The organism is Neisseria musculi (assembly GCF_014297595.2).
Classification (GTDB): Bacteria; Pseudomonadota; Gammaproteobacteria; order Burkholderiales; family Neisseriaceae; genus Neisseria; species Neisseria musculi.
Window position 1 is genome coordinate 1 of the sequence record NZ_CP060414.2, and the last position, 115,343, is coordinate 115,343.

At 53.2% G+C, this 115,343-nt stretch carries 80 protein-coding genes, 3 tRNA genes, 3 rRNA genes and 10 pseudogenes (1 of these 96 running past the window's edge); 48 read left to right on the forward strand and 48 right to left on the reverse strand.

Going from position 1 to position 115,343, the window contains the following annotated elements; genetic code table 11:
• Positions 1–3 precede the first annotated feature (3 nt).
• From dnaA to H7A79_RS00015, 3 genes and pseudogenes are all read left to right on the forward strand, one after another.
• The gene (dnaA, locus tag H7A79_RS00005; protein WP_187000681.1) at positions 4–1,527 is read left to right on the forward strand and encodes a chromosomal replication initiator protein DnaA; all 1,524 of its coding nucleotides are present in this window, start codon (positions 4–6) and stop codon (positions 1,525–1,527) included.
• A 19-nt stretch (positions 1,528–1,546) separates the two neighbouring features.
• Positions 1,547–2,650 (forward strand): DNA polymerase III subunit beta, encoded by a 1,104-nt coding sequence (dnaN, locus tag H7A79_RS00010; RefSeq protein ID WP_187000682.1) that lies wholly within the window; start codon positions 1,547–1,549, stop codon positions 2,648–2,650.
• A 587-nt stretch (positions 2,651–3,237) separates the two neighbouring features.
• Positions 3,238–3,867 (forward strand): annotated as a pseudogene (locus H7A79_RS00015) (IS1595 family transposase).
• Positions 3,868–4,510: 643 nt separating this feature from the next.
• Here H7A79_RS00015 and H7A79_RS00020 read toward each other — a convergent pair.
• The 5 genes and pseudogenes from H7A79_RS00020 to H7A79_RS00040 all read right to left on the reverse strand — a co-directional run bounded on the left by H7A79_RS00020 (position 4,511) and on the right by H7A79_RS00040 (position 8,823).
• Complete coding sequence (locus H7A79_RS00020) at positions 4,511–5,077, reverse strand: ATP-binding protein (RefSeq protein ID WP_214646390.1); 567 nt, start codon at positions 5,075–5,077, stop codon at positions 4,511–4,513.
• Between the two features lie 424 nt (positions 5,078–5,501).
• A complete protein-coding gene (locus H7A79_RS00025; RefSeq protein ID WP_187000683.1) occupies positions 5,502–6,140 on the reverse strand; it encodes a transposase in 639 nt (212 codons plus the stop codon).
• A gap of 55 nt (positions 6,141–6,195) precedes the next feature.
• The gene (locus H7A79_RS00030) at positions 6,196–6,378 is read right to left on the reverse strand and encodes a helix-turn-helix domain-containing protein (RefSeq protein ID WP_135033315.1); all 183 of its coding nucleotides are present in this window, start codon (positions 6,376–6,378) and stop codon (positions 6,196–6,198) included.
• 841 nt (positions 6,379–7,219) lie between these two features.
• Positions 7,220–7,363 carry an IS3 family transposase gene (locus tag H7A79_RS00035; RefSeq protein WP_167743107.1) on the reverse strand — a complete coding sequence of 48 codons (144 nt, stop codon included), beginning with the start codon at positions 7,361–7,363 and terminating at the stop codon, positions 7,220–7,222.
• Positions 7,364–8,317: 954 nt separating this feature from the next.
• Positions 8,318–8,823, reverse strand: a pseudogene (locus H7A79_RS00040) (IS1595 family transposase).
• Between the two features lie 286 nt (positions 8,824–9,109).
• Here H7A79_RS00040 and acnD point away from each other — a divergent pair.
• Positions 9,110–11,663 (forward strand): annotated as a pseudogene (acnD, locus tag H7A79_RS00045) (Fe/S-dependent 2-methylisocitrate dehydratase AcnD).
• A 265-nt stretch (positions 11,664–11,928) separates the two neighbouring features.
• On the opposite strand, the gene purH reads toward acnD, so the two are convergent.
• The 4 genes from purH to H7A79_RS00065 all read right to left on the reverse strand — a co-directional run bounded on the left by purH (position 11,929) and on the right by H7A79_RS00065 (position 16,749).
• Positions 11,929–13,506 carry a bifunctional phosphoribosylaminoimidazolecarboxamide formyltransferase/IMP cyclohydrolase gene (gene purH / locus H7A79_RS00050; RefSeq protein WP_187000684.1) on the reverse strand — a complete coding sequence of 526 codons (1,578 nt, stop codon included), beginning with the start codon at positions 13,504–13,506 and terminating at the stop codon, positions 11,929–11,931.
• Between the two features lie 207 nt (positions 13,507–13,713).
• On the reverse strand, positions 13,714–13,959 hold the full coding sequence (locus H7A79_RS00055; RefSeq protein WP_135035508.1) for a Fis family transcriptional regulator: 246 nt from the start codon (positions 13,957–13,959) through the stop codon (positions 13,714–13,716).
• A gap of 195 nt (positions 13,960–14,154) precedes the next feature.
• Positions 14,155–15,165 (reverse strand): tRNA dihydrouridine synthase DusB, encoded by a 1,011-nt coding sequence (gene dusB, locus H7A79_RS00060; protein WP_187000685.1) that lies wholly within the window; start codon positions 15,163–15,165, stop codon positions 14,155–14,157.
• Between the two features lie 693 nt (positions 15,166–15,858).
• A complete protein-coding gene (locus tag H7A79_RS00065; RefSeq protein WP_187000686.1) occupies positions 15,859–16,749 on the reverse strand; it encodes a chorismate mutase in 891 nt (296 codons plus the stop codon).
• A gap of 120 nt (positions 16,750–16,869) precedes the next feature.
• On the opposite strand from H7A79_RS00065, the gene H7A79_RS00070 reads away from it, so the two are divergent.
• Positions 16,870–19,041, forward strand: coding sequence for an AsmA family protein (locus H7A79_RS00070; RefSeq protein WP_187000687.1), 2,172 nt, complete (start codon positions 16,870–16,872; stop codon positions 19,039–19,041).
• Positions 19,042–19,287: 246 nt separating this feature from the next.
• Here H7A79_RS00070 and H7A79_RS00075 read toward each other — a convergent pair whose 3' ends face one another.
• The 3 genes from H7A79_RS00075 to H7A79_RS00085 are packed head-to-tail and all read right to left on the reverse strand — an operon-like array spanning position 19,288 to position 22,293.
• Complete coding sequence (locus H7A79_RS00075) at positions 19,288–20,178, reverse strand: ABC transporter permease subunit (protein WP_135035497.1); 891 nt, start codon at positions 20,176–20,178, stop codon at positions 19,288–19,290.
• Positions 20,178–21,152 carry an ABC transporter permease subunit gene (locus tag H7A79_RS00080; protein WP_187000688.1) on the reverse strand — a complete coding sequence of 325 codons (975 nt, stop codon included), beginning with the start codon at positions 21,150–21,152 and terminating at the stop codon, positions 20,178–20,180. Before H7A79_RS00080 ends, H7A79_RS00075 begins: the two co-directional genes overlap by 1 nt.
• 16 nt (positions 21,153–21,168) lie before the next feature.
• Positions 21,169–22,293, reverse strand: a complete 1,125-nt coding sequence (locus tag H7A79_RS00085; protein WP_187000689.1) for an ABC transporter ATP-binding protein — start codon at positions 22,291–22,293, stop codon at positions 21,169–21,171.
• Positions 22,294–22,830: 537 nt separating this feature from the next.
• Here H7A79_RS00085 and rpmB point away from each other — a divergent pair.
• The 5 genes from rpmB (at position 22,831) to H7A79_RS00110 (ending at position 26,973) form a co-directional block, all read left to right on the forward strand.
• Positions 22,831–23,064 carry a 50S ribosomal protein L28 gene (gene rpmB, locus H7A79_RS00090; RefSeq protein ID WP_135035488.1) on the forward strand — a complete coding sequence of 78 codons (234 nt, stop codon included), beginning with the start codon at positions 22,831–22,833 and terminating at the stop codon, positions 23,062–23,064.
• A 25-nt stretch (positions 23,065–23,089) separates the two neighbouring features.
• Positions 23,090–23,245: a 50S ribosomal protein L33 gene (rpmG, locus tag H7A79_RS00095; RefSeq protein WP_002212306.1), complete on the forward strand. Its 156-nt coding sequence runs from the start codon at positions 23,090–23,092 to the stop codon at positions 23,243–23,245.
• A gap of 614 nt (positions 23,246–23,859) precedes the next feature.
• Complete coding sequence (locus tag H7A79_RS00100) at positions 23,860–26,016, forward strand: ATP-binding protein (protein ID WP_187000690.1); 2,157 nt, start codon at positions 23,860–23,862, stop codon at positions 26,014–26,016.
• A 115-nt stretch (positions 26,017–26,131) separates the two neighbouring features.
• On the forward strand, positions 26,132–26,503 hold the full coding sequence (locus tag H7A79_RS00105) for a response regulator (protein ID WP_187000691.1): 372 nt from the start codon (positions 26,132–26,134) through the stop codon (positions 26,501–26,503).
• Positions 26,500–26,973 (forward strand): chemotaxis protein CheX, encoded by a 474-nt coding sequence (locus H7A79_RS00110; RefSeq protein ID WP_135035480.1) that lies wholly within the window; start codon positions 26,500–26,502, stop codon positions 26,971–26,973. The genes H7A79_RS00105 and H7A79_RS00110 overlap by 4 nt, the downstream gene beginning before the upstream one ends.
• Before the next feature lie 131 nt (positions 26,974–27,104).
• Here H7A79_RS00110 and ubiM read toward each other — a convergent pair whose 3' ends face one another.
• A complete protein-coding gene (gene ubiM, locus H7A79_RS00115) occupies positions 27,105–28,289 on the reverse strand; it encodes a 5-demethoxyubiquinol-8 5-hydroxylase UbiM (RefSeq protein WP_187000692.1) in 1,185 nt (394 codons plus the stop codon).
• Positions 28,290–28,603: 314 nt separating this feature from the next.
• On the opposite strand from ubiM, the gene trhP reads away from it, so the two are divergent.
• A complete protein-coding gene (trhP, locus tag H7A79_RS00120; protein WP_187000693.1) occupies positions 28,604–30,004 on the forward strand; it encodes a prephenate-dependent tRNA uridine(34) hydroxylase TrhP in 1,401 nt (466 codons plus the stop codon).
• A gap of 348 nt (positions 30,005–30,352) precedes the next feature.
• Here the strand turns inward: trhP and H7A79_RS00125 are convergent, their stop codons facing one another.
• The gene (locus H7A79_RS00125; protein WP_187000694.1) at positions 30,353–30,655 is read right to left on the reverse strand and encodes a hypothetical protein; all 303 of its coding nucleotides are present in this window, start codon (positions 30,653–30,655) and stop codon (positions 30,353–30,355) included.
• Between the two features lie 357 nt (positions 30,656–31,012).
• Positions 31,013–32,806 carry a bifunctional chorismate-binding protein/class IV aminotransferase gene (locus H7A79_RS00130; RefSeq protein ID WP_187000695.1) on the reverse strand — a complete coding sequence of 598 codons (1,794 nt, stop codon included), beginning with the start codon at positions 32,804–32,806 and terminating at the stop codon, positions 31,013–31,015.
• A gap of 169 nt (positions 32,807–32,975) precedes the next feature.
• Here H7A79_RS00130 and ppk2 point away from each other — a divergent pair, with 169 nt between their 5' ends.
• The gene (gene ppk2, locus H7A79_RS00135; RefSeq protein WP_135035463.1) at positions 32,976–33,905 is read left to right on the forward strand and encodes a polyphosphate kinase 2; all 930 of its coding nucleotides are present in this window, start codon (positions 32,976–32,978) and stop codon (positions 33,903–33,905) included.
• Between the two features lie 132 nt (positions 33,906–34,037).
• A complete protein-coding gene (locus H7A79_RS00140; RefSeq protein ID WP_135035460.1) occupies positions 34,038–34,382 on the forward strand; it encodes a hypothetical protein in 345 nt (114 codons plus the stop codon).
• Between the two features lie 1,256 nt (positions 34,383–35,638).
• On the opposite strand, the gene tsaD is transcribed toward H7A79_RS00140, so the two are convergent.
• The 4 genes from tsaD to H7A79_RS15125 form a co-directional block, all read right to left on the reverse strand.
• Complete coding sequence (gene tsaD / locus H7A79_RS00145) at positions 35,639–36,700, reverse strand: tRNA (adenosine(37)-N6)-threonylcarbamoyltransferase complex transferase subunit TsaD (protein ID WP_187000697.1); 1,062 nt, start codon at positions 36,698–36,700, stop codon at positions 35,639–35,641.
• A gap of 87 nt (positions 36,701–36,787) precedes the next feature.
• Entirely contained in the window at positions 36,788–37,633 is an 846-nt protein-coding gene (metF, locus tag H7A79_RS00150) for a methylenetetrahydrofolate reductase [NAD(P)H] (protein ID WP_135035454.1), read from the reverse strand.
• Between the two features lie 657 nt (positions 37,634–38,290).
• Entirely contained in the window at positions 38,291–38,485 is a 195-nt protein-coding gene (locus tag H7A79_RS00155; protein WP_434968531.1) for a hypothetical protein, read from the reverse strand.
• Positions 38,486–38,574: 89 nt separating this feature from the next.
• Positions 38,575–38,877, reverse strand: a complete 303-nt coding sequence (locus H7A79_RS15125; protein ID WP_434968541.1) for an IS3 family transposase — start codon at positions 38,875–38,877, stop codon at positions 38,575–38,577.
• Between H7A79_RS15125 and H7A79_RS00165 the strand changes: the two are divergent.
• Positions 38,846–39,058, forward strand: a pseudogene (locus tag H7A79_RS00165) (IS110 family transposase); the annotation flags it as partial. The gene H7A79_RS15125 and the pseudogene H7A79_RS00165 overlap by 32 nt on opposite strands.
• Before the next feature lie 328 nt (positions 39,059–39,386).
• Here H7A79_RS00165 and H7A79_RS00170 read toward each other — a convergent pair.
• The 6 genes from H7A79_RS00170 to H7A79_RS00195 all read right to left on the reverse strand — a co-directional run bounded on the left by H7A79_RS00170 (position 39,387) and on the right by H7A79_RS00195 (position 44,916).
• Entirely contained in the window at positions 39,387–39,641 is a 255-nt protein-coding gene (locus H7A79_RS00170) for an IS3 family transposase (RefSeq protein ID WP_187000699.1), read from the reverse strand.
• 167 nt (positions 39,642–39,808) lie between these two features.
• The gene (locus H7A79_RS00175; RefSeq protein WP_353663616.1) at positions 39,809–40,096 is read right to left on the reverse strand and encodes a hypothetical protein; all 288 of its coding nucleotides are present in this window, start codon (positions 40,094–40,096) and stop codon (positions 39,809–39,811) included.
• A 159-nt stretch (positions 40,097–40,255) separates the two neighbouring features.
• Complete coding sequence (glmS, locus tag H7A79_RS00180; protein ID WP_187000700.1) at positions 40,256–42,094, reverse strand: glutamine--fructose-6-phosphate transaminase (isomerizing); 1,839 nt, start codon at positions 42,092–42,094, stop codon at positions 40,256–40,258.
• 195 nt (positions 42,095–42,289) lie between these two features.
• On the reverse strand, positions 42,290–43,660 hold the full coding sequence (glmU, locus tag H7A79_RS00185) for a bifunctional UDP-N-acetylglucosamine diphosphorylase/glucosamine-1-phosphate N-acetyltransferase GlmU (protein WP_187000701.1): 1,371 nt from the start codon (positions 43,658–43,660) through the stop codon (positions 42,290–42,292).
• Positions 43,661–43,885: 225 nt separating this feature from the next.
• Positions 43,886–44,185, reverse strand: coding sequence for a spore cortex protein (locus tag H7A79_RS00190; RefSeq protein ID WP_135034954.1), 300 nt, complete (start codon positions 44,183–44,185; stop codon positions 43,886–43,888).
• Between the two features lie 56 nt (positions 44,186–44,241).
• A complete protein-coding gene (locus tag H7A79_RS00195; protein ID WP_187000702.1) occupies positions 44,242–44,916 on the reverse strand; it encodes a pyrimidine 5'-nucleotidase in 675 nt (224 codons plus the stop codon).
• Between the two features lie 49 nt (positions 44,917–44,965).
• Between H7A79_RS00195 and H7A79_RS00200 the strand changes: the two genes are divergently transcribed.
• Entirely contained in the window at positions 44,966–45,976 is a 1,011-nt protein-coding gene (locus tag H7A79_RS00200; protein ID WP_187000703.1) for a thiamine ABC transporter substrate-binding protein, read from the forward strand.
• A 226-nt stretch (positions 45,977–46,202) separates the two neighbouring features.
• Here H7A79_RS00200 and fabF read toward each other — a convergent pair whose 3' ends face one another.
• From fabF to H7A79_RS00215, 3 genes and pseudogenes are all read right to left on the reverse strand, one after another.
• Complete coding sequence (fabF, locus tag H7A79_RS00205) at positions 46,203–47,450, reverse strand: beta-ketoacyl-ACP synthase II (protein ID WP_135034960.1); 1,248 nt, start codon at positions 47,448–47,450, stop codon at positions 46,203–46,205.
• Between the two features lie 153 nt (positions 47,451–47,603).
• Positions 47,604–47,840 (reverse strand): acyl carrier protein, encoded by a 237-nt coding sequence (acpP, locus tag H7A79_RS00210; RefSeq protein WP_054599558.1) that lies wholly within the window; start codon positions 47,838–47,840, stop codon positions 47,604–47,606.
• A gap of 303 nt (positions 47,841–48,143) precedes the next feature.
• Positions 48,144–50,156: pseudogene (locus H7A79_RS00215) on the reverse strand (prolyl oligopeptidase family serine peptidase); the annotation flags it as partial.
• 743 nt (positions 50,157–50,899) lie between these two features.
• On the opposite strand from H7A79_RS00215, the gene H7A79_RS00220 reads away from it, so the two are divergent.
• The 5 genes from H7A79_RS00220 to H7A79_RS00240 all read left to right on the forward strand — a co-directional run bounded on the left by H7A79_RS00220 (position 50,900) and on the right by H7A79_RS00240 (position 54,585).
• Entirely contained in the window at positions 50,900–51,457 is a 558-nt protein-coding gene (locus H7A79_RS00220; protein ID WP_187000705.1) for a hypoxanthine-guanine phosphoribosyltransferase, read from the forward strand.
• 181 nt (positions 51,458–51,638) lie between these two features.
• Positions 51,639–52,055 carry a PTS sugar transporter subunit IIA gene (locus H7A79_RS00225; protein ID WP_135034966.1) on the forward strand — a complete coding sequence of 139 codons (417 nt, stop codon included), beginning with the start codon at positions 51,639–51,641 and terminating at the stop codon, positions 52,053–52,055.
• On the forward strand, positions 52,052–52,321 hold the full coding sequence (locus tag H7A79_RS00230) for an HPr family phosphocarrier protein (RefSeq protein WP_187000706.1): 270 nt from the start codon (positions 52,052–52,054) through the stop codon (positions 52,319–52,321). Before H7A79_RS00225 ends, H7A79_RS00230 begins: the two co-directional genes overlap by 4 nt.
• A gap of 1 nt (position 52,322) precedes the next feature.
• The gene (gene ptsP, locus H7A79_RS00235; RefSeq protein WP_187000707.1) at positions 52,323–54,074 is read left to right on the forward strand and encodes a phosphoenolpyruvate--protein phosphotransferase; all 1,752 of its coding nucleotides are present in this window, start codon (positions 52,323–52,325) and stop codon (positions 54,072–54,074) included.
• Between the two features lie 343 nt (positions 54,075–54,417).
• On the forward strand, positions 54,418–54,585 hold the full coding sequence (locus tag H7A79_RS00240) for a hypothetical protein (RefSeq protein WP_187000708.1): 168 nt from the start codon (positions 54,418–54,420) through the stop codon (positions 54,583–54,585).
• Here the strand turns inward: H7A79_RS00240 and H7A79_RS00245 are convergent.
• Positions 54,582–55,994 carry an amino acid permease gene (locus H7A79_RS00245; protein ID WP_246408164.1) on the reverse strand — a complete coding sequence of 471 codons (1,413 nt, stop codon included), beginning with the start codon at positions 55,992–55,994 and terminating at the stop codon, positions 54,582–54,584. The genes H7A79_RS00240 and H7A79_RS00245 overlap by 4 nt on opposite strands.
• Before the next feature lie 442 nt (positions 55,995–56,436).
• On the opposite strand from H7A79_RS00245, the gene H7A79_RS00250 reads away from it, so the two are divergent.
• Positions 56,437–57,990, forward strand: coding sequence for a TerC family protein (locus tag H7A79_RS00250; RefSeq protein ID WP_135034982.1), 1,554 nt, complete (start codon positions 56,437–56,439; stop codon positions 57,988–57,990).
• A 452-nt stretch (positions 57,991–58,442) separates the two neighbouring features.
• Here the strand turns inward: H7A79_RS00250 and H7A79_RS00255 are convergent, their stop codons facing one another.
• From H7A79_RS00255 to H7A79_RS00265, 3 genes are all read right to left on the reverse strand, one after another.
• Positions 58,443–59,093 carry a site-2 protease family protein gene (locus H7A79_RS00255; protein WP_187000710.1) on the reverse strand — a complete coding sequence of 217 codons (651 nt, stop codon included), beginning with the start codon at positions 59,091–59,093 and terminating at the stop codon, positions 58,443–58,445.
• A 76-nt stretch (positions 59,094–59,169) separates the two neighbouring features.
• The gene (locus tag H7A79_RS00260; protein ID WP_187000711.1) at positions 59,170–59,787 is read right to left on the reverse strand and encodes a Type 1 glutamine amidotransferase-like domain-containing protein; all 618 of its coding nucleotides are present in this window, start codon (positions 59,785–59,787) and stop codon (positions 59,170–59,172) included.
• 71 nt (positions 59,788–59,858) lie between these two features.
• The gene (locus tag H7A79_RS00265; protein ID WP_187000712.1) at positions 59,859–60,479 is read right to left on the reverse strand and encodes an L-threonylcarbamoyladenylate synthase; all 621 of its coding nucleotides are present in this window, start codon (positions 60,477–60,479) and stop codon (positions 59,859–59,861) included.
• 122 nt (positions 60,480–60,601) lie between these two features.
• Between H7A79_RS00265 and H7A79_RS00270 the strand changes: the two genes are divergently transcribed.
• Positions 60,602–60,847, forward strand: a complete 246-nt coding sequence (locus H7A79_RS00270) for a hypothetical protein (protein ID WP_187000713.1) — start codon at positions 60,602–60,604, stop codon at positions 60,845–60,847.
• Here H7A79_RS00270 and H7A79_RS00275 read toward each other — a convergent pair.
• The 6 genes and pseudogenes from H7A79_RS00275 to H7A79_RS00300 all read right to left on the reverse strand — a co-directional run bounded on the left by H7A79_RS00275 (position 60,817) and on the right by H7A79_RS00300 (position 63,372).
• On the reverse strand, positions 60,817–61,200 hold the full coding sequence (locus tag H7A79_RS00275) for an ACP-like domain-containing protein (RefSeq protein WP_135034994.1): 384 nt from the start codon (positions 61,198–61,200) through the stop codon (positions 60,817–60,819). The two genes, H7A79_RS00270 and H7A79_RS00275, sit on opposite strands and share 31 nt — an antisense overlap.
• A 136-nt stretch (positions 61,201–61,336) precedes the next feature.
• Positions 61,337–61,585, reverse strand: a pseudogene (locus H7A79_RS00280) (hypothetical protein); the annotation flags it as partial.
• A gap of 26 nt (positions 61,586–61,611) precedes the next feature.
• Complete coding sequence (locus H7A79_RS00285) at positions 61,612–61,842, reverse strand: hypothetical protein (RefSeq protein WP_187000714.1); 231 nt, start codon at positions 61,840–61,842, stop codon at positions 61,612–61,614.
• 278 nt (positions 61,843–62,120) lie between these two features.
• Positions 62,121–62,945: pseudogene (locus tag H7A79_RS00290) on the reverse strand (PHP domain-containing protein); the annotation flags it as partial.
• A 9-nt stretch (positions 62,946–62,954) separates the two neighbouring features.
• Positions 62,955–63,155 (reverse strand): hypothetical protein, encoded by a 201-nt coding sequence (locus H7A79_RS00295; RefSeq protein ID WP_187000716.1) that lies wholly within the window; start codon positions 63,153–63,155, stop codon positions 62,955–62,957.
• Positions 63,130–63,372, reverse strand: a complete 243-nt coding sequence (locus tag H7A79_RS00300) for an RNA-binding S4 domain-containing protein (RefSeq protein ID WP_187000717.1) — start codon at positions 63,370–63,372, stop codon at positions 63,130–63,132. The genes H7A79_RS00295 and H7A79_RS00300 overlap by 26 nt, the downstream gene beginning before the upstream one ends.
• Positions 63,373–63,712: 340 nt before the next feature.
• Here H7A79_RS00300 and H7A79_RS00305 point away from each other — a divergent pair, with 340 nt between their 5' ends.
• A complete protein-coding gene (locus tag H7A79_RS00305) occupies positions 63,713–65,221 on the forward strand; it encodes a catalase (protein WP_135035005.1) in 1,509 nt (502 codons plus the stop codon).
• 619 nt (positions 65,222–65,840) lie between these two features.
• Here H7A79_RS00305 and rng read toward each other — a convergent pair.
• The 4 genes from rng to H7A79_RS00325 all read right to left on the reverse strand — a co-directional run bounded on the left by rng (position 65,841) and on the right by H7A79_RS00325 (position 71,925).
• Entirely contained in the window at positions 65,841–67,337 is a 1,497-nt protein-coding gene (gene rng, locus H7A79_RS00310; RefSeq protein ID WP_135035008.1) for a ribonuclease G, read from the reverse strand.
• Between the two features lie 177 nt (positions 67,338–67,514).
• A complete protein-coding gene (ccsB, locus tag H7A79_RS00315) occupies positions 67,515–68,711 on the reverse strand; it encodes a c-type cytochrome biogenesis protein CcsB (protein ID WP_187000718.1) in 1,197 nt (398 codons plus the stop codon).
• Between the two features lie 71 nt (positions 68,712–68,782).
• Positions 68,783–70,738, reverse strand: a complete 1,956-nt coding sequence (locus H7A79_RS00320) for a cytochrome c biogenesis protein ResB (RefSeq protein ID WP_187001574.1) — start codon at positions 70,736–70,738, stop codon at positions 68,783–68,785.
• A gap of 560 nt (positions 70,739–71,298) precedes the next feature.
• Positions 71,299–71,925, reverse strand: a complete 627-nt coding sequence (locus tag H7A79_RS00325) for a c-type cytochrome (RefSeq protein ID WP_187000719.1) — start codon at positions 71,923–71,925, stop codon at positions 71,299–71,301.
• Positions 71,926–72,066: 141 nt separating this feature from the next.
• Between H7A79_RS00325 and yihA the strand changes: the two genes are divergently transcribed.
• From yihA to H7A79_RS00345, 4 genes are all read left to right on the forward strand, one after another.
• Entirely contained in the window at positions 72,067–72,687 is a 621-nt protein-coding gene (yihA, locus tag H7A79_RS00330) for a ribosome biogenesis GTP-binding protein YihA/YsxC (RefSeq protein WP_187000720.1), read from the forward strand.
• A gap of 128 nt (positions 72,688–72,815) precedes the next feature.
• Positions 72,816–73,376: a DNA-3-methyladenine glycosylase I gene (locus H7A79_RS00335; protein ID WP_135035026.1), complete on the forward strand. Its 561-nt coding sequence runs from the start codon at positions 72,816–72,818 to the stop codon at positions 73,374–73,376.
• A gap of 162 nt (positions 73,377–73,538) precedes the next feature.
• On the forward strand, positions 73,539–73,700 hold the full coding sequence (locus tag H7A79_RS00340; RefSeq protein ID WP_187000721.1) for a hypothetical protein: 162 nt from the start codon (positions 73,539–73,541) through the stop codon (positions 73,698–73,700).
• Positions 73,701–73,740: 40 nt separating this feature from the next.
• On the forward strand, positions 73,741–73,887 hold the full coding sequence (locus H7A79_RS00345; RefSeq protein ID WP_187000722.1) for a hypothetical protein: 147 nt from the start codon (positions 73,741–73,743) through the stop codon (positions 73,885–73,887).
• Positions 73,888–74,065: 178 nt separating this feature from the next.
• Here H7A79_RS00345 and dnaE read toward each other — a convergent pair whose 3' ends face one another.
• Positions 74,066–77,500 carry a DNA polymerase III subunit alpha gene (gene dnaE, locus H7A79_RS00350; protein WP_187000723.1) on the reverse strand — a complete coding sequence of 1,145 codons (3,435 nt, stop codon included), beginning with the start codon at positions 77,498–77,500 and terminating at the stop codon, positions 74,066–74,068.
• A gap of 156 nt (positions 77,501–77,656) precedes the next feature.
• On the opposite strand from dnaE, the gene H7A79_RS00355 reads away from it, so the two are divergent.
• The 7 genes from H7A79_RS00355 (at position 77,657) to H7A79_RS00385 (ending at position 84,557) form a co-directional block, all read left to right on the forward strand.
• Entirely contained in the window at positions 77,657–78,295 is a 639-nt protein-coding gene (locus H7A79_RS00355) for an IS1595 family transposase (RefSeq protein ID WP_187000724.1), read from the forward strand.
• Positions 78,296–78,656: 361 nt separating this feature from the next.
• Positions 78,657–80,197: ribosomal RNA gene (locus H7A79_RS00360) — 16S ribosomal RNA — on the forward strand.
• A 115-nt stretch (positions 80,198–80,312) separates the two neighbouring features.
• Positions 80,313–80,389, forward strand: a tRNA-Ile gene (locus H7A79_RS00365).
• 5 nt (positions 80,390–80,394) lie between these two features.
• Positions 80,395–80,470 (forward strand) — tRNA-Ala (locus tag H7A79_RS00370).
• 357 nt (positions 80,471–80,827) lie between these two features.
• A 23S ribosomal RNA gene (locus H7A79_RS00375) occupies positions 80,828–83,711 on the forward strand.
• Positions 83,712–83,861: 150 nt separating this feature from the next.
• Positions 83,862–83,974, forward strand: a 5S ribosomal RNA gene (rrf, locus tag H7A79_RS00380).
• Together the 16S, 23S and 5S rRNA genes with 2 tRNA genes alongside form the textbook arrangement of a ribosomal RNA operon.
• Before the next feature lie 286 nt (positions 83,975–84,260).
• Positions 84,261–84,557, forward strand: coding sequence for a ComEA family DNA-binding protein (locus tag H7A79_RS00385; RefSeq protein ID WP_135034493.1), 297 nt, complete (start codon positions 84,261–84,263; stop codon positions 84,555–84,557).
• A 112-nt stretch (positions 84,558–84,669) separates the two neighbouring features.
• Here H7A79_RS00385 and H7A79_RS00390 read toward each other — a convergent pair whose 3' ends face one another.
• Complete coding sequence (locus H7A79_RS00390; RefSeq protein ID WP_187000725.1) at positions 84,670–84,984, reverse strand: hypothetical protein; 315 nt, start codon at positions 84,982–84,984, stop codon at positions 84,670–84,672.
• Positions 84,985–85,429: 445 nt separating this feature from the next.
• Between H7A79_RS00390 and H7A79_RS00395 the strand changes: the two genes are divergently transcribed.
• A tRNA-Met gene (locus H7A79_RS00395) sits at positions 85,430–85,506 on the forward strand.
• 576 nt (positions 85,507–86,082) lie between these two features.
• Here H7A79_RS00395 and H7A79_RS00400 read toward each other — a convergent pair.
• Both H7A79_RS00400 and H7A79_RS00405 read right to left on the reverse strand, forming a co-directional pair.
• A complete protein-coding gene (locus H7A79_RS00400) occupies positions 86,083–86,373 on the reverse strand; it encodes a hypothetical protein (RefSeq protein WP_187000726.1) in 291 nt (96 codons plus the stop codon).
• Between the two features lie 239 nt (positions 86,374–86,612).
• Positions 86,613–86,825 (reverse strand): annotated as a pseudogene (locus H7A79_RS00405) (replication initiation factor domain-containing protein); the annotation flags it as partial.
• Between the two features lie 1,307 nt (positions 86,826–88,132).
• Here H7A79_RS00405 and H7A79_RS00410 point away from each other — a divergent pair.
• The 9 genes and pseudogenes from H7A79_RS00410 to H7A79_RS00450 all read left to right on the forward strand — a co-directional run bounded on the left by H7A79_RS00410 (position 88,133) and on the right by H7A79_RS00450 (position 99,098).
• A complete protein-coding gene (locus H7A79_RS00410) occupies positions 88,133–90,451 on the forward strand; it encodes a NosR/NirI family protein (RefSeq protein WP_187001575.1) in 2,319 nt (772 codons plus the stop codon).
• A gap of 96 nt (positions 90,452–90,547) precedes the next feature.
• On the forward strand, positions 90,548–92,521 hold the full coding sequence (gene nosZ, locus H7A79_RS00415; protein WP_187000727.1) for a TAT-dependent nitrous-oxide reductase: 1,974 nt from the start codon (positions 90,548–90,550) through the stop codon (positions 92,519–92,521).
• Positions 92,522–92,622: 101 nt separating this feature from the next.
• Entirely contained in the window at positions 92,623–93,891 is a 1,269-nt protein-coding gene (locus H7A79_RS00420; RefSeq protein ID WP_187000728.1) for a nitrous oxide reductase family maturation protein NosD, read from the forward strand.
• 45 nt (positions 93,892–93,936) lie between these two features.
• Positions 93,937–94,827 (forward strand): ABC transporter ATP-binding protein, encoded by an 891-nt coding sequence (locus H7A79_RS00425; protein ID WP_187000729.1) that lies wholly within the window; start codon positions 93,937–93,939, stop codon positions 94,825–94,827.
• Positions 94,828–94,957: 130 nt separating this feature from the next.
• Positions 94,958–95,788: an ABC transporter permease gene (locus tag H7A79_RS00430; protein ID WP_187000730.1), complete on the forward strand. Its 831-nt coding sequence runs from the start codon at positions 94,958–94,960 to the stop codon at positions 95,786–95,788.
• Positions 95,789–95,861: 73 nt separating this feature from the next.
• Positions 95,862–96,353, forward strand: coding sequence for a nitrous oxide reductase accessory protein NosL (locus H7A79_RS00435; protein ID WP_187000731.1), 492 nt, complete (start codon positions 95,862–95,864; stop codon positions 96,351–96,353).
• Between the two features lie 65 nt (positions 96,354–96,418).
• On the forward strand, positions 96,419–97,441 hold the full coding sequence (locus H7A79_RS00440) for an FAD:protein FMN transferase (protein ID WP_187001576.1): 1,023 nt from the start codon (positions 96,419–96,421) through the stop codon (positions 97,439–97,441).
• A gap of 333 nt (positions 97,442–97,774) precedes the next feature.
• Positions 97,775–97,870, forward strand: a pseudogene (locus tag H7A79_RS00445) (IS1595 family transposase); the annotation flags it as partial.
• 1,030 nt (positions 97,871–98,900) lie between these two features.
• A complete protein-coding gene (locus H7A79_RS00450; RefSeq protein ID WP_135036649.1) occupies positions 98,901–99,098 on the forward strand; it encodes a hypothetical protein in 198 nt (65 codons plus the stop codon).
• Between the two features lie 545 nt (positions 99,099–99,643).
• Here H7A79_RS00450 and smc read toward each other — a convergent pair.
• Positions 99,644–103,138 carry a chromosome segregation protein SMC gene (gene smc, locus H7A79_RS00455; protein WP_187000732.1) on the reverse strand — a complete coding sequence of 1,165 codons (3,495 nt, stop codon included), beginning with the start codon at positions 103,136–103,138 and terminating at the stop codon, positions 99,644–99,646.
• Positions 103,139–103,591: 453 nt separating this feature from the next.
• Between smc and H7A79_RS00460 the strand changes: the two genes are divergently transcribed.
• Together H7A79_RS00460 and H7A79_RS00465 are read left to right on the forward strand one after the other, a co-directional pair.
• Positions 103,592–104,488: an OmpA family protein gene (locus H7A79_RS00460; RefSeq protein WP_187000733.1), complete on the forward strand. Its 897-nt coding sequence runs from the start codon at positions 103,592–103,594 to the stop codon at positions 104,486–104,488.
• A 29-nt stretch (positions 104,489–104,517) separates the two neighbouring features.
• Positions 104,518–111,363 (forward strand): Ig-like domain-containing protein, encoded by a 6,846-nt coding sequence (locus tag H7A79_RS00465; RefSeq protein WP_214646391.1) that lies wholly within the window; start codon positions 104,518–104,520, stop codon positions 111,361–111,363.
• A 1,190-nt stretch (positions 111,364–112,553) separates the two neighbouring features.
• Here the strand turns inward: H7A79_RS00465 and istB are convergent.
• A pseudogene (gene istB / locus H7A79_RS00470) lies at positions 112,554–113,278 on the reverse strand (IS21-like element helper ATPase IstB).
• A 207-nt stretch (positions 113,279–113,485) separates the two neighbouring features.
• Here istB and istA point away from each other — a divergent pair.
• Positions 113,486–114,361, forward strand: a complete 876-nt coding sequence (istA, locus tag H7A79_RS00475) for an IS21 family transposase (RefSeq protein ID WP_187000734.1) — start codon at positions 113,486–113,488, stop codon at positions 114,359–114,361.
• Positions 114,362–114,824: 463 nt separating this feature from the next.
• Positions 114,825–115,343, forward strand: partial view of an ATP-binding protein gene (locus tag H7A79_RS00480; protein ID WP_246408107.1) — the 5' portion only. Its footprint extends 195 nt past the window's final position; 519 of the gene's 714 nt are visible here — the first part of the coding sequence; it begins with the start codon at positions 114,825–114,827; its stop codon lies off the right edge, out of view.

The window sequence follows — 115,343 nt, forward strand, 5'->3', positions numbered from 1 at the left end:
GATATGACGCTTGCAGAATTTTGGCCGCAATGTTTGCGCCGCCTATATGACACCTTGCCGGTGCAGCAGTTTCAAACCTGGATTGCGCCGCTAACCGTAGGCGAAGAAAGCGGCATATGGGTGGTGTATGGAAAAAATCAATTTGCCGTCAATATGTTGAAAAACAGTTTTGCTGCGGCCATTGAAACTGTCCGTGCCGAACTGGCGCCCGAGATGCCGGTGTTACTGTATAAAACCGGCAAGGGGCAGGCTTATACGATGGCGCAAAACCTTTCAGACGGCCAAAGCGGAGAAAAAAGGCCGTCTGAAACAGAAGCGGCGGCCGGAAAAGCTGCGCCGGGAAAAAGCGCGCGCGATATTGTGGCAGAGCGCATCAGGCAGTTGCCGCCCAACGGCACGCAGTTCAAATCCGTTGAAGCGGAAGCCAAACCTAAAGAAGTCCAACCTAAAAAAGAGGCAGCAGACAGCCGGCCGCCGGCCCGTTCCGAGAGGGGGGCGCAACACGGCCAAACCAATCTGTCTGCCGACTATACGTTTGACACGCTGGTAGAAGGCAAAGGCAACCGTATTGCCGCTGCGGCCGCCCAGTCGATAGCCGAGAATCCGGGGCAGGGCTACAACCCGTTTTTTCTTTATGGCAGCACGGGCTTGGGGAAAACCCACCTGGTGCAGGCCATCGGTCATGAATTGCTGAAAAACAGACCCGATGCCAAGGTGCGCTATATGCACTCCGATGATTATGTGCGCAGTTTTATGAATGCCGTGCGTACCAACAGCTACGATGTATTCAAGCAACAATACAAGCAGTACGACCTGCTGATTATCGATGACATTCAGTTTATTAAGGGTAAGGACCGGACGATGGAAGAGTTCTTCTATCTTTACAATCACTTCCACAATAAGAAAAAGCAGTTGATTTTAACCTGCGATGTGTTGCCTACCCAGATAGAAGATATGGACGCGCGCCTGAAATCGCGTTTTTCATGGGGTTTGACCTTGGAGCTGGAGCCGCCTGAGTTGGAAATGCGTGTGGCGATTTTACAGAAAAAAGCCGAAGCCGCAGGCGTGGCCCTCAATGAAGATGCCGCTTTTTTTATCGCTAATTTAATCAGATCAAACGTGCGCGAACTCGAAGGCGCATTCAACCGCGTGAGCGCCAGCAGCCGTTTTTTAAAAAAGCCGATCGACATTGATTTGGCGCGCAATGCCCTGCAAGATATCGTGGCCAGCTCGTACAAAGTGATCACCGCCGATCTGATTATCGATGCTACAGCAAAATATTACCGCATAAAAATCAGCGATATATTGGGAAAAAAACGTACCCGCAACATTGCCCGTCCGCGCCAGGTGGCAATGAGTCTGACCAAAGAGCTTACCAACCTGAGCCTGCCCAATATCGGCGATGCGTTCGGCGGGCGCGACCACACCACGGTGATGCACGGCGTGAAAGCTGTGGCCAAACTGCTCGAAGAAGACGCCGAATTGGCCCAAGATTACGAAAAACTGTTGATTATTATCCAAAACTAAAAGCCTGAAGGGATAAACCATGTTGATTTTACAAGCCGAACGAGATGCTTTGCTCAAGCCGCTGCAAGCAGTAACCGGCATTGTTGAACGCCGCCATACGCTGCCGATTCTGTCGAACGTATTGCTCGAAAACACACACGGGCAAACCAATATTTTGGCAACCGATTTGGAGATCCAAATTAACACTTCCGGCCCTCACAGCGAGGCCGAAGATTTCCGCGTAACCACCAATGCCAAAAAACTGCAGGATATTCTGCGTGCACTGCCCGAAGGCTCGCTGGTGGCGCTGGATTGGGCGCAAAACCGCCTCACCCTTAAAGCCGGCAAATCCCGTTTCGCCTTGCAAACCCTGCCTGCCGAAGATTTCCCTCTGATGAGTGTGGGCGAAGATGTGAGTGTCGCATTCTCACTGCCGCAGGAAGCTTTCAAAAGTATGCTCTCGCAAGTGCAATACAGCATGGCCGTGCAAGATATCCGCTATTACCTCAACGGTCTGCTGATGCAGGTGGAGGGCAGCCAGCTGCGCCTCGTTGCCACCGATGGCCACCGCTTGGCTTATTCCTGTACCACTATCGATGCCGATCTGCCTAAAGCCGAGGTGATTCTGCCGCGCAAAACCGTGCTGGAACTCTTCAAACTGTTGAACCATCCCGCTGAGCCGATTACCGTGGAGCTGCTGAATAATCAGGTGCGCTTCCGCTGCAATGATACCGTTATCGTGAGCAAAGTGGTGGACGGCAAGTTTCCCGATTTCAACCGAGTGATTCCGCTGGACAACGACAAAATCTTTCTAGTGGGCCGTATTCAACTGCTCGGTGCGCTGGATCGTGCCGCCATTTTAGCCAACGAAAAATTCCGCGGTGCCCGCCTGCTGCTACGTCCCGGCCTGCTGAGCGTGGTGTGCAGCAACAACGAGCAGGAGGAGGCGCGTGAGGAATTGGAAATTGCTTACCAGGGCGGGGAGTTGGAGGTAGGCTTCAATATCGGTTATCTGATGGATGTATTGCGTAACGTCCATGCCGATGATATGCAGCTGGCGTTCGGCGATGCCAACCGATCAACGCTGTTTACCATTCCGGATAACCCTAATTTCAAATATATCGTGATGCCGATGCGTATTTGAGCAATTTCAACCTCAAACCGCCTTAAGGTATTTTGCAAAGATAACACTTTGAAATTTAAGTGCACTTTAAGTATTTTTGTATGCTGTTGTTTTGCATAGATTAGATATTTAAGTGCCGCATTTTGCGCAGAGATGTATCGATTTAAAGCGGGCTTTGCTTGACTTTCCAGCAAAATCCAATTTGTTATTTTATGTTGGTTTTGCACGGGTTTGTAGCGTTCGGAATCAAACTTTTCACCTTTTCTGTAAAGGTAAAAAAGCGATAACGGCTAATTTGCGCACGATAGCAGCAAGTACAATCATCAACGGCTTGTTTTTTGGCTTTCAGAGGTTTTATGAGTGTGGAGAAATAGTCGCACCTTATTAATAGTCGTACCTTATTAAATGCTGCGCTGCCATGGCAGGCATGAAGAGGGTAGATCGGAACAGCTTGTTTCTGTATTGGGTTGGTTTTGCCTCTAGCGTATTTACCTAATTCTTTGCTTGAGGGTTTAAGCCGGCTAGCGAAGCAAATTGGTTTGCGTTTTTGAATTTTCCGCTTATTTTTAGGGACTGACGTAGATTGGCAGTTATGCCAAGCTACGAAAATGCAGATAACCAATTGCAACTTAAGCAAGAGAGTTCAAAAGAAACTGCTTGAATTTTTTGTACTCCAAGTTACTACCCGTTTCGCTGCTGATATTTTGAGCATTCAGCCTAACTCCGCTATTCTGCTCTACCGCAAAATCCGCCAACTCATCAGCCGTCATTTAACACTGCTGCCGATGAAATTTTAGCCGGATAAAAGCTGTTCCGGCGGTCACCACAAAGGCAGACGCGGACGCGGGTGCAGCAGGGAAAGTGGCTTTTTTCGGCATTCTGAAACGGCACAATCAGATTGATACGGTTGTAGCCGGTGATGCCGAATCTGAGACATTAGTGCCTGTAGTCAAAAAGAAAATCATGCTGGACAATATCGTTTGCACGGATAGCCTGAGCATTCGTGGCAAGCTGGGTGTAAGCGGTTTTACCCACCACCGCATCAACCATTCCAAAGCGTTTGCCGACTGCCAAAACCATATCAACGGCATTGAAAATTTTTGGAATCAGGCACAGCGAGTCTTGCGCAAATATAACGTTATTGACCGAAAATCCTTTCCACTGTTCTTGAAAGAATGTGAATTTCGGTTTAACTTCGGCACACCGTTAGGCAGCTAAAGATCCTATCTTTATTTTAAAGATAGTTTGTGAATATAGCGGCAGCCAGGCTGCTGGCAGCGGGAATGGTTTTTAGGCCGTCTGAAAAGGTTTTGAATTTCAGCCGCTGCTTGATGGTGTTCAGTTTATTTTGAACGATGCGGATTTGTTCGGAAAGATACTTGATTTGCTCCGAATGAATCTTGCTTGATCAAATAGTCTTTGGCGGTTTTCAGGTGGTTCTTTTCGGATGTTTTTGGGTTTTGGGCTTTCGTATAGTGCCAATACGCGCTTTAGCCTGTAATGAAAAACCAATACGGTATTTCTAATCGACAGGTTTTTGTCTAAGGCGGTATGGCAGTATTGGGCTATCAGCTTGGCATCTTGTTTGTTTTGGTTCGCTGGAATCGGCTTTTGTTGTATTTACTGATTTTGTAAGGGTTGATAACAGGCACTTTGTAATAGCAGCCGATATAGTTGGCAACATCTTCAAAGTAGTTTCCTGTGTCTTCCATGAAAATATGCAAATCATCAAAGCCGAAGCTATCCAACCATGCTTTCAGGTTTTCAAAGCCTTTGCCATTGTTGTGAAATCGCGCATTTTTCGGCAGCCGTTAATGATTGCGGCGGCATCAAAGGTATCTTGCGATATATCTAATCCCACAGCGTTTCTCATAATTTCACTTACGATTCAAAAACTAACCACTTTAAAACCGGAACCGGCAGTTTGATTGTGCTCACCCCACGGGGGGGGTAAATCTCCTTTATCACAGGCGCAATGCCTATCTTCTTTTTGTCCTTCAAACGGTAAATCTCTCCACTTATCCGAACAACATGACAATGGCGGAGTAATCTGTCCGACATGGCGGCAGTCAAAGCCGTATCGTTGGCAAAAGCCCCGGCCCGCCGGCCGAACGGCAAATCGGCCGTCAGAATCATGCTGCCCCGCCCATACCGTTTGGCCGCAACATTGAAGAACAGGTTGGCTTCTCTTTCAAACGGCAAACAGCCGGTTTCATCAATCACCGGCAGCCTCGGACCCATAACCGAACCTTGCAGATAAGATTTCCGCTTTCCTCGATTATAGGCCGCCGGTTGCAGCATCAAATCGGCTGCCGTTACGAAACGGATTTTGATACCCGCCATTACTGCCGGATAAGCCAAAGAAACAGCCAAATCGGTTTCACCTGCCCGGCCGGGGCCCGTCAGCACCGCATTTTCGTGCTTTTCGATAAAACTTAAGTCAGACAACTCCGTCAATCGGGCTTAGGGCGCACCCGTTGCAAAGTTAAAGCCATATTCCGTCATCGTTTTGACGGAGGGTTGTCCTGCCGGTTTCAGCAAAGCTGCCTGCGTTCTGCTGTTTTTGGCTTTGAACCCTGCATCCGGCAGCTGTTCGATAAAGTCGGCATACGGGCTTTTTTTCAGCCGAATGCTGCGGGCAGCCAAAGGCCGTATCTCACAGTGTTTGAAGCCCGGGCACAGACAGGGCGGCCGGGATAACCGCCGTACCGAACCTGAAAGATTCGGCATCGTGCTTTCAGACGGCAGCCGGCATTCGATACCGTCCCCGTGTCGGTATACTTTTACGTCATGCCGGTTTCGGGCTGCTTAAGCAAGCATACTTTCAGGCCTGTTGTGGTGGGCTGGGACAGTAAAAATTCCTGCTCTCGGATTAAACGGATGTTGGAATTTTCCCTGTTGTCCCGTGTACTCGTGCATCGGCTGTTTGAGAAAGCCGTTTGCCGATACAGCCATCGGCCGTCTGAACATCCGAAAGCAAACCTGAAGAACGCAATGTCGCCTGCAAAGGCATGATGAAACCGGATTTCAGGTAACGCTTGAAAAGCTCTACTCTGCTTTTTAGTCCCAGCCCTATATGGCGGCAGATTTTGGAAAGGAAACCGTAGCCGTCGGCTGCTGCCGGCAACACCGGATTCAGACGGCGCCCGTCTTCTGCACAGGCATCACGTTGAATCATGACGGTTTTGGCATTATCAAACAGCACTTTGTGCGCCATGCCGCAGAAGAGTTCAAAACTGTTGCACAAACCGTCTGTCCGTGCTTCGGTACGCCCGTTGTCATAGAAGCGGACACAGCTTGCTCGGGAGTAACCCAATGTGGCGGCAAAGGCCTTCGGAGGGTTGCCGCCTCTGCGGATAATGGTGAAATCCGCCTGCATCTGCCGGCCGGGTTTGATTTCAAAGCGTAGCGCAGGTTCGTTATCGGGTTTGGGTTTGAGGGTGGCGGCATAATCACTGACGATTCCGACTTTGCCCTGAAAGTCCGTTTCGAGGATTTCCCGATATGGCACGGCAGCGAGAATCCGGCCGGGTGCAGCGGCTTCGATGCGGGAGCGGATATAGTCTTTAAAAGGGGTCGGGCTTGCCGGGTTTTGATCCGACTCTTTGATATTGCGGTGCGCAGTCTTTGTGAGGCAGATACTTTTTAACGGTGTTTCTAGACAATCCCAATTCTTTGGTCATGCCTTGAATGGATTTGCCTTGCTGTTTGAGCGCTTTAATGGCCGCAACCGTCTCCTGATTCAACATGAAAGCAGCCTTTGTTTTAAAGCTGCGAGTTTAAGTCAGGGTGGTCAATTTCTGACTGCCGTCAGGTGGTCATTTTTGCACTGCCGGTAGCACCGAAACTCTGCAGCCGGCTAAATGGCAACGTAGTAAACAGCACTTCCTGTACTGGACGGATTCATCGATATCCTGCAATAACAGTCGACTTTAAGCTCTTAAGCAAAGAATGTCTGCATAACAACACTTCGCACCTCTGATGTGCATCTACATGCTTTAGCAGAATTTACCAGTGCGGTATCTAGGCAGTCTTGGTGTTGGAAATTGGAAAGGGCTGGGTTTTGATGCCGAACAGCTTTTGTTTTTCCTAAATGATTGTTTCGTGCTTTTTGAGTATTATCAAGGACGACAGTGGCTTCTCCGTATCTTTCAGTATTTTTGGCAATGAGGCTCGGGTGTGAGAGAAATATTGCAAACCGAAAAATCGCAGCCGGCCTTAAAACACAGCTGCCGATGCTGCAACCATTGAGGCCATCTGAAGGCCGAGTATAAGACGGAGAGAAGGTATACTTTCAACGGCCTTCCTGCCTTTGTCTCGAAAATCCCAAAACAGGTCTTCAGGAAAAAACGAGAAGTGTAAACAGCGCTGGGATTTTCTGCATCCAAAATACCCAAAGGAAAAGAACAGGCATTGACCGGTGGTGTTTACTGTATATGCTGTCATTCCCGTATTGTACATCTGCAGCGGGTTGTGAGACCTGAGAACTCGGTATTAAGTTCCGATGTAATGTAAAAATGCCCCAAAAAGTTACCCTGAAAATAGAAGGTTCTGAAAAACTGAACTGTATCTAAAAACTAGATGAGTTAATCAAACGGCATTCAAGGACTGAATCCTGTAGTTAATAGAGGTCAGTCTTTTGAGTTTGACCCTGTTGTAGGTGTAGTAACGAATGTGCTTGCGTAACGCACCACCCGGTTCATTGGCTGACTCATATTGTATTGGTTGGCGCACATGGAAACATTCCGATTTCAATGTGTCGGAGAACTTCCAGGTACCGCATTATCTACACACTCTATGCTCTGTGTTAATCCGCTATCCTACAAATTCTGCTGATAAAAGCCGTCTAAATATTGTGTTGGATCCAAATCCACGCTCTGCCGTTGGATTCAGCAATGTCTGCCACCCATTACCGATTAGGTTTATCCGCCCTAAACACTGTTTCGGTATATTATCTGCAATCGTGCAGGCTTCTTTCTGATACGGATGGTATTTGCGTCAGTGTATAACGGCTTTCAGATTCACTCCCGTATGGTTTTCTGTCTGATGCAGATGCGGTTGTTACGTACGGTTGCCGGTATAGGGGCTGTATGGTTTCTTTTCAAACCAGCATATTTATCTTGTGCTGTCGGTTGATAATAAAAGCTGCTGTGCGGCAGTCTAACCATCTTCGGTAACAGCTTGTCGTTGCTGTCTGAATAGTATTTGACGGCCTGTAGCTTTGAAGCTGTTTGTATATATTGCTATAAAAAACTACATCTCCCAGGTTGGTTTGTGTGTCCGACTTTGGGTGCAGTTCATTCTGTATGCCCCTTCACGACAAAATCCGTATGGACATCAACCATTATTTACCGCAAGAAAGCAAAGAGTTGTTTGACGGAGTGCCTGAGTTGGACGAAGGTTGTTTTGCAGACAATGAAAGAAAAAAATAACAGAGATCTATCGGTAAAAATGGTAGTTTCCAGCATTTCCAAATATAGTGAGAAGGTTAATATCATGGTCGCGGATAATGCTGAAACAGAGAGCTTGTTTATTGTTATTGCAGGTAAAATTATGCCTGATAGTGTAGTTTATATGGATAATTTGTGCAGTTGCGATATGTCGGATATCGGTAGATCCCCCCCCATCACCGGATAAATCACAGCAGTTTGCCAACCGACAAAAATATAGGCGCTTATGAAGCAAAATTCATTTTAAAGGGTCTTTCCGCAACATTTCCAATAGTGCTTTATACAAATCATCCTGTCGGTGGCTGAAGAGAAACCCAGGGTTTCTTTTAAATGCAGGTAAAAGGTTATGCTCCGGCACTCAGTTAAATCGTACCAAGCGATGCTTGGCATAGCGCCAACCATTGATATGTTGCATACCTCGGGCAAACCCATTGCCGCCTCGTTTGAGGATGTCGGAAAAGATGGTTTTAGTGCCCGCTTTTCACCCGAGTTTACCTCGGATGCGCTTTGCCTTGAAATAGGATTGGTCTGATTCTACGGTGTCTTAGAAAGGGGTGTACTGCTCGCATTCGCCAGCTGGGCACCGGCGTAACTTCAGGTACGGGCTGTTGATGCTTCCGACACTGATTCCAGCCAGTTTGGCGGTATCGAAATCGTTCAAACAGAAGGCGGAAAGCCGTAGGACCTGACAGCATTGGGATCGGTAATTTTACTGCACTTTTGATACTTGTTTTTTAATTTCATTTCAGAAGCGGACCTTGTGCAAATGTAACGGAATTGAACTGGGGACTTGTTCTTGAGAAAATATGAGTTCCATTTTAATTCCGGCATACCAAACAGCAGTTAAAGCTCCTTCGGCTTTGTTAGTATTTAGGGCTAATTTACTTCAGATCCAAAATTTATTTATCCTCTTTCGGTTAGACATATTAGTGATTACAATACACTACATTCAGACGGCCTAATGTCGTTTGAAAGATAACAGTTGATATAACATAATGTTGTAAAAGAATATTTACAAAGGATAAAGCTCGTGAATACAAACCAAATCTACTGCAAGCCCTTGCTTGATTTTAATTTGGAATACTACGATGCGCGTGCTGCATGCGAAGATATTAAGCCGGGCTCGTACGATACCCTGCCCTACCAGCCGTATCTTGGCCGAAAACCTAGTGAACCGTGCCGATAAAGTGGATTTGCCAAGGCTGCAAAGTTGGCTTTCTCAATTAATTGAGGGTAAACAGGAAGTTGATTTTCCGCAGTTTCCGGCTCGTGTGGTGTGCCATGATATTTTGGGTCAGACGGCCTTGGTAGATTTGGCAGGCCTGCGCGATGCGGTTGCTGAAAAAGGCGGTGATCCGAGCAAGGTTAATTCAGTTGTTCAAACCCAATTGATTATTGATCATTCGCTGGCGGTAGAGTGTGGTGGTTACGATCCCGATGTGTTCCGTAAAAACCGTGAAATCGAAGGCCGCCGCAACGAAGACCGCCTCCATTTTATCAATTGGACTAAAACAGCCTTTGAAAATGTGGATGTGATTCCTGCGGGCAACGGCATCATGCACCAGATTAATTTGGAGAAAATGTCGCCCGTTATCCAAGTGAAAAACGGTGTGGCTTTTCCCGATACTTGCATCGGCACCGATTCGCACACCCCTCACGTTGATGCGCTGGGGGTGATTTCGGTGGGCGTTGGCGGTTTGGAAGCGGAAACCGTGATGCTTGGCCGCGCCTCGATGATGCGTTTACCTGATATTGTCGGCGTGGAGCTGACCGGTAAATGCCAACCCGGCATTACTGCCACCGATATTGTATTGGCGCTGACTGAATTTCTGCGTAAAGAGCGCGTGGTGGGTGCATTTGTGGAATTTTTCGGCGAAGGTGCCGAGAGTTTGTCGATTTATGTTTGCCATCGACCAGCAAACCATTGATTATCTGAAATTAACCGGCCGTGATGATAAACAAGTGAAGCTGGTTGAGGTTTATGCAAAAACGGCAGGTTTGTGGGCCGATATGTTGAAAACCGCAGAGTATCCGTGTGTGTTGAAGTTTGACTTGGCTGCCGTTGTGCGCAATATGGCCGGCCCCAGCAATCCCCATGCCCGTTTTGCGACCGCAGATCTGGCAGCAAAAGGTTTGGCTAGGCCGTATGAAACCCCTTCAGACGGCCGAATGCCCGATGGCGCGGTGATTATTGCGGCGATTACGTCATGACCAACGCCTCCAACCCGCGCAATGTGGTGGCGGCGCCCTGTTGGCGAAAAAAGCCAACGAATTGGGTTTAACCCGCAAACCGTGGGTAAAATCTTCATTCGCACCCGGCTCTAAAGTGGCGGAAGTCTATCTGAAAAGAAGCCGGATTACTGCCCGAGTTGGAAAAACTCGGTTTCGGCATCGTTGCATTCGCCTGCACCACTTGTAACGGTATGTCCGGCGCGCTTGATCCGAAAATCCAACGGGAAATCATAGCCCGCGATTTGTATGTTACTGCCGTATTGTCGGGCAACCGCAACTTCGATGGCCGTATCCACCCCTATGCCAAACAAGCCTTTCTGGCATCGCCGCCGCTGGTGGTGGCCTACACGATTGCCGGCAGTATCTGCTTCGATATCGAGAACGACATACTCGGCATTTCAGACGGCCGTGAAATCCGCCTGAAAGACATTTGGCCGAGCGATGAAGAAATCGACACCATCGTGGCCGAATATGTGAAACCGCAGCAATTCCACGATGTGTATATTCCGATGTTCGACACCGGCGCAGCCGAAAAAGCCCCGAGTTCGCTTTACGAGTGGCGGCTGCAATCTACTTATATCCGTCGTCCGCCTTATTGGGAAGGCGCATTGGCGGGCGGGCGCACGCTCAAAGGCATGCGCCCGTTGGCGATTTTGCCTGACAACATCACCACAGACCACCTGTCGCCTTCCAACGCCATTCTGCCGACCAGCGCGGCCGGCGAGTATCTAGTCAAAATGGGGCTGCCCGAAGAAGACTTCAACTCTTACGCTACCCACCGCGGCGACCATCTGACCGCCCAGCGTGCTACCTTTGCCAACCCGGAGCTGTTTAACGAAATTGTGAAAAACGAAGACGGCACAGTGAAACAAGGCTCGCTGGCCCGTGTAGAACCCGAAGGCCGGGTGATGCGGATGTGGGAGGCCATAGAAACTTACATGAACCGCCGGCAGCCGCTGATTATTGTGGCCGGTGCCGATTACGGTCAGGGTTCGAGCCGCGACTGGGCTGCCAAAGGCGTGCACCTGGCCGGCGTGGAAGCGATTGTGGCCGAAGGTTTCGAGCGCATCCACCGCACCAATCTGATCGGTATGGGCGTGCTGCCCTTGCAGTTTAAAGAAGGTGTGAACCGCCGCACGCTCGAATTGGACGGTACCGAAACTTATGATGTAGTCGGCAAGCGCGAACCGCGCTGCGATTTAATGCTGGTGATTCACCGCAAAAATGGTGAAAAGGTTGAAGTAGCCGTTACCTGCCGTTTGGATACTGCCGAAGAGGTGTTGATTTACGAAGCCGGCGGCGTGCTGCAACGTTTCGCACAAGATTTCCTGCAAGAGAATGCGGCAATCTAAAGAGGCCGTCTGACAACAGTATGCCCAACGCAATATAACAGGCCGTCTGAAAAGGCTTTCAGACGGCCTTAAACTTTTTACGGTCAACCACATCGCCGTAACGAAACACCGGCCTTGCTGCGCCCTGGCCGGGTAACATTCAAACGGCCGCCAAACCGGCCTGGGTTGGGAATATTGTGTTTGGGAAATACCGCACCGTTAAGCCGAAGGCCGTCTGAAAAGGCTTTCAGACGGCCTGATGCAGGTTTTGCCGCATACTCATGCATCAATGGCGGAAATGGCGTATGCCGGTCAATACCATAGCAATACCGTGTTCATCGGCTGCATCAAAAACTTCTCTGTCGCGCACCGACCCGCCGGGGTGGATGATGGCCCGGATGCCCTGTTCGGCAATCACATCGATACCGTCGCGGAACGGGAAGAATGCATCGGAGGCGGCGCAGGCGCCGTTGAGATCGAAACCGCCGTCTTGCGCTTTGCGTGCGGCGATGCGGGTGGAATCCACACGGCTCATCTGACCGGCACCGATACCGTAGGTTTGGCCGCCCCTGCCGAACACGACCGCATTGGATTTCACAAATTTTGCCACATTCCACACAAACATCAAATCTGCCCATTCCTGTTCGGTTGGCACCCGCTTGCTCACCACTTTAAAATCTTCGCGGCGGATGCGGTGGATATCGGGCATCTGCACCAACAGGCCGCCGCCCACACGCTTGAGTTCGAAGCGGTTGGAGCCTGCCAAGAGCGGCACTTCCAGCACGCGCACGTTTTTCTTGGCGGCAATGATTTCTTTGGCTTTGTCAGTAAATTTCGGTGCCATCAGCACTTCGAGAAACTGGCCGGTAACGGCCTCAACCGTTTCGGCATCCACTTCCCGGTTAAAGGCGATGATGCCGCCAAATGCGCTGGTGGTGTCGGTGGCGAATGCCAGTTTGTAGGCATTAAGCGGGCTGTCGGCCACCGCCGCGCCGCAGGGGTTGGCATGCTTCACAATCACGCAGGCAGGAGCGTCAAAGGTTTTGACCGCCTCCCAAGCCGCATCGGCATCGGCGATGTTGTTGTAGGACAATTCTTTGCCCTGAAGCTGGTTATAGGCGGCCAGGCTGCCGGCGGCAGGATAGAGGTCGCGGTAGAAAGCGGCCTGCTGGTGCGGGTTTTCGCCGTAGCGCATTTCCTGCACTTTCACCCAACTTTGGTTGAACTGCTCGGGAAACCCGCGGATTTCCGGCTCGCCCGAGAGTTTTTCGCCCGACACGCTGGTTAAATAGTTGGAAATCATGCCGTCGTATTGGGCAGTGTGGCTGAAGGCTTTGCGCGAAAGGTTGAAACGGGTTTTGTCGCTCAGTTTGCCGCCGTTGTTTTGCAGCTCGTCAACAACCGCTGCGAAGTCGCCGTTGTCGGTAATGATGGCAACGTGTTTCCAGTTTTTGGCGGCGGAGCGCACCATAGTGGGGCCGCCGATGTCGATGTTTTCAACTGCGTCTTCCAGCGTGCAGCCGGGTTTGGCGATGGTGGCGGCAAACGGATAAAGGTTTACGCACACCAAATCGATGTTGCCGATGCCGTGTTCTGCCATTTTGGCAACGTGTTCGCTCAAATCGCGGCGGCCGAGAATGCCGCCGTGGATTTTCGGGTGGAGCGTTTTCACCCGGCCGTCAAGCATTTCAGGGAAGCCGGTGTAGTCGGCCACCTCGATAACGGGCACGCCGGCATCGGCCAGCAGCTTGGCCGTGCCGCCGGTGGAAAGGATTTCCACGCCGAGTGTATCGAGCGAGCGGGCAAATTCGACAACGCCTGTTTTATCCGACAGGCTGATTAGGGCACGTTTTACGGCTGCCATTTTGGTTCCTTCTTCAAAATAATCAAACAATGTTGGGTATGGTGGTTGAAATTTACAATGGGGCAGGGCGGCGAAGCCGGAAAGGGTACGGCTAACGGGCAATGCCGCACCATTGTAAATTTAAGCTGCTATATTTAAGCCACTATATAAAGATAACCGTGAAGCCGTCTGAAAACCTTTATGCTTTCAGACGGCCTCTGTGTTGCATCATGAGTCCAGCAAGCCATGCTGCACCAGTTTCTTGCGCAGCGTATTGCGGTTCAGCCCCAGCATGGCTGCGGCTTTGCTCTGGTTGCCGCCGCATTCTGCCATCACACACCGCAACAGCGGCTTTTCAACCTGCTCCAGCACCATGCCGTACACCCCGCAGGCGGCCGCACCGTTAAGGTCGCGGAAATATTGCTGCAGGTTTTGTTCGATACAGTGGGCGATGTCGGGCGGGGTGTTTTTCATGGTTTCTCTTGACTTATTTTATATAGCGGATTCGTTCGGCATTTGATGCCGAACGGCAAATCTCAGCCGGCAGGGCAAGGCGCAATGCTGTAGCAACAGGGGGCAGATTCCGCCACAGCGGCAGTATGTTTTCAGACGGCCTTTGAGCCTTCAAGGCTTGAGCCTTCAAGGCCGTCTGAAAAGCGGTTTAACGATTTACGGTTCCACTTCACGATAGGCACAGGGCCAGCAGTCGGCCGCTTCGGGAGCCTTTTCCAAAAAGGCCGCCAGCGCATCATATTGCTCTGCCGCACTCTCTATGAGGTTGATTTCGCGCCGGGCGGTTTCGCCGCCTGGCAGCGCGGCAATATACCAGCCTATGTGTTTGCGGGCGGTGCGCACACCATCGCGCTCTCCGTAAAATTCGTGCATGTCGCCGATATGCCGCAACGCGGTTTCGCCGCACTGCGCCACGCTCAACGGTTCGGGCAGGCGGCCGTGTTCGGCGAAATAGCCGATATCGCGGAACAGCCACGGCTGCCCCTGCGCCCCTCGGCCTATCATAACGCCGTCTGCACCGGTTTGCGCCAGCACGGCCTGCGCTTTCTGCGGGCTGGTAATGTCGCCGTTCACCCACACGGGTATGTTCAAGCGGCTTTTGGTTTCGGCAATCAGTTCGTAGGCGGCCTCGCCCCGATACATCTGCGTGCGGGTGCGCCCGTGAATGGCAATGGCGGCTATGCCCGCTTCTTCTGCCATGCGCGCCACGGTTAAAATATTTTTGTGTTGGTCGTGCCATCCCAAACGGGTTTTCAGGGTAACGGGCACATCAACGGCTTTCACCACGGCATTTAATATTTCGCACACCAGCGGCTCGTTCTGCATCAGCGCGCTGCCGGCCAAAACATTGCAGACTTTTTTAGCCGGGCAGCCCATATTGATGTCGATCACCTGCGCGCCCTGTTCCACGTTGTAACGCGCGGCTTCGGCCATCTGCGCGGGGTTGTTGCCGGCAATCTGCACGGCCGCTATGCCGCTTTCGCCGGAGAAATCGCTGCGGCGCAGGGTTTTGCGGGTGAGGCGCAGGGCCGGGTCGCTGTTGAGCATTTCGCCCACCGCCCAACCTGCGCCGTATTCACGGCAGAGGCGGCGGAAAGGTTTGTCGGTGATGCCGGCCATCGGCGCCAACGCCACAGGGGAATTTATCTGATAAACGCCGATACGCATAAGCAGAAAGCAGGAGCGTGAAAATGGTGATTGTACATTTTTTAAGCAGTTTTTCCAATGGAAAATTACCGGCTGCAAACCGGCCTTCGTGCAGAAAAGTAATTGATTGGTATGACGATTCTATAACAACCGCTTTCAGACGGCCTATCGGCCTGCTGTTAATGAATCCGCCATCACTCTTTATCCGGCACATTTTCGGCCGTCTGAAAAAATATTCAGACGGCCGAAAATGTGCACGGAAAGGCGGGAAAGGCCAAAGCCGCACCTGCCGCCATGCCGGGAGGCTTTTGTTTTTTACCGGAAAAGATGGTTGCGTGATTCCCGCATATGCCCAAAAACTGAGGCGTTGCCGTGCTTTTCGGCATTCGCTGCGACCCTCAAAAACCTCAAAGCGGATTTTTTCAGACAAAAACAGAAAGTGCAAACAACGCCGAGAGATTCCGCATATCAGGCCGTCTGAAAGATATCGGTTTCAGACGGCCTTTTGTCATTAATTTTATGTTTAAAAACAAAATAGTTTGCTGTTTGAAGCCCCGCTGCCGGTTTCACCGCCGGGAAAAATCCGCCGTTCAAGCCGCTGCCGGCCACGCAAAGAGGCTTCATCGGTTAGCCGGTTTTTCAGACGGCGTATTCCCTGCTTCCCCGATTTTTGGAGAGCCCCCATATCTGCCGCTGCAATGTTTTCAGACGGCCTCAGGCCGGCAGGCTTTGCAGGCTGTTTACAATGCCGGCAGCGCCCGCGGCTTCGGCCAGTCTGTATAAAATCTGCTGCGGCATATCGCCGTGCCACAGGCGGGTGATGTTGGCAATCACGGGCAGGCAGCTGGCTTTACGCACACGCACAATGGCATCTACATCCAAACGGTAGGGATGCTCAGGCTCGAAACTGAGCGTGCCCGCTTCGCCGAGAATAATATGATGGTTGCCGCGCAGGGCAATGTGTTCGGCGGCCACCAGCCATTCATCGGCGCGGTGGTGTTTGTCTTTGCACAGCACCACGGGCGTGTTCAGACGGCCTACTTCGTCTTGCAGGGCACGGTTGTTCATCAATTCGCCGCCCAAATAAAGCACATCGGTTTCGGCTTCCAGCGCGGGAGCAAGCTGGCGCACATCGCGTATGCGCACCACAGCGGGCTTATCCGCTTCATGGCAGCATGCAACGGCCGCCTGCATGGTGCGGATTTGCTCTTTTCCGCTGCCTGCATTGCCGGCAGCATACGGGCGCGCAGGCAGGTAAAAAGGGTCGGCAAACAGCGCATCGGCGCTGCCCATACGCTGCGGGTCGGCAGTAATATCGAGCATTCTGCCGCCGCCGAAAGATGTGCCGCGCACGGCAATCACGCTGCTTTCGGGCTGCGTTTCGCGGCTGATGATGCGCCACTCGTTCAATACGCGGATGGCACGCTCCACGCCGGGCAGGCGTTCCAACTCGTTGGGGTGGAACACCCGCTCATCGCCCACCGCGCCGATAATGGTGCGTTCTTCGCCGCGCGAAATATGTTCCTGCAGGCCACGGCTGCGGATAAACGCCACCACTTTATCCACCGCTTCCGGCGCCGCCTGTTTCTGCATCACGATAATCATCGCAACCTCCTGATTTCATTTGGCCGCATAGTAGCAATAATCTGCCGCGCGTGCCAGCCGTGCGGCGTTTCAGACGGCCTCTGTGCTATACTGCGGCCGTCTGCTGGTTATTCTTTTATCATGATTCGTTTGCTCCAATCGGGAAAGTTCTGGCTGCGTTGCGCGGTGTACGGCACGCTGGCTGCCGCTGCCGCCGCGCTCGGTCTTTATTTTCTGCTGCACCATCTGCTTGACGGCCGCCGTATTCAGGCATGGGCCGATGAGGCCGTGCGCGGCACCGGCCGCACAGTACGCTTCGATGCCCATATCGGCCGAAGCTGGCTGCCGCGCCCCACCCTTACCCTGCGCGGTGTGGCCGTGAGCAAACCAAACAGCCGTGCCGATGCCGTGCATATCGGCGAAATGCGCATCGGGCTTTCGTGGCGCAGTTTATGGAACGGTATGGAAGTCGAGAAATGGGTGTTGCGCAATGCCGATGCCGAGTTGACCCGCCGTGCCGATGGCAACTGGAGCCTGCAAGACTTATGGCCGCCGCGCGGCAGCAGCCGGCCTATCAACCGTCTGATTGTGGAAAACAGCCGCATCAACCTGCACCTGCCCGAAGGCAGCTACCGCACCGAAGGTTTTAATGCCAACATCGGGCAATCGGGCGAACAAGGCCGCGCCTTCAAAATCAGCGGCCTCACCCGCCGCAACGGCGGCCTGCCCTCGGCATGGAAAGGCAGCGGAACGGCTGCGCCTTCAGACGGCGGCTGGCAGCTGCCCGCCCTGCATTTCGAAGCCGAACTGCCGTTTCGACAGGGCACCGTCCGGCTGGCCGCCGATGCCGATGCAGTATGGCAGCCGCAAAAACATACCCTGCAGGCCGAAAACATCAGCCTGCGCGCCGACAGCGACTACCGGCAATTCCACCTGAGTGGTCGCAGCCCGCTGATACTGTGGGAAAACAACCGGCTCAGTGCCGCTGAAATCAGCAGCGTTTTCACTGCAGGCAATGATGGCGGCCATTGGGACGGCTCTTTCACGCTTGCTCGCGTCAGCCTAAGCCCGCATGTCGCCGCGGTGGGTGAATTCAATCTCAACGGCAGCCACAAAAATGCCTTGCGGCAAACCACTTTCAGCCTTTCCGGTCCGCTTGCCTGGCAAAAAAACACCTTGCTCGAATCCGGCCGTCTCGTGTTGTCCTCTCATCAGGAAAACATTAAAGCTGCCCCGCACCCGCGCCTGATCAGCCGCATGGAAGGGCGTTTCGCTATGAGCGGCAACCATAATTGGCAGCTTGATCTCAAAGGCCTGTTCGACCACCAAAATGCCGCCCTCTCCGCCCGTTATGCTGCCGCAGCCGGTAAGGAACCCGCCAAGCTCACCGCCGAACTGGATGCAGGCAAAATTTCGCTCACTCCCTATTGGAACGATTTGCAGGCAAAAAGCAGCGCGTCTTTCTCTACCCTGCTCGGCCACCCGCTGATGCCGCGTGTCGAAGCTGCCGTCCGTGTCGGCGGCCTCACCTTGCCCGGGCTGCAAATTGATGATCTGCAAACCCTTATCCGTGCCGACAACCACCGCATCACCCTTACCAACTTCAGCGCCGGCTTATACGGCGGGCGCACCGAAGGCGGCATCAGCATTGCCAACACCAACCCGCCCGTTTACCATTTGCAGCAAAACGCCCAAGGCGTACACATACGCCCGTTGCTGCAAGACTTGCTCGGCTATCACGGCGTCAGCGGCAACGGCAATGCCGTTATCGACCTTACCGCCGAAGGCAGCGACCATGCAAGCCTCACCCGGACGCTCAAGGGCAGTCTGCAGCTGAATATTTCCAACGGCGCATGGCTGGGCATAGACATGGTCGGTTTTCTGAGCAAACTGCGCAACAATATCCCGTCTGACAACAAAATTAGCAGCGGGCAGATAATGCAGACACCGTTCCGCAGTTTCTTGCTCAACAGCGAAATCAGTGCGGGCATAGGCCGGCACGAATATGCCGAGCTGAAATCCGAAGCCTTTCATATCACCGGCAGCGGCCAAACCGATCTCAACACCCAGACGGTTTCGGAAAATGTGTTAATCCGCAACAGCGCCAATCCCGAAGCCAAACCCATACCCATCAAAATCAGCGGCCCGGTGTCCAACCCCTCGGTAACGCTCGACTACAACCGCCTGACTTCCGGCCTTGCCACGCCCGAAGAAAAACAACGCGCTCTTGCCGAAACCCTTCGCGAGCAATGGCAATGGCTCAATACGCTGCCGAAAACGTCAGCAGAGCCCATATCCGCAAACAAACGCTGAGCCATAAAAACCAGGCTGCTGTAACGCGGTCCAGATTTTTCAGACGGCCTTAAAGCCAATTTATCCATTATTGCTTTAGAATATCTTCTTGCATTCAAATACCGTGTCGGAACCGGTGCCGTGTTCTGAACGGCTTTGCAGATAGGGCGGTTTTGCTCTCGTTAAGATAACCGGCTGTCAATTAAAAAACCGAATCTCTGTTTTCAGAAGATTCGGTTTTTAATTTGCATTGACAGTAACGATAAATCAGCGGCCCACTTTCTCCAAAGCCAGTTTTTCCTGCCGATAGGCTTCGGCAGCTTCACGTTCACGTTTGGTGGTTTGGCGCATCATGTAGTAATTGATGAGAATCACCAATGTGCCTACGATGGCAATCATAATAGTTGCCAACACGTTCATCTGCGGGTCGAGGCCGAGCTTGATTTTCGAGAAAATCACCTGCGGCAATGTGGACGAGCCGGGACCGGAGAGAAACGAGGTAATCACCAAATCATCCAGCGACAAGGTGATGCCCAGCAGAAAACCCGAAGCGATGGCCGGTGCAATCAGCGGCAGGGTAATCACAAAGAAAATTTTCAGCGGACGCGCGCCCAAATCCATGGCAGCTTCTTCCAGCGACTGATCCAGCTCAATCAAACGAGAGCGGATAACCACGGTAATATAAGCCATACATAACGTGGTGTGTCCTAGAAAAATGGTGAAAAAGCCGCGGTCAAAATAAAGCCAGCCCAGAAGTTCGCTGCTTTGCAGAAACATCTGTACCTGAATAATCAGCAGCAACATCGATAAACCGGTGATCACATCGGGCATAACCATCGGAGCAGACACCATGCCGGCAAACAGAGTGCTGCCGCGGAAACGTTTGATGCGCGCCAATGCATAACCTGCCAATGTGCCGAGTGCAACAGCAGCCAGCGATGATACAACCGCAATCCGCAGCGACAGCCAGGCCGATTCAAGAATGGTGCTGTTATTCATCAACGCGCTGTACCATTTGGTTGAAAAACCGCCCCAAACAGTTACCAGCTTGGATTCGTTAAACGAATAAACCGCTAAAACCACCAATGGAATATACAGAAAAGCCAACCCCAAACCCAGCACCAATTTGAGAAACCAAGATAATCTGTTTGCCGACATTATTTGGCTCCTTCTTCAAGCTCGCGGTTTTCATAACGGTGGAACAACACAATCGGAATCACCAGCAGCATCACCATCACCACAGCAACGGCAGAAGCTAACGGCCAGTTGTTCTGATCGAAGAACGCCTGCCACAACACTTTACCAATCATCAGGTTTTCCGAGCCGCCAACCAGCTCGGGAATCACATATTCGCCCACCGCCGGCACGAATACCAGCATAGAGCCTGCGATGATGCCGGTTTTCGATAACGGCAGAGTAATCGAGAAAAAAGCTTTTACCGGCCCCGCCCCCAAATCAGAAGCAGCCTCCAGCAGCCTGCCGTCAAGTTTTACCAGTTGGGTGTAGAGCGGCAGAATCATAAACGGCAGATAAGCGTAAACCATCACCAGATTCAATGAAAATGAATTATAAAATAAGTTTAACGGCTCGCTGATAACGTTGTATTTCAACAAAAAGTTGTTGATAATGCCGTTATGGCCCAACAGCCCCATCCAAGCGTAAACACGCAGCAGGAACGAGGTCCAGAAAGGCAGCATAATCGCCAGCAGCAGGCCGTTCCGGTAAGCGGGGTTTGCTCGCGAAATGGCGTATGCAATCGGATAACCGAACGCAAGGCAGATCAAGGTTGTGGTCAGCGCGGTTTTAATCGACAGCCAATAAGTAAGCAGGTAAATATTGTTGCCGTTTCCTGCAAACGGGTTGAGCATCTGCCCCAAACTGCTCCAAAAGGTTTGGAAAATATCCGAATAGTTCTGATAGCTCAGGGCGATATTCATCCGCCCCATATCGGGGTCGGTGGTTATCAGCGGCGAATAAGGCGGAATGGCAATTTCCTGCTCGGCAAAGCTGATTTTCAGCACAATTGCAAACGGCACCAAAAACAGCACCAGCAGCCAAATATAAGGCACGGCAACCACCACCCGCTGTCCGGGGCGGCGCAGCAGCCTGCGTTTCAGTTTTTTCAGTTTCATCGCGTGTCCCTGCAACTTAGCTGAACAAAGGAGTAGGTTGGTTTTCAGGCCAGCTTACATAAACGGTTTCATCCCAGGTGGGCGGCGTAATGTTACGTACATACCAATAAGGTGCAGGCACTTGGCTCTTGATTACGCGGCCGCTCGCCAACTGTATGTGGTAGATGGTAAAGCTGCCCAAATAGGCGATTTCTTTGATAATGCCTTTTTCCCAGTTGAAACCGCCCGCTTCTGCCGGTTGTTCTTTATGCATATCGATGTCTTCGGGGCGGATACTGATCCACAAATTCTGCTCGGCGCGGCCACCCAAGCCATGATCGATACGTATTTTGTTTTCTAATTCGGAAGATTCGATAACGGCATAGTCGGCATGATCCTCCAAAACCACTCCGTCAAAAATATTGGTTTCCCCGATAAATTCGGCGGTAAAACGGCTGTTGGGAAAATCATACACATCACTGGGCGTTCCCACTTGTTGCAGCTTGCCTTCCGACATAATCGCCACACGGGTAGCCATGGTCATGGCTTCTTCCTGGTCGTGCGTTACCATAATGCAGGTTACGCCAACTGCTTCCAATGTGTTCACCAATTCAAGCTGGGTTTGTTGGCGCAGTTTTTTATCCAATGCGCCCAAAGGTTCATCGAGCAACAGAATTTTCGGACGTTTGGCCAAACTTCGAGCCAAGGCCACACGCTGCTGCTGGCCGCCTGAAAGCTGATGCGGCTTGCGCTTGGCAAATTTAGCCATCTGCACCAAACGCAGCATCTCTTCAACGCGGTCGATAATTTCGCCTTTGGGTACTTTATCCTGCTTTAAGCCGAAAGCAATATTCTGCTCTACCGTCATGTGCGGAAAAAGCGCATAGCTTTGAAACATCATATTAATCGGACGCTCATAGGGAGCCAGGCGGGTAATATCCTGCCCATCGAGAATAATTTTTCCTTGGTTCGGCGTTTCCATACCCGCCAACATGCGCAGCAGTGTGGATTTGCCGCTGCCCGAACTGCCCAGCAAAGCGAAAATTTCATGTTTTTCAATATTTAAGTCGACATGATCGACAGCATAATTGTCACCAAACTTTTTCACCAAACCTTGAATTTTCAAATAAGGCTGAGTGGAAGACGCAGTGGTTGCGTTCATAAGCAATACTCCAATCGACAACGGGTACCGGCAAAACGGGTTTCGCAAAGGGTGAGAATAAAGCTGTTTTGGCTGCCTGAGGGAAAACCTTTTATTTCAATTAATATCAACAATAAATTAATATCAAACGGTTTTCTTTTTAAAAGTGCACGGGCAGCATGGAAATTTCTAAGGGCTGTGGAAAACCTGTTAAGGTTACCGACAGCCCTGCCTGAATCCATAATTATATTAGCCTATGGCTGAATGGGGCAATATAAAATTAAGTTTTTGAACCATTGGAAAACTTTGATACAACCCATTAATGCGGACGGCTTCAGATAAAGATTTTTCCACAACCTACAGTCTAAGCACTTCATCCTGAATAACAAGGCCGTCTGAAAGCTTTTCAGACGGCCGATGCAGGTTAGGTTTGAAAACAACAGAATTAGCAGCCGGACAATAGAAAAACACCACCTTTCAAAAAAACAATCTTGAAATGAAAATGCTTTTTATGGTATAAACCGCGTTTTACTTTTTTTGGAAGTTTGGAGATTAACCATGGCACGAGTTTGCAAAGTGACCGGTAAACGGCCGATGTCTGGCAATAACGTATCACACGCCAACAACAAAACCAAACGTCGTTTTTTGCCCAACTTGCAATCACGCCGTTTTTGGGTAGAAAGTGAAAACCGCTGGGTTCGCCTGCGCGTGTCCAATGCTGCCTTGCGCACTATCGACAAGGTGGGCATTGATGTTGTTTTGGCGGAAATGCGCGCCCGCGGCGAAGTTTAATTAACGAAATTAAAGGAATACCGTAATGCGCGATAAAATCAAATTAGAATCATCAGCCGGTACCGGCCACTTCTACACTACAACCAAAAACAAGCGTACCATGCCGGGCAAACTGGAAATCAAGAAATTCGATCCTGTTGCCCGTAAACATGTGGTTTACAAAGAAACCAAATTGAAATAAACGGTTTGAAGCATGTATCTGCAAAGCCCTTGCTGACGATAAGCAAGGGCTTTTTGGTTATGGGAATGGCAGTGATTGCCGCTTGAGATGTGCAGCCTTATTGCTTGGCGATTGCATTATTGGAGAGCCGCGCTACTATATATAGGCACACATAATATAGATACAAATATTTTCGGTAAGTTGTTTCCTTTGAATCAGGGCGGGGAATTGCTGTAACGGGAATAAACAATTTCGCCGCATAAGACTTTACAAAGATTTTTGCTCGACAGCATGGCCGGCTGCATCAATTCAATCAACAACTCAATATAGAGTAATAATTTAATAATTGAAGTTATAGTAATTGATAAATTTAATAATTTAAATTATAATTTAATTAAAAATTATATTGTAAACAGTTAGTATATTTTTTGAATGAACTTTGAAGGATGCTATGAGTCTGACTGAATCAATAGTTTCGCTGAAATCGAAAAATTTATTTGTTATATTGTATCTTGATTAAATGGATTTTTAATAGAAGATGTTAAATTAAAACTGCTTTTGGTTTGAATAAGCGTATTTTGACGGGACGGTATGGTAGGGTTCTGTCTGTGTGGTCAAAATTGAGAAGGGATGCTATGAGTAATACTCAAACTGTTTCAGAGTTGGTGGATGAGTTCGGCTCTCCGGTGAGGCGGTATCGCGGTATCATTATTTCTATTGCGGTATTTCTAGCCATGGTGTCAGGATTGATGTATTACGGCTATATCCTTACCCAGCAAACCAATAAAAACCAAGTTCAAATCGATGCGGCCGGCACCCTGAGCGATACTCTTTATGATTTGTTAGTAACGATCCAATCATTGCGGCTGGCAAATTTGGAATATGCTGCGGCTCCGGATAATGCGGAATATGCCGCCAATCAGGTTGAAAATCAAAAATTATTAGAGAAGCGCCGCAGTGATGCGCAAAACTTGATTAACGTCATAGATAAAGGAGGGGCATATGATGTGGTTGAAGGCGTGGACAGTATTGACGGCCTGAGTCGGGGAACAATCCGGCAATCACTGAGCAAGGTTCAGAAAGTTTGGGAACAATATCAGCCCTTGCTCGACAGCACGATTAAACATCCGGTGGCTTCAGATTTCGATTCTGATTTTGCTAAAAAGGCAGCAGAGTTCGCAGCAGACAATCACAACACATTATATGAAAGTATTGATGAAATTATTGTTTATTTAAATGAAGATATTACAGAGGCTTCTGCTAAGCTGAAAATTGTCCAGATGGCCGGTATCGGCTTATCGCTGCTGTATTTCCTGTTTTTTGTGAACTTTTTTATCCGCCGTTTGGGTAAGGCAGACCGAGTGGCTGCCATTGCGCGCCGTGAAAACCGCGAAATTTTGCAAACGGTGGACAGCGGTTTGTTTTTGCTGGATAAAAATCTGAATATTGGGTCTCAATATTCGAATGAGTTGGAGCGTTTGTGGGGCAAGAAAGATTTTGCCGGACAGAATATGTTGAGCGTATTGTCTGGCATGGTGTCTAATCCGGAAGATTTGGAAACGGCCGGCAGTTTTGTGCGCCAACTTTATAACTCTAGAGCTAAAGAAAAGCTGATTGAAAGTTTGAATCCTTTGGCATGCAGTCCGATGAATGTTACCAATCAGTCGGGTATTAAAGAAATACGTTATCTTGATTTCAAATTCAACCGTGTTTACCAAGATGGGGAAATTGCGCGTGTGCTAGTTAGTGTAAGCGATGTAACCAATGCGGTATTGTTGGAAGATAAAATCGCCAAAGAACGTGAGCAGAATGATTTGCAGATGGAGATGCTGTCTTTCATTTTGAATGCAGATGCCCAACTTTTAGCCGATTTTATCGAGTCGGCCAAAAAGCGCAACAATAATATTAATGAAGTATTGAAGCAACCGGTGCAGGCACAGGTTGATTTCTTCAATAAATTGAGAGCTATTTTCCGTGAAGTGCACGGGTTGAAAGGTGATGCCAGCTCGCTGAGTCTGCATGGCTTTGTTTCAATCGCCGAATATTTGGAAGACAGTTTGAGGGATTTGCAAGGCAGAAAAACTTTGAATGGCGAAGATTTTCTAACGCTGGCCGTATCTTTAGAAGAGTTGTTCAATCTGACCCAAACTATTGAAGATCTCAATAACCGTATCAATAATCTGACTACAGATAACGGCAAGTCTTCCCGCCAGGCGGCCCAACGGGCCGTTAGTTCCGAACCGGTAAAAGGTCAGTTGTCGAAATATGTTGAAGAGCTTGCACAACGTAACCGTAAAAAAGTGGATTTCAGTTGCGAGGGTATGGACAATCAAGCCGTTAATCTGACGATAAGAAGCCAACTTAGGGAGCTGGCAGTGCAATTATTGCGTAATGCGGTGGTGCACGGTATTGAAATCCCTGAAGAGCGTATAAAGCAGCATAAACTTGATGCAGGCCATATACGCTTGACTTTGGAAGACGGCGGTGATTCCGTGCGGCTGACGGTTCAAGATGATGGTGCAGGTATTAATCCGGAGTTAATCCGCAGTAAACTTGTAGAAACAGGGGGCTATTCTTATGCCGATGCTGCGAAACTGGATAATCGTGTGCTGATCCAAAAAATATTTACCCCCGGTTTTTCTACTGCGGCAGACAATAATGAGGATGCAGGCCGCGGAGTGGGGATGGATATTATCAGTAACCGTGTTAAGCAGATGAAAGGCAGATTATCGCTGGCAACGCGCACAGGTGCCTATACACGGATTATTTTGACGGTTCCGAAGAAACCATGAGACAAGCCTAAAATAATATTTAATTATAGTGGCGAATATGCGGCTGTTTATGAATGAAGAAATGTTTATATTTGAGAACGAGTTCGGTTTTCTACACGCAATATAGGGAAAAATAATGCTGACAATAATGGTGGTAGATGATTCTAATATTATCCGTAACCGCATCACACGGGGATCGGAAAGTATGCGTTTTGAAGTGGTGGCGACAGCGGCAAACGGTAAAGATGCAGTGCAATTGTATGATATTTTGCGCCCGGATATTGTTACTATGGATTTGACTATGCCGGAAATGAATGGCTTGGAATGTATCCGTAACATCATCAGCTTGAATGAAAACGCCAATATTTTGGTTATTTCCGCACTGGCAGATAAGGCTACGGGGATTAAAGCGCTGGAATACGGTGCAAGGGGATTTCTTTATAAGCCCTTTACAGATGAAGCATTATTCGAAGCTTTAAACGAAATGGCAGAAGGATTACAAAAATGAGAGAAGACCAGCTTCAGGTATTTTTAGAAGGAGTTAAAAAATATTTTAACCAAGTATCTGGGGAAGAGATTTTTGTCGGTACGCCGTATTTGGTTGAAAATGTTATTCCTGCGGCGCAGCACTATTCTGGGGTGATTGCGATTTCCGGAAAAAACAAAGGGATTGTGTATTTTACCTCGCCTGAAAAAATGGCCAAACGGTTGCTTGAGTTGATGGGAGAGAAGGATACCTCCGAAGCTAATTTGATGGACTTGGTTGGAGAGGTTGCCAACACGATTGCCGGTAATGCGCGCAGCGAGTTCGGAGAGAAATTTGAAATTTCCGTACCTGTCGTGATAAAGGGAGCGCCGGACGAAATCATGCTGCCAAGAGAAGGGCGTTCGGTTGTGATTCCTTTAGAGTGGAAATTGTGCCAAGCTGCAATTGTTGTGGCATTGTATAAAGATAAAAGCAGAACCCCTTCAAATTAAAATCTCATAAGGGCAGGTATATACCCGCCCTTAATTTATAGTGGATTGAAGTTAAACCGATTAGTTCAATCCACCATATTCCCCGGCAATACGAAACAGCTTGACAAAGGCGGATTATTTACACAGGAGTCTTACCCCGTGAGTTGCCGTGTGATCAGTTTTTTCAACGGTGGCAGATTGTTGCTCACACGCAGCACTAAGCCGCGCAGCAGTTTGGCCGGCGCAGTCTCATCGGTAAATAGTTTCAGCAGCATATTGGTGCCATAATACAGCGGCCGGGCATGCAGGGCGTGTTTACTGTCATAGCGCGACAGCAGCGTTGGAGAAGCAATGCCCTGTCCTGATTGGGCTGCTTCTTTAATCAAGCCGGCGAGAATATCCGCGCTGGACAAACCCAAATTGAAGCCGTGGGCGGTTACGGGGTGCATCCCTACCGCAGCATCGCCGATCAGCGCACTACGGGTGCCGTAAAACCGTTCGGCCAACATACCTACCAGAGGATAAGTATGAATGGTGCTCGCCAGCTCCATATCGCCCAAGCGGCCGTTAAGCTGCTGTTTGACGCTTGCCGCCAACTCTTCGGGTGAAAGATTCTGAACAGATGCAACGCGGTCGCTGTCAACCGTGATCACGGTGCTGGTTAAATATTCCTCCAACGGCAGCAGGGCGATGGTGCGGCCATAGTGAAAGCATTCATAAGCCGTGTGCCGGTTAGAAACCGTATGCTTCATCCGGCATAAAAACATCGTGCGGCTGTAATCGTGCATATCGGATGCAATACCGAGTTGGCGGCGGGTTTGCGAGAAGCGGCTGTCGGCAGCGACCAGCAGCCCGGCTGTTAAAGTTTCACCGTTTTCCAAAACCACTTGGGCCTGCTCGGAATCGGTTTTAACCTCTTTCACACCCAGCCCGCAGATGAAAGATATATTTGCCGATTCTGCCACAGCTTCATACGCAGCCTTGCGGATATTGTGGTTGGAAACCAGATAGCCCAAACAGTCGGCAGGTTCGCCGCGCGCTTGGCTCGGCGCAGGGAAGTGCAGCTGGTAGTTTGACTGCCCGTTGAGCACTTTGGCATCGCGCAAAGGATAGATTTCATTTTCGGGAATACGCTGCCACATGCCCAAACGCTGCATGATTTCTTTGGAAAGATGCGTCAAAGCGATTTCACGACCATCGTAAGGCGGGTTTTGCAGAGTTTCCTGCGGGCTTTTTTCGATTAAGACAACGTTCAGGCCGCTGCCGGCCAAAGAAGCAGCGAAACTCAAGCCGGCGGGGCCCGCGCCGACAACGATAATGTCGCAGGTCAGAGTCATAACGGTTCCTTTGCTGTGGCAAGTATCAAACGGCGTAAGCATACCCGAAAAGCTATATCTGATGTGTGGTTTTTGCAGAGGCCTTAATATACGTCAAGGGAGTTTTTCAGACGGCCTAAGCAGGTTTGATAAAGCAATCGGGTTGAATGGGCTTTGCCAAAGCCATCGGCCGTCTGAAAGAATCAAACCAACTTCCAAACCATGCCCAAATTGACCGCCCAAGCTAAAAAGCGCATAATCCCACCTTTCTCCAAAATTGTTTTTCAGATGGCCTAACCGTTTGAAATATATTTATTTTCCAAACACAACACACCATGAAACCACCCGAACTGCTCCTTCCTGCCGGCGGCCTCGAGCGTATGCGCGCGGCTTTCGATTTCGGTGCCGATGCCGTGTATGCCGGCAGCCCGCGCTATTCGCTGCGCGCCCGCAACAACGAATTTGCCAAACTGCCCGTGCTCGAACAAGGCATCAGCGAAGCGCACGCACGCGGCAAAAAATTCTTCTTAACCGTCAATACCCTGCCGCACAATTCCAAACTGAAAACCTTTATGGCCGACATGGAGCCTCTCATCGCCATGCGGCCCGATGCGCTGATTATGGCCGACCCCGGCCTGATAATGCAGGTGCGCGAAAAATGGCCGCATATGCCCATTCATTTATCGGTGCAGGCCAACACCACCAATTATTGGGGCGTGCAGTTTTGGCAGAAAACCGGCGTGGAGCGCATCATTCTTTCGCGCGAACTGAGCTTGGAAGAAATCGCCGAAATCCGCCAAGAATGCCCGGATATCGAATTGGAAGTGTTTGTACACGGCGCATTGTGCATTGCCTATTCCGGCCGCTGCCTGCTGTCTGGCTATTTCAACCACCGCGACCCCAACCAGGGCACCTGCACCAACGCCTGCCGCTGGGATTACAAAGTACACGGCAGCGAAGAAGACGAAGTGGGCGATGCCAAGCTGTTGCAAGGGTTTGATTTCAACCGAGCGCAGGAGCAGGCCGATGCTGCGTTTGAGGGCATCAACGGCCAGCGGCGCCACCCCGCTGCCGACAAAGTGTTTTTAATCGAAGAAGCCAACCGCCCCGGCGGGTATATGCCGATTATGGAAGACGAACACGGCACCTATATCATGAATTCCAAAGACCTGCGCGCCATCGAGCAGGTGGCCGGTCTTGCCGAAATCGGCGTGGACAGCCTCAAAGTGGAAGGCCGCACCAAATCGGTCTACTACGTTGCCCGCGTTGCCCAGGCCTACCGCAAAGCGATTGACGATGCCGTGGCCGGCAAACCGTTCGATTACGGCCTGCTGGCAGAGCTCGAAGGCCTGGCCAACCGCGGCTACACCTCCGGCTTTTTAGAGCGCCACCAAACGCAGGATTATCAAAACTATCTGGCCGGCCATTCGCTCGCCAAGCAGAGCCGGTTTGTCGGGCAGGTGCTGGAAGTTGATGCCGAAGGCTGGGCCACGGTGGAAGTAAAAAACCGCTTCGCCGTGGGCGACATCTTGGAAATCATCCACCCCGCAGGTAATCAAACCGTGGTGTTGGAAGCCATCATGCGCAAAGGCGAAGCGGTAGATGCCGCCCCCGGCAACGGTATTCAAGTGAAAATCCCGCATATGCAGGGCAAAGAAAACGCGCTGATTGCACAAATTATCAACCCCTGCTCCCAAATGCCCCATCCGCCGCACAAGGTAACAGGGCAAACCTGAGTGCGGCGGTAACGCATATCGAGATCTTGCAAAATTCATTCAGGCCGTCTGAAAGATTGGGCTGTCGCCATTCCCGCGCCGGCGGGAATCCGTTCGTTTTTTATAAATAATTGAAATAAAATAATTAATATTTTTTAAGGCCTCATTTCCGTCTGCGCGGGAATGAGGGGGCTTAAGCATTTCAGACGGCATTAAGGATATTTTTGCAAAGGTTCGGGCCAAAGGTCTCGGGCCGTCTGAAAACACTTTGAGTTTCAGACGGCCTTACACTTCGGCGGATTACCCGATTGAGACAAGGAGGGGGCTGTGCGGCATCGGTTTCCATTTAAGCCGTTATGGAAAATCCGCTTATTCTGGTTGCGCTTGCGGCATTGCCGCGCCCCGGCTCAAGGTAAACGGTTTGGTTAAACGGCCGAAGCGGCGGCGCAAAATTGATTTTGTATGATCGGTAATACCTGCGGCCTGCCGTCTCGTGCCGAAAATAACGGATTCACTATCACAGAGCCGGCCTGGGTGCGGCGGCCGCAGATATCGTGAAGCAGGTGTCGGGCGGTAAAGGCCGTCTGAAAACACTTTGAGTTTCAGACGGCTTACACTTCGGCGGATTACCCGATTGAGACAAGGCAGGGGCTGTGCGGCATTGGTTTCCATTTAATCCGTCATGAGAATCCGCCTGCCCGCTGCGGCGTTGCAGTGCTTCGGTTTGACGGGAACGATTTGGAACCTGCTAATCTGCCGGGCAATGGCGGCATCGGTTTACATTATCTGGTAGTGGTTGCGGCCTGCCGCCTTGTGCCGAAAATAACGGATTCATTATCACAGAGCCGGCCGGGGTGCGGCGGCCGCGAATATCGTGAAGCGGGCATCGGGGTAAAGGCCGTCTGAAAGGCGTTCGGGTTTCAGACGGCCTTAAGTTATCGTGGCAGCATCTCAGTTGCGCCGCCCGGTTTCCTAGTGTGTTGTCCCGCTATCAACAAATGAAATGCCCGTATTCAGCCAAAGTTTTGATTATTCCACCCATTCCACGGCAAACACGCCGCGCAGGGCGTTGCTCAGGCGGATTTCTTCGGCATGGCGCAGCATAGCGCGGGTGATGCGGCTTTCGTGCACGGTTGCCGCGCCCAGATAAGGTTGGGGGTCGGCCAGCACGGCTTGGCGCATCACGCCGTTGAGTATGTCCAAATCAAGAGCGGGGGTGTGCCATTCGTTGCCGGTTTTGACAAACACATTGCTGCGCCCGCCCTCGAGCAGCAGGCCGTCTGAATTGAAAAACAGGCTGTCGAACGCGCCCTGCCGTTCAGCCTCCCGCACGCCCGCATCATAAATTTCGCGGCGGGTGGTTTTGAAGCGGCGCAGATAGTCGCGGGCAGGCAGAGCCGTTGCGGCCGGGCACACTTTCGGCAGGGGCGGTTTGCTGCTTAACGGCGCGTGGCTGAGGGTGAGGCCGCTTGAAGCAGTGAGGGCGGCCTTCACGCGGAACGCACCGTTATCGGGCAGGGAGTCCAAATAAGTTTGAATGTGTGTTTCGGGGCGGCCGGGGCAGGGCAGGTTGAGGGCGGCGGCCGACTGTTTCAGACGGCCGGCGTGAAGGTGCAGCAGGGCGCATTGTTTGTGCTGCACGCGCAGGGTTTCAAAAATGCCGAACTCGGGCACAAGGCGGTTGAGAAAGCGTGCTTTCCATTGGCACTCGGCGTATTCCGCCTGCGCATCGCTGTCGGCCACGATGCCCGAGCCGACACCGTAAATACCATGATAAAGGCCGTCTGAAAGCGGGGAGAGCACCAATGTGCGGATTACTACATTGAGCGTGCCGCGAAAACCCAAGCCGCCTTCGCAAGGCTCGAGAAAACCGATGCTGCCGGTGTAAAGCCCGCGCGGTGCAGTTTCGGTTTGGGCGATAATCTGCATACTCATGCGTTTGGGCGCGCCGGTAATCGAGCCGCAGGGAAAGGCGGCGCGGAAAATATCGGCGGCGCGGGTTTGCGGCGCGGCTTCGGCTTCTATCAGGCTGGTCATCTGCCATACGCTGCCGAAGCGGCCCACTTTGAACGGCTCGGGCACGCGCACCCGCCCGGTTCGGGCGATTTTGCCCAAATCATTGCGCAACAAATCCACAATCATCACGTTTTCGGCGCGGTTTTTCGGATCGGCCTGCAAGGCGCGGGCACGCTGCCCGTCAAGACCATCGCCCAAAAACGGTGCCGTGCCTTTCATCGGTTCGGTACGGATAAGGCCGTCTGAAGAAATATCGAGAAACAGCTCGGGCGAAAAACACAAAATCCAGCGCGGGTTGCCGTGTGTATCGGGCAGGCAGGCGCAGGCACCGTAGGGAACGGGCTGGCGCAGGCGGCGGTAGAGTTTGGCGGGGTGGCCGTAGGCCGTGAGATGCAGGCGCGTGGTGTAGTTGATTTGGTAGGTGTCGCCGCGCGCGATTGCCGCCTGTATATCGTGTACGGCACGGATATAGGCGGCTTGCGGGGTGTCGGTTTGCGGGGTGGAAATGCCGGCGGGAACATTGTGCGCGCAATGCGCCTCCAGCCACAATGCCGCATCGGTTTCGCGTTTGTGTGCAAACCAATGCAGGGCAAGGCGGGCATCGGGGCTGCCGGGCAGGTGGGCGAGGGGGCTGCCGAATTCGTAGTCGGCACAGATGAAAACATGCAGGCCGCACCGCCAGCCTTCGTGAAGACACCGGTCGAGCGAGTCGAGCTCGGCGGCAGTGAGAAAACGGCTGTGGGCATAGCCTTCGTAGCAAACGGCACGGCCGCTTACAGCATCATCGAGCAGCACGAAATAGGGCATGGCGCAAGAGGGCGAAAAAGAACGGCATTATAGCGGAGGCCGCCTGTTTGGCGGAATGGCACAGAAATCTAGTTACGTGTAGTTTTTTTGTTCGTTTCAGCGAAAAGGAGTAGAATAACCCCATAAAGTTTACTGATTCCGATTAACCCTTTTGACACAAGGAGCACACATGTCCGATCACCAATTAAAACCGTTTGAGAAAGTGGATCTCGGCGAAAAAAAAGAAGAGCTGCGGGTGTTTGAAAAAGCCGTTTTGGAACACAAAGGCCGCGCAACCAAAGAAGATTCCGGCACCGCGCCGCTGCCGGAAGCCTACCCCTACCGCACACGCATGAGCCGCAGCGTTTATGAAAAAGAAAAGAAAAAACTGCAAATCGAGCTGTTGAAAGTGCAAAGCTGGGTGAAAGATTCCGGTCAGCGCATCGTCTGCCTGTTTGAAGGCCGCGATGCAGCAGGCAAGGGCGGCACCATCAAACGTTTTATGGAACACCTCAACCCGCGCGGTGCGCGCGTGGTGGCCTTGGAAAAGCCCACCGAAACCGAAAAAGGCCAATGGTATTTCCAGCGCTATATCCAAAATCTGCCCACTTCGGGCGAAATGGTGTTTTTCGACCGTTCGTGGTACAACCGCGCCGGCGTAGAGCGCGTGATGGGTTTTTGCGAACCGCACGAATATCTGCTGTTTATGCGCCAGACCCCCGAGTTTGAACGTATGTTGGTGGCCAGCGGCATCCATCTGTTTAAATTCTGGTTTTCAGTAAGCCGCGAAGAACAGCTGCGCCGCTTTATTTCCCGCCGCGACGATCCGCTGAAACACTGGAAACTCTCCCCCGTTGATATTCAGTCGCTTGACCGTTGGGACGACTACACCGATGCCAAAAACGCCATGTTCTTCCACACCCACACCGGCGATGCACCGTGGACGATTATCAAATCAGACGATAAAAAACGCGCCCGCTTAAACTGTATCCGCGCATTTCTGCACACTCTCGACTACCCGGGCAAAGACGTGAAATCCATCGGTGAAGCCGATCCGCTGCTGGTGAAAGTGCCCGATACCAAATTTACCGACAACAACTTCGATGTGATTGCCGACTGACCGGCAAACCCAAAAACAGGCCGTCTGAAAATATGAAAATGTTTCAGACGGCCTGTTTTTGGGCGGCTTGGATTTCTTGGAATATGCAGTTAAGTTATAATAACCGTTCCGATAACATAAAAGCCAAAAATCATGACACGATACGCGCTCTTACTTGCCGTTGCCGCACTGGCCGCCTGCGGCACACAAAAAGCCGTCCGCCCTGATGCCCCTGCACCCGCAGTAGCAGAGTCGCAAACCCAAACCATTCACTATCAAACCAAAAAAGGCAAACGCTTGACTGCTGTTTACCACAATAACCACAGCCCATTAACCGTTGAATTGAAGCAGGGAAACAGCGTAGAAAATCTGAAACAGATCCAATCGTGGGCCAAAGGCGTGGAATACGCCAACAACACAACCCGCTGGCACGTCCAAGAAGGGCGTGCCACACTTAAACGCAAAGGCATGTCCAGTATTTATTATGAAATAAATTAATCATCGCATCCAGTTCAGCTCAAAACCGTTATTTTGCTCAAGCGAGTTTGGCAGCATATGGCTTCAGACGGTTTGGTTAAAGAAAATCCCAGTGTTGTTTACGCGTTATCGCTTTTTGCCTGAAAACCCGGTTTGGGGCTATTATAGAGTTGCTAAGAATGTCCGAGGATACGGCGAAGCTGTGTGGTTTTGAGCGTACTCAAAAAATTACGAAACCATCATTGATCGTAAAAACAAAAACTGTACGGCATAAAAGTGTAAACAATCCGACCTTTCCTAACACTCATGGTGTTAGTGCAAAGATTTCGGAATTGACGTGGCCTAGCCCTTAAATACCACGACAAATTCGCAGAACTTTTAACTACTCTTTTGGTGTGCCAAAGTTAAGAAGTTTTTGATGCCATTATATAGTTTTGTTTGTCTGTAAACCACTTGCGGTGATGGGTAAAACCTCTTATATCTAACACATCACAGCTACTGAATCGGTATGTTTCCCAGCCTTGCCAATGGCTGTACTGATACTGCATAGAAAGATAGCGCGTCGAAGCATCAACGCCGTTTGTGTATTCAACCGTAACAACCAAGCCGTGCCCTGCTTTTGCGGGGCACTTTTGTATTCAGTATTGTTTATTTTTCGGCATTGTTTTATTGATGTTGTGAAACCGTAACAGGATGTGTTGTATTTCGTTTGGTTCCTCGGCAGGTGCAAAGCGGTGGCTGCTGTTTCTGCCCGTCTGTTGGGCAAGAGGCGATACGCTTCGGTAGTTTCTTTATTGGTGCAACCTGATTTTTGCCTCTGTCAGATAAGGGGACGTGATACGCGTACACAGCGGTGTTTCCATGCCGCTCCCCAAAACGCCGCCGCCCGCCTGCTTTGCCTGATGCCGGCACGGCGTTTGGCAGGTTCAGGTTCCCTATCCATCATTTTCGCGAGCGGCCAAACGGCCGGATGCTCCGCTTCGGATAAGGTTTTGTCCTGCACAACAGGGATTCGGATGGGAAAATTGACGGTTTGCAGACAAACGCAATCATGGGCTTGATTCACGAGATACGCAGGCAGTGCAGGATTTGAAACAGCGTTCGGATTCAGGCGTGATGGTGCGGCAGGCTGATGACATTTGCCCTCCCCTTCCATCTTGTCAAGGGAAAATGTCAAAAAGGATCCCCTTTTTTTGGGGGGGAGGGGCATATCATGCCATCTGAAATTTTTCAGACGGCATGATATATTGGTGCTGTGCTTTGGGCTTTGCGGGGTGTCAGTTTTTCATAATTTCTGCTAACGGCCAGCGTGGTTTTACATCAAAGCTGCCTGCTGTCTGCGCGTTCTGCAAGCGCATGGCGCCGGCAAGGGCAATCATGGCGCCGTTGTCGGTACAGTATTCCGGCGCTGGAAAATGCACTTTTACGGCTTCTGCGGGTGGTTTGCTGCGGCCTTTGGTGTGCGGCTGTATGGTGAGTGCAGACAGGGTTGCGCGCAGCTTTTGGTTTGCGCCTACGCCGCCGGCCACTACCAGGGTGTGGAAGCCTGTATCGAGCAGGGCTTTGTGGGACTTGGCGGCCAATACGTCTACCACTGCGTCTTGAAATGCCCGGCAGATGTCGTTGCGGGTTTGTTTGGGGATGTTGCCATTGTTTTCTGCGCGAACTTTTTGCACGGCAGTCAATACGGCGGTTTTCAGGCCGGAAAAACTCATCTGCAAATCGGGCGAATGCAACATCGGGCGTGGAAATTCAAATACTCCGGGGGATCCGAGCCGGGCCAGTTGCGACAGCTCGGCGCCGCCGGGATAGGGCAGGCCCAGCAGCTTGGCGGTTTTGTCGAAGGCTTCGCCGGCGGCATCGTCCACGCTTTCGCCCAACAGCGTATAGTTGCCGATGCCGCGAACTGCCATAAACTGTGTATGCCCGCCTGAAACCAGTAATGCCACAAACGGAAAGGCGGGTTTGTTGTCGGACAGAAGCGGTGAGAGCAGGTGGCCTTCGAGATGGTGTACCGGCACCACGGGTTTGCCCAGTGCAAATGCCAATGCGTTGGCGTAGCCCGATCCGGCCAGCAGCGCGCCGCTCAAGCCGGGCCCTTGTGTGAAGGCTACGGCATCGATGTCGGCATAGTCTGCGCCTGCTTCCTGAAGGCAGCTTTGCGTAAGCGGCACGAGGCGGCGGATGTGGTCGCGGCTGGCAAGCTCCGGCACTACGCCGCCGTATTCGGCGTGCATTGCCATTTGTGTGTGCAGCCGGTGCGCGAGCAGGCCGCGCTCTGTGTCGTAAAGTGCAACGCCGGTTTCGTCACACGAAGATTCTATTCCCAATACCAGCATAATGATGAGGCCGTCTGAAAGCTTTGGTTGAAACTATGGTGGATTAAAATGGCAATGATACAGCGTTGTTGTGTTGCTGTGCAGGTATCAATAGCCCAGGCGTTGGCAAATCGTTGAAACCAGACCGGCTTGGTTGAGGGTGTAGAAATGCAGGCTGGGCGCGCCTTCGCGCAGCAGGCGTTCGCACATGTCGGTTACCACATCAAGCGCCAGTGCTTTGATGGAGGCGGTGTCATCGGCATACGATTGCAGCTTCAGCCGCAGCCAGCGGGGGATTTCGGCACCGCAGGTGTCGGAAAAGCGCGCCAGTTTGGAAAAGCTGGCAATCGGCATGATGCCGGGGATAATCGGAATATCCACGCCCCGGCCGTGCACATCGTCTAAAAAACGGAAATAGGCATCGGCGTTGTAGAAATATTGGGTGATGGCAGAATCGGCTCCTGCCTTGACCTTGCGCACGAAATTGTTTAAATCGTCTTCCGCGCTGCGCGATTGCGGGTGGTATTCGGGATAGGCTGCCACTTCGATGTGGAAATCGTTGCCGAACTCGGTTTTTATCAGCGAAACCAGCTCGTTGGCGTAACGCAGCCCGTCCAGCCCTGCGCCCATGCCGGAGGGAATATCGCCGCGCAGGGCAACAATGTGGTGCACACCCAAAGATTTATATCCGTTTAGCAGGGCGGTGATTTCGTGCGGCTGCATACCCACGCAGGGCAGGTGGGGGGCAGCGGCCACGCCTTCGTTCAGAATATCCTGAACCGCCTGCATGGTGCCATCTTTGGTGGAGCCGCCCGCGCCGGAAGTGCAGGAAAAAAATTCAGGGTCGAACTGGCTCAGTTGCTTGCGTGTGATCACTTGTTTGGCACGGCCTTCGGGCGTGCGGGTGGGGAAAAATTCAAAACTCAGTTTTTTGCGTTGTTTGCTGTTTAACATGGCGGAGCCTTTTGATATTCGGTACGCCCGAGATTATGCGGCATGATGTTTTTAAATCAAGCGGAAGTGCGCGGGGTTTGTGTGAAAAATATTTGTTTGGATATGAATCGGATGATTGTGTGCGGTAAAAAGAGAGTTTCAGATAGCCCGATTTCTTCTATTTAAGGTGCGGCAGGACAAAGCTTGGCGGGTGCCGCCGCCCGCCACAGCGCGCTTGAAAGTATGCAGCCCAAAGCAGGCGGGGAGGTGTCCCGGCTGCCGAACCTGCCGGCCGGATCCGGCACGGGCGGAGAAACCGGCAGTGCACGGAGATATACAGCCACGGGGGCTGGGAGGGAGGCATCATCAACCTGCCAGCGGCGCCGGTCGTCTGAAACGGGTCGGGCAGCAGCATCGGTACGGTTTGCCGGCTCTTAGCGGGCTGGGTTGTCTGCCGTTTGTCCGCAAAGGCGGCGGGTTGCCGTTTTACCCGATGGGGTACACGAAAAGACCAACGCTGCCATACCTGTACCCCCGGTTTTTGGCGGACGGGAGAAGCTGTTTTATGGGTGAAAAGACGGCCGGCTCATTATCAAACCGACTGATTTACTTAGGTATTTTTGAGTCTAGCCATGATTTTTAACCAGATGAAATACTACCGATAAGGCGGCTCAATTTTCAGACTGCAACTGTGGCTTGGGTTTGGACGATTGACAGCGTTTCAGGCATCGGCTCATAAACAATTAAATCCCACGGGGCAATTTCGTGGTCTATATCCAAATCAAAACCGTGCATGGATGGGATTTTGGCGTGGGTAACGATTTGAGGGTGGAGATCAAAATCGAAACAGCTCAATGTTTCTTTGATAGCCATACGCGCTGTTTTTATCAAGAAGTGGCATTCTGAACTGCATCCAAAGTTAGACAGCTTAATCAAGCGGTTTTCAAGGGCTGAATCCTGTACTATACAGGGCTCAGTCCTTTTAATTTCAGCTTGGTTCTGTCGTGGTGGTAATAATGAATATACTCATGCAAAGCTGCTTTCAACTCGGCAGCGGAAGCATTCCACTTTGAAATACGCAGGCTTTTTTTAACGTGCCGGAGAAGCTTTCCACGGCCGCATTGCCCAAACAGTTTCCTTGCGCGACATGTTTTGCACCGGTTTGCATTTGCCCGATTCAATTTGGTAATCCCGCGCCCATACCGATCCGAACACAGTATCGGCTTTTCAGACGGCAAAAGCCAGGCACGGGCAGCCCTATACATGCCCGCATCGGCCGCCTACCGCATGAACGCCTTTCCCGCCTTTATCGGCCGTCTGAAAGCCGGGAAAAAACCGCCGAAACTCATCATTGTTGCAATTATGAGAAAGCTGGTAACCATCGCTTTCTACATTTTGAAAAAACAAACGGAATACGACAAAACCCGTTACGGATTAACAACATAAATTAACAATACCAAACAGAAAAATGCCCCGCAAAAGCAGGGCACGGCTTGGTTGTTGCCGAAAGAATACATCAACGGCATTGACACTTTCACACACTATCTTGATTGCTTAAACGCTTCTTTCAATATTTTCCCGACCGAATCGACAACGCCGGGTTGTAGGATTCAGCAACCGATGATTTCTCCGTTAAACCAGCCCGTCAGCGGCAACAGTTGCGCTTTTCCCCACCGGCATCGAATCCGGCAACCGATGATTGCCTTGTTGAACCAATCCATCAGCGGAGAAAGATACAACTTTTCTCCCGCATTATTGAGCTCCGTGGCAGCCCTTACCCGTTTCCCATTTGGCTTTTCCGCCTTGAAACGGCGTTGCAGGATAGCGGCGCAACGTTGCCGGCCTCTTTCGAACGGACGATGGACGGCATTGGCACCGCCGTACCGCCGCCCCGGCCCGACACCGCCTTCAGACGGCTGATTGTCTTGTGGTTGGCCAACATCCCTGCATAGCGGATTGCCGCCGTTATCCTGCGGCAGCCGCAGCGTCCTTTGTGTTGCCGGCAAGCCGCACGGATATGCCGTTTCAAACCGGCATATTGGTCTTCTGCCGAATGCGCTGCCGGTTGGCAGCAGAAGGCAGTAGCATGTACCGCGCCCCGAATCTTCCCCGGCGCCGTCTGAGCAGCCGTGGCTGCGGAAGATACTACGCGGCTGCCCCGTCATCTCCAAAGCCGTTTCAAAGGATAGTCCTGCCTTAATCCTGAGACGACTCGGCATCTTTCTGCCGCGCTTCGTTCTTCCCGGATTCAGACATCGGGCTGTTTTCAGACGGCCTTTGCCCGCGGTATCGGGCGGTTGTCGGGCCGGTATGGAATCCGCCGGCCGGGGCGCGTCCCTTTGGGGATACCCCTTCATTTCTGACCATGACATGGCGTTCATCTTGAGATTCAAAGGGTTGCAATCCAAAGGGCAGTCGGAGATGCCTGGCTTTTTTAACGGTTTCAGGTTGTTTGATCTTTTTTACAGATTTTCCGTCCTGCACATCTTGGCCAGTTTGGTTTCTCCACAGGCTGCCCGCCTTTCGGGCTGGGATTCAAACCGTCAAGGTACCACCGCAAACAGGAACAGGCCGTCTGAAAATCTTTTGCTTTCCGGCAACTGTTTTCAGACGGCCTTTCCGTGCCCGGCATTCAAACAGGTGTTATTCTACCGTTACCGATTTGGCCAGGTTGCGTGGTTTGTCGACATCGGTGCCGCGTGCGAGGGCGGCGTGGTAGGACAATAACTGCACGGGAATGGTGTGTACGATGGGCGACAATACGCCGACATGGCGCGGGGTGCGGATAACGTGTATGCCTTTGCCTTCGTTGAAGTGGCTGTCGAGGTCGGTAAACACAAACAGTTCGCCGCCGCGTGCGCCTACTTCCTGCATATTGGCTTTCACTTTGTCCAGCAGGCTGTCGTTGGGGGCAATCACCACCACGGGCATGTTTTCGTCCACCAGTGCCAGCGGGCCGTGTTTCAGTTCGCCGGCAGGGTAGGCTTCTGCGTGGATATAGGTGATCTCTTTCAGTTTCAGCGCGCCTTCGAGGGCAATCGGGTAGTGGATGCCGCGTCCGAGAAACAGTGCGCTGGTTTTTTGGGCGAACTTTTGTGCCCAGGCGGCGATTTGCGGCTCGAGGTTCATCACATGTTGGATGCTGCCGGGCAGTTGGCGCAGTTCTTCGATGTAGGCGTGTGCCTGTTCGCTGCTCACTAGGCCGCGCATTTTGCCGAGGGTAACGGCCAGGCCGAATAATACGACAAGTTGGGTGGTGAAGGCTTTGGTGGATGCTACGCCGATTTCGGCACCGGCGCGGGTGTAGAGCACCAGTTTGCTTTCGCGGGGCAGGGCGGATTCCATCACGTTGCAGATAGAAAGGCTGTGTTTGTGGCCGAGCGATTGGGCGTATTTCAGTGCTTCCATGGTGTCGAGCGTTTCGCCGGACTGGGAAATGGTGATAACCAGTTGTTTGGGGTTGGCGATAACGTCGCGGTAGCGGTATTCGCTGGCGATTTCTACATCGGTCGGCACTTTGGCGATGCTCTCCAGCCAGTATTTGGCGGTGAGGGCGGAGTAGTATGAGGTGCCGCAGGCGAGGATTTTGATGCTGTCGGTATCGTTGAACACTTCGCGGGCGCGGCTGCCGAAGTTTTCCGGCTCGAAGCCGCCTTCCAGAAACACTTCGGCGGTGTCGGCGATGGCGCGGGGCTGTTCGTGGATTTCTTTCTGCATGAAGTGGCTGTAGGGACCCAGTTCGAGCGAGGCCAGCGAAAGCTCGGACACTTTCACTTTGCGTTGGGCGGGGTTGCCGGTTTTGTCGATCAGTTTTTCAATGCCGCCGGCGCGCAGCAGGGCGATGTCGCCGTCTTCCAGATAGGCGATGTTGCGGGTGAAGGCAATAACGGCGGAAACATCGGAGGCGATAAAGGTTTCGTTGTCGCCCAGTGCAACCAGCAGCGGGCAGCCCATGCGGGCAACCACCATTTCATCGGGGTTGTCTTGCGCAATCACGGCGATGGCGTAGGCACCGTGAAAGTTTTGGGTGGCTGATTGGACGGCTTCAAACAGGTTGCCGCCGTTTTGGCCGTATTCGTGTTTGATGCTGTGGGCGATGACTTCGGTGTCGGTTTGCGACTCGAATTCATAGCCCAAAGCCTGCAGGCGGGCGCGCTCGCTTTCAAAGTTTTCGATGATGCCGTTGTGTACCACTGCAATCAGGCCGCCTGAAATATGCGGGTGGGCGTTGGGCTCGGTTACGCCGCCGTGGGTGGCCCAGCGGGTGTGACCGATGCCGATATGGCCGAACAGCCCTTTGGCTTTGGCAGCATCTTCCATCAGCTGCACGCGTCCGACACGGCGCACGCGTTTGATTTTTCCGCTGCTGAACACGGCGATGCCTGATGAGTCGTAGCCCCGGTATTCCAAGCGTTTGAGGCCGTCGGTTAAAAAGTCCACAACATTGTGGTCGGCGCGGATGGCGCCCACGATACCGCACATATTAAGTTCCTTAGTATCCAGAGGGTTGGGGAAAATCAGGCCGGCAGGCTTTCAGACGGCCTGAGTGGGAAAAACGGGCAGTGCAGGTGTCAGCCTGCGGTTTGTATGGTTTTCATAGGTTAAGTGATGGGCATCATGTTTTCAGACGGCCGGCCCCACACCGGCAGGCCGTCTGAAAACGGCGGCAGAAACGGTTTACTGCTTTCTTTCTTTCTCAGGCCGTACCCAGCCTTCGATGATGGTTTGGCGCGCGCGCGCGAGCACAAGGGTGTTGTCTTCACAGTTTTTCGTGATGGTACTGCCGCCGCCGATGGTTACTTTGTTGCCCAGCGATACGGGGGCGACCAGCACCACATTGGAGCCGATGCGCACATCGTCACCAATTAGGGTTTTGTGTTTGTTGACCCCATCGTAGTTGGCGGTGATGGTGCCCGCGCCGATGTTGGTTTGGCTGCCGATTTCGGCATCGCCCAGATAGGTGAGGTGGTTGGCTTTGCTGCCCCTGCCCATCGCGGTGTTTTTCACTTCGACAAAGTTGCCGATGTGTACTTCGTCTGCCAGTTTGGCGCCGGGGCGCAGGCGTGCGTAGGGGCCGATGCGGGCGTTGCTGCCCACTTCGCAGCCCTCCAGGTGCGAAAACGGGGCAATTTTGCTGCCTGCAGCGATTTTGGCGTTGTTAATCACGCAGTTGGCGCCGATTTCCACCCCGTCTCCCAGTTCTACCTCGCCTTCGATAACCACGTTTGCATCGATAACCACGTCTTGCCCGTGTTTCAGACGGCCTCTCAAATCGAAGCGGGCGGGGTCGCGCAGGGTAACGCCGGCGGTGAGCAGCGCTTGCGCCTGGTTGGTTTGGAAAATGCGCTCCAACTCGGCCAGTTGCGCTTTATTATTCACGCCTGCGGCCAAATAAGAAGCCGCCACCTGCACGGGGTGTACGGCGATGCCGTCTGAATTGGCTGCTGCAATCAGGTCGGTCAGATAATATTCTCCCTGCGCGTTGTTGCTGCCCAAACCGTTAAGCCAGCCGGCGAGTTTGGCGTTGGGCAGCACCAAAATGCCGGTGTTGGTTTCTTTCACGGCTTTTTGGGCGGCATCGGCATCTTTTTCTTCGACAACTGCCACCACTTTGCCGCCTTCGCGGATGATGCGGCCGTAGCCTGCGGGGTTGTCGGGCATATCGGTGAGCAGGCCGACTTCGCTGCCGGCCGCTTCGAGCAGGGCTTCAAGCGTGGCGGTGTCGGTGAGCGGCACGTCGCCGTAGAGCACCAGCGTGCGGCCTTCCGAGGGCAGGTGTGGCAAAGCCGTTTTCACCGCGTGGCCGGTGCCCAGCTGCTCGGTTTGTTCTACCCAGTTTACGTTGCGCTTTACTTTTTCGCGCACCATTTCTTTGCCGTGGCCGATAACCACATGGATACCCTGCGGGTTGAGGCCGAGGGCGGTGTCGATAACGCGCGCCAGCATCGGCTCGCCGCCGATTTCGTGCAACACTTTGGGCATTTTGGAATACATGCGCGTTCCTTTGCCCGCAGCGAGAATAACAACATGGAGGGGGGATTGGCTCATGGTGCGGCCTTGTCTTTCATCATGTTTATGGGGTTGGAGTGTATGGATTGGCCGTCTGAAAACCTGTGTCCGGTTCTATAGCGGATTTCCGTTGTCTTCGTTACGGCGTTGCCGCGTCTTGAGCCGCTGTCTGCGGTTTGCTGCCCGGCGGCAGTGGCAGTGAAGCGGATTCAAAATACGGTTTCATACGGCCGATACCTAATAAATTAAATGGTTGGTGTGTGTTTATTGCGCCATATCGGGCGCAGCGCCGTCTGCGGGCTGGGCTTCGGGCTGGCCGCTGCCGGGTTTCTGCCAATGGGTGCCGCGCACGTTATGGCCGGCGGCATCGGAAGTTACCGCGCGCTGCTCGGGGCGGAACTGGTTGTAGCGCATATTGCGCGAATAAGTGCCGTCTTGATACACAACGGGGGTGCCGGCTTGGTATTTTTGGCGCAGCGCGGTGCGGCCTTCGGCGTTTTGGTAGGTTTCCCAAGAGCAGCCTGCCAGCGCGGCGAGAGCGGCTAAAATGGCGGTATAACGCATGATTTATCCTTAAATTTTTAAAAATATCGGGCGGGTAAGACGGGGTGTTATTTTAATCAAATTGTTGTTTCGTTCATAGTGGCATACTCCGCCGCCGCTGACCATCGGCGCAATGCGGCCATATCGGGGGCGGCGCAGTCTGCAAAGGGCGGGAGGCGGGAGCGGGCGCCGAACCAAACGGTTTTCATGCCCAAATTTTTGGCCGCCTGCAGATTGCCGGCGCTGTCGTCCACCATAATGCAGTGTCGGGGGAGGGCATGGAGTTTGCCGCAAACGGTTAAATAGGATTGCGGATGCGGTTTGCAGAATAAGCCGAAATCATCGATGCCGAACAGCGCATCGAAATGCTGTGCAATCCCCATAGCTTCAATCAGCGCGGCAACATAAAAAGAAGGCGCGTTGGAAAACACTGCTTTTCGACCTTTCAGACGGCCTAAAGTTTCAGCCGTCCCTTCCACCGGCACCAGCGCGGGCAGGATTTCGGGCAGGGGGTGGCTGTATTGTAAAAATTCGTTTACACACACTTCGGGATGGTGCAGCCGCAGCCCCGCCAATGTGGCACCGTAGCGGTGCCAGTAGTCCTGCCGCAAACGGCCTGCGGTTTGTTGGCTGAGATTGAGCCTGCTGGCCAGATAGGCCGTCATGCGGCGGTTAATCAATGCAAAAATGCCCGCATCGGCGTGGTGCAGGGTGTTGTCGAGATCAAACAGCCATACGGTTTGACAATTCATGGTATTTAAAATATTTTACAGACCTGCTGCATTATACGGATATTGGAAAATGAACAGACAACAGAAAATTTTAGCGGTTTTGGGCATTTGGCTTTGGGGAGTGCAGGCCTTCGCGCAAACCGAAGTGCGGCTGGCGGTGCACGGCTCGTTCAGCCTGCCTGAAGAAACCATTGCCAAGTTTGAGCGGGAAAACCGCGCCAAAGTGTCGGTTATCAAAGTGGGCAGCGGCAACGAGATGCTGAACAAGCTGATTTTGAGCCGTACCAAGCCGATTGCCGATGCGGTGTACGGGCTGGACAACGCCAATATTGCCAAAGCCGTGCAAAACGGCATCTTGGCCGAAAAACAGCCCGTTTCGGCGCCGGTAAACGTTTCCCTGCCGGGCGCGCTGGCGGTGGACTACGGTTATGTGGTGCTGAACTATGATAAAAAATGGTTCGGGCAAAACAAGCTGCCGCTGCCGCAGTCGCTGCAGGATTTGGCCAAACCTGCCTATAAAAATCTGCTGGTTACGCCCAATCCCGCAACTTCCAGCCCCGGCCTGTCGTTTCTGATGGCCAACATCGGCGGACTGGGCGAAGAGGCTGCCTTTAAATGGTGGGGTGAAATGCGCCGAAACGGCGTGAAAGTGGCAAAAAGCTGGAGCGATGCCTACAACACCGATTTCACCCGCAACGGCGGTTCGCGCCCGCTGATTGTGAGCTACGCCGCCAGCCCCGCTGCCGAAGTGCATTACGGTAAAGGCAAATACACCGAGCCGCCCACCGGCAACCTGTTTCTCAAAGGCGGCGTGTTCCGCCAGGTGGAGGGTGCAGCGGTGCTCAAAGGCGCAAAACAGCCCGCGCTGGCGGTGAAGCTGGTGTCTTACCTGCAAAGTGCCGATGTGCAGCAGGCTCTGCCGACCGAAATGTGGGTGTATCCGGCGGTGAAAGGCACGCCGCTGCCGAAAGTGTTCGAATTTGCCCAAACTCCGCCCAAGCATGATGCGCCGGCTGCCAAAGAAATGGCGCAAAAGCAGAAACAATGGGTGGGCCGCTGGACGAGGGTGGTGTTGAAATAAGCATAGCGAACCCGCTTTATTTCCGTTGTGCGGGCCGTGTCTCGGCTGGAAGGAAAGGGTTTGGTAAGCCGCTGACGCGGTAACACAGCAGGGTTCTTACTGTCTTGTCTGCGGTTTACCGCCTTGCGCTGAAAAGCGGGGCGGGTTTGCCGGACTCGATAAAAAGGCCGTCTGAAAACTTTTTCAGACGGCCTTATGATATTTCAACCTGTTTGCAGGCGGGAAATCAGCCTGTGAACTTCTTAAACACCAAAGTGCCGTTGGTACCGCCGAATCCGAACGAGTTGGAAACCGCTACATCGATTTTCATATCGCGGGCTTCGTTGGCGCAGTAATCCAAATCGCAGCCGGCTTCGATATCCTGTTCGAAAATGTTGATGGTGGGCGGCGATTTTTGGTGGTGCACGGCCAACACGCTGTACACGGCCTCTACGCCGCCGGCCGCGCCGAGCAGGTGGCCGGTCATGGATTTGGTGGAATTGACCACCACTTTGTAGGCATGGTCGCCCAAAGCCAGTTTCAGAGCGTTGGTTTCGTTGGCATCGCCCAACGGGGTGGAAGTGCCGTGCGCGTTGACATAATCCACATCATCGGGGTTCAGGCCGGCATCTTTAAGGGCGCGGGTAACGGCGATGGCGGGGCCTTCGACATTGGGTGCGGTGATGTGGTAGGCATCGGAACTCATGCCGAAGCCGACAATTTCGGCATAGATTCTGGCACCGCGTTTTTTGGCGTGTTCCAATTCTTCCAACACCAAAATGCCGGCACCTTCGCCGATAACGAAGCCGTCGCGGCCTTTGTCCCACGGGCGGGAGGCGGTGGCCGGATCATCGTTGCGGGTGGAGAGCGCCTTCATGGCGGCAAATCCGCCCACGCCCAAAGAGCAGATGGCTCCTTCGGCACCGCCGGCAATCATCACATCGGCATCGCCGTATTTGATCAGGCGGGCGGAGTCGCCGATGGAGTGCGCGCCGGTCGTGCAGGCGGAGACCATGCCGTAGCTGGGGCCGCGGTAGCCTTTGAGTATGGTAATGTGGCCGGCAATCAGGTTAATCAGCGAGCCGGGGATAAAAAACGGGTTGATTTTGCGCGCGCCGCTTTCCTGCAATACGGCACCGGTGGCTTCGATGCTGGGCAGACCGCCGATGCCGGAGCCGATATTGACGCCTATGCGGTCTTTATCCAAACCTTCGGTTTCGTCCAGCCCGGAGTCGGCAACGGCCTGCAGAGCGGCGGCGATGCCGTAATGGATAAAGGCATCCATGCGGCGGGCTTCTTTGGGGCTGATGTAGGCATTGATGTCGAAATCTTTGACTTCTCCTGCAACTTGGCTGCTGATGTCGGAGGCATCGAAGCGGGTGATGGTGCCGATGCCGCTGTTGCCGGCCAAAAGGTTGCTCCAAGCGGAGGCGGTATCGTTGCCGACGGGCGATACCTGCCCCAAACCTGTGATAACGACTCTTCGCTGACTCATAATGTTCTCGCTGTTCCGGTTGGGCGGCCTGCGGCACGGTGGCGGGCAGGCCGTCTGAAATTTCGTTGTGGAGGGTTTGCAGGCCAAAAAGCCTCTGTCGGCAGGAAAACCCGCAGCAGAGGCTGATTCGGTATGGTTTAAGGCACTGCGCGTTTAGGCGGAGTGTGATTGGATATAGTCGATAGCCAGTTGCACGGTGGTGATTTTTTCGGCTTCTTCATCGGGGATTTCGCAGCCGAAAGCTTCTTCCAGTGCCATAACCAGCTCAACGGTGTCGAGTGAGTCGGCACCCAAGTCGTCTTGGAAAGAAGACTCGTTTTTCACTTCGGCTTCGTTTACACCCAGTTGTTCGGCAACAATTTTTTTAACTTGTTGTTCAATGTTTGACATATCGGTCGGTCCTTAAATGCCTTATGGGGAAAGGCGGGTTTGAAAATAAACTCGGTCGGATTGTACCGAATCTTTTTAGAGTTTTCTATCGAAAAATGCACAAAAAGCAGGCCGCCGAAGCGGCGCAGGGTTAGGCGGCATATTAGCATAGGCTGCTTTTTAACCACAATAGCCTTTTTATTTTGTTTTATTTTCAATTTGTTAATTGTTTTTTTGAGCTTTGGGCGGGCGTTGCGGGCATTGTTGGGTTAAGGGCGGTGATGGCGGGGCGGTATGTTCAGACGGCCTTTGCGCCGGGGCTCTGCCGAGGGTTTCGTTGAGAAATTGCAGGATGCAGGCAAATTCGGCGGCTGTCGCTTCTTGGGTGGTGTTGCCGGTGTGGCCGCCGTTGGCGGGGGCGTAGAGCCAGGTGCGGGGGCTGCTGCGGCGCAGTTTGCCGTAAAACTTGAGCGCGTGGGCGGGGTGGACGCGGTCATCACTCAGGCTGGTGGTAATCAGGGCGGGGGGGTAGGTTCGGCCGTCTGAAAGCCGGTGGTAGGGCGAAAGGGCGGCAAGGGCGGCTGCGGATTGGGGGTGTTCGGGGTGGCCGTATTCTTCAATCCAGCTTGCGCCTGCCGAAAGATAGGGGTAGCGCAGCATATCGGTGAGCGGCATTTCGCACACCAGTGCGCCGATTGTTTGCGGTTCGCGCACGAAGGCCGATGCGGTAACCAGGCCGCCATTGCTGCCGCCTTGTATGGCGGTGTGTGCGGGGCTGCTCAGGCCGCGCGTGTGCAGGTCGCGGACAACGGCAAGCAGATCGTCTGTGCTTTTGTGTTTGTGTATGCCTTGCGCGGCGCGGTGCCAGCGCGGGCCGAACTCGCCGCCGCCGCGCACGTTGGCCAGCACAAACGATTTGCCCGGTTCGAGCCAGTATTTGCCGATGCTGCCCATGTAGTGCGGCAGCTCGGGCACGGCAAAGCCGCCGTAAACATAAACCAGCGCGGGGGTGTCGGGGGTGTGGTTTTTGCCGACATGGTAATAAGGTATGCGGGTGCTGTCGGCAGATTCGGCATAAAACTGCTGCACTTTGATGCCTTCGGTGTCGAACTGAGGCGGCTGGCGGCGGATAACCGAAAGTTCCATCACGTTGAGATCGAGGGCAAACAGGGTCAGCGGGGTGGTGAAATCGCCGGCGGCGATATACAGTACATCGCCGCCCCAGGGTTGGTCGGTCAGTTCGAGCGCGCCCTGCGGCAGCGCGGGCAGGGTTTCCTCATGCCAGCGGCCGTCTGAAAACCGCCATGCTTTCAGACGGCCGGAAACGTTGTCGAGCAGGGTGGCGGCAACGAAGCGTTTGGTGGTTTCCACGCTTTCGAGTGCCTGCGTTTCGTTGGGGGCAAACAGCAGGTGAGCCGTGCCGGTTTTGCCTTTGTTGAGTTTGACGGCCACAAGGCTGCCGGCGGGATAGCTTTGGTTGGCGCGCTGCCACGGGCTGTGCAGGTGCAGCAGCAGGTGGCCGGCGAGATAGCCGGAAATTTCGCAGTCTTCGGGCAGGTTGAGGGGCAGGGTTTTGCCGCCGGGCAGCACTTGCAGATAGGTTTTGGTGTAGAAACCGTGTGCGGCCTCGATTAAATCCAGCGGCGCGCCCTGCGCATCGAGATAACGCCAGGCATTGACCATCAGGCCGTCTGAACCGATTCGGTAAACGGATGCGGCTTCTTCAAAACTCTGGCCGCGCTCCACCAGCCACACTTCGCGCGGGTAGCCTGCGGCGGTGGTTTGCTGCGGATGCCAGGCGGGGCAGACCCACACGCTGTTGAAATCGCGCCAGGCAATGTGGTTTTTGCCGGCGGGAAAATGAAAACCGCCCTCTACCAGTTTTTGTGCGGCGAGGTCGAATTCGAGCGTGTAGGCCGCATCGCCGCCCGCGCGGCTGAGGCTGATTAACACGCGCTCGGGCTGTTCGACATAATGCGACACCCCATCGAGATAAACGTCATCGCCCAGCACGTTGTCGAAATCGGCCGCCGAAAACAGCGTTTTCCATTCGGGGCAGCCCGAACGGTAGGAAGCCGCACTGCACACCCGGTACACGCCTTTCGGGTGTTCGCTGCTTTGGTGGAAATGATACATACGCGCGCGGTGTTCTTGGCAAAACGCAATCTGGCGCGGGTTTTGCAACTCTTTTACCATTTCGGCAACGGTTTGCCCGAACGCTGCCGATGAGGCAAAGCGCGCCTGCGTTTCGGCGTGGGCTTCGGCGGCGAAACGCAGGGTTTCGGGGCTGTGCAGGTTTTCTAAAAAAGCATAGGGGTCGCGGGGAGTTTGGTTCACGGTAGAGGCCGTCTGAAAAGTGAAAATCAAGGCGGGATTATAGCCAATCTGCTGAAAATAAGTATGGGGCGGAGGGCAATGCAGGCCGCATCTTCTCTAAAAAATAAGTCATCGCAGCGCCGGTCTTGCCGCACGATGGGGGAAGTGATCCGCTGTATTCCGGCAACGGGAAAGCCCCGGCAGGGCAGAAATAAACTCTGCCGCTGCGTTGGCGGCCGGCAAAACCGTTCTCGGGGTGCAGGCGCAACACCGTATCGGAAACTGCCCGGCAACCGAAATGGCATCATTCGCGATGCCGGCTCTGTTTGCGTACTGCCTTGAACGGCATCGTGCCGTACGGAACCGGTGCTGCTGCCGTTCAAGCGGCCGGCAAAACCGTTCTCGGGGTGCAGGCGCGACGGTGCCGTGATTATTTTAATGGGGCGGGTTATGCGCCGCCCCTTGTGCAGGCGGCGACGCGTTCAGACGGCCGCAGAAACTGCTTGCTCCCATCGGGCGGGCAGCCCTGTAGCGCAGAGGGCTGCGGCTGCGGCATTTATGCACTGTGCCGGTGTCGGAAAAGCAGGCGTTGCGCTGCCGGCAATATGGCAGAACACGGCCGCTGCCCGGCGCCGCCGCAGAAAAGCCGCGCCGCAGCGGTTGAACCGCCGTTGCCGATGGCGGTAGAATCTGCCTGCCGCTTCCCGCTTCAGTAGGGCTTTGCGCCCCGCCTGCGGCTGTAATATTCTGAAAAAGTTGAAAAAATGAAAAATATCGAAACCAAACGGCAGCAGGCTCAAGCCATGCTCGACAATGCCGATTTATTGTTTGACGAACAAGCCTGCCGTAGCGCGCTGGTGCGCCTGGCCGGCGAAATCACTGCCGATTTGGGCAGCAGATACCCGTTTGTTCTGCCGGTGATGGGCGGTGCGGTGGTGTTTACCGGCCAGCTGCTGCCGCTGTTGGACTTTCCGCTCGATTTTGATTATGTGCATGTTTCGCGCTACGGCGACAAGCTCGAGGGCGGCAGCTTCAACTGGCTGCGCGCGCCGCAGGAGGGCGTGGCCGGCCGCCATGTGCTGGTGTTGGACGATATTCTCGATGAAGGCCACACAATGGCGGCCATCAAACGGCAGGTGCTCGATTTGGGCGCGGCTTCCTGCGCCACGGCGGTGTTTGCCGATAAAAACACCGGCAAAGAAAAGCCTGTGCGTGCCGATTATGTGGGCATCAGCGTGCCCGACCGCTATGTGTTCGGCTACGGCATGGATGCCGCCGGCGCATGGCGCAACCTCGGCGCGGTATATGCTCTGCGCGGTTAGCGGCGGGTTTTTCAGACGGCCTGAGCGGCAAATATTCTGTGCAGGCTGTCTGAAAAAAACTATGCCGTGCCGGCAGGCCGAACCGGGGTTGCGCCGGCCGTCTGAAACACGGTTTGCCGCATTGCCGCGCTTTGCGGCTTAATTGGTTGAAAATGAACCCGATCCACCACTGAGATACACCATGATAGGCTTATTAATCATCACGCACGAAGCCATAGGCGAGGCTTACCGCAGCCTGGCGCAGCATTTCTTTTTCGGCGACACGCCGCAGAATATCCGCATTCTCGGCGTGGGCTCCCACGAAGACCACGACAGCATCATCTCCCGCGCCGCCGCTATGGCGGCCGAGCTGGACTACGGCTCGGGCGTGCTGATTCTGACCGACATTTTCGGCGCCACCCCCTGCAACGCCGCCCGCCGGTTGGTGGAAAGCGGCAAAACCGCCATGCTCACCGGCCTGAATGCGCCGATGATGGTGAAAGCTGCCAACTATGCCCCCGCCGCCGGCAATTTGGCCGATTTTACCCGAATGGTCAAAGAAGCCGCCATTAACGGCATTATCGACATCACCAGCCGGCCCGAAGGATGCTTTGCATGATGAAACAATCCATTGAGATTATCAACAAACTCGGCCTGCACGCGCGCGCATCGAGCAAATTCACCCAAACCGCCGCGCAGTTTCAAAGCGAGGTGTGGGTCAGCCGCGAAGGCCGGCGCGTAAACGGCAAAAGCATCATGGGGCTGATGATGCTGGCCGCCGCTCAAGGAACGGTTATCGAGCTGGAAACAGACGGTGCCGATGAAGCGGCAGCCATGCAGGCGCTTACCGCGCTGATTAACGATTATTTCGGCGAGGGCGGATAATATGGCCATCGTATTGTACGGCGTGAGCGCAGGCAAAGGCATAGCCATCGGCCGCGCCCATCTGATTACGCGCGGTATGCACGAAGTGCCGCAATATGATCTGGAACCCGCCGGGATCGAAAGCGAAACGGCGCGATATGAAACGGCCGTGAAAGCCGCCCGCCGCGAGCTGGAGCAGCTGCGCAGCGCACTGCCCGAAAACGCCCCCACCGAGCTTGGCGCGTTTATTTCGCTGCACCTGATGCTGCTCACCGATGTTACCCTGTCGCGCGAGCCTGTCGATATTATCGAAGAGCAGCACATCAATGCAGAGTGGGCGCTGAAGCTGCAAACCGACAAGCTCTCCGCCCAGTTTGACGAAATCGATGATGCCTATCTGCGCGAGCGCAAGCAGGATATGCTCCAAGTGGCCGGGCGCATCCACAACCGGCTGGCCGGCCAGGGCAACGAGCTCAACCTCGAGGGCAGCCTGCTTGGAGACACCGTGTTGGTGGCCAACGATATTTCGCCCGCCGACACCGTGTATTTCAAAGAAGAGCGGGTGGCTGCTTTCGTTACCGATATCGGCGGCCCCACCAGCCACACCGCCATTCTCGGCCGCAGCCTCAACATTCCCTCGGTTATCGGCCTGCACAACGCCCGCAAGCTGATCAGCGAAAACGAATGGGTGATTGTAGACGGCATCAACGGCATCTTAATCATCAACCCCGATGAGCCGGTGTTGAAAGAATACCGTGCCCGCGCCCGCGAATACCGCGCCCGCACCCGCGAGCTCAACAAAATCAAAAAAACCGCCGCCACTACGCAGGACGGCATCAATATCGAACTGCTTGCCAATATCGAATCGCTCGAAGACATCACACGCTTGAACGAAACCGGGGCAGACGGCGTGGGCTTGTTCCGCAGCGAATTTCTCTATCTCAACCGCGACACCATGCCCTCTGAAGACGAGCAATACGCCGTGTATGCCCGGTTTGTCAAAAAACTCAAAGGCAAAAGCCTCACCATACGCACCGTGGATTTGGGGGTGGACAAAAACCCGCGCTGGTTTGGCCAAAACACCACCCCCAACGGCAGCCTCAACCCTGCCCTGGGGCTGACCGGCATCCGTCTGTGCCTGGCCGAGCCGGTGATGTTCCGCACGCAGATGCGCGCTATTTTGCGTGCCGCCGCCCACGGGCCGGTGAAAATGATGTGGCCGATGATTACCGACACCGCCGAGCTGAAGCAGTGCCTGCTGCATCTGGAAACCGCCAAACGGCAGCTTGCCGAGCGCGAAGAGTCCTTCGGCGGCATATCGACCGGCTGCATGATAGAAATCCCCGCCGCCGCACTCACCGTGGCCGGCCTGCTCAAACACGTTGATTTCATTTCTATCGGCACCAACGATTTAATCCAATACACCCTGTCGGTGGATCGCGGCGACGATGCCGTGAGCTATCTCTACCAGCCCGGGCATCCCGCCGTGCTCAAGCTGGTGCAGCACGTTATCCGCACCGCCAACCGCATGGGCAAAACCGTGTCGGTGTGCGGCGAGATGGCCGGCGACACCCACTATACCCGCCTTTTGCTCGGCATGGGGCTGCGGCGGTTTTCGATGAACCCCAACAACCTGCTGGCGGTGAAAAATATCGTGCTGCACAGCAACACGCTGGCGCTCGAAAACGAAACCGCCCGCCTGATGCGCCAGGAAGATCCTGAAAAATTGGAAAAACTGCTTAAAGCCATGAACGCGCAAGAAGAGGCCGTCTGAAAGCGTTCAGACGGCCTTTGTTAATCCTCGCTGCCTTTGGTGATGCCCACGGCTTTGTGGGTATGATGAAGTCGGTGGTGTTTGGGCTTGCAGGCCATATCGTGCCGTGCTTGCCGGGTTTGCCCCGCTTGTTTTTCCCGCGCAGCGCAACAGATATTTTTGCAGAATGGTTCAAGGCCGTCTGAAACGTTTCAGACGGCCTTTGTTAATCTCCGCCCCTTTGGCGATGCCCACGGCTTTGTGGGTGTGATGAAGTCGGTGGTGTTTGAGCTTGCAGGCCATATCGTGCCGTGCTTGCCGGGTTTGCCCCGCTTGTTTTTCCCGCGCAGCGAAACAGATATTTTTGCAGAATGCTTCAAGGCCGTCTGAAATGTTTCAGACGGCCTTGAACCATGCCGGGCGTATCGTGGTAAACCTGCTTTATTTTCTGTTGCGGATTTCCGTTACGGCCAAGCCCGCAGTGTGCCGGCGGCCTGCTTTGTGCCGCGCGGCTGCAATAAATTGCCGCTAATGGGCATCTTGGCTCAAATCCACCTGTTCCAGCGGAACTTTGCGCGTTTTGTAGCGCAGTTTGTGGTAGAAATAAAAACTGAAAAATACCGGCAGCCCCATATAGGTGATAATCAGGCGGTCCCAGTCGAAGTTGCCGTTGAGCACCAGCTCGGTGTCTTGGCCGATAATCACCAGCACACACAAGGCCAGAGCCAGCAGCGAGCCGAAGGGGAACCATTTGGCGCGGTATGCGAGCGCGTTCAAATCTTTGCCCTGCGCGACGTAGGCACGGCGGAAACGGTAGTGGCTCACGGCAATGCCCAGCCAGGCGATAAAGCCGGTCAAACCCGAAGCGGCCAGAATGTATTGGTAAACATTGTCGCTCACCAATTGCAGCGCAAACACCAAGAGCACAACGATGCCGGTGGCCAGCAGCGACATCACCGGTACGCCCGATGCGTTGGTGCGGGCAAAAATTCTGTAGGCCAGGCCGTCTTTGCCCATGGCGTAGAGCATGCGGGTGGAGGCATACATGCCGGAGTTGCCCGCCGATAAAATCGAGGTGAGAATCACGGCGTTCATTACGGCGGCGGCAAAGGCCAGCCCTGCGCGTTCAAATACCAGGGTAAACGGCGATTTGGCGATTTCGTTTACATCGGCACCCAAAAGCTGCGGGCTGGTGTAGGGAATCAGCAGGCCGATAACCAAAATGGCGAGAATGTAGAAAATCAGAATGCGCCAGAAAACCTGTTTCACGGCTTTGGGAATGCTTTTTTCGGGGTTTTCCGACTCGCCGGCGGTGATGCCGATAAGTTCGGTACCCTGAAACGAGAAGCCGGCAATCAGAAACACGCCCAGCATGGTGAGAAACCTGCCGCCGGTGCCGTCGCCCAAAAACGGTGCATCGCCCATCGTCATGTTGCCCAGCCCCACATATTGCCCGCCGAGTATGCCGAAAATGGTGAGTACGCCCACGCCGAGAAACACCATCACGGTAATCACTTTAATCAGCGCAAACCAATATTCCGATTCGCCGTAAGCCCGCACCGATAATGTGTTGAGTAGGAAAATCATTAAGAAAAACAAAAGGCTCCATGCCCACGGTGCCATAAACCGCATCGGCTCCCAATAGGTGATGACCACCGCCGCAATTACCACGTCGGCCGCAACCGTAATCACCCAGTTGAACCAGTAGTTCCAGCCCAGCGCGAAACCCAGCGATGGATCGACAAAGCGCGAGGCGTAGGTGCTGAAAGAGCCGGAAGTGGGCAGATAAGTCGCCATTTCGCCCAAAGAGGTCATTAAAAAATACACCATCAGACCGATGGCGGCATAGGCTGCCAGCGCGCCGCCCGGCCCGGCCGCGTTGATGGCGGTGCCGCTGGCCATAAACAGGCCGGTGCCGATGGAGCCGCCGATGGCAATCATGGATAAGTGCCGCGTTTTCAGACGGCGTTTAACCTGCGTGTTGTGTTGTATATCAGACATAATAATCCAGGCGGCACACAGCCGTAACGATAAAAAAATCAAGGCGTGAATGATAACCGAAAAAGTGTGCGCCAGGGCAACCGCAACAGCCGGTGCCGTAATTTTGCGCACATTTGCGCATACACTATGCCGCAGCGCCGGCCGCGGCCGTCTGAAAGTCGGGCATAAGGCCGTCTGAAACATTCAGACGGCCTCTCTTCCGTAAACACAGCGGGAATGATAGACTGCCGATTTCATATTATTTGAAGGCATATACTTTTATGGAAGATGCGCAGCAGAGCAGCAATACCGATGCGCTTCGTGTATGTGCCGTTTCCACAGGCAGGCCGAGAAACCATGCGGCCTGTCTGTTTGTGTTTTTAAAATAAGGATTTGAACCGTTATGGATTTGAGCTGGCTGGCCGAGCCGCAAACGTGGATAGGGTTTGCAACACTGCTGATACTCGAAGTGGTGCTGGGGGTGGACAACCTGGTGTTTGTGGCGATTCTGGCCAACAAAGTCAAGCCCGCCCTGCGCGACAAAGCCCGCATCACCGGCTTGGTGCTGGCGGTGATGATGCGGTTGGTGATGCTCGGTTTTATGGCGCACATCATCACGCTCACGCAACCGTTTTTAGAGTGGGGCAGCCTTTCGGTGTCGGGTAAAGACCTCATCATGTTTGCCGGCGGCCTGTTTCTGCTCTACAAGGCCACCACCGAGCTGCACGAGCGGCTTGAAGGGCACAACCAGATTACCGTTGCCGACAACCACAAGAAACACGCGCCGTTTTGGGGCGTGGTGGCGCAGATTCTGATATTGGATGCTGTGTTTTCCATCGATTCGGTGATTACCGCCGTAGCCATGGTCGAGCATATCATCGTGGCGATGGCCGCCGTGGTGGTGGCGATGACGATGATGATTCTGGCCAGCAAGCCGCTTACCGCGTTTGTAGACAAACACCCCACTGTGGTGATGCTGTGTTTGGGTTTTCTGCTGATGATAGGCTTCAGCCTGATTGCCGAGGCCTTCCACTTCCATATCCCCAAAGGCTATCTCTATGCCGCCATCGGTTTTTCGATTCTGATTGAAATATTCAACCAGGTTTCGCAGAAAAACGTGCGCAAAAACGACTACATCAGCCGCTCGTGGCGGCAGCGCACGGCAGAAAACGTGTTGGGCATGATGGGTATACGCGAAAGCGTATTGGCCACCGCAGGCGGCAGTGTTGGCGAAGAACGCTTTGAAGAAAACGAAAAATCCATGATACGCAGCGTATTGATGCTGGCCGAACGCCCGATACCCGGCGTGATGATTCCGCGCAGCGACATCGAGCGGCTCGATATTTCGCAAAGCCGGCAAGAGCAATACGTCCAACTGCAAAACACCCCCTACAGCCGCCTGCTGGTGGTGGGCAAAGCGGGCGTGGACGAGCCGCTGGGCTACATCAATAAAAAAGATCTGCTCAGCCAGCTGTTAGAGCACGGAGAAATGAATGTTCAGACGGCCTTGCGGCAGCCTTTGGTGCTGCCCGACAGCACCAGCGCGCTCAACGCTATCGAGCTCTTCCGCAAAAACAGTGCCGATTATGCTTTGGTGGTGGACGAATTCGGTGCCGTTCTCGGCATGCTGACCATGAAAGATTTGATGGAAACCATTGCCGGAGAATTTCCCGAAGCATTCGAGCGCGAAGAAGAGCCGATGCTGCAGGCTCACCCCGATGAAAGTTTAACGGTGGACGGCGCGCTCGAATATGTGGAGTTAGCCCCCCAGCTCAACCTGCCGCAGCCTGAAGAAGACGCCGGCTACCACACCGTTGCCGGGCTGATTATGGAAGAGCTGCAAAGCATTCCCGGCATAGGCGACCATATCGATTTTCACGGCTGGCGGTTTGAAGTAACCGAAAAAGAAGGCCGGCGCATCGAGCGGGTGAAAATTACCAGGCTGCCGGAAGAATAACCCGAATAAAATCTTGCAGAAACCGTTGCTTATTCCTTTTTTACACTTATAGGTAGGGAAACTGCAGGCGGGCAGGGCAGAAATGCAGGCGGCATTGCTTGTCCCCTTTTCTTTTTTACATTTGTGGGGAAGCAGCCGGCAGAGTGAAGGGTGCTGCTGCCTTGTTTCCGTTAAATTCAACCCGCCATATCAAAAAGCCCGATGTTCTCAGCAAACATCGGGCTTTTGCCTGCTGCCGCACCGAACCGGCCGGGGCCTTGGCAAAATTCATTCAGGCCGTCTGAACGATTCGACTATCGCCATTTTCGCGCAGGAGGGAATCCGGCCGTTTTTTATAAATTATTGAAATAAAACACCCGATGGGTTTCAGCCCCGTTATCCCCGCCTGCGCGGGAATGGCGGGGCTTAAGTATTTCAGACGGCATCAGGGGTATTTCTGCAAGGGGCTGCGGCTATAAAAACACGCCCGTAACCGAACGCACCAGCGTGATAATGCCGGCCACAAACGGCATCATGATTTTGCCCAGCAGCCCGCTCATCAGCAGAATCAGAATAATCCAAGTGCCGTAAGGCTCGATTTTGCGAAACTGCATCGAAGCGCGCGCGGGCAGAAAGCTGTCGATGAAGCGGCCGCCGTCAAGCGGCAGCACCGGCAGCATATTGAGCACAAACAGCACAGCGTTAATCAGCACGCCGTATTTGGCCATTTCGCCCAGCGGATATTGAAACGATTCGGGCACATAGGCCGCCAGCGCAAACGCCAGCCCCCAGCCGAATGCCATCGCCAGATTGGATAACGGCCCGGCCACCGCCACCATGCGCAGTCCCATGCGCATATCGCGGAAATTGCGCGGCACAATCGGCACGGGCTTGGCCCAGCCGAATAAAAACGGCGTAAACAGAAACATCAGTATCGGCACCAGAACCGTGCCGACCGGGTCGATATGCGCCAGCGGGTTGAGCGTTAGCCTGCCGAGCTGCTCGGCCGTGCGGTCGCCCCAATAGCGTGCGGCATAACCGTGGGCGGCCTCGTGCACGGTTATCGCCAGCAACACCGGCATCAATGCCAGCAGAAAAACACCTAAATTAAAGCTTTGAAACATGGTTTTCCTTTTGAAGTGAAATCGAGGTTGCGGCCGTCTGAAAACGGCCGCGCCGTGATGAAGCCGTTGCGGGTTTTCAGACGGCCTCTACGGTGGTTTGCACGCCCTTGCCGCTGTCGATAAACACGGCCTGATTGTTGTTGAGCGGATAAAGGGGTAGAAACGCATATTTCTGCCGGATTAAAGCGGTAACCTCGGCAAACGGGTATTCGCCGTCGTGTGGCAGCGGGCAGATGCCGATGATGCCCAAGCCTGTGTCGCCGACTGACGCAGCAGCGGCGGCATCGTCCATTTCGCGCACATAAGCGAGGTTTTCCGCCAATATCATGCTGCCGGCCGATTCGCCGATATAGGGTTTGTTCTCGGCGATTTGCTGTCGGATAACGCTATCGGCCTGTTTGAGCCGAAGTTGCTCCAGCAGGTAAAAGGTGTTGCCGCCGGAAACGTAAATATAGTGGCAGCGGCGCAGTTTTTCAGCCAGTTGCTCCGCATTTAAAACGGCGGCATCGGTTTCTTCGATATTAACGCCCAATGCCCGCCAAGCCGCGCGGGCTTCGTCCACATAAAAATCCACCTCTTCGCCCCGTGCGGCGGTGGGGATGAACGCCACGGTTTTGTCCTGCATATTTTCGTTCAGACAGGCGGGCAGCAGGGAGGCGGTTTCGGCGAAATAAGAGGTAAGGAAGAGTTTCATGGGTAGGGCTTTCTCGGGGGCTTTAACAAAAGGGTCTTGCGCTTGTGCGTGGCCGCCGTTTTTCAGACGGCCTACAAGCCAAACAGGCTTTTATCGCCCTTGCCTTCGCGCACCAGCTCTATGCCGTTGGTCATATCGATAACGGTGGTCGGCTCGGTGCCGCACCAGCCGCCGTCAATCACCAAATCAACGCTGTGCTCCAAGCGGTCACGGATTTCGTAAGGATCGGTTAAGGGTTCGCTGTCTTCGGGCAGCATCAGGGTGCAGCTTAACAGCGGCTCGCCCAATTCGGCCAGCAGGGCGAGCGCGGTTTTATTGTCGGGCACGCGCAGGCCGATGGTTTTGCGCTTTGGGTGCAGGGTGCGGTTGGGCACTTCTTTGGTGGCCTGCAAAATAAAGGTGTAGCTGCCCGGGGTGGCGGCCTTGAGCCGGCGGAACTGGCCGTTATCCACTTTGGCATAAGTGCCCAAATCCCCCAAATCGGCGCACATCAGCGTGAGATGGTGTTTCTGGTCGATTTGGCGGATGCGCAAAATGCGCTCCATCGCTTCTTTGTCGCCCAAGTGGCAGCCGAGCGCATAGCAGGAATCGGTGGGGTAAACCGCCACGCCGCCTTTTCTGATGATGTCGGCGGCTTGTTTGATCAGGCGCTCTTGAGGATTGTCGGGGTGGATGGCGAAAAATTGTGCCACGTTGTGTTCCTTGCCGGTTGGTGATGGGGCAGAATTGTAACCGAAAATGCGCCCGTGCAAGCGGTATGGCCAATCCGCCTGAATATCATATCGCGGATTAATTTAACTTCCGCCACGGTGTTGTGCCTTGCTGCATTGCCCGCATGGTCAGCGGCTTGATGCTCGGTATCGAAGCCATGGAATCCGCTGCCACAGCGCGCTTCGCGGTATGGCGTGCGGCATCGGCTCCCTGCCCGGTGTTTCGGATCGGGTATATGGGGTTAAACGGCCGCCCCTGCAACCGCAAAGGCCGTCTGAATATTTTTTCAGACGGCCTTTGCGGCTTGATGCCGGAAAATCAGCGTTTGCGCGGCATGCAGCCTTTATAAACGATTTCCTGAGAGGGCGAGGTAATCATAACGGATTGCCGGCGGTGGTTGTTGAGCGTCATATGTTCTGCGCCCAGCGAAAAGCTTTTTTCATCGCCGAAAGTGGTGGTAACATCGTCAGAGCGGTAAAGATTGATCGGCATACGGCGGGTTTTGCCGTTGATATGGGCAGAGGCGTAAACCGGCAGCTTTTGCTTGTTGAAACCGTAGGTTACTTTCACTTTTTTGCCCTGTTGGCAAACATACTGCACCACGGTTTTTTTCACCACAGGCCCGGGCATCTCTTCGGCATAGGCCGCTCCCGACAGTGCAGCAGCCGGCAGCAATAATAGGGTTGTCCATAAATTTTTCATATTTATGCCTTTCTTTTTCAAAGTAGAATATCAAATATGATGGCTATGATGGCGGAGCCGCCCGCTATTTGCTAAAACCCTCCTGCCCGAAGTTGCGCACCCGCCCGTAGATGCCGCCGCGCGTGCCGCATCAGGCTTAATGCTGCCCGTAGACGCTGTAGTCATAGCCAGTACAGAAGGTATCTTCTGTTTTAGTTTTTATATCCGCATAACTGCACTTGTTATAGCCATGCTTAGTCTCACAAGCCCGCACGGATTTGACAATGGCTTGATAGCCGTCTTGATCCAGGCCGACAAAAATGTCAGAAGGTGATTTGGGCCCGCCATCAGCGTAGGCGATCATGGCGCAGGTATTAGCAAACGTAGCAACGATTTGGCAATTGTTGGATTTGCAGCCGCTTAATGCCTTTTCTACGGCTCTTTTTTCAGAGTAGTACCCCCTGAAATACGTCTGTTTGCAAAATCATAAGCTACAGCCATGTAAAAAGGCGTTCTGCGCAATTCGGCGATTTCTTTTTGTATCTTGCGTTCGCGCGCTTCCCATGCTCTGCGTTGGGCTGCTGCGTTTTCTTGCCGGCGGCAGCCATGACCGTAGATATCTTTGCATCTGCGCAGATTGTCTGATTGAATGGCTCCTTGCATGTTTTGCTGCTGCTAAAACTGCTGCTGGGTTTGTGCCGGTGTAGGTTGAGCCCATGCGGCACTTGCCATGCCGAACAGTGCAGCCAATGCCAGGGGCTTCAAAAAAACTTTCATTGCCTTCTCCTGTTTCAAGTTGTGCGATTGGGGCGGTTTGCCCCGTGGTTGCCGTATTTTTGGTTCAGCGCGGTGCTGTTGTTACCGATGGGTCATAAACCGTTTGATATTATCTTGAACGGCGTTTTTTCAATTTGCCCTGAATCAAACGAATGCGGCGGCCGGAAACATTCCCATATCGGTCGGCATATGTCGGGCAAGGCCGGGCAGGCGCCCAAAATGCCGCCGCCGTAACCGCTCTGCCGGTGGAAATCGCTGCCGGCGCTGGAAAGAAAACCGTAGCGTTCGGCCGAGAGGGCATAGTTTAAGCGGTCGTTTTGACCGCTGCGGCCGCTGTGCACTTCGATGGCCGCGCCGCCCGATGCTTTGAATGCTTCAAACAGGTTGCGTTTGGCTGTTGCGGAAAAACCATAGCGCATGGGGTGGGCGATAACGGCCAGCCCGCCCGCACCGTTGATTGCGGCCACGGCAGCGGCCAAATCCGCCCATTCGTGCGGCACAGAAGCGGGTTTGCCGTCGCCCAGATATTTGCTGAAAGCCTGCTGTTGGTTGCGCACATGGCCTGTGTTAATCAGAAACTCGGCCACATGGGTGCGCGATACGGTTTCGGGGTTGGCGGCCAGAGCGAGCGCGCCTTCGTATGCGCCGCCGATGCCTTGCTTCTCGAGCTTGGCGGCAATGGCTTGCAAGCGTTTCAGACGGCCTTTGCGCACTTCGGCCAGCAGGTTTTGCAAATCTTCGTTGCCGTCATCAAAATCCAGCCCGACAATGTGCACGGTGCGCTTGCGCCAGGTAACGGAAATTTCCACGCCGTTAATCAGGCGGATGCCGCATTTTTGCGCTTCGGCGCGCGCTTCGGTCAGCCCGCCGGTGTGGTCGTGGTCAGTGAGCGCGAGCAGGGTGCAGCCGTTGGCGTGCGCCAGCCGTACCACTTCGGCGGGGCTTAAGCGGCCGTCTGAAACATTGGAATGGCAGTGCAGATCTATCATGGTTGCCTTTCAGACGGCCTTATCCCCGCCGCCCGCTTTTTCGGCAAGCTGCGCCTGCCATTGCTGCTGCTGCGCATCGTAGGCGGCTTTTTGGTGCCAATAAACCGTTTGGATGCACGCATCGCCGCAATCGCTGCCGCAGCATTCCCATGCTTCGGGGCGCACGGGCTCGGGCAGCAGGTTTTCAGGTTTCAGTTTGTTCGGGGTCATGGCCGTTTTCGATTTCTAACACCGCGCCGTTAAATTCAATCACTTCGCCGCCGCGTATTTTGGCGGTTTTGCGGGTTTCGGTTTTGCCGTTGCGCAACACCTGCCCGCCGGCAATCGCCGCTTTGGCTTGGCCGCCGCTATTGGTTAAGCCGGCCAGTTTGAGCAGGTCGCATAAGGCGATGTATTCGTGGTTTTCCAGATAGATAGTGGCGTGCATACTGATTCGGATAAATAAAAATACTATTCTACGTTAAAACAGCATATTGCCCCTAGTTTTGCTATATGCTATCGATTTTTGGTTTTTGATTTAAAATTACTAAAATTAATGAGATTGATAGTTGTGAAAGGAAAGCTGTTTAGGTATAGTTGCCCCATTGCTTCATCAGCAGGCAATAATATAACGGGAGCTTTATTTCGGGCGCAGGCTGCCGCCGGCCGCCGGAAGCAGGCTTTCCACACAAACACCCGGATACCGCACATCAGGATTTTGTTGTTTCGGCCGGTATCGGCGAAATCAACATTATATCAACTGCCAAACTTATCCAAAAGGAACAACCATGAGTAAATGCCCTGTAACCCATTTGACCCGCAGCAACGGCGCCCCTGTTTCCGACAATCAAAACAGTCTCACTGCAGGCCCGCGCGGTCCGTTGTTGGCTCAAGATTTGTGGCTCAATGAAAAATTGGCCGATTTTGCGCGTGAAGTTATCCCCGAGCGCCGTATGCATGCCAAAGGCAGCGGCGCATTCGGTACTTTCACCGTAACCAACGACATCACTAAATATACCCGTGCCGCCATTTTCAGCAAAGTGGGTAAAAAAACCGAAATGTTCGCCCGCTTCACCACGGTTGCCGGCGAGCGTGGCGCAGCCGATGCCGAGCGCGACATCCGCGGCTTTGCGTTGAAATTCTACACCGAAGAGGGCAACTGGGATATGGTGGGCAATAACACCCCAGTGTTTTTCCTGCGCGACCCCCGCAAGTTTCCCGATTTGAACAAAGCCGTTAAGCGTGATCCGCGCACCAATATGCGCAGTGCCACCAACAACTGGGATTTTTGGACACTGCTGCCCGAGGCTTTCCACCAAGTAACCATCGTGATGAGCGACCGCGGTATTCCGAAATCTTACCGCCATATGCACGGTTTTGGTTCGCATACCTACAGCTTCTGGAACGAAGCCGGCGAGCGTTTCTGGGTGAAATTCCACTTCCGCACCCAGCAAGGCATTGAAAACCTTTCTAACGAAGAGGCCGAAAAAATCATCGGCCAGGATCGTGAAAGCCATCAGAAAGATTTATACGAAGCCATCGAGCGCGGCGATTTTCCGAAATGGAAAATGTATGTGCAGATTATGCCCGAAGCCGATGCAGAAAAAGTGCCCTACCATCCGTTTGATTTGACTAAAGTATGGCCGAAGGGTGATTACCCGCTGATCGAAGTGGGTGAGTTCGAGCTGAACCGCAACCCCGAAAATTTCTTTGCCGATGTAGAGCAGTCTGCTTTCGCACCGAGCAACCTGGTTCCCGGTATCAGCGTATCGCCCGATAAAATGCTGCAGGCGCGCCTGTTTAACTATGCCGATGCACAACGCTACCGCTTGGGCGTGAACCGCAACCAGATTCCGGTAAACGCACCGCGCTGCCCCGTGCACAGCAATGCCCGCGACGGCTACGGACGAGTAGACGGCAACTACGGCAGCACCATTGCCTACGAACCCAACAGTTTCCAACAATGGCAGGAGCAGCCCCAATATGCCGAGCCGCCCCTGAAAATCAACGGCGATGCCGCCCATTGGAACTTCCGCGAAGACGATGCCGATTATTTCAGCCAGCCCCGCGCGCTGTTTAACCTGATGAGCAGCGAGCAGAAAGAAACGCTGTTTAAAAACACAGCCGCAGGCATGGGCGATGCGCCGGATTTCATCAAATACCGCCATATCCGCAACTGCGTGAAATGCGATCCTGCTTACGGTGAAGGCGTGGCCAAAGCCTTAGGCTTGACCGTGGCTGATGCCGAAGCCGCCCGCGCAAACGATCCTGCATTGGGTCAGCCGGGATTGCTGTAATGTGGTTGGAAATCGGCGAGTTGTTGGCTGAAACCGTTAGCCGTTACCGCAAACGTTAAGACAACAACCCGCGTTTAAATAGGCCGTCTGAAAATGTTTTCAGACGGCCTTAAATCTTTTTTATTGCCGCAGGGCTTGACCCGGTTGTTTGAATCCCGAAAACAGCAATATCTTGAATCCGTTTTATTGCCGGTATAAGCCAGCAGACAGTATAGACAGTACGGCTCGGGTTCTGTTGCCGCTTGGTTTGCTGAACAAATCGTTTTCTTTGAGCTAAGGGGCGGCAACCCGCATTTAACAACAGGCCGTCTGAAAATGTTTTTCAGACGGCCTTAAATCTTTGCTATTGCCGCAGGGCTTGCCCCTAGTGTTTGAATCCCAAAAAAACAGCCATATCTTGAATCTGCGTTATTTGGGTGTGAGGCCGTAAGCTGTAAGCAGTAAGTATAAGTATCGCAATCCCATTTTAAAATAATGATTGCGTTATGCAGTCTTGCACGCTGATATGGTTTGCGGCCGGCCGTCTGAAATTTATCGTGGGAATGGGCTGCAGCGTGGCGGGTTGGCTGCAGCAGTTTCCATTTAATCTGCCGTGCCGCAGGAGCAGGGGCGGGTTCGGTTACATCAGCACGATATCGTATTGTTCCTGCGTGTAGGCCGTTTCCACTGCCAGCGAAATCGGTTTGCCGATAAAGTCGATCAGCATCGCCAGCGATTGTGATTCTTCATCGAGAAACAGGTCGATAACGTTGGGCGCGGCGAGAATTCGGAATTCTTTGGCATCGTAGCGGCGGGCTTCGCGCACGATTTCGCGCTGGATTTCGTAGCACACGGTTTGCGGGGTTTTCAGACGGCCTCTGCCTTGGCATGAGGGGCAGGGTTCGCACAGAATGTGGCTGAGGTTTTCACGGGTGCGTTTGCGGGTCAGCTCTACCAGGCCGAGGCTGGTGAAGCCGTTGAGGGTAACGCGGGTGCGGTCGAAGCTTAGGGCTTTGGCTAACTCCTGCAATACGGCTTCGCGGTGGGTGTCGTGCGCCATATCGATGAAGTCGATGATGATGATGCCGCCGAGGTTGCGCAGACGCAGTTCGCGGGCGATAGTGTGGCAGGCTTCGAGATTGGTACGGAAGATGGTTTCATCGAAATTGCGGGTGCCCACGAAACCGCCGGTGTTCACATCGATGGTGGTCATGGCTTCGGTGGCTTCGATAATCAGATAGCTGCCGAAATTGAGATTGACGCGCGGCTGCAGGGCGCGGTTGATTTCCTGTTCGACATTGTGGCTTTCAAACAATGGCCGCTCGCCTTGAAACAGGCGGATTTTTCCGGCGGCGCCCGGCACATAAAGCTCGGCAAATTCCTGTATGCGCTGGTGGTTTTCTTTGGAATCGACCAGGATTTCCCGGGTGTTGTCGCTGAACATATCGCGCAACACGCGCAGGCTCAGGGGCAGATCCTGATAAAGCAGGGTTTCGGGAGGACGGGTTTTGGCCTGATGCCGGATGTTTTCCCACACTTTGGTGAGGTAGCCGATATCGGCCGAAAGCTCGGCATCGCTGGCATTTTCGGCACTGGTGCGGATAATGTAGCCCTGCCCGGTGCCGTGTTCCGGCAGCAGGCCGGCCAGGCGGCGGCGCAGGATGTTGCGCTCTTCTTCGTCTTCGATGCGTTGAGAAATGCCGATATGGTCTTCTTGCGGCAGATGCACCAAAAAACGCCCGGCCAGCGAAATCTGCGTGGAAAGGCGCGCGCCTTTGGTGTTGATGGGGTCTTTAATCACCTGCACCAGCACCGATTGGCCTTCAAACAGCATATGCTCGATACGCTGGGTTTCATCGGGGTTGCGGCGCTGTTCGAGCACATCGACAATATGCAGAAATGCCGCCCGCTCCAAGCCGATGTCGATAAACGCGCTCTGCATGCCGGGCAGTACGCGGCGGACCACGCCCAAATAGATGTTGCCCACCAGGCCGTGGCCGCTGTTGCGTTCGATATGCAGCTCGCAGATATTATTTTCTTCCAGCACCGCCACGCGCGTTTCCTGAGGAGTGATGTTGACCAGCACGGTTTCGGGCGGGCGTACCGTGTCTTTGGGCAGGGGGATACCGTTTAACATAAATAACCCTTTAAAATATAAAAATACTTTTGCAATCGGTTTTCGGGGGAAAGCCGATTGCAAAAGTGTTTTCAGGTTTTGGGTAAGGGTAAATGATACGCTAAAGGCATGGTTTAAGCAAAAAGCCACAGGCCGTCTGAACACAGTTTCAGACGGCCTGAAGTGCAATGGCTGCCGTTACAGGGTGCCGTAGGAGTGCAGCCCGCTGAGAAACATATTCACGCCCACGAATGCAAAGGCGGTGATAAACAGGCCGATAACCGCCCACCATGCCAGCACTTTGCCGCGCCAGCCCGCTACCAGCCGCATATGCAGCCACACGGCGTAGTTGAGCCACACGATAAACGCCCAGGTTTCTTTAGGATCCCAGCTCCAGTAACGCCCCCAGGCATCGGCGGCCCACAGCGCGCCGAGTATGGTGGCAATGGTGAAAAACAGAAAGCCGACAGCGATGGCTTTATACATCACTTCTTCGATGGTTTGCGAATCGGGCAGCCAGGATTTTTTGCCGGCGTTTTCATTGCGGAGGGCCATCAGTTCGGCAATGCCGAGCATGGCGGAAATGCAGAATGCGCCGTAGCCGATAAAGTTGGCAGGCACATGGATTTTCATCCACCACGATTGCAGCGCGGGAATCAGCGGCTGGATGGTGTGCGCTTCGCGCGACAGGCTGTACCACAACACAAACACCACCACGGCAGCCATAAACGAGAGTACGAAGCCGCCGAGTTTCTGCACGGCGAATCTGCTTTCGTAATAGAGATACATCAAAGCGGTAATCACCAAAAACAGAATAAACACTTCATAAAGGTTGGAAACGGGGATGTGGCCGGCATCGGGGCGCAGCAGGTAGCTTTCGTGCCAGCGCACCAGCAGGCCGATGAAGCCTGCCAGCGCAGAAACCCAGGTGAGCACGGTGCCGATACCCAACAGCGTGTTGGTGGCGGTTTGCCGCCGGTGTGCGGTAAATGCGCCGGCGATGTAGCAAAACAGAGCCAGAAACACGGTGGCACACTGCCACATTACTGCCGACTGGCTGCTGAGAAAATATTTCAGCAAAAAGCGGTCGGCGTGGGCGATGTTGCCGCCGTAAAGCTGCACGGCTCCGTAGGCCGATAGCAGGGAGGCTGGGGTAAACCAGCGCAGCGGTTTGAAAAACCAGCCCAGCAGCACGGCTGCGGCGGCGCAGAACCACAAAATCGCCACTTCGTAAGCATCCATGCGGTGGCTGATCTGAAGTTGTGCAAACACTGCGGTTAGGGTTGCTGCCAAAGCAAACAGCCAGTCCCAAATGTTGAGGCGGCGTAAAAAAGATTTGTGGGCCAGCAGGGCGTGTCCGGATAGTTTTTCGGTGTTGTTGATGGTTTGGTTCATGGTGTGTCAAGCCTCAAGCGGTATTGTTCAGACGGCCGGCAGGGCAGCGGCCGTCTGAATAATGCTCCGTATCAATCGGTGTGTTTCAAATCGGCGGCCAGGGTTTCGAGGGCGGCCGCGTGTTTGGGAAACTCTTTCTGTAAATCGCGTTCGTTGCGCGAGGACGACATCGAAAAGCGTATGCCGTCTTTATCGAATAATACCCATGCGCGCTTTTCGCGGATGTAAAACATAAATACCGTGCCCAAAACCAGCAGCACCGAGCCGAGATAAACCAGCGATGCACCGGGTGCGCGGGTCATCTGCAGCCCGGAGGAGCGCACTTCTTTATAGCCGTCCAGCTGCAGCAGCACGGGGGCGGGGTATTCGGTGAGGCCGGTGTAGGCATCCATGCTGTTGAGCAGGAAGCGGTTGCGCGCTGCGCCGGGCTGCCATTCGGGCAGTTGGTAGGTTTTAATGGTGTCGTCAAGCAGAACATTCATCGCGCTATAGAGCATTTGGTAGAAAAAGCCTTGCATTTTTTCCTGTTCGGCAGGCGGGATGCTGTTTTCGAGATGGTCGTTCAGTGCCAAATAGCCGCCTTTGGCGAAAATCGCCAGCGTGTTTTCGGCGGCTTGGCTGAATACTTTGCGTATGTTTTCGGGAGCTGCGGCGGAGGAAGCCGCAATCACGCGTTTGCGCACTTCTGGGTTGCCCAAATGCTCGCGCAGGGCCATGAAGGTGTTGATGCTGCCGCTGCCGTCCATTGGAATGCGCAGCCAGCGGTATTGCTGCTCCAGGCCTGAGCGCGTGCCGGTGATGTAGAAATAGTCTTCTTCCTGCTTCACCGGCAGCATATAGTTTTTGTATTCAACGGCCTGCCCTGCCTTGTCGCGGATACGGTACACGATAGAGGGGCCGATGTTGGTGAATTTTTTATCCTGTTTTACGCTGCGCACATCATTGACGGCCGTCTGAAAGCTCGGTTTGCCTTTTTCCCGGGGGGCACTCATGTCTTCTACATTTAACGCTGTGAATTGGTCGAACTCCAAGCGGTATTGTTTGTTGCCCAGGTTGAGCGGGAAGGCATTCATCGATACGGCATCCATTTGGGCCGGCGTGCGGCTGCGGCTGCCGAGATTCCAAACCTTGAATTTCAAGTTGGAACCGCCATCGGCAAAGCTGGCCTGATAGATGGTGATGCCGTCAATTGTGAGCGGGTGGTTGACGCGTATGGTTTTTTCGGTTTTGCCGCCGCCGGCTTTGCCGGTTATCACCAAATCGCTGGCAAAGTCTTTGGGCATACCGGTGTCGTAGAAGTCGATATGGAATTTTTTCAATTCAACGCTGAAGGGCAAATCCTGCACCAGCATACCTTTGTCGGCATTTAAAAACACCACGTCGGCGCTTTGGCCTTCGGTGATGTTTACATTGCCGCGAAACGAAATATTGCCGCTGCCCAAAATGCTTTCGGGTTGGAAATCTTTGGCAAACACAGAGTGGTTGTCCGGCACGATTTTGCCGGTGATGATGCCGGCTTTGAGCAGCAGGTTGCTGTCTATCAGACCGCCCAGGCAGATAACGATGATGGAGGCGTGGGCGAAAATATAGCCCCATTTGTTTATTGCCCCTTTTTTCGCGGCCACCAGCACCGAGCCGTCTTCACGCTCGGCGGTTCTGCTGCTGAAACCCTGCACGCTTAAATAGCGTGCGGCGGTTTCGGGGGAAAGCCCGCTGCCGATCAGCGCGGTATGCTTCATTGCTGCCAGCGATTTTTTGCCTGCATGGATGCGGAACGACTTCATTTCGCGCACAAACGGCGGAATGTTGCGCCACAGGCACAGGCCGGTTGAAAGTACCAGAAAAATCATAATCAGCACGAACCAGGCCGAGGCATACACATCGTATAACCCCAAAAAGCCGAAGATTTCCGACCAAAACGGGCCGAATTTCACCACATAGTCAGTAGGCTGCTGGTTTTGCTGCAATACGGTGCCGATAATCGATGCCACGCCCAAAAGGCTGAGCAGGGCAACGGCAAAGCGCATGGAGCTTAAAAAAGCAAACCACGGCCTGCGGATGAGCGGGGTGGAAGAGCGGGGTTTTGCCATAAGGTTATCATGTTGATTATCAGGGTTTGATGCCCGGAAAGTGCCGCACCTGTGCCTGAGGCCGTCTGAAACCGGTGAGGGCAGATAAAAACAGGGTGGGGCATTTCCTTGCAACAGGTCGGGGTATATTTTGTTTAAACCAAGGATTGTGTGCCGGCTTTATGTTGCGGTCGGAAAAGCCGCCGTATTTTACAATAATGCGGCAGTAAAAATTTTATTTTCTCGGCAATGCCGGTTATGGCACCAGGAAAAGTTTGTCGGGCCGCTGCAATCATGGTCATTCCCGCCCGCCGCACCGGCAGTGTCTCAAGTGTTTGCATGCTGTTTGTCAAATGTGGGTTTGCGACCGTCTGAAGCAGCGTAAAACCCAAAAGTTTGGTGTCGCAGCCCGAAAAACAATGCACAGATGCCTTGTGCAGGCAGCCGCTGCGTCAAACAGGCAACCAAAGGCCGTCTGAATATTCTTCAGACGGCCTTTGGCCGGCGGCAGCCCTTAATCAATGCAGGCCTTGAATAAAGTTGGCTACTGCATTGAGCTCTTCATCAGACATCCGTGCCGCTATATCGGCCATGATGGCATTGCTGCGCTGGCCGGATTGGTATGCCTTCATTTGGGTAACAATATAATCTTTGTGCTGGCCGCCCAGGCGCGGATAGGCGGCAATATCGGAACCACCCCCGGGAATGCCCGCCCCGTTGGGGCCGTGGCAGGCCATGCAGGCGGGGATTTTTTTATCTGCCAATCCGCCGCGGAAAATTTTGGCACCCAATTCCGGGTTGTCTTTCGGATTGGCCTCGCCCGGTTTGGGAAACTGCGCGGCATAAAAAGCCGACACATCGCGCATATCCTGCTCCGACAAAGCTGCAACCATCGGAGCCATGGCTGCCGAAGCACCTGTTGTGCGCTTGCCTTCTTTGATGGCCTTGGTTTGTACAAACAGATAATGGGCGTGTTGTGCCGACAGTTTCGGATACATGGCGATACCGCTGTTGCCGTCGGCAGCGTGGCAGGCTGCGCAGATATTGGTTGCGATTTCTTTGCCTTTGGCAAGATCTGCCTTCGGCGCCGCCGTTACCGCACCTGCGGCCAAAGCAGCCAGCGCCAACAAGGTCAAACGTTTCATGGAGTGCTCCTGAATAATGGCACAGCGGCGTGCGCCGCCCCAGCCCTTTACGATACTCAATACGGGTGTGCTGCCACCCGACCAAACCGATAAATTCTTAATCGTGGTATTCTATACCAAATTCACACAATTTTACCAGTTATGAACCTATTTCAAAACGCAAAATTCTTCACCACGGTCAATCATTTGAAAGATTTGCCCGCAACGCCTGCCGAAATTGCTTTTGCAGGCCGCAGCAATGCGGGCAAATCCAGCGCCATCAACACGCTGACCAACCATGTGCGGCTGGCTTATGTGTCGAAAACGCCCGGCCGCACCCAGCATATTAATTTTTTCGAGCTGGCAAACGGCGGTTTTATGGTGGATTTGCCGGGTTACGGTTATGCACAAGTGCCCGAAGCCGTGCGTGCGCATTGGGTGGAACTGCTCGGTGATTACCTGCAGCAGCGCAGGCAGCTTATCGGCCTGGTGCTGATTATGGATGCCCGCCACCCGCTCAAAGCCTTGGATATCCGGATGCTGGACTTCTTCCACACCACTGGCCGGCCGGTGCATATTTTACTTTCGAAAGCCGATAAATTATCCAAAAACGACCAAATCAAAACTTTGAGCGCAGTCAAGAAAATGCTCCAACCATATGCACAGCGCCAGCAGATTAGCGTCCAGCTTTTTTCGAGCTTGAAAAAGCAGGGCGTGGAAGAGGTAAACGAAGTGGTAGACGCATGGTTTTGCAAAGAGGCTCAGACAGAAGGGGGCGACTGAGGCGGCTGATTTGTGCGTTTTACGGCACTTGGCGGGCCGGTAGCCCAAATCGGTGTCGGTTTTTTTCCGCCTGCTTGGGTTTGCGGGCACCGTGTATCCGTTATCGATAACAGAAAGGCCGTCTGAAAATGAATTATTGCGAATTTTGCAATGCGCTACCCGAGAGCAGCGTGAATCCCAATAGGGTTTACCATGCCGAAGCCTACGGTTTTCCGATTGAAAGCGACAACGAGCTGTTTGGGCGGCTGGTGTTGGAAATCAATCAGGCGGGGCTGAGCTGGACGACCATTTTAAACAAGCAGGCGGCTTTTCAGACGGCCTATTCGGGTTTCGATATCGCCTCGGTTGCAGCCTACACCGAAACCGACCGCAAACGTTTGCTCGCCGATGCCGGCATTGTCCGCAACCGTTTGAAAATCAACGCGGTCATTGACAACGCACAGCAGATTTTGTGTTTGCAGCAGGAATACGGTTCGTTTAAAAACTGGCTCGATGCCCACCATCCGCTGCCTTTGGCACAATGGGTGAAGCTGTTCAAACGGCATTTCAAATTTGTCGGCAGCGAGATTGTGAACGAGTTTCTGATGAGTACGGGCTATCTGAAGGGTGCGCATGCCGAGGATTGCCCGGTTTATGATAAGATATTGGCGCAAAAGCCGAAATGGGCGCAGAATCCGGACCATGTTTAACCGTGCTTTAATTATCTGCACCTGCAGCGCTTTTGCCCGCCAATCCGGTTTGATGGTGTGTACGGCCACTCTCCCGATTTTTTATTGCGCCTTGCCGTTGTCCTAGCCGGCGTGTTTGTTTTTTGCGGGTGTATTCTGTACAGGCAGCGTTGCCGTGCGGGTATGCGATTTGAGGCCGGCGAAGTGCAGGCGGGCTTGGCGGCAGTGTTCGGCGTGGCACCGATGTCGCCGTTTATGGGTATACTTTCGGACACTCTCGGGCACAAGGTGTTTATTGTCCGCTCGATGCCGTTTCCCGGCATACCTGCCTCACGCTGGCAATAGCGGAAAGATGATGTTTTACTGCTTTTTGCAAGGCTTGGCAGTGCTGGAGATTATTGTTGTGTTGATTGCTTATATCGGTGAAGAGTTTGGCCGCAAAACGATGGCGCGGCGGATATTGCTTTATGTGGCCGACACGGTGTTGGGCGGTTTTCCGAGCTGGTTCTTGCCCAGCTATTTGAGCAAGTAGGCTGGCGTGCGGTGTTTTATGTGATGACAGCACTGAGTTTTGCGGGAGCTGTTTGTATGGCAGAGGTTGCTTCCATGCAGCTTGTGTCTAAACCGCATTTTCAGACGGTCTTGCTGCACTCTGGGAATATTTTTACTGGTGTTTGTGTTGCTCGGTTTCTGTTTCTGTTTCGGAGTTTCTACCAGTTTACCCTGACTGCGCGGGTGCCCAGCAGGTTTTCCAGTGCATCGAAGAGCTCTGCCCCCGGCGTTACCGCCCATTTCGGAGCAGGGCGTAATTCGCCGTATGCGGTATCGTTGCTGTAGGCGAGACGTAGCGGGATGTGGGCGGTGTCGGGCAGGTGGCGGGCGGCTAAGAGCTCTGCTAACTGTGCGATGTTGTGGTGTGGGGCCAGGTGCAGGCTCAGGCTGCGGGCATAGCGTTCGCGGGCGGTTTGCAGCGTCATCACTTGGTTGGCAATGATGCGCAGGGTGTCGCCGCCGTTGTAGTCGTCGCGGCTGATTTTGCATTCCATAATCAACACTTGGTCGGCTTTCAGACGGCCTGCGTTTTCTTCCAGCACTTGCCCGGTTACCATCACTTCGATTTGCGCGCTTTGGTCTTCGAGCGTTACGAAAGCGATTTTGCCGCGCTTGCCCATCATGGTGCGCACGGCGGTGGCAAAGCCGGCCACGCGTGTGTTGTCTTGCGGTTTCAGACGGCCCAGGCGGGTGGGTGCGATTTGGCGCACTTCTTGGGCATAAGGGCCGAAGGGGTGGCCGGAAAGGTAAAAGCCGATAACGGTTTTTTCTTCGGCGAGTTTTTCTGATTCGCTCCATGCGGGGGTGTCGGCCAGCTCGATGGCGGCGATGGCGTCTTCCATCATGTCGAACAGCCCCCCTTGGTTGGCGTTGGCGGCTTTTTGCTCGGCGTGGTTCATGGCCAGGTCGATATTGGCCAGCAGCATGGCTCGGTTTGGTTCGATGCTGTCGAATGCGCCGCCGCGTATCAGGGCTTCGAGAGTGCGGCGGTTGATGTGTTCTTTGCTAACGCGTTCGCAAAAATCGAGCAGGCTGCTGAAGCCGCCGCCTTGCCTGCGGGCTTCGATAATCGAGGCTACCGCGCTTTCGCCTGTGCCTTTGATGGCGCCGAGGGCATAGCGGATTTGTTTTTGGCTGTTCGGCGTAAACAGATAGTCGGATTGGTTGATGTCGGGCGGCAGAAAGCTGATGCCGTTGGCGCGGGCATCGTCATAAAAATGTTTGAGCTGGTCGGTGTTGTCTAGCTCGCTTGACATGGTGGCGGCCATAAATTCGGCAGGATAGTGCGCTTTGAGCCAGGCGGTTTGGTAGGAAATCAGCGCGTAGGCAGCAGCGTGGGATTTGTTGAAGCCGTAGCCTGCGAATTTTTCCATATAGTCGAAAATTTCATTGGCTTTTTGGCGCGGGATGTTTTTTTCTTCTGCGCCTTTGGCGAAAATCTCGCGGTGTTCGGCCATTTCTTCGGGCTTTTTCTTGCCCATGGCACGGCGCAGCAGGTCGGCACCGCCCAGTGAGTAGCCGCCGATTATTTGGGCGGCCTGCATCACCTGCTCCTGATATACCATAATGCCGTAGGTGGGCTCCAGCACAGGCTCGAGCAGTGGGTGGATATATTCGAAGGCCTGCCCTTTCATGCGCGCTACAAAATCGGGAATGTTGTCCATCGGGCCGGGGCGGTAGAGCGACACAAATGCAATCAGTTCTTCAAATTTGGTAGTGTGTGCCGTTTTCAGCATTTTTTTCATGCCCGTTGATTCAAACTGAAATACGGCGGTGGTGTTGGCATCGCGGAAAATCTGATAGGCAGCCTGGTCATCGAGCGCGATATTGTGGACATTCACGCTTTCACCGGTGGTGTTTCTGATGTTTTCCTGCGCCATTTCGATAATGGTGAGGTTGCGCAAGCCGAGAAAGTCGAATTTTACCAGTCCAATATCTTCCACGTCGCCTTTGTCATACATCGACACCGGCGAAGCAGATTCTTCGGCTTGGTAAACCGGGCTGAAATCGGAAATTTTGCCCGGTGCAATCAATACGCCGCCGGCGTGCATGCCGAGACCGCGGGTGAGGTCTTCCAGTTTTTTGGCTAAATCAATGAGCTCGCCTGCGTCTTCGTTTTCAATCAGCTGCTTGATTTCCGGCTCCATTTCCATAGCCCTGTCCAGGCTTACGGGGCGGTTGGTTTCGAGCGGAATCAGCTTCGAGAGGCGGTCGCACAGGCCGAAGGGCAGTTCCAGCACGCGCCCCACATCGCGAATCACTGCTTTTGAAGACATGGTGCCGAAGGTAACAATCTGACTCACCGCCTCTGCGCCGTATTTTTCGCGTACATATTCAATCACCCTGCCGCGGTTGCTTTGGCAGAAATCAATATCGAAGTCGGGCATAGACACGCGTTCGGGGTTGAGGAAACGCTCAAACAGCAGCGCGTATTTCAGCGGATCGAGATCGGTGATTTTCAATGCGTAGGCCACCAGTGAACCTGCACCCGAACCGCGCCCCGGCCCCACTGGGCAGCCGTTGTTTTTTGCCCAGTTGATAAAGTCCTGCACGATAAGAAAATAGCCCGAAAACCCCATTTGAATGATGATTTTCAGCTCAAAATCCAAACGCGCCCGGTATTCGGGCATTTTTTCGGCACGCTCCGCCTCATCGGGGTAAAGCTGAAGCATACGTTCCCGCAAGCCCTCGTTGGAAAGCTGCACCAAATAATCTTCCAGCGATATGCCGTTGGGTGTGGGAAACAGCGGCAGGAAATTTTTGCCCAGCGTGAGTGTGAGATTACAGCGTTTGGCGATTTCCACCGTGTTTTGCAGGGCTTCCGGCAGATCGGCAAACCGTTCTGCCATCACTTCGGGCGGTACAAAAAACTGACTGGGCGAAAATTCGTGCGGGCGTTTTGGGTCTGCCAATACCCAGCCGCCGGCAATGCATATCCGTGCTTCGTGCGCCTGAAAATCTTCGCCGTTTAAAAACTGTACCGGGTGGGTTGCCACAATAGGCAGATCAAGTTCGCCGGCAATTTTCACACTGCCCGCCACCGCAATCTCCCATTTAGGTTGTTCGGGCAGTCGTTGCAATTCCAAATAAAATGCATTCGGAAACCAGGCTGCATATTTCTGTGCGGCCTCCCTCGCCGCTTCGGGGCGGCCGTCCATAAAATGCACACCCACCTCGCCGTAATGCGCACCCGATAAGCAGATCAAGCCGGCATTGCTGCCCGCAGCCAACCATTCCTGACGCAGCTGAGCATAATCAGGGTTACGGTCTTCGCCTACATAGGCAGCCGTGAGCAGCTCGCTCAAACGCCGGTAGCCTTCATCATTTTGTGCAATCAAAACCGCCCTGAAAGGTTTGCCGTCTGCATCGGGGTTCTCAACCCAAACATCGGCTGCCATCACAGGCTTAATGCCTGCACTGCGGCAGGCTTTATAAAACTTCACCAAGCCGAAAGTGTTCATCAAATCACTGATTCCCAATGCAGGAATGCCGTTGGCTGCAGCTTTTTTGACAACATCTTTAATACGTACTGTTCCATCAGTAATGGAAAACTCGGTATGCAGGCGCAGGGGGATGTAAATAGGCTCGGTCATGGAGATGGATAATAATAGGGAAAACCAAAGATATTGTAGCAGGTTTGTTTGATTAGCTGGGTCGGCATTGTTTCAGTGTTTTATCTCAGTGTTTCAAAAATATTGGGGCTGTACTAGATAACTAGGGAAATTTAACTTCAGGTTAGAATAATCCCTATGAGAAAAAGTCGTTTAAGTCAGTACAAGCAAAACAAACTGATTGAACTATTTGTTGCAGGTGTTACCGCCCGCACAGCGGCGCAATTAGTTAGCGTCAATAAAAATACCGCTGCCTATTACTTCCACCGTTTGCGCTTACTTATCTATCACAACAGCCCGCATCTGGAAATGCTTGATGGTGAAGTAGAAGTTGATGAAAGCTATTTTGGCGGACAACGCAAAGGCAAACGTGGTCGCGGTGCGGCTGGCAAAGTGGCTGTATTCGGGCTTTTGAAGCGTAATGGTAAGGTTTACACCGTTGCCGTACCCAATACACAAACTGCGACTTTATTGCCAATTATCCGCGAGCAAGTGAAGCCTGATAGCATTGTTTATACCGATTGTTACAAAAGTTATGACGTTCTTGATGTGAGCGAATTTTCACATTTTCGGATCAATCACAGCACACATTTTGCTGAGCGACAAAATCACATTAACGGAATTGAGAACTTTTGGAACCAAGCAAAACGCCATTTACGCAAGTTTAACGGCATTCCCAAAGAGCATTTTGAACTGTATTTGAAAGAGTGTGAATGGCGTTTTAACAACAGTGAGATAAAATTTCAAATTTCTATTTTAAAACAATTAGTAAAGTAGGATTTGTTCTAGTTATCTAGGACAGCCCTAAAATATTTTATAGGCCGTCTGAAAGCGGTTTTTTCGGGTTGAGAGTGTTGTTTTTTGAGGGGGGTGTTGGATAAAGTGGGGGTGTGTTGAATAAAATATTCAAGTAAAACATTTTGTTGTAATTTTTTTGTATTGATTTTTTGTATATTGTGTTGACGGTTGGAGTTGGGGTTGTGTATAGTTCGCTTTCTGCTCCGGTGTCGGAGCTGTTCTTTAACAACACAGATTACCGATAAGTGTGGGTGCCTTAGGCCCTGCACTGCGTAGAGACAGACAAGGAACAGACTTGTCGGTTTCTTTGAAGCAGACCAGAAGTTTTAAGTTAGAGATTGAACATAAGAGTTTGATCCTGGCTCAGATTGAACGCTGGCGGCATGCTTTACACATGCAAGTCGGACGGCAGCGGGGGAGTGCTTGCACTTCTGCCGGCGAGTGGCGAACGGGTGAGTAATGCATCGGAACGTACCGGGTAGTGGGGGATAACTGTCCGAAAGGGCGGCTAATACCGCATACACTTTGAGAAGGAAAGCGGGGGACTTTACGGCCTCGCGCTATCTGAGCGGCCGATGTCTGATTAGCTGGTTGGTGGGGTAAAGGCCTACCAAGGCGACGATCAGTAGCGGGTCTGAGAGGATGATCCGCCACACTGGGACTGAGACACGGCCCAGACTCCTACGGGAGGCAGCAGTGGGGAATTTTGGACAATGGGGGCAACCCTGATCCAGCCATGCCGCGTGTCTGAAGAAGGCCTTCGGGTTGTAAAGGACTTTTGTCGGGGAAGAAAAGGTGGTTGCTAATATCAACTGCTGATGACGGTACCTGAAGAATAAGCACCGGCTAACTACGTGCCAGCAGCCGCGGTAATACGTAGGGTGCGAGCGTTAATCGGAATTACTGGGCGTAAAGCGGGCGCAGACGGTTACTTAAGCAGGATGTGAAATCCCCGGGCTTAACCTGGGAACTGCGTTCTGAACTGGGTAGCTGGAGTATGTCAGAGGGGGGTAGAATTCCACGTGTAGCAGTGAAATGCGTAGAGATGTGGAGGAATACCGATGGCGAAGGCAGCCCCCTGGGACAATACTGACGTTCATGCCCGAAAGCGTGGGTAGCAAACAGGATTAGATACCCTGGTAGTCCACGCCCTAAACGATGTCGATTAGCTGTTGGGGCACTTGATGCCTTAGTAGCGTAGCTAACGCGTGAAATCGACCGCCTGGGGAGTACGGTCGCAAGATTAAAACTCAAAGGAATTGACGGGGACCCGCACAAGCGGTGGATGATGTGGATTAATTCGATGCAACGCGAAGAACCTTACCTGGTTTTGACATGTACGGAACCTTTCGGAGACGGAAGGGTGCCTTCGGGAGCCGTAACACAGGTGCTGCATGGCTGTCGTCAGCTCGTGTCGTGAGATGTTGGGTTAAGTCCCGCAACGAGCGCAACCCTTGTCATTAGTTGCCATCATTTGGTTGGGCACTCTAATGAGACTGCCGGTGACAAGCCGGAGGAAGGTGGGGATGACGTCAAGTCCTCATGGCCCTTATGACCAGGGCTTCACACGTCATACAATGGTCGGTACAGAGGGTAGCCAAGCCGCGAGGCGGAGCCAATCCTATAAAACCGATCGTAGTCCGGATTGCACTCTGCAACTCGAGTGCATGAAGTCGGAATCGCTAGTAATCGCAGGTCAGCATACTGCGGTGAATACGTTCCCGGGTCTTGTACACACCGCCCGTCACACCATGGGAGTGGGGGATACCAGAAGTAGGCAGGCTAACCGCGAGGAGGCCGCTTACCACGGTATGCTTCATGACTGGGGTGAAGTCGTAACAAGGTAGCCGTAGGGGAACCTGCGGCTGGATCACCTCCTTTCTAGAGAAAAGAAGAGGGTTTGGGGCATCCACACTTATCGGTGAACTGTGGCATTGAAGATGCGGTTAAAGGTTTCGGAGGGCAGGCGCAATGTTTGTTGTCCGTAACGGGGCCTGGGTTTGTAGCTCAGCTGGTTAGAGCACACGCTTGATAAGCGTGGGGTCGGAGGTTCAAGTCCTCCCAGACCCACCATGATTGGGGGCATAGCTCAGTTGGTAGAGCACCTGCTTTGCAAGCAGGGGGTCATCGGTTCGATCCCGTTTGCCTCCACCAAAACAGTGCAAATGAAAGCGGATTGTAAAGTTTGCTTTGATTTGCGTTGTTGGGAACAAACATTCCCGATACCGCATTGTTCTTTAACAAATTGGAAAGCCGAAATCAACAAACAAAGACAAAGTTGGTCGGATTTGACTCGGGCATCTGCAAGATGCCGGGGTTTGGGCGGTTGAGGCCGTCTGAAAAGAATCCGGCCGCAGTATTTGGGTGATGATTGTATCGACCGTATCCTGAAAGACAAAAGGCAGGATATGGTACACAACAAAGCAGTAAGCTTTATCAGATTAGGGAATCTAAGCAGGATTGGTAGTCAACGCCGGTTACTGCGAAGTCGGAAGGTTCTTCAAATGATAGAGTCAAGTGAATAAGTGCATCAGGTGGATGCCTTGGCGATGATAGGCGAAGAAGGACGTGTAAGCCTGCGAAAAGCGCGGGGGAGCCGGCAATAAGGCTGAGATCCCGCGATGTCCGAATGGGGAAACCCACTTAGTTTACTAAGTATCCCGGAGTGAATACATAGCTCCGGAGAGGCGAACCCGGAGAACTGAACCATCTAAGTACCCGGAGGAAAAGAAATCAACCGAGATTCCGCAAGTAGTGGCGAGCGAACGCGGAGGAGCCTGTATACGATAGCCGTTGGGATAGAAGAATGACTTGGAAAAGTCAGCCATAGCGGGTGATAGCCCCGTATTCGAAATCCGAATGGTGGTACTGGGTATACGACAAGTAGGGCGGGACACGAGAAATCCTGTCTGAAGACGGGGGGACCATCCTCCAAGGCTAAATACTCATCATCGACCGATAGTGAACCAGTACCGTGAGGGAAAGGCGAAAAGAACCCCGGGAGGGGAGTGAAACAGAACCTGAAACCTGATGCATACAAACAGTGGGAGCCCTTTTGGGGTGACTGCGTACCTTTTGTATAATGGGTCAACGACTTACATTCAGTAGCGAGCTTAACCGGATAGGGGAGGCGCAGGGAAACCGAGTCTTAACAGGGCGCAGAGTTGCTGGGTGTAGACCCGAAACCGAGTGATCTATCCATGGCCAGGATGAAGGTGCCGTAACAGGTACTGGAGGTCCGAACCCACGCATGTTGCAAAATGCGGGGATGAGCTGTGGATAGGGGTGAAAGGCTAAACAAACTCGGAGATAGCTGGTTCTCCCCGAAAACTATTTAGGTAGTGCCTCATGTATCACTTCCGGGGGTAAAGCACTGTTATGGCTAGGGGGTCATTGCGACTTACCAACCCATGGCAAACTAAGAATACCGGAAAGTGCAATCATGGGAGACAGACAGCGGGTGCTAACGTCCGTTGTCGAGAGGGAAACAACCCAGACCGCCAGCTAAGGTCCCCAATGACAGATTAAGTGGTAAACGAAGTGGGAAGGCCCAGACAGCCAGGATGTTGGCTTAGAAGCAGCCATCATTTAAAGAAAGCGTAATAGCTCACTGGTCGAGTCGTCCTGCGCGGAAGATGTAACGGGGCTCAAATCTGTAACCGAAGCTGCGGATGCGCCTGGCGCATGGTAGGGGAGCGTTCTGTAGGCCGTAGAAGGTGTGCTGTAAAGCATGCTGGAGGTATCAGAAGTGCGAATGTTGACATGAGTAGCGATAAAGCGGGTGAAAAGCCCGCTCGCCGAAAGCCCAAGGTTTCCTACGCAACGTTCATCGGCGTAGGGTGAGTCGGCCCCTAAGGCGAGGCAGAAATGCGTAGTCGATGGGAAACGGGTTAATATTCCCGTACTTTGATTCAATGCGATGTGGGGACGGAGAAGGTTAGGTTGGCAAACTGTTGGAATAGTTTGTTTAAGCCGGTAGGTGGAGTGTTCAGGCAAATCCGGGCGCTCAAAACACCGAGAAGTGACGACGAGTATCTACGGATACGAAGCAACCGATACCACGCTTCCAGGAAAAGCCGCTAAGCTTCAGTTGGATCAGAACCGTACCGCAAACCGACACAGGTGGGCAGGATGAGAATTCTAAGGCGCTTGAGAGAACTCGGGAGAAGGAACTCGGCAAATTGATACCGTAACTTCGGGAGAAGGTATGCCCTCTGATGTTAAGCCCTTGCGGTGTAAGCATTGGAGGGTCGCAGAGAATCGGTGGCTGCGACTGTTTATTAAAAACACAGCACTCTGCCAACACGAAAGTGGACGTATAGGGTGTGACGCCTGCCCGGTGCCGGAAGGTTAATTGAAGATGTTAGCGCATCGGATCGAAGCCCCGGTAAACGGCGGCCGTAACTATAACGGTCCTAAGGTAGCGAAATTCCTTGTCGGGTAAGTTCCGACCCGCACGAATGGCGTAACGATGGCCACACTGTCTCCTCCCGAGACTCAGCGAAGTTGAAATGGTTGTGAAGATGCAATCTCCCCGCTGCTAGACGGAAAGACCCCGTGAACCTTTACTGTAGCTTTGCATTGGACTTTGAAGGCACTTGTGTAGGATAGGTGGGAGGCTGAGAAGCAAAAACGCCAGTTTTTGCGGAGCCGTCCTTGAAATACCACCCTGGTGTCTTTGAGGTTCTAACCCAGGTCCGTGATCCGGATCGGGGACCGTGCATGGTAGGCAGTTTGACTGGGGCGGTCTCCTCCCAAAGCGTAACGGAGGAGTTCGAAGGTTACCTAGGTCCGGTCGGAAATCGGACTGATAGTGCAATGGCAAAAGGTAGCTTAACTGCGAGACCGACAAGTCGAGCAGGTGCGAAAGCAGGACATAGTGATCCGGTGGTTCTGTATGGAAGGGCCATCGCTCAACGGATAAAAGGTACTCCGGGGATAACAGGCTGATTCCGCCCAAGAGTTCATATCGACGGCGGAGTTTGGCACCTCGATGTCGGCTCATCACATCCTGGGGCTGTAGTCGGTCCCAAGGGTATGGCTGTTCGCCATTTAAAGTGGTACGTGAGCTGGGTTTAAAACGTCGTGAGACAGTTTGGTCCCTATCTGCAGTGGGCGTTGGAAGTTTGACGGGGGCTGCTCCTAGTACGAGAGGACCGGAGTGGACGAACCTCTGGTGTACCGGTTGTGACGCCAGTCGCATCGCCGGGTAGCTAAGTTCGGAAGAGATAAGCGCTGAAAGCATCTAAGCGCGAAACTCGCCTGAAGATGAGACTTCCCTTGCGGCTTGACCGCACTAAAGAGCCGTTCGAGACCAGGACGTTGATAGGTGGGGTGTGGAAGCGCGGTAACGCGTGGAGCTAACCCATACTAATTGCTCGTGAGGCTTGACTCTATCATTTGAAGGACTTTGAAACATAAACAAAGCCTCAGAGATAAAGCTTACCGATGAAGATACTTCATCACCGATACTCGCAATGTTGGTTAAAGAATAAATAAGCGGAGCAAAACCTCCGTAACGGCTTTTTGATTTGTACAGTTTAAGTCTGGCGGCCATAGCGGGTTGGTCCCACGCCTTCCCATCCCGAACAGGACCGTGAAACGACCCAGCGCCGATGATAGTGTGGATACCCATGTGAAAGTAGGTCACTGCCAGACACCCCTTCAAAGCCCCCGGTACGGAAGTATCGGGGGCTTGCTTTCGGTCAGAAAACAACAAACGGGAAACGCTATAGAAGCGCAGAGATAACGGAATAAGGGAACCAATCCAAATCCCAAAAGTAAAGTGTTGCCGGACGGCAACAACAGTTACCATGGTTACCGTTTGCCGGCGGAAAAGTATTTGAAAAACGGGACCCATCGTTTATGATGAATGCAGTACCGGACAGATGAGGGAAGAAGGGCGGTACCGCCACAATATTCATTACGGAGCAAAACCATGAAACTGAAACTTTATTTATTGGGTATCTTGAGCGCGATAACCCCGACGCTGTTGCTGGCGGCGGTAAACATCAACACGGCAACGGCGGAGGAGCTGAAGGCGCTGCCGGGGATAGGGCCCTCGAAGGCTGCCGCGATAGTGGAGTACCGCAGTCAGAACGGCAGCTTTAAAAGCGTGGACGATTTGAAGAATGTGAAAGGGATAGGCGAAGGGATTCTGTCCAAGTTGAGGGAGGAAGCAACGGTAGAGGGCAAAGCAGCGGGGAAAGCGCAGCCGGCAGTGAAGAAACCGGCCAAGTAGGAGACGGGCGGCACACCGGCCTTTGTTCTGCCTGTGAACAGCTGTCTCCCAAAACAGGATCTCCCCGCTTCTCTTTCTCCCCATACGGCAGCAGCTGCCGTATGGGTTTTGTTTATCCGCAGAGTCTGCCGCGGGCAGTGCGCCGGCGCAGCAGGTACAGGACCGCCAAACGGTGCAGGCATAAACAGGCAGCGGCAGCCTGGCAGAGCGAAACGGCCAGATACCGGGGCGAATCCCAGGCAATGCCGCCGCCCTCTGCCGGCACGCTTAACGAAACAGACCATAACCAAAGAGAGGGGATGCCGAAAGCCAGTACGGCAGTCAAGCCCAGTGCGCGAAAAACGCCGACAGGGAAGTCCTGCTGCCGCAAAACGCTTTGGTTGAGTTTCAGCAAAGTCCACAAACCAAACCCGATAAGGATGGCCATACCCCCGTGTGTGGCCGCCTTGCATGAAAATGAAAAATCCACACTATAGCATTTCAGAAAAATAATGTTATAAACTGCTGATGTGACAATAGATACAATAGAATAGATCCTACTCTGTCTATACTGCTTGCAATTTTCTCTGTATAGAGAATGTAGTGGCTTACGATATTCGTACTTTTGTCATCATTTTGCACAAAGTCGCTTTTGGTTTTGGAATTTGAAACGTTGGTTGGTTGGGTATTGAAATTGTAAGTGCAACGCGCGATGCAGAGGGGGCTGGCTTTATTTACTGAAGAAATTGAAATTTGGATTAGTATGATGTGCTTAAAAATATTGCAGTTGTGCGATTTAGAAGCATTGGAAAGAAAGGGTATGGTAGTCTTGTGAACTTGATGAAAAATGATTGACATCTATTAGCTGGATAAGTTATGATTACAAATAATGACGCGGGGTGGAGCAGTATGGTAGCTCGTCGGGCTCATAACCCGAAGGTCGTAGGTTCGAATCCTGCCCCCGCAACCAAACAAATAGCGCAAGCCATTGATTTATAATGGCTTGCGCTTTTCTTATATAAGAATTCTGTAACTTTTCTGTAACAAAGTAAAAATCTCATCCCTGTATTTGCTCTGGGCTTCCCCTCCTTGTTGTATCTACTCTCCCTGCAATCTACAAAAACGTAGTTCTTCTACACTCTACTTTTTCCGCACTCTGCACTCTACACATGACGTATACACTTTTTTCTGCTGCCTCTTTGCGCTCTATCTGGGGGGGGCTCAAAAAAAAATTTCAAAATTTCAAAATTTCAACTTTCCGCTCTTGCCGCTCACGGCTCGCCCTGCTCGTCCGACCCTGTGCCGCCTGAATCAAAATACCAGCCGAAAACCGCGCGGCTGGTATTTCAAAAAGCAAGGGCTGGTGTACCGTTCCCGACAACCGCCCTGTGCTGCTGGTTTTGCCTTTACAATAACGCTATACGCTGGTTCTTCGGCTTACCAACAGGGCAATTATACACCTCCTACCGTGTCCGCTCAAAGGCTCTCCGTCCAGTTGTCATCTGCCGTTGTCGTTACGTTGTCTAGTATCCTTTGCTGCATCCGCTTATCGTTTCTGCCCAACCCTGCCGCTCTTGGCGGCTGGTGTAGTACCCGATACCGCCACGCTGCCGATTGCTGCAAGTTCTGTCGCACCCTTTGCCCTGAAAGCCCGTTTCGAGGATTTCCCGATACGGCACGGCAGCGGGAATCCGGCCGGGAGCAGCGGCTTCGATGCGGGAGCGGATATAGTCTTTAAAGGGGTCGGGCTTGCCGGGTTTTGATTGGTCATGCCTTGAATGGATTTGCCTTGTTGTTTAAGCGCTTTGATGGCCGCAACCGTCTCCTGATTCAACATGAAAGCAGCCTTTGTTTTAGAGCTGCGAGTTTAAGTCAGGGGGGCAATTTTTGACTGCCGTCAGGTGGTCATTTTTACACTGCCGGTAACAACAGCAAGCAGGCTCCAAGCCTTTCGGATATCTGTCGTCACCACCAATCGGCATTCCAACAATCTGCCTGTCGTCAAGACCGACATCACGCATGAAGCGCATTAAGGCACCAACGGAATTTTTCCGTGTCTGACCTTATAGCCGAAAGTCAAATTAAGCGTTTTTCCCTCACCGATATGCGCCGTTCGTGGATCATGTTTTTAAAAGTTTGGCAAATCGGAAAAGCCCCCGAAAAATAGCCGTCCGAATGTTTCAATATATCCGGCGGGATTTCTATATCGCTGTGATTGAACTGAATTTCAAAGCGGCACCGGTTCGATTCCTTATCATCCAACTGCCTGCCTTTTTCGCACATGCAGACAAACTTTGCGTTTTTCTTCCTGCCGGCATAAAACGCTTTGCCCGTTCCATCTTCCCGGTCATTTCCGACTTAGGCCGTATATTGTGATGGTCGAAACAGCCGTTATCGCGGTCTGACAAAGCTTGTTCGGGGCTTATCCGCCATCTAAAAAATCGAGAGCCAAACCACAGCGGGTGATGCGCGGCATTATGGCATTTTGCAGAAAGTCGAAAAGGCGGTTTTCCCGGCGATAGGAAACCAAATTACAGCCTAAACCTTTCCATTCGATTAAGACGGTATCCAGCTTTCCACCGTAATGCACTTCCCCATAATCGGCCGATTCGGAACCGAGTCTGATAAAAAATGGGTGTAGTGTCCGGTTTGGTTTTGCTCCCCACTCATGGGGTTGGTTTTTTTGTTGCTCCCCCTGTTAGTCTAGGCGGGGAGGCGGCCTTCGGCGGGTTCCGCCGTGTCTGCCGCCGTGCAGGGCGCGCCGTCTGCCACGCCATTCCCCGCCACAGCCTTATTACTCCCCGCCATCATTGCAAAACAACCTTGTCCATGATTTCGCACACAGCCAAACGCCCAAATTCTTCGAATTCTGACAAGGTTTTATTCGGCAAGTCAGGATTTCGGATAGGGAAATTAACGGTTTTAATACAGCGTACATCGGCGTTTTTATCTTCCTTGAAAAGCGAACGATGTAGGATTTGGGGAAACTGTAAGAATCAAGATTTACGGTGCAGTAAACAATGCACATGATAAAACCCCTTCACTTGGCGTTTGAGTTAGCGGGGCTTTAGGTTTGTAAGATATGATCCCCTTACGTGGGGTGAAAGATATAAGGTTGGATAGATGCGCTAATTTTGCATATTTATAGTTGTCAGGGAAGAGCTTTAGGTGAAGAGAGAGCATTTCAAGGCATGGAGATGGTTGTGCTAGATTCCTTTGCTGCACTGTAGTAATCGTGCAGCTTTGAAGAGTTCTTTGAGTGAGAGTTTTGGAGTTTTTTTGAGTAGGCTATATTGGGATTATGCCGAAAATATGTTGATATGTTACATATTTTTAATATGGGTATGTTGATGGGTAAGTAATTATCAATAATATAAAGTAGTGGTTTTATTTGTTGCTGTCGGTCTGACTGCTTCAGCAGTAGAACAAAATAAATAGTTCAGTGATTGCATTTTTCTTATGTTGATTCAGTTGGCTATTTTCATTTTAACATTTCAATCTTTGATTTCAGTCAAATTATACCTGATTTATTATTCATATAATATATATTTAATAGTGTATGAATTAAGTTGGGAGCTGTCATGTTCAACTTTATAATGAATGCACTACGGAGCCGCATTCCCCGACAGGTTGCTGTTTGTCTGCTCTTTGTATTGGGAGCTTTCCTTATGCATCCTGTTTGGGCTGAGCGTTTGCCGGAGTTTCTGTCAAAAATTCCACCTGCTGAAATTTTTCCGGGTGCTGATCGCTATGGGGAACCGGAGGGCAAACCGTTGGTTGCGCCTGTGTACAAAGGGCAAGAGAAGCTTGGTTTGGTGTATATAACCACAGATGTTGTGAATACGCGCGGTTATTCCAGCAAACCGATTGATACGATGATGGCGCTTTCCAATGACGGAACTATCGTCGGCGCCAAATTGGTGGCACATAACGAGCCTATCGTGCTAATCGGTATTCCGCAGTCGAAAGTTGATAAGTTTATTCAAGATTATGTGGGTTTGAATTTGGTGAAATCGCCGCTCAAGCCCGGCAGCATGCCTTCCGACATTATCAGCGGCGCCACGGTAACGCTGATGGTGATTAATGACGGTATACAGCGTTCCATCAAGGCTATTGCACCGGTATACAAACTCGGCACGCCGCAGGCGGCGGAGGCGGTTCGGGGGACTCCGGAAGCCAGCGTTCCGGCTTTTCAAGGTGCCCGGAACACCGTACGTACACGGCCCCGCCGCATCATCAACCAAGACAAACAGGATGTGCTTTCTTGGAAAGAGCTATTGGCGCAAAAAGCGGTGGCGAAACTGCATCTGACGGTGGGCGAAGCCAACAAACTGTTTGAGCGGAGCGGCAAAACGGCGGCGGTCGAGCACCCCGAGCTCGGCCCCGACGATGCTACTTTTATCGATTTGTATGTGGCGCTGGCTTCACAGTCGGCTATCGGTAAAAGCCTGCTCGGGGAAGTGGGCTGGAATGCTTTGAAAGGCCGTCTGAAACCGAACCAGCAGGCTCTGGTAATCGCGGGAGAGGGGCGTTATTCGTGGAAGGGGTCGGGCTATGTGCGCGGCGGCATTTTCGATCGCATCGAGATTATTCAGGGCGACACCAGCTTCCGTTTTACCGACGCGCAACACGAGCGCCTGACGGCGCTGGAGGCAGAAGGTGCGCCGCAATTTAAGGAAGTGTCGCTGTTTACGGTGCCGGAAGATGCGGCTTTCGATGGTGCCGAGCCGTGGCGGGCGCAGCTGGTCATACAGCGCACCACCGGCGTAAGCGACAAGGCGTTTGTTACCGCTGATTTGGATTACGGGCTGCCGCAGGGTTTTTATGCGGACGACCCGAATGCGCCGCCGGTGGAGATTCCGCCCGAAGCCTTACCCGCTCAGACGGCCTCTGATACGCTTTCTGAAGCCGACACAGGCGGCGGGCAGGTGCATTTGTGGAAGCAGGTTTGGGCGGGCAAGGTCTGGCAGATTGCTGTGGTGTTGCTTTCTTTGCTGGTGTTGGCGGCGGTGTTTTTCTTTCAGGATACTTTGGCGAAACACCCGGTTTTCTACGACCGTTTCCGCTTGGCCTATCTGGCGTTCAGCTTGTTTTTTATCGGCTGGTATCTGCAAGCGCAGCTTTCGGTGGTAAACGTGCTTACTTTTACCACGTCGCTGCGTACGGGGTTCAGTTGGGATTATTTCCTGATGGATCCGATAGTGTTTATTTTATGGAGTGCATCGGCGGTTTCGCTGCTGTTTTGGAACCGCGGGGCATTCTGCGGCTGGCTATGCCCGTTTGGCGCTTTGCAGGAATTGTCGAACCGTATCGCCAAAAAGCTGGGCGTGAAACAGCTTAACGTGTCTTTTGGCGTGCATACCCGTTTGGCGGCTTTGAAATATGTGGTCTTTATGGTGTTGTTCGGCGTATCGCTTTATGACTTGGGCTTAGCCGAGCGGCTTTCGGAGGTGGAGCCGTTTAAAACGGCGGTTATCCTGAAATTCATGCGCGAGTGGTGGTGGGTGCTGTTTGCCGCTGCGCTGCTTGCCGCCGGCCTGTTTGTCGAGCGTTTTTTCTGTCGTTATCTCTGCCCGCTGGGCGCGGCGATGGCCGTTCCCGCCCGACTGAGGATTTTCGACTGGCTGCGCCGCTACCATATGTGCGGCAACCCGTGCCAGTTGTGCGCCAACGAATGTCCCGTGCAGGCCATCGAGCCGGAAGGCCGGATTAACCCCAACGAATGCATCCAGTGCCTGCACTGCCAAGTGCTGTACCACCATACCACCCGCTGCCCGCAGGTGGTGTCGGTGTTGAAGAAAAAAGCCCGGCAGGCGGCGGCTAAGGGTGAAGCGGAAACACAAAAGCCGCAGGAGCAGGTGGTGCGGTTTGTACCGCAGAGGCCGTCTGAAAACGAAGGGCGCCCTGCCGAATAAGCCGGTTTGCCTTAACCGGCACCATTTTTAGAGTATTTAACCCGTTGCGGCAGGCCGTCTGAAAGGCTGCCGGTATTTCTAACAAGGAGAGTTGAAATGTCAGACAATCAAGAAAAATTAGGGCAGGCAGGCCTGAGCCGCCGCTCGTTTTTAGGCACGGCTGCGGTATCGGGCGCGGGTTTGGCAGGTGCCGGCCTGCTCGGCTTGGCGGGCTGCTCCAACGGCGGCGAAGGCGGTGCGGCCAGCGGCGCATCGGGGGCGGCGGCTAAACCGGGCGGCGAAGGCGGCCTGTCTTACCATGTCGGACCGGGCGAACTCGACCAATATTATGCGTTCAACTCCAGCGGCCAAACCGGCGAGCTGCGTATTTTGGGCGTACCTTCTATGCGCGAGCTGCTGCGTATTCCCGTATTCAATATGTGCAGCGCCACCGGCTGGGGGCGTACCAACGAAAGCCGTAAGATTCTGAATGCCGGTATTACGCCGGAAACCCGCGAATACCTGAAGAAAACCGGCCAGCCGGTTATCCCCAACGGCGATTTGCACCACCCGCACATGTCGTTTACCGACCAAACTTACGACGGCCGCTATGTTTACGTAAACGATAAAGCCAACAACCGTGTGGCGCGTATCCGTTGCGACGTGATGAAAACCGACAAAATTCTGGAAATCCCCAATGTTTCCGGCGTACACGGCCTGCGCCCGCAGCGTTATCCGAAAACAGGCTATGTGTTTGCCAACGGCGAACACATCGTGCCGGTTCCCAACAACGGCACGCTTTTAGACGACCCCAAGAAAAACTGGTGGGCGGTTTATACGGCGGTAGACGGCGAAACCATGCAGGTGGCCTGGCAGGTTATGGTTGACGGCAATCTGGATAATGGCGATGCCGACTATCAGGGCAAATATTCTTTCGCCACCTGTTACAACTCCGAAAAAGGCACCACTGTTACCGAAGCGTCGGCCAACGAGCAGGACTGGTGCGTGGTGTTCAATATCGCCGCCATCGAAGAGGGTGTCAAAAACGGAGATTTTAAAGAAATTGGCGGCGTGAAAGTATTGGACGGCCGCGCCGAGGCCAAATCCAAATACACCCGCTACATTCCCGTACCCAACTCGCCGCACGGTTGCAACGCTTCGCCCGACGGCAACTACATCATGCTCAACGGCAAACTCTCTCCCACCGTAACCGTGCTCGACGTGCGCAAGCTTGACGATTTGTTTGCCGGCAAAATCAAAGAACGCGACGTGGTGGTGGCCGAGCCGGAGCTGGGTTTGGGGCCGCTGCACACCGCGTTCGACGGCCGCGGCAACGCCTACACCACGCTGTTTATCGACAGCCAGATGGTAAAATGGAACATCGAAAAAGCCATCGCCGCTTATCAAAACAAAGATAAAAAAGGCGACTACATCATTCAGAAACTCGATGTGCATTACCAGCCTGGCCACAACCACACCACGATGGGCGAAACCAAAGAGGCTGATGGCAAATGGTTGGTTTCTTTGAATAAATTTTCGAAAGACCGCTTCTTGAACGTTGGCCCCCTCAAGCCGGAAAACGATCAGCTTATCGACATTTCCGGCGACGAAATGAAGTTGGTGCACGACGGCCCCAGCTTTGCCGAGCCGCACGATATGCTGCTGGTGGCCTCATCTAAAGTGAAGCCGCTGAAAACGTGGGACCGCAAAGACCAGTGGATGTGGGAAGACGCAGTGAGGCAGGCCGAAAAAGACGGTGTGAAGCTGGAGAGCGCAGCCAATGTCATCCGCGAAGGCAACAAAGTACGTGTGTATATGACCGCCGTCGCACCCGTGTTCAGCGTGCCGCATTTTGAAGTGAAACAGGGTGACGAAGTAACCGTATATGTAACCAATATGGAAACCATCGAAGATCTCACTCACGGCTTTACCCTCGAAGGCCACGGTATTGCCATGGAAGTCGGCCCGCAGGCCACTGCTTCGGTAACTTTTACCGCCGACCGCGTAGGCGTTTACTGGTATTACTGCCAATGGTTCTGCCATGCCCTGCATATGGAAATGTCGGGGCAGATGATTGTGAAACCGAAATAATGTGGGCAGGCCGTCTGAAAGGGCGCAATGTGTCCGTTTTCAGTCGGCCTTTATTGTTGCTAAGTCGTTTGAAAAAATAAAGTAGGCCGGATTTCAAATACATGCATATCTCCTTCAATCTCGTTTTACTGCTGCTGGCTGTTTTTCAGACGGCCTTTGCCGGAACCACCGAAGTAGCTGCGGGCAGTGACCTGCAAAGCATCGTCAATCGTGCGCAGGCGGGCGACACGTTGCGTTTGGCGTCGGGAAAGTACCGCGGCCGAATCATCATCGGCAAGCCGCTCACAATCGAAGGCCCGGCCGACCGCAGCGCTGAAATCGAAGGCGACCGTACGGGGCGCACCGTATCCGTGCACGCACCCGACGTCGTATTGCGCAACCTTACCGTAACCCGCTCCGGCCTGAGCTTGCCGGCCATGGATGCCGGCATTTACCTCGAACAAACCGCCGCCCGCGCCTTGGTAGAACACAATGACATTCTGGAGAACTCCGTCGGCGTGTATCTGCACGGCGCGCCCGATGCCTTAGTGAGGGCGAACAAAATCGTCGGCGACGCTAAATTGCGCCGCAACGAGCGCGGCAACGGTGTAACCGTGTGGAACGCCCCGGGCTCCAAAGTAACCGGCAACGACATTTCGCAAGGCCGTGACGGCATTTTTTCCAATGCCAGCACCAAAAACGTGTTCAGCAACAACCGTTTCTCAAAGCTGCGTTACGCCGTCCACTATATGTACACCAACGACAGCGAAGTGAGCGGCAACTTTTCAGACGGCAACGAAATCGGCTACGCCATCATGTTTTCAGAGCGGCTCAAAATCAACGATAACATTGCCGTCAACAGCACCAACCAAGGGCTGATGCTCAACTACGCCAACCATTCCGACATCCGCGGCAACGTCATCGACAAAGCCGGCAAATGCGTATTCGTGTACAACGCCAACTACAACAACCTGACCGGCAACCGTTTTGAAGGCTGCGCCACCGGCATCCACTTTACCGCAGCGGCCGAAGGCAACAAAATCTACGACAACGCCTTTGTCGGCAACCAAAACCAAATCAAATACGTCAGCACCCGCTATGCAGACTGGGCGGAAGGAGGGCGCGGTAACTACTGGAGCGATAACAGCGCCTTCGATCTGGACGGCGACGGTTTCGGCGACAACGCCTACCGCCCCAACGGCATTACCGACCAAATCGTCTGGCGCGCCCCCGCCGCCCGCCTGCTGATGAACAGCCCGGCCGTGAGCATGGTCAAATGGGCGCAGTCGCAGTTTCCCGCCATCCTGCCCGGCGGCGTGGTGGACAGCAAACCGCTGATGGCGCCGCCGGAAAATAGAACGTTTGAGAAATACAAAGCCATGAAGGGGTAGGGCGCAAAGGCCGTCTGAAACCCGCAAACGCACCAAGGAGGAACGATGGGCACATCGCACATCGCGTTAAACGCAGTGAGCAAGCAGTACGGTAGCCGTTTTGCCGTGAAAAACATCGACTTAACCCTGAAGGCCGGAGAATGCGCCGGCTTGGCGGGGCATAACGGCGCGGGCAAATCCACACTGATAAAACTGATGCTCGGCCTGATTACCCCCAGCGCAGGTAGCGTGCGGCTGCTCGGCGAAGATGCTGCGGGCAGCCGCGCCGCATCCGTCCGCAGCCGAATCGGCTACCTGCCCGAAACCGCTGCCCTCCACCCCTCGCTTACCGGCAGGGAAACGCTGGATTTTTACGCCAAGCTGAAAAAACAGCCGGTCGGAAAAAACGCCGCTCTGCTCGAGCGCGTCGGCATCGAACAGGCGGCGGGCAGGCGCGTCGGAACGTATTCCAAAGGGATGCGCCAGCGTCTCGCTCTTGCCCAAGCCCTGCTCGGAGAGCCCAAAGTACTGCTGTTCGACGAACCCACTACCGGCCTCGACCCAGCATCGAGGCAGATGTTTTACGAAATCGTGCGCGAACTAGCCGGACAGGGCGCCGCCGTATTGCTCAGCACCCACGCTTTGGGCGAACTGGACGGCCATGCCGACCGCATCGTCGTGATGAAAAATGGCAGCAAAGTTGCCGACGGCAGCATGGACGAGTTGCAAATCCAAAGCGGCCTGCCCGCCACCGTGCGCGTACAGCTCAAACGGCCCGCCGGCCTGCCGGCAAACTGGGTTTCAGACGGCCTGACCTACACCGCGCAGTGTCCGGTGGAGCGGAAAGCCGAGCTGTTGCGGGAGCTCGGCAGTTTGGACAATATCAGGCAAATTGACATCCACACCCCCACACTCGACGACATGTACGCCGAATTTTTGAAGCGGGAAGATGTGTAGGCGCGGCGGTAGCCCGAAAGCGGCGCAATTTTGAGGCCGCCGTGTTTTTTAAGACAGAGGCCGTCTGAAAAATATTTTCGATAAAAAACGTATTTGTGCCGGTGCAGAAGCACCGAAGGAACCGGAAAACATGAACCCCGTTTGGATTATTACCGGCAAAGAAATCCGCGACAGCCTGCGCAACCGCTGGGTACTGGCCGCCACTTTGTTGCTGGCGGCGCTGGCTTTGTCACTCGGCTTTCTCGGCAGCGCGCCCACAGGGGCGGTAAAGGCCGACCCGCTGACCGTTACCGTAGTCAGCCTGTCGAGCCTGTCGATTTTCCTGATACCGCTGATTGCTATGCTACTCTCCTACGACGCTTTAATCGGCGAAATCGAGCGCGGCACGATGGCGCTGCTGTTGAGCTATCCCATATCGCGCGCGCAGGTTTTGGCCGGTAAGTTTGCCGGCCACCTGATTATCCTTACCTTGGCGACTTCGGCGGGCTACGGCTTGGCGGGCATCGCCCTGCAACTGGCGGGCGGCGGCTTCGATTCCGGTGCGTGGCAGCCGTTTCTGCTGCTGATTGCCGCCAGCGTTTTGCTCGGCGCAGCGTTTTTGGCGATGGGTTATCTGATTAGCGCAAAAGTGAAAGAACGGGGCACGGCGGCCGGCACCGCCATCGGCGTGTGGCTGTTTTTCGTGGTGATTTTCGATATGACGCTGCTGGGCATACTGGCAGCCGATACCGGGCAGATGATTACCGCGCCGATACTGGAAACCGTGCTGCTGTTCAACCCCGCCGACATCTACCGCCTGCTGAACCTGACCGGCTACGAAAATACCGCCATGTATGCGGGGATGGCGGGTTTGAGCGGCCAGCTTTCACTCGGCCGCCCCGTATTGCTGGCGGCGCAGTTGCTGTGGATTGCCGTGCCTTTCGCTTTTGCGGCGGGGGCGTTTCAGAAACGGCAGATTTGAATCCGGCGGCAGGCCGCCTGAAACATACGGCGGCTTTTCAGACGGCCTGCCGCTTTGCCCGTAGGAGAGTTGTATGAAGCTTTTTTACCTCGTATCCGCCGCGCTGGCGCTTGCCGCCTGCGGCGCAAAGCCGGAGTCCTCCCCGCCCGCGCCGCAGCCGATTACCGAGCGGTCCGTCGGCCACTACTGCACCATGAACCTGTCGGAGCACGTCGGCCCCAAGGCGCAGATTTTCTTGAATGGCAAGCCCGACAAACCGGTATGGTTTTCCACCATCAAGCAGATGTTCGGTTATACCAAACTGCCGGAGGAGCCGAAGGGCATTGCTGCGATTTACGTAACCGATATGGGCAAAGTCAGCGATTGGCGCACACCCAACGCCGACAACGATTGGGTAGACGCCCGTAAAGCCTATTACGTGATTGAAAGCGGCTTTATCGGCGGCATGGGCGCGGAAGACGCGCTGCCGTTTGCCGACAAGGCGCAGGCGCAGAAATTTGCCGCCGAAAAAGGCGGCAGGGTCGTGGCGTTCGGCGAAATACCCGACGAGTATATTTTCAAATAAACAAAGACCGTATAACGGGGCCGTCTGAAAATATGCGGCCCGTCCGTCGCGAAATGGAGCAAACCATGAACACCAGAATGACCCGCCGCCGCTTTATCGGCATCACGGCAGCCGTCGCTGGAACCGCCGCCGTGCCGCTGCTCTGCCGCCGTACAAACGTCGGAGCGCTGCCCGAAGCCGCCGTTTGGCAGGGTATTGCGTTGGGTGCCGGTGCCGAAATGCGCCTTTACCACTCCGACCGCCGCTTTGCCGAAAACTTAATCGGCAAAGCAGTGGCCGAAATATCACGGCTGGAGAAAATCTTCAGCCTCTACCGCGGCGACAGCGTGCTGGTGCACCTGAACCAAACGGGCCGTTTAGATAATCCGCCCGCCGATTTACTGGCCGTGCTCAGCCTCAGCCGCGACATCCATACCCTTACGCAAGGTGCCTTCGACCCCAGCATTCAGCCTCTCTGGAATGCCTATGCCGCGCATTTTTCGCGGCACCCGTTGAGTGAATCCGCACCAACCGCCGCCGTTTTGGAACAAGCGCTGGCTTCGGTGGGTTTCGGCGCAGTCGAGTTCGACAGCCGCACCGTCCGCTTCGCTAAATCTGGTATGGCCTTATCGTTTAACGGCATTGCCCAAGGCTATATTACTGACCGCATTACCGAAATATTACGTAACGCCGGTTTGGTGCAGGCACTGGTGGATTTGGGGGAAATCCGCGGTTTGGATGGCACACGCAGCCGCATTTGGCAGGCTGGCATCCGCCATCCGGACGGAGGGGACGCAGTATTGCTCAATGTGCCGCTGCAAAACCAGGCTCTGTCCACTTCGGGTGGATACGGCACGACTTTGGACGAAGCAGGCCGGTTTACGCACCTTTTCAATCCGCTTACCGGCACTAGCCGTCCACGCTACCGCAGCGTCAGTGTAACTATGGCTACTGCGGCAACCGCAGATGCCTTGTCAACTGCGTTTTCAGTAATGGATAAAACCTCTGTTGTCGCCATCGCTAATAGAGTTCCTCATTTGAAAGCATGGCTGTTTACGACTGAAGGCAGATTGGAAAAGGTGGATATGAACATAGCTGTTGCAAGTTGATGCCTGTTTATCATCGTTGACTTGTATTTGTCGTGAAACAAGATAAGAACAAGACTAGGTGAAGTAGTGGCATGGTTAATCCAATTTAAAATATGTACAAGGTGATGAATTGCAGGAGGTATTCCTGGATAACTAGGTTTAATCAAAAAATAATCCTGATGAAGAAAAGCGGTTTAAGTCAGTATAAGTAATACAAGCGGATTGAGCTGTTTGTTTCCAAACACTTACTAGAATAGCTGCTGAGTTGGCAGGTGTTTATAGAACACAGCTATGCTTACACTTTTACTGTCTGTGATTGCTGGCTTATCCAAACAATACGTATGTAAAGTACTTGACGGAGAAGTTGAAGTCGATGAAATTTGTTTTTACTGCCAACGAAAAGGCAAAAATGACAGAGGAGCGGCTGGGAAAGTTTTGATCTTCGGGCTGTCTAACTACCAACCAACAACCAATTGTCGTTTATGACCTCGGGCAGCACTGATGAGACGGGTAATAACTTAGTGAGTCTGTTGGCAAAGCCAACAGTCAAGACGCTGTTAACAAAGTAGGAAGCGTTGAAATCAATGGAGAAAAGCTCTAATTTTACCGCCAAAATTAACAAATGGCGGGAGGTGTGAACTCGCTGGATGCGCTGGTGGATATTGTGGGCGAGATTACCAGTAAAAATGCCAAATCCGTTGTACCAATGGAGCAAATCAATGCAGTCGAGGAGATGAGGCTAAGCAGACGTTGCTGGAAAACCAAAAAGTACTAGTGGGCAGTGCTGCTATCGGTTAGTTGGTGTCCGACCGCTAAGCCTTGATGGTGTTGCGGGTATTGGTTAGCAAAGTAAGGTTGTTCGCCTTTTAAAGAAGGCTAGCCTACCGTAGTGGGCGCGGTAGAGGGTAACTATCAACCAACTTGTGGCATAAGGTTCGGGGTTTAAAAAAGAGAAAGAGCAAACTCGTTTTATCTGAAGCTAAATATGGTGCATACCGTATTTGACATGGCTGATGCAGGTGGGGTTGTTGGCGGGTAACAGCCAACATGTACTTGGTTGCGGAACTGCAATCGGTGTTTGGCATGTTAGCCAATATCCACAATATCAGAAAAGCGGGCTGGACGGCTGGCGCGATATGGGGGTTGACGTATCTAAATAGCCGTCGCTACGCCGTGGCAGTTCAGTCGAAGAATGGAAGGTAATGCGGCAGCGGTGGATTTAATCTAACGTGCCAAGACCTTTAACTGTACTCAGCGCTACCGTGGGGCGTTTGCGTTGACCGAGTAGGCTACCGATATTTTGGTGGTACAGTTAAACGCCTCCAACTTCGATACCTGTAGAATTGTGCACCTGCTGGCTGATACCCATGCCGCTTTGCTGCGCGCACTGGTCGCCCAGCGTATTTTGGTTATGATGTTGGTCAATGAATCTAAGACTGATAAACTGGCTTATTGCCTGCTGTGCCTGTATTAAGCACCTATGGGCAGCACCGATGATGTGTATCAATGTATTGAAGCGGCAGTGCTGCTGAAAACGTCTTATCTAGAAACTGCTGCTGTCTTGGCCAATAACCTGAGCAATACGGCGTATAAATTGCAAAAGCAGATGTTTGTTGCGCCTGTTGCTGGTGTAAAAAAGCGTAACGAGCGATACCAGTCTGCACCTGTTCGTATTTGAATGGTACGGCGATTTCAGTCGATTCATCGAGTTGCTGTGCTTGAATTCGAAAATCCGCCCAGCCGAATTTCATTGAGAAAGGTACAGGGCTGAATGATTACGTCTGATAACACTGCTACCATGCTGGTTAATGGAAATACCCACGGTCAGTGGAGGATTACGATATTGTTTTTGACCTGTCCATTCCCACTGATAATTTTTCAGTAACTCTTCGTTGCTTGGTCGATACCAAGCCGGATGTGATACAGTTAAACGATAAAGTAGTGGCGTGCGTGGGAGGTCATACGTTATTGAGGGCCGTATCGACTGTGTACAAACCGTAACCGAAAAAGACCGTAAGGCATTAATAGTACAGATATGCTGTCAGGCAGATTTGGCGAGTTGGAAACCAGAAACTGCTCCCATGTTGGTATGAGGCTTTGCAGTTATTTATAAATAAGCTCTAGACTAGCAGAATAGCTCTGTTAGACTAGAGCCCTGTATTTTATTGGATTTCAATTGGTTTCTGTTTCTGCGGGGCGGAAGGAAAAAGCGGCCGGGGGAGGTTACGCCGGTTCGGCCATTTTCAGCGCCTGCCGGATATCCACCGCCACAATCCGCGATACGCCTTTTTCCTGCATGGTTACGCCGATGAGCTGTTCAGCCATTTCCATGGTGAGGCGGTTGTGTGAAATATAGAGAAACTGGGTTTGCGCCGACATTTCTTTCACTAAATTGCAGAAACGACCGGTGTTGGCATCATCAAGCGGAGCGTCCACCTCATCGAGCAGGCAGAACGGGGCGGGGTTGAGGCTGAAGAGGGCAAACACCAAGCTCATGGCAGTGAGTGCTTTTTCGCCGCCGCTCAACAGATGGATGGTGCTGTTTTTCTTGCCGGGCGGGCGCGCCATAATGGATACGCCGGCAGTGAGCAGATCGTCGCCTATCATGTGCAGCGTGGCTTCACCGCCGCCAAACAGGGTGGGAAAGAAAGTTTGGACTTTTTCATTAACGGCATCGAAAGTGGCTTTGAAACGCTCTTTGGTTTTGTTGTCGATTTTGGCGATGGCTTCTTCGAGCAGGTTGATGGCGGCCTGCACGTCTTCACTTTGGCCGCGGTAGTAGCTGTCGCGCTCGCGGGCCTCCTGCAATTCTTGCAGGGCGGCCAGATTGACGGCGCCGAGGGCTTCGATTTGTTGGGAAAGACTGCCGATAGTGTTGCTGAGTGTTTTCGGGCTGCCCGATGCGGCGGCCGATTTTTCGAGTGATGCGAGATCGGCCTGTCGTTCGGTTAGGTTTTGATGAAAGCGTTTGGCGTTAATCAGGGCTTCCTGCTGTTGCAGCAGGGCGGTTTGGGTAGCGGCCTGCAATTGCGGCAGTTTGCTTTGCAGCGCCTGCTGTTGGGCGTATTGCTCGCGGCCTTCGGCTTGGGTGGCGGCGAGTTGGTTTTGCATGGCGAGATATTGTTCGTCTAGCATTTGCACGGCTTCACCCAGCTCGTTTAGTTTGGCGTGCTGTTCTTCGTTTTGGGTTTCGGCCTCGTAGGCCAATGCGAGTTCGGTTTGTCGTTCCTGCCAGTCTAAGGTTTGTTGCTCGAGCTGGATAAGTTGTTGCTGGAAATGTTGTTTTTGCTGTTGCAGTTTGTGTACGGCCACTTCGGCGAGGCCGTATCGGCGGTTGGCTTCCAACAGGGCGAGTTGGGCCTGTTTCAGACGGCCTTGCTGCTCTTGGCGGCTGCCGCCGGTGTGGTGCTGCTGGTGTTCGAGTTCGGCGGAAGCTTCGGCGAGGGTGGCGATGTCGTCTTGCAGGCCGTCTGAAGTTTGCCCGAGCACGGTTTGTTCTGCTTCGATTTGCGCCAGTTCGCGCTCGATGTGTTCGCGGCGGATTTGCCCTTGGTTGGTGCGGGCGAGCATTTCGGCGGCGCGCTGCTGCGCCTGCTGGTATTGCCGGTTGTGCTGTTTTTGCTGTTGCAGCAGGTTTTTATGGTTCGCTTCGGCAGTGTTCAGCTCAGCTTGGTTGCGGGTGAGCTGTTGTTCGGCATCGGCCAGACGGGGCGAGAGGGCGGCCAGTTCGGCTGCCAGCTCGTCCAAACGTTCTTTGCGTGCGATCAGGTTGTCCTGCCGGCTGCGGGCATACAGCACGGTGCTGACGCGGTCGATGCGGTGGCCTTCAGGCGTGAGCCAAAGCTGGCCGGGTTGCAGGTCGCTTTGGCGGCTGAGGGCGTAATCCAAGCCGGGGGCGCACAATACGCCGTCCAGCCAATGGTGCAGGGCCGTCTGAAACGGGGCTTTGGCTTGGATTTGATTGAGCAGGGCGGCGGCGGGCAGGGTTTTTTTAAGGCCGCCGGCCAAGCTGTCGGCCAACCAGGCGGCGCTGCCTTCGGGAAGCGGTGCGGGCGGGGCGAACGAGGCGGGCACGGCGCGGGCATGCAGGCGCTCGGCCAGTATCACGCCGAGCGCGTGCTGCCACTCGGCCGGGGCGGTGATGTGCTGCCAGAGTTGCGGGGCTTGGCCGGCATCGGTGTGCTGCCAGAAATCGCCGCTGCTGTTTTCGTCTTGCGCCAAAAGTTGCGCCAGCGCCTGCTGCTGTGCCTCGAGTGTGATGTGTTGCTGTTGCAGCGTTTGCCGGTGTGCCGAGGCCGTCTGAAAACGGGTTTGGCACTCGGCTAAGCGGTTTTCGGCGGCCAGCAGTTGCTCTTCGTAATGCTCTTGTTGGCTTTGCAGCAGGGCGGCCTGCTCTTGTGCGGCCTCGGTGTCGCGGCTCTCGGGCAGGTTAAGGGCGAGGCTTTCCTGTTTCAGACGGCCTTTGCGGGCTTCGTGCTGTTGCAGGGTGTGTTGCGAATGGGCCAGTTGCTGCTGTTTCAAGGCCAGCTCGCGTTTGATGCGGTTGTGTTCGTCCTGCTGGCTTTGGTAGGCGGTGTTGAGCGCGGCCTGCGCTTCTTCCAGCTCGGGCAGGCGTTCTTCGTGTTCGGCCACCTGCATGGCGGTTTCGGCCAGCTCGGTTTGTTTTTCTTCGATGTGGATGTCGGCCTCTTCAAGCTGAGCGCGGATTTGCTGCTGCTCTTGGCGGATGCGTGAAAGTTGCACCTGTGCGGCGGCTTTGTCGCGCTCAATGCGCTGGTGCAGGGTTTGCCGGTGGCGGATTTGCTCTTCCAAACGGGCAACCTGTTCGCGTAATATGCCGCGCCGGTTGTTGAGGTCGTGCATACTTTGCTGCTGCGCCTGTTCGGCAGCCTGCAAAGCGTGCACGGCTTCGCCCAAGGCCTGAATCTTCTCGGCGGTTTCGTTTTGCTGCTGCTGGAAGGTTTGATGCTGGGCGGTGGCTTTGTCGGCGGTGGCAAGCGATTGCTGCCATTGCACATAGTCGAGCAAATCCTGCTGCTGGTCAAGTTGGCGGGTGAGCGTTTGATAGCGTTCGGCGGTTTCGGCCTGTTTTTCCAGTTTTTCCACTTGGCGCGCCAACTCGCTTTGCAGGTCGGACAAGCGTTGCAGATGCTCCCGCGTATCTTTCAGACGGCCTTCTGTTTCTTTTCGGCGTTCTTTGTATTTCGACACACCCGCCGCCTCTTCTATATAGGCGCGCAATTCTTCCGGTCGCGCTTCGATAATGCGCGAAATCATGCCCTGCTCAATCACCGCATAACCGCGCGCGCCCACGCCGGTGCCCAAGAATAAATCGGTAATGTCGCGGCGGCGCACCACTTGGTTGTTGATGAAATAAGTGGATTCGCCCTGCCGCGTGAGCTGGCGCTTGATGCTCACCTCGGCATATTGCCCCCATGCGCCCTGAAGGCTGTGGCTGCTGTTGTCGAACACCAGTTCCACCGAAGCGCGCGGGGCAGGGCGGCGGGTGGCGGCGCCGTTAAAAATGACGTCCTGCATACTCTCACCGCGCAATTGCTTGGCCGATGCTTCGCCCAATACCCAGCGCACGGCGTCAATCACATTGGATTTGCCGCAGCCGTTCGGCCCGATAACGGCTACCAGTTGGCCGGGCACATGAATAGTGGTGGGGTCGGTAAACGATTTGAAGCCGGCAAGTTTGATGTGGGTGAGGCGCATGACAAAAGGGAGACGGGGCGGAAAACGCGCTATTTTAACGGAAATCTGCCTGGAACGGTGGGGGAGGGAAAATCGGCGAACAGTGCTTTTTTGTCTTTAAGAAAAGGAGTGTTGCATAAAGGAGAATGGTATAAAAAACAGCCGGCCACATCAGTTTTTAACTTTATTTGATTATAAAAAAACGATATTTTTCATAACGTTATATTTTTAATAAAATCGCGGCTTTTAATCGGATGAAATTTAACCGCATACCTATTATCCATAAAAAAATACCGTTGGTATGTGCAGGTGAAAATATAACTTAGATGCGTATATCATTTACATATTGCTATGTGTTATGTTTTTCAACAATGATACAGACAAATATAGCGCAGCAGCCGGAGTTGTTTAACAGATTTAACAGGTAGGCCGTAAAACGCAACAGACGGCTTCAATTAACCAGGAGTTCGAATTATGTTTCAGTATCGTAAATTATTGTGGGTTTTGCTGCCGCTTACCGCAGTCGGATGTACATCATACCAAAAAGAAAAATGGATTGACACCGAGCAGGCCGCCTACAGCACTTCGGTGCCGGATAACCGCTCTTCCGTTGTGTTTTACCGCCAGGCCGATGCCGTTAACGGCCCTACTGTCAATATTTATGTAAACGGCCAATATTCAGGCTCGTTGCAGCCGAATGCCTACCGCCAAGAAACCGTCTGTGCGCAAAACCAGCGCTTTTACGCCGAATTTACCAACAGCGATACCGGTTACCGCAATAAGCATAACTCCGGAGACTATTACAACCTGCCCGACCTGGCAGTATCTTTCTTTAAAGTAGTAGGCGACAGCAACGGCCATCCCGTGCTGCAGGCCGTTTCTCCCGAACAGGCGGAAGCCGAAATGAAAGGCATCCCGCGTCAAAACCACACCCTTTCGCGCGTGGTCAGCCAAGAGCAATGCGCAGTCGTGTTGAAAAAATACAGCCTGCAAACTTCGGCTTTGTTCAAATTCGATCGCCACGACTATAACAATATGCTGCCCAAGGGTAAGCAGGAACTCTCTGCCATTTCTGAAGAAATCAAACAAAATCCCGACTTGATACGCGGCATCGTCGTTGTGGGCCACACCGATCCGTCCGGCACGTCTGCCTACAACCAGAAGCTCTCTGCCAATCGTGCGGCAACCGTAAAACAAGTCTTGGCCGAAAGCGGTTTGGACAGAAGATTGATTAGTGCAGAAGGCAGGGGTGAGCGCGAATTGGTAATCGGCAACTGCCGTAAAAAGCATCCTAACAATGCCCAAGCCCGAAAAGAATGCGACCAACCCAACCGTCGTGTGGAAGTGATTCTTCACGGTGAAAAAAAATAAACTGAATTTAACATTATAAGGTGAACAAAATGTCTAAAAACATTACTTTAAATATCAACAACGCCCAAAAAACCCTAGAAATCGTAAAATTTCAAACGGCCTCGGGAGAAGCATTGCGTATTCCGGCCCAGGCTGAGGTGAATTATCAATTTATTGAAGATGCAACATCCTTCGCGCCTGAAAATATTATGACCAAACGCGTAGGCAATGACTTAACTGTTGCCTTTGAGGGATCGGATATTACCAACCCAGACTTGATTTTAGAGGGTTACTATTCAAAAGAAACCGGCGCCTCCAAAGGCAGCCTGTTGGTTGGTACGCATGAAAACGGCAATACCTATCCGTATGTGCCGGAAAGCACGGAAACCTCCGATGCCGTTACCATGCTTGCAGAAGAAGTAACAGCCGGCCAAGCCCTAGGTGGCGAAATCATTACGGCTGTATGGGCTCCCAATCCCTTGTGGCTTTTGGCTTTGCTTCCGCTGGCCGGTTTGGCTGCATTGGCAAGCCGCAATAATGGCGGTTCCGAAAGCCCGGACCCAACTATTACGGTTGATGCGCCGGACAATACCACCGACAACACACCTAAAATTACGGGCACTGTCCATAATGCAGGTCCGGGCAGCGTGATAAAAGTTGTTTTGGTGGACAGCCAGGGAGCCAGCCAAACCGTATCGACTACAATCAGTGAAACAGGCGAGTATTCAGTGGAACCGACAAACCCGCTGGCAGACGGCACTTATACCGCTACAGCAACTGTTGAAGCGGTATCCGGTAAATCTGCAACAGCCAGCGACCCGGGCAGCATCGACACCAAAGCAGGCATCACCGTAGAAGCCCCCGCGCTGAGCAGCGACAACACCCCGACCATCACCGGTACCACCACCGATGTCGAAGCAGGCCAAGTGGTAACCGTAGTGGTAACCGGTTCGGACGGCCAAAGCCAAACCGTTACCACTACCGTCAAGGCAGACGGCAGCTACAGCGTAGACGTGCCCAAAGCCCTGCCCGACGGCAACTACAGCGTAACCGCCACCGTCAGCGACAAAGCCGGTAACACCGCAACCGCCCAAGACCAAGAAGGCAACGTTATCGACACCGCCGCCCCGATGATCAGCGTAGACGCGCCGGACAACAGCAGCGACAACACCCCGACCATCAGCGGCAAAACCGATGCGCCCGCCGGTTCGGTGGTAACCGTAGTGGTAACCGGTTCGGACGGCCAAAGCCAAACCGTTACCACTACCGTCAAGGCAGACGGCAGCTACAGCGTAGACGTGCCCAAAGCCCTGCCCGATGGCGGCTACACCGCCGAAGCTTCGGTGAAAGACCCCGCCGGCAATGAAGGCAGAGCCAAAGACAACGGCTCGGTCGACACCACCTCCCCGATAATCAGCGTAGACGCGCCGGACAACAGCAGTGACAACACCCCGACCATCAGCGGCAAAACCGATGCGCCCGCCGGTTCGGTGGTAACCGTAGTGGTAACCGGTTCGGACGGCCAAAGCCAAACCGTTACCACCACCGTCAAGGCAGACGGCAGCTACAGCGTAGACGTGCCCAAAGCCCTGCCCGACGGCGGCTACACCGCCGAAGCCTCGGTGAAAGACCCCGCCGGCAACGAAGGCAGAGCCAGCGATCCGGGCAGCATCGACACCAAAGCAGGCATCACCGTAGAAGCCCCCGCGCTGAGCAGCGACAACACCCCGACCATCACCGGTACCACCACCGATGTCGAAGCAGGCCAGGTGGTAACCGTTGTGGTAACCGGTTCGGACGGCCAAAGCCAAACCGTTACCACTACCGTCAAGGCAGACGGCAGCTACAGCGTAGACGTGCCCAAAGCCCTGCCCGACGGCAACTACAGCGTAACCGCCACCGTCAGCGACAAAGCCGGTAACACCGCAACCGCCCAAGACCAAGAAGGCAACGTTATCGACACTACTGCCCCGTCTATCAGCGTAGACGCGCCGGACAACAGCAGCGACAACACCCCGACCATCAGCGGCAAAACCGATGCGCCCGCCGGTTCGGTGGTAACCGTAGTGGTAACCGGTTCGGACGGCCAAAGCCAAACCGTTACCACTACCGTCAAGGCAGACGGCAGCTACAGCGTAGACGTGCCCAAAGCCCTGCCCGACGGCGGCTACACCGCCGAAGCTTCGGTGAAAGACCCCGCCGGCAATGAAGGCAGAGCCAAAGACAACGGCTCGGTCGACACCACCTCCCCGATAATCAGCGTAGACGCGCCGGACAACAGCAGTGACAACACCCCGACCATCAGCGGCAAAACCGATGCGCCCGCCGGTTCGGTGGTAACCGTAGTGGTAACCGGTTCGGACGGCCAAAGCCAAACCGTTACCACCACCGTCAAGGCAGACGGCAGCTACAGCGTAGACGTGCCCAAAGCCCTGCCCGACGGCGGCTACACCGCCGAAGCCTCGGTGAAAGACCCCGCCGGCAACGAAGGCAGAGCCAGCGATCCGGGCAGCATCGACACCAAAGCAGGCATCACCGTAGAAGCCCCCGCGCTGAGCAGCGACAACACCCCGACCATCACCGGTACCACCACCGATGTCGAAGCAGGCCAGGTGGTAACCGTTGTGGTAACCGGTTCGGACGGCCAAAGCCAAACCGTTACCACCACCGTCAAGGCAGACGGCAGCTACAGCGTGGACGTGCCCAAAGCCCTGCCCGACGGCAACTACAGCGTAACCGCCACCGTCAGCGACAAAGCCGGTAACACCGCAACCGCCCAAGACCAAGAAGGCAACGTTATCGACACTACTGCCCCGTCTATCAGCGTAGACGCGCCGGACAACAGCAGCGACAACACCCCGACCATCAGCGGCAAAACCGATGCGCCCGCCGGTTCGGTGGTAACCGTAGTGGTAACCGGTTCGGACGGCCAAAGCCAAACCGTTACCACTACCGTCAAGGCAGACGGCAGCTACAGCGTAGACGTGCCCAAAGCCCTGCCCGACGGCGGCTACACCGCCGAAGCTTCGGTGAAAGACCCCGCCGGCAACGAAGGCAGAGCCAAAGACAACGGCTCGGTCGACACCACCTCCCCGATAATCAGCGTAGACGCGCCGGACAACAGCAGTGACAACACCCCGACCATCAGCGGCAAAACCGATGCGCCCGCCGGTTCGGTGGTAACCGTAGTGGTAACCGGTTCGGACGGCCAAAGCCAAACCGTTACCACCACCGTCAAGGCAGACGGCAGCTACAGCGTGGACGTGCCCAAAGCCCTGCCCGACGGCGGCTACACCGCCGAAGCCTCGGTGAAAGACCCCGCCGGCAACGAAGGCAGAGCCAGCGATCCGGGCAGCATCGACACCAAAGCAGGCATCACCGTAGAAGCCCCCGCGCTGAGCAGCGACAACACCCCGACCATCACCGGCACCACTACCGATGTCGAAGCAGGCCAGGTGGTAACCGTTGTGGTAACCGGTTCGGACGGCCAAAGCCAAACCGTTACCACCACCGTCAAGGCAGACGGCAGCTACAGCGTGGATGTACCCAAAGCCCTGCCCGACGGCGGCTACAGCGTAACCGCCACCGTCAGCGACAAAGCCGGTAACACCGCAACCGCCCAAGACCAAGAAGGCAACGTTATCGACACCACCGCCCCGATGATCAGCGTAGACGCGCCGGACAACAGCAGCGACAACACTCCGACCATCACCGGCAAAACCGATGCGCCCGCCGGTTCGGTGGTAACCGTAGTGGTAACCGGTTCGGACGGCCAAAGCCAAACCGTTACCACCACCGTCAAGGCAGACGGCAGCTACAGCGTGGACGTGCCCAAAGCCCTGCCCGACGGCGGCTACACCGCCGAAGCTTCGGTGAAAGACCCGGCCGGCAACGAAGGCAGAGCCAAAGACAACGGCTCGGTCGACACCACCGCCCCGATGATCAGCGTGGACGCGCCGGACAACAGCAGCGACAACACCCCGACCATCAGCGGCAAAACCGATGCGCCCGCCGGTTCGGTGGTAACCGTTGTGGTAACCGGTTCGGACGGCCAAAGCCAAACCGTTACCACTACCGTCAAGGCAGACGGCAGCTACAGCGTAGACGTGCCCAAAGCCCTGCCCGACGGCGGCTACACCGCCGAAGCTTCGGTGAAAGACCCCGCCGGCAACGAAGGCAGAGCCAGCGACCCGGGCAGTATCGACACCAAAGCAGGCATCACCGTAGAAGCCCCCGCGCTGAGCAGCGACAACACCCCGACCATCACCGGCACCACTACCGATGTCGAAGCAGGCCAGGTGGTAACCGTTGTGGTAACCGGTTCGGACGGCCAAAGCCAAACCGTTACCACCACCGTCAAGGCAGACGGCAGCTACAGCGTAGACGTGCCCAAAGCCCTGCCCGACGGCAACTACAGCGTAACCGCCACCGTCAGCGACAAAGCCGGTAACACCGCAACCGCCCAAGACCAAGAAGGCAACGTTATCGACACTACTGCCCCGTCTATCAGCGTAGACGCGCCGGACAACAGCAGCGACAACACCCCGACCATCAGCGGCAAAACTGATGCGCCCGCCGGTTCGGTGGTAACCGTAGTGGTAACCGGTTCGGACGGCCAACAGCAAACCGTTACCACCACCGTCAAGGCAGACGGCAGCTACAGCGTAGACGTGCCCAAAGCCCTGCCCGATGGCGGCTACACCGCCGAAGCTTCGGTGAAAGACCCCGCCGGCAACGAAGGCAGAGCCAAAGACAACGGCTCGGTCGACACAGTTCCGCCGGAAGTAAAAGCACAAGATCAGCAGGTTGTAGAAGCCAGCAATGCCAAAGTAAGCGGCATAATTAAAGTTGGCGATGCAGGCGGTGTAGCTTCCATTACTGTGGGTGGTAAAGATGTTACTACAGCAACTGCAGCTGCACCTGTTGTGATTAACACGGCTAAAGGCCAGTTGATTATTAACGGTTACAATACGGCAAAAAGTGAAATAACTTACACCTATACCGAAAACGGTAAAGCCAAAGACCACAGCAGAGGCGATAATTCTGTGACCGATAACTTTATTGTTGCAGTGAAAGATAAAGCCGGTAATACGGCAATGGACAGCTTGGATATTAAGATTGCTGATACTGCCCCTGTTGCCGTTAATGATGTAAACAGCATTAGTGAAAAAGGTACATCGGTAAGCGGCAATGTGTTGGTGAACGACCAAACGGGAGCTGATACTCCAGTAACGGTAACCGCCGATAAGCTGAATGGAAGTTACGGTAAGTTGGTGTTGGGTGCCGATGGTAAATATACCTACCATCTTGATAGTAATAATGCAGCAGTTAAGGCATTAAACAACGGCCAAAAACTGGTTGATAGTTTCAATTACACAGTAAAAGATGCCGATGGCGATAAATCAACGGCAACATTGAAGATTACTGTTAATGGTGTGGACAGCGATAGAATCGAAATTGGCACAAACGACCCCAATACCAATATTAAAGGTGGCGGAGGTAATGATGTATTGATCGGTGATGCCGGAGGTACTCAAACTATTATTACTAAAGGCGAAAACTACAATGTTGCTATCTTGCTCGATATATCGAACAGTATGAAGAGCTATCGTACAAGTGAGGGTATCACTTACTTGGACATGGCCAAAAAATCTCTGCAGAAATTAGCCGGGGAGCTAGCGGCTCATGATGGTAAAGTTAATGCCAGCCTGATTGTTTTTAATAAGACGGCTCATCAAGTCATAAATATAAAGGATTTGAATAACTCTAAAGTCAATTCCTTAATAGAAGCTATTCAACGGTTGAGTAATAAAGAGGATCTAAGAGGCTCAACAAACTATGACGACGCATTTAGAGATACTGCAGCTTGGTTTAATAAAGTATCTGAAGCAGGTTACAATAATGTTACCTATTTCTTGACCGATGGGCAGCCGACTACTTTTGGTGCAGATGGAAGAGGCGACAGTCTTCATAACTATGCATATGTAACACAAGGATCGGTTAATGCGGGCTTGAAAAGCTTCCAAGCGTTAAGTAGTGTTTCTTCTGTTCATGCAGTAGGTTTTGCCAAAGGAGTACAGCAAACAACACTGAAATATTTTGATAACACCGTAACCTCCGGAAGCTTGAAGCAGGGGCAAGATGTTATTTGGACAAATCAAGGGTATTTGGGCAACAGAAAAGTTGTATATAAGGGTACTGCCGGAGAAGCAACAATTATCAATTCCCCAGATGAACTTGATGCTGCTTTGAAAAAAGGCACATCACAAACCATTGAGCACAAAGTGTCTGATGATACTTTGATAGGTGGTGACGGTAATGATATTTTGTTTGGCGACTCAATCAATACTGATCATTTGGCTTGGAAAAACAACTTAACCGGCGCGGTTTATAAAGCAGGCAGCCATAACGGTATGAGCTCAGAAGCACTTAATGAATTTATTAAGTGGAGTGAAAACGGCGGTGTAGCAGCAACCGACCAGCAAAAAGTAGATTATGTTCAAAAACATTGGGCAGAATTGCTGGACAGTCGTTCAGATGGCGGCAATGATACTTTGAACGGTGGTGCCGGTAACGACATTCTGTTTGGAGGAGCCGGTAACGATAGCTTAACCGGCGGAGAAGGTGCTGATAAATTTGTGTTCTTAGCCAACAGTAACAGCGGTAAGGACAAAATTCTCGACTTCCAAGCAGGCAGCGATAAAGTAGTATTTGCCGATTTGGTAGGCCCTGCTCAATTGAAAGGTGCAGTATGGAATGACCAAACCCACACCTTGAGCTTTACCGGCGTAGGGAAAGACGGTGTTTCTTACCAAAACAGCATAACCTTTTCAGGAATGTCTTCGGGGGAAACCTTAAACAGCATTCTAGAAAAACATGTTGAATTTATAGGCTGACTTAACAGCTGGCAAATAGAGCTCTGCTGAATGAACCACTCTCTATTTTTATCATTTTAATCAATAATTTGATCCAAAGGACTGAATCCTGTGCTGTATAGGGTTCGGTCCTTTTTATTTCGGCTGAATCCTATTATGGCCAAAAACAGCCAATCTACTTCGAACAATCGCAGCATTAGCCAGCTCCACAGTATCTGCTGCATTACCTAATGCCTGTCGTCTTATGGCCTTATAGTTATTTTAGTGGATTGGCTATCACGGATATATTCATACAGAGCCGCCCCAACTCACAAACATATCCATACGTATAAAAGTATTCGACACTATTCAAAAATCTGTACCATTTCTAAACTCACTCATAAAAAGAGACAACACATATGTAAATCCATACTTGACTTTGAAATATATGCATACGCTGCTTAGGCATTGATTGGCAAAGACATCTTCTTATCACAGCACCATTGCCTACTTTATCCGCACATTTCTCCGACAGCACCAACCCAAACTGGTTCCGGTCTTTATGAATCAGGCTTTTGCTCCGCGTGATGCTTATCAGTTCGACTAGGGTGTCGAACCGTCTGTCCGGCCAGTCAAACCGCCAAAGCCAATGTTGCCCGTTTGCTGTGAAATTCAGAATAAAATGAAACAAAGTAGAAATAGGTGAAACAAAATGCAGAGTTTTGCCTATTCTGATACTGTCAAAGATAAAAACAACCAATCATTCGCTTTCAGGAAATTGGTATCCGGTAAATCTTTCCTGCTTTGGTGGTATTGTGCTGTAAAAAGTACCGATCCAAGAAAAAATCATCTTCAAGTCGTGTTTCGGGAAATCCTGCAAACAACATCCAAGGGGTTGGAACTCTACAACTTTATCAAAGAACATTTACCCCCTCCCCTACTATCCACTTACTGTATTTTTTCATACCGCTTACGGGTATTAGATCGAACTTAAACGCATACTAGCGACTTGCCCCTACAACCATTCCGCCCCCGATCAGGAAAGAATGCTCAATTTGCTGTTGCCTCCCATTCCCAACGAGTGGTAACGGCAGGTTGGGAAGTATTAGCTCCATCCCGCAAGATTTCCAAGAAAGACGCTGTCTTTTTATCGCATTTGAAATATGATGAGGCAACACAGCTTGCAGTCCAGAAATTGAGCAATCAAAAAGTGCACCACTTTCAAACCGATATCAGCAACGGTTTTTAAATCTGAAAGACTCGTTACCCGTTTCAATCAGTTCGCAACGGTGTAACAATCTGTCTATCAAAGCCTGCGTCATGGTTTCATCCCCAAACACACTACCCCATTTCGCAAACACCAAATTGGTTGTCAGCACCAAACTGACTTTCTCATGTAAATGACTCAGTAGGTTAAACAGCAATGCCCCACCTTTTTGGCTAAATGGCAAATAGCCCGGTTCGTCCAATATCAGAAGATCATACCGGCTCAGTTGTCCTACCATTTTGTCTTCCGAACTATCCCGGTCTTTCTCTAAATGGTTAACCAAATCCAATACATTGAAGTACCTCACCCTAAATCCTTCCGAAGCTGCGTGAATACCCATGGCCGTAGCCAAATGGCTTTTACCGGTTCCCGGCCCCCCGATAAAATAATGTTGCGTTTGTGGCGTATATAATCGTTCTCCATCAGTAGGCGGATATGGCTCTCGTCTGCCACGGATTGCTCAAACAGAAAGTCTGCCAAGGTTTGATGTTGTGCAAATTTCGCTGCCTTTATCCTGTATTCGATACTGCGGATACGCCTTTGAGTCGGCTCCGTCCGTATCAACCGTTCTAAAATATCCGCCGTACTGCGTTTTCGACGGATACCGTCAGTAACGATTTCATCCCAATGCTCTGCCATCGCACTGAGTTTTAACTGCTCCAGTGCGGCTATGTATTCAGCTCTTTGCATCGTGTGCCTCCTCCTTAAACCGTACCGTGTTCCTGTTGCCCATGGCGTTTCAATACGCTGTTGTAGCGGTTCAGGTCGGTTTGAACCGGTATGCTCAGCGGAATATCTTCGGTATTGTTACCGGCAGTGCAAAAATGACCACCTGACGGCAGTCAGAAATTGACCACCCTGACTTAAACTCGCAGCTTTAAAACAAAGGCTGCTTTCATGTTGAATCAGGAGACGGTTGCAGCCATCAAAGCGCTCAAGCAGCAAGGCAAATCCATTCAAGGCATGACCAAAGAATTGGGATTGTCTAGAAACACCGTTAAAAAGTATCTGCCTCACAAAGACTGCGCACCGCAATATCAAAGAGTCGGATCAAAACCCGGCAAGCCCGACCCCTTTAAAGACTATATCCGCTCCCGCATCGAAGCCGCTGCTCCCGGCCGGATTCCCGCTGCCGTGCCGTATCGGGAAATCCTCGAAACGGGCTTTCAGGGCAAAGTCGGAATCGTCAGTGATTATGCCGCCATCCTCAAACCCAAACCCGATAACGAACCTGCGCTACGCTTTGAAATCAAACCCGGCCGGCAGATGCAGGCGGATTTCACCATTATCCGCAGAGGCGGCAACCCTCCGAAGGCCTTTGCCGCCACATTGGGTTACTCCCGAGCAAGCTGTGTCCGCTTCTATGACAACGGGCGTACCGAAGCACGGACAGACGGTTTGTGCAACAGTTTTGAACTCTTCTGCGGCATGGCGCACAAAGTGCTGTTTGATAATGCCAAAACCGTCATGATTCAACGTGATGCCTGTGCAGAAGACGGGCGCCGTCTGAATCCGGTGTTGCCGGCAGCAGCCGACGGCTACGGTTTCCTTTCCAAAATCTGCCGCCATATAGGGCTGGGACTAAAAAGCAGAGTAGAGCTTTTCAAGCGTTACCTGAAATCCGGTTTCATCATGCCTTTGCAGGCGACATTGCGTTCTTCAGGTTTGCTTTCGGATGTTCAGACGGCCGATGGCTGTATCGGCAAACGGCTTTCTCAAACAGCCGATGCACGAGTACACGGGACAACAGGGAAAATTCCAACATCCGTTTAATCCGAGAGCAGGAATTTTTACTGTCCCAGCCCACCACAACAGGCCTGAAAGTATGCTTGCTTAAGCAGCCCGAAACCGGCATGACGTAAAAGTATACCGACACGGGGACGGTATCGAATGCCGGCTGCCGTCTGAAAGCACGATGCCGAATCTTTCAGGTTCGGTACGGCGGTTATCCCGGCCGCCCTGTCTGTGCCCGGGCTTCAAACACTGTGAGATACGGCCTTTGGCTGCCCGCAGCATTCGGCTGAAAAAAAGCCCGTATGCCGACTTTATCGAACAGCTGCCGGATGCAGGGTTCAAAGCCAAAAACAGCAGAACGCAGGCAGCTTTGCTGAAACCGGCAGGACAACCCTCCGTCAAAACGATGACGGAATATGGCTTTAACTTTGCAACGGGTGCGCCCTAAGCCCGATTGACGGAGTTGTCTGACTTAAGTTTTATCGAAAAGCACGAAAATGCGGTGCTGACGGGCCCCGGCCGGGCAGGTGAAACCGATTTGGCTGTTTCTTTGGCTTATCCGGCAGTAATGGCGGGTATCAAAATCCGTTTCGTAACGGCAGCCGATTTGATGCTGCAACCGGCGGCGCATAATCGAGGAAAGCGGAAATCTTATCTGCAAGGTTCGGTTATGGGTCCGAGGCTGCCGGTGATTGATGAAACCGGCTGTTTGCCGTTTGAAAGAGAAGCCAACCTGTTCTTCAATGTTGCGGCCAAACGGTATGGGCGGGGCAGCATGATTCTGAGGGCCGATTTGCCGTTCGGCCGGCGGGCCGGGGCTTTTGCCAACGATACGGCTTTGACTGCCGCCATGTCGGACAGATTACTCCGTCATTGTCATGTTGTTCGGATAAGTGGAGAGATTTACCGTTTGAAGGACAAAAAGAAGATAGGCATTGCGCCTGTGATAAAGGAGATTTACCCCCCCCGTGGGATGGTTACAATCAAACTGCCGGTTCCGGTTTTAAAGTGGTCGGTTTTG

Excerpts from the sequence above, each read along its gene's own strand:
- dnaA (WP_187000681.1), top strand. The coding sequence starts at position 4 with ATGACGCTTGCAGAATTTTGGCCGCAATGTTTGCGCCGCCTATATGAC.
- dnaN (WP_187000682.1), top strand. The coding sequence starts at position 1,547 with ATGTTGATTTTACAAGCCGAACGAGATGCTTTGCTCAAGCCGCTGCAA.
- H7A79_RS00030 (WP_135033315.1), bottom strand. The coding sequence starts at position 6,378 with ATGTTGAATCAGGAGACGGTTGCGGCCATTAAAGCGCTCAAACAGCAA.
- purH (WP_187000684.1), bottom strand. The coding sequence starts at position 13,506 with ATGGCAGCCGTAAAACGTGCCCTAATCAGCCTGTCGGATAAAACAGGC.
- H7A79_RS00055 (WP_135035508.1), bottom strand. The coding sequence starts at position 13,959 with ATGAAAAACACCCCGCCCGACATCGCCCACTGTATCGAACAAAACCTG.
- dusB (WP_187000685.1), bottom strand. The coding sequence starts at position 15,165 with ATGCGTATCGGCGTTTATCAGATAAATTCCCCTGTGGCGTTGGCGCCG.
- H7A79_RS00065 (WP_187000686.1), bottom strand. The coding sequence starts at position 16,749 with ATGATTATCGTGATGCAGAAACAGGCGGCGCCGGAAGCGGTGGATAAA.
- H7A79_RS00070 (WP_187000687.1), top strand. The coding sequence starts at position 16,870 with ATGATTCGTTTGCTCCAATCGGGAAAGTTCTGGCTGCGTTGCGCGGTG.
- H7A79_RS00075 (WP_135035497.1), bottom strand. The coding sequence starts at position 20,178 with ATGTCGGCAAACAGATTATCTTGGTTTCTCAAATTGGTGCTGGGTTTG.
- H7A79_RS00080 (WP_187000688.1), bottom strand. The coding sequence starts at position 21,152 with ATGAAACTGAAAAAACTGAAACGCAGGCTGCTGCGCCGCCCCGGACAG.
- H7A79_RS00085 (WP_187000689.1), bottom strand. The coding sequence starts at position 22,293 with ATGAACGCAACCACTGCGTCTTCCACTCAGCCTTATTTGAAAATTCAA.
- rpmB (WP_135035488.1), top strand. The coding sequence starts at position 22,831 with ATGGCACGAGTTTGCAAAGTGACCGGTAAACGGCCGATGTCTGGCAAT.
- rpmG (WP_002212306.1), top strand. The coding sequence starts at position 23,090 with ATGCGCGATAAAATCAAATTAGAATCATCAGCCGGTACCGGCCACTTC.
- H7A79_RS00100 (WP_187000690.1), top strand. The coding sequence starts at position 23,860 with ATGAGTAATACTCAAACTGTTTCAGAGTTGGTGGATGAGTTCGGCTCT.
- H7A79_RS00105 (WP_187000691.1), top strand. The coding sequence starts at position 26,132 with ATGCTGACAATAATGGTGGTAGATGATTCTAATATTATCCGTAACCGC.
- H7A79_RS00110 (WP_135035480.1), top strand. The coding sequence starts at position 26,500 with ATGAGAGAAGACCAGCTTCAGGTATTTTTAGAAGGAGTTAAAAAATAT.
- ubiM (WP_187000692.1), bottom strand. The coding sequence starts at position 28,289 with ATGACTCTGACCTGCGACATTATCGTTGTCGGCGCGGGCCCCGCCGGC.
- trhP (WP_187000693.1), top strand. The coding sequence starts at position 28,604 with ATGAAACCACCCGAACTGCTCCTTCCTGCCGGCGGCCTCGAGCGTATG.
- H7A79_RS00125 (WP_187000694.1), bottom strand. The coding sequence starts at position 30,655 with ATGGAAACCAATGCCGCACAGCCCCTGCCTTGTCTCAATCGGGTAATC.
- H7A79_RS00130 (WP_187000695.1), bottom strand. The coding sequence starts at position 32,806 with ATGCCCTATTTCGTGCTGCTCGATGATGCTGTAAGCGGCCGTGCCGTT.
- ppk2 (WP_135035463.1), top strand. The coding sequence starts at position 32,976 with ATGTCCGATCACCAATTAAAACCGTTTGAGAAAGTGGATCTCGGCGAA.
- H7A79_RS00140 (WP_135035460.1), top strand. The coding sequence starts at position 34,038 with ATGACACGATACGCGCTCTTACTTGCCGTTGCCGCACTGGCCGCCTGC.
- tsaD (WP_187000697.1), bottom strand. The coding sequence starts at position 36,700 with ATGCTGGTATTGGGAATAGAATCTTCGTGTGACGAAACCGGCGTTGCA.
- metF (WP_135035454.1), bottom strand. The coding sequence starts at position 37,633 with ATGTTAAACAGCAAACAACGCAAAAAACTGAGTTTTGAATTTTTCCCC.
- H7A79_RS00155 (WP_434968531.1), bottom strand. The coding sequence starts at position 38,485 with ATGGCTATCAAAGAAACATTGAGCTGTTTCGATTTTGATCTCCACCCT.
- H7A79_RS15125 (WP_434968541.1), bottom strand. The coding sequence starts at position 38,877 with ATGTATAGGGCTGCCCGTGCCTGGCTTTTGCCGTCTGAAAAGCCGATA.
- glmS (WP_187000700.1), bottom strand. The coding sequence starts at position 42,094 with ATGTGCGGTATCGTGGGCGCCATCCGCGCCGACCACAATGTTGTGGAC.
- glmU (WP_187000701.1), bottom strand. The coding sequence starts at position 43,660 with ATGAGCCAATCCCCCCTCCATGTTGTTATTCTCGCTGCGGGCAAAGGA.
- H7A79_RS00190 (WP_135034954.1), bottom strand. The coding sequence starts at position 44,185 with ATGCGTTATACCGCCATTTTAGCCGCTCTCGCCGCGCTGGCAGGCTGC.
- H7A79_RS00195 (WP_187000702.1), bottom strand. The coding sequence starts at position 44,916 with ATGAATTGTCAAACCGTATGGCTGTTTGATCTCGACAACACCCTGCAC.
- H7A79_RS00200 (WP_187000703.1), top strand. The coding sequence starts at position 44,966 with ATGAACAGACAACAGAAAATTTTAGCGGTTTTGGGCATTTGGCTTTGG.
- fabF (WP_135034960.1), bottom strand. The coding sequence starts at position 47,450 with ATGAGTCAGCGAAGAGTCGTTATCACAGGTTTGGGGCAGGTATCGCCC.
- acpP (WP_054599558.1), bottom strand. The coding sequence starts at position 47,840 with ATGTCAAACATTGAACAACAAGTTAAAAAAATTGTTGCCGAACAACTG.
- H7A79_RS00220 (WP_187000705.1), top strand. The coding sequence starts at position 50,900 with ATGAAAAATATCGAAACCAAACGGCAGCAGGCTCAAGCCATGCTCGAC.
- H7A79_RS00225 (WP_135034966.1), top strand. The coding sequence starts at position 51,639 with ATGATAGGCTTATTAATCATCACGCACGAAGCCATAGGCGAGGCTTAC.
- H7A79_RS00230 (WP_187000706.1), top strand. The coding sequence starts at position 52,052 with ATGATGAAACAATCCATTGAGATTATCAACAAACTCGGCCTGCACGCG.
- ptsP (WP_187000707.1), top strand. The coding sequence starts at position 52,323 with ATGGCCATCGTATTGTACGGCGTGAGCGCAGGCAAAGGCATAGCCATC.
- H7A79_RS00245 (WP_246408164.1), bottom strand. The coding sequence starts at position 55,994 with ATGATTGCCATCGGCGGCTCCATCGGCACCGGCCTGTTTATGGCCAGC.
- H7A79_RS00250 (WP_135034982.1), top strand. The coding sequence starts at position 56,437 with ATGGATTTGAGCTGGCTGGCCGAGCCGCAAACGTGGATAGGGTTTGCA.
- H7A79_RS00255 (WP_187000710.1), bottom strand. The coding sequence starts at position 59,093 with ATGTTTCAAAGCTTTAATTTAGGTGTTTTTCTGCTGGCATTGATGCCG.
- H7A79_RS00260 (WP_187000711.1), bottom strand. The coding sequence starts at position 59,787 with ATGAAACTCTTCCTTACCTCTTATTTCGCCGAAACCGCCTCCCTGCTG.
- H7A79_RS00275 (WP_135034994.1), bottom strand. The coding sequence starts at position 61,200 with ATGAAAAATTTATGGACAACCCTATTATTGCTGCCGGCTGCTGCACTG.
- H7A79_RS00285 (WP_187000714.1), bottom strand. The coding sequence starts at position 61,842 with ATGCAAGGAGCCATTCAATCAGACAATCTGCGCAGATGCAAAGATATC.
- H7A79_RS00295 (WP_187000716.1), bottom strand. The coding sequence starts at position 63,155 with ATGACCCCGAACAAACTGAAACCTGAAAACCTGCTGCCCGAGCCCGTG.
- H7A79_RS00300 (WP_187000717.1), bottom strand. The coding sequence starts at position 63,372 with ATGCACGCCACTATCTATCTGGAAAACCACGAATACATCGCCTTATGC.
- H7A79_RS00305 (WP_135035005.1), top strand. The coding sequence starts at position 63,713 with ATGAGTAAATGCCCTGTAACCCATTTGACCCGCAGCAACGGCGCCCCT.
- rng (WP_135035008.1), bottom strand. The coding sequence starts at position 67,337 with ATGTTAAACGGTATCCCCCTGCCCAAAGACACGGTACGCCCGCCCGAA.
- ccsB (WP_187000718.1), bottom strand. The coding sequence starts at position 68,711 with ATGAACCAAACCATCAACAACACCGAAAAACTATCCGGACACGCCCTG.
- H7A79_RS00320 (WP_187001574.1), bottom strand. The coding sequence starts at position 70,738 with ATGCGCTTTGCCGTTGCCCTGCTCAGCCTTTTGGGCGTGGCATCGATT.
- H7A79_RS00325 (WP_187000719.1), bottom strand. The coding sequence starts at position 71,925 with ATGAAACGTTTGACCTTGTTGGCGCTGGCTGCTTTGGCCGCAGGTGCG.
- yihA (WP_187000720.1), top strand. The coding sequence starts at position 72,067 with ATGAACCTATTTCAAAACGCAAAATTCTTCACCACGGTCAATCATTTG.
- H7A79_RS00335 (WP_135035026.1), top strand. The coding sequence starts at position 72,816 with ATGAATTATTGCGAATTTTGCAATGCGCTACCCGAGAGCAGCGTGAAT.
- H7A79_RS00340 (WP_187000721.1), top strand. The coding sequence starts at position 73,539 with ATGCGATTTGAGGCCGGCGAAGTGCAGGCGGGCTTGGCGGCAGTGTTC.
- dnaE (WP_187000723.1), bottom strand. The coding sequence starts at position 77,500 with ATGACCGAGCCTATTTACATCCCCCTGCGCCTGCATACCGAGTTTTCC.
- H7A79_RS00355 (WP_187000724.1), top strand. The coding sequence starts at position 77,657 with ATGAGAAAAAGTCGTTTAAGTCAGTACAAGCAAAACAAACTGATTGAA.
- H7A79_RS00390 (WP_187000725.1), bottom strand. The coding sequence starts at position 84,984 with ATGGCCATCCTTATCGGGTTTGGTTTGTGGACTTTGCTGAAACTCAAC.
- H7A79_RS00400 (WP_187000726.1), bottom strand. The coding sequence starts at position 86,373 with ATGTTGAATCAGGAGACGGTTGCGGCCATCAAAGCGCTTAAACAACAA.
- H7A79_RS00410 (WP_187001575.1), top strand. The coding sequence starts at position 88,133 with ATGAATGCACTACGGAGCCGCATTCCCCGACAGGTTGCTGTTTGTCTG.
- nosZ (WP_187000727.1), top strand. The coding sequence starts at position 90,548 with ATGTCAGACAATCAAGAAAAATTAGGGCAGGCAGGCCTGAGCCGCCGC.
- H7A79_RS00420 (WP_187000728.1), top strand. The coding sequence starts at position 92,623 with ATGCATATCTCCTTCAATCTCGTTTTACTGCTGCTGGCTGTTTTTCAG.
- H7A79_RS00425 (WP_187000729.1), top strand. The coding sequence starts at position 93,937 with ATGGGCACATCGCACATCGCGTTAAACGCAGTGAGCAAGCAGTACGGT.
- H7A79_RS00430 (WP_187000730.1), top strand. The coding sequence starts at position 94,958 with ATGAACCCCGTTTGGATTATTACCGGCAAAGAAATCCGCGACAGCCTG.
- H7A79_RS00435 (WP_187000731.1), top strand. The coding sequence starts at position 95,862 with ATGAAGCTTTTTTACCTCGTATCCGCCGCGCTGGCGCTTGCCGCCTGC.
- H7A79_RS00440 (WP_187001576.1), top strand. The coding sequence starts at position 96,419 with ATGAACACCAGAATGACCCGCCGCCGCTTTATCGGCATCACGGCAGCC.
- H7A79_RS00450 (WP_135036649.1), top strand. The coding sequence starts at position 98,901 with ATGGGCAGCACCGATGATGTGTATCAATGTATTGAAGCGGCAGTGCTG.
- smc (WP_187000732.1), bottom strand. The coding sequence starts at position 103,138 with ATGCGCCTCACCCACATCAAACTTGCCGGCTTCAAATCGTTTACCGAC.
- H7A79_RS00460 (WP_187000733.1), top strand. The coding sequence starts at position 103,592 with ATGTTTCAGTATCGTAAATTATTGTGGGTTTTGCTGCCGCTTACCGCA.
- H7A79_RS00465 (WP_214646391.1), top strand. The coding sequence starts at position 104,518 with ATGTCTAAAAACATTACTTTAAATATCAACAACGCCCAAAAAACCCTA.
- istA (WP_187000734.1), top strand. The coding sequence starts at position 113,486 with ATGTTGAATCAGGAGACGGTTGCAGCCATCAAAGCGCTCAAGCAGCAA.